This window comes from Kribbella sp. NBC_01510, from assembly GCF_045040325.1.
GTDB lineage: Bacteria > Actinomycetota > Actinomycetes > Propionibacteriales > Kribbellaceae > Kribbella.
Genome location: NZ_CP109418.1, coordinates 2,950,486 through 3,064,896, shown reverse-complemented (window position 1 = coordinate 3,064,896; position 114,411 = coordinate 2,950,486). Strand labels below are relative to the sequence as shown.

Below are 114,411 nucleotides of genomic sequence, written 5' to 3'. Positions count from 1 at the left end.
CGAAGCCGATCAGCTCGGCCTCCACGGCGTACGCGGCGTGCTGGATCGTCAGCAATCGCTCGGCGACCGCTGGGTCGGACAAATCGAGACGTCTGATCACGCGCGTCAGGTTACGCTGCCCGCCAGGACCCGAGCGCTGTCTGGTAGCAGGCTCACCTGACTGAAACGAGGACCGCTGTGAATGCGAGGGTGTTCCGGGACACGTACGGCGTACCACACCTGCAAGCCGGAGACCCCCTTGCCCTCGTGTACCTGCAAGGCATCAACGTCGCTCGCGACCGGGCCTGGCAGATCGAGTTCGAGCGGCGGCGCTACCTCGGGACGAGTGCGGCGTTCCTCGGTCCCGAGGCGGCGGCGTGGGACGTGTTCGCCCGGCAGGCCCGGCTCGCCGATACCGCGCGGCGCTGCTTCGAGGCGCTCGACGACGAGACGCGGGAGTGGATCACGGCGTACGTCGACGGCGTCAACCACGCGCTTCCAGGTGGAGCCCGGCGCGCCCCGGAGTTCGCCGAGACCGGGCTGACGCTGCAGGAGTGGGAGCCGTGGACGCCACTCGGGATCTGGCTGGCGGTGCATGTCCTGTTCGCCGGGTTCCCCTCGAAGTTGTGGCGGACACACGTCGCCCGGCATCTCGGCGACGAAGCGCTCGAGCTGTTCAGCTCGGAAGGGCCGCACACGTCCGGGAGCAACGGCTGGCTGATCCCCGGCTCGCTCACCACCTCCGGCCAGGCGATCGTCGCCGGCGACCCGCACCGGTACATCGAGAGCCCGGGCGTCTACCAGCAGATCCAACTGACCTGCCCCGAGTACGACGTCCTCGGGCTGGCCGTCCCCGGCATCCCGGGTCTCGCCCACTTCGGCCACACCGGAATGGTCGCGTGGGCCATCACCAACGCCATGGCCGACTACCAGGACCTGTACGCCGAACAACTCCGCCGCACCGGATCCGGCGTGGAGGCCCTCGGCCCGGAGGGCTGGACTGCGTGCGCCGTGCACACCGAGGTGGTCGAGGTCAGTGGGGCCGACCCGATCGAGGTGGACGTGATCGAGACCGACCGCGGTCCGATCATCTCGGACGGAATCAGTCTGAGGTATCCGCCCCGGGTGACCAGCCGACTGGGTTTCGAAGTACTGCCGAAGTTGCTCCGAGCAACAACCGTGGACGATGTCGATGCCGCCTTCGAGCAGTGGGTGGAGCCGGTCAACGTGGTCTTGGCGGCAGACACCGCCGGTGGTTTGCTGCATCGGACGGCCGGGATGGTTCCGCGCCGGCACGAGAGCAACCGGCTGCGCGTCGTACCGGCGTGGGAGGCCGAGCACCAGTGGGACGGCTGGCACGATCCGATGCCGCGGGCAACTGTCGACGGGCCGGCCGTGATGGCGAACGCGCGTGAGCTCGCGGCACCGCTGGGCGTCGAGTTCGCCACCCCGCACCGGTCCCGCCGGATCCGGGAGCTCCTCGCCTCCCGGCCCACGTGGTCGGTCGGCGAGATGCCGGACATCCACACCGACACCTTCCTCGGATCCGCCGGATCGATCCTGGATCTCCTGCCCGGCCTGGAGAATCTCTCCGAACAAGCCGTTGCCCTGCGCACCGAGTTGCTCGGCTGGGATCGCCGGATGGACGCCGCGAGTACGACGGCCTCGTCGTACGCCGCACTCCGCAAGGCGCTCGTCTCCCGGCTGACCGACCACTTCACGATGCTCGAGGACGCCCACTGCGCGGAGGTGTTCACGCCGTGGATGGACACCCTCACGCACGTCTCGTTCGCGCTGGAGAACCTGATCGCGACCGACCTGCTCCCGGACGTCAACGTCGGCTGGCTGGCCCGGGAAGCGCTCGAGGAAGTGGCCGCCCGCAAGGCCAGGCCGCCGTGGGGTGAGACGCATCAGCTGTCGCCGCTGCATGCGTTGCGCGGTCCGGTGTTCGCGCCGGACGAGGAGCCGTTCGATCTCGGGGTGTCCGGCGACCACCACTGCGTGATGTCGACGTCAAGCCTTCCCGGCCTGACCGACGTGTGCATCCGCGGGTCCGCGGCCCGCTATGCCTTCGATCTCGCGGATCGCTCGGCGAGTGGATGGGTCGTGCCGTTGGGCGCGTCCGGCGTACTCGGGGATCCGCATCATCACGATCAGCTCCCGTTGTGGCAGCGCGGTGAACTGGCTCCGGTCGAGGGCTCACTCACCCGCGAGGACGACGAGGACGGCGCAGTTCGCCTTCCTCACCCGGGCACAGTTCCTGGGTGAGGTCAGTCCTTGACCGCGAGGACGGCGGCGATGAGCCGCTGCCAGTCGGAGAGCTCGTCCGGCGCGTCCGGGTTGCGCCACTGGACGGCCGGGACCAGGCCGGGCTCGACGACGGTGAAGCCGTCGCCGTAGAGCGCGAGGATCTGCTCGTCGGTGCGCCAGCGGCCGCGACCCAGCGACCCCTGCAGCACCTGCTCCAACTCCTGGCTGCGCGGGTCGTTCTCGCTGCGGAAGTGGCTGATGAAGACGTAGCTGCCGGACGGGATCCGGTCGTACCAGAACCGGACCAGGCCGGCCGGGTCCTCGTCGTCGTTCACGTGGTGCAGGGTCGCGCTGAAGATCACCCCGACCGGCTGCGTGAAGTCGATCAGCCGCTGGGTCTCCTCGTGGTCGAAGATCGCCTTCGGGTCGCGCAGGTCGGCCTGGATGACGCTGGTGTTGTCGTTCTCGGCGAGCAGCGCGCGGCCGTGGGCGAGCACGATCGGGTCGTTGTCGACGTACACGACCTTCGCATCGGGGGCGTACCGCTGGGCGACCTGGTGGACGTTGTCCGCGGTCGGCAGCCCGCTGCCCAGGTCGACGAACTGCCGGACCGGCGTGTTCGAGACGATCTCGCGCACCGCACGGATCAGGGCGCCCCGGTTGTCGGGCGCGATCTGCCGGGAGCCGGGCAGGTCCGTGATGAACTTGTCCCCGAACGCCCGGTCGACGGCGAAGTTGTCCTTGCCTCCGAGCAGGTAGTCGTACGTGCGAGCGATACTCGGCTTGCTCACGTCGAATCCGGGGAACGGCGGCTTCTCCGGAACCTGCTCGTTTGCATCGGCCATCGCGGCAGTCCTTCCGATCCGGTGGTGACAGCAGTCACTCTATGCGACCCCCGAACGGCCTCGCGCGCGACCCCGGCCAGTCTTTGCCGAGCTTTGTGCTACTGACCGGTTCCCGAACGCGGGTCAGCCGGGTCAGGGCTCGGTGTGGTGGCCGGGCAGGCCGCAGCGGCCGTCGGGTTCCGGCTCGACGGCCGCTGTGGTGGTGCTGATCGAATGAGTGCGGTGACCTGATCTGGCGGGTCCTGCCACCGTTCTCTCAGCCGAGGACGGTCTTGGGCTTGTCGTGCTCGCGGCCGGCCGGATGGCGCTCGCGAGGTGGCGGCTCGTGCAGCGTGTGGTCCGCGGTCCGTGGGGCCGGGCACACCGGGCCCCGGCGGATCGGTCCGCCGCCCAGCCGCCGGCTCTTCCACTGCTTCTCTTCGTAGTCGTAGTAGGTATCGACGCCTCCGATAGTCACTCAGATCCTCCCGTCTACCCCCCGGCTTCCCCTGCTGGCGATTCCACGTTGCGTCACGGGACGCGTGCGCACAAGCGATTCCGGAAATCACCATCGATCAACAGGCTCGAACGCCAGGTTCTGTTGGATTGCGCCGGAATTGGGGGGCCGTTGGTAATTCTCAGACCGCGACGATCGCAACGCCGTGACCCGGCAACCGGACACCGCCGGTGACCAGCTCCCCGGCGCCGAAGGCCATCACCAGGTACTCCGGGACCTCGTCGACCGGCACCACGGCCCCGGCCGCGGCCAGATTCACCACCACGCGCAGGCTGCCGCGTGCCACGACCAGCCAGTCCCCGCCGGGATCGAACGAGATGCCGACCGAGTCCAGCCGGTCGTTGCGCAGCTCCGGCATCCGCGCGCGGAACGCGAGCAGGTGGCGATACCAGGCGAGCAGCTCGTGGTGCGGTGAGTCGTCGAGCTCGGACCAGTCCAGCACCGAACTTCGCCACGTCTGCGGGTCCTGCGGATCCGGGATCTCGTCCGCGGTCCAGCCGTGCGCCGCGAACTCGCGCCGGCGGCCGGTCCGGACCGCCTCGCCGAGGGCCGGCTCGTCGAAGTCGGTGAAGAAGCGCCACGGCGTCGAGGCGCCCCACTCCTCCCCCATGAACAGCATCGGGGTGTACGGCGAAGTGACCACGAGCGCGGCGCCGATCGCGAGCTGGCCCGGCGTGAGCGCGGGTCGATCACCGAGCGCGCGGTTGCCGATCTGGTCATGGTTCGACGTATAGGCGAGGAACTCGGCACCGCGGTGCCTCGCCGGGTCGACCGGCCGCCCCCAGTCCTTCCCGCGGAACGTCGAGTACGAGCCGTCGTGCCGGAACACCTGCGTCAGCGTCTTCGCGAACACGGCCGGGTCCCCGAAGTCCACGTAGTACCCGAAGCGCTCGCCGGTCAGCAGGCTGTGCAGCGCGTGGTGGAAGTCGTCGCTCCACTGCGCGGTCATCCCCAGACCGCCGTCGACCACCGGCTCGACGACGCGTGGGTCGTTCAGATCGGACTCGGCGACCAGTCCGAGTGGCCGACCGAGTTCTTCGGACAGCTCCTCGGTCTCGAGCGACAGCTGTGCCAGCAGGTGCACCGGGCTGTCGTCGACCAGCGCATGGACGGCGTCCAGCCGCAAGGCATCGACGTGGAACGATTGGAACCACCGCAGTGCGTTGTCACACACCCAGCGGCGTACCTCGGTGCTGTGGGTGTCGTCGAGGTTGACCGCCGGACCCCAGGGCGTCGTGTGCCGGTCGGTGAAGTACGGACCGAAGCCGGCCAGGTGGTTGCCACTCGGACCGAGGTGGTTGTAGATCACGTCCAGACACACGGCCAGTCCGGCGTCGTGGCATCGGTCGACGAACCGCTGCAACGCTTCCGGCCCGCCGTACGGCTCGTGAACCGCGTAGAGGTGGACACCGTCGTACCCCCAGCCGTGGCGACCTGGGAACGCGGCGACCGGCATCAGCGAGACCACCTCGATGCCCAGAACCACCAGGTAATCCAGGTGCTCGGCGGCTGCGTCCAGCGTGCCTTCCGGCGTGAACGTCCCGATGTGCAGCTCGTAGAAGACCGAGCCGCGCACATCCCGGCCGATCCAGTCCTCGTCCGTCCAGCCGAAGCGGTCCGCGTCGAAGACCCGGCTGAAGCCGTGAACGCCGTCGGGCTGCCACGGGCTGCGTGGATCCGGCAGCGGCTCGCTTCCGTCGATCGAGAACGCGTAGTCGGTGCCGTGGTGAGCCTCGACCACCTTCCGCTTCCACCAGCCGTCGGCGGCCGGGCGCAGGGGCAGTACGCCGTCCCGCAGGACCAGGTCGACCGACGACGCGGCCGGTGCCCACACGGTGAAGGTGTGCATGACATCAGCTCCAGACACGCCCTAGTAGGGCCACCGGGAGGTTCTCCAGCAGCTCGTGGATCCGGGCTGCTCCACTACCCACCTCGTGGCCGGTCAACACGTTCTTCCACTGGCCACTCGGCAGCACCACCGTGCTGTCGCCCCAACCGCCGAGCCGATGCAGTGCCGCGGGCAGCCGGGTCGCCACCGTGATGACCGCGTCGCCACGAGCGAAGGCGACCGCGTGACCGTTGGATGTCGGGAGCGGGGTGTAGCTGCCGGCGAAGGCCTCCGGGTACTGCCGGCGAAGGCGGAGCGCTCGCGAGGTGACGAGCAGCTTCTCGTCGGACAGGTCGTCCGGCTTGGCACCGTCGTCCAGGCGCCGCAACCGGTCGATCCGGTGCTGGTAGTCCACGGGCCGCCGGTTGTCCGGGTCCACGAGGGACAGGTCGACCAGTTCCGTGCCCTGATAGACATCCGGTACGCCGGGCATCGTGAGCTGCACGAGCTTCTGGCCGAGCGTGGCCGCCCGGACGAACTCGGTCTGCCGTGCGGCAAAGCGCCGTACCGACTCCAGCACCGCGGCGTCGGTGAGGACGGCACTCGCGAAGGCGGCGACGGCCTGTTCGTACTCCTCGTCCGGGGAGGTCCAGGTGGTGTGGCGCTTGGCTTCGCGGATCGCCTTGAGCAGATACGCCTGCAGCCGGTCCTCAGGCAGCGGTCCGTCGTCCCAGGTGCCGAAGAGGGTCTGCCAGAACAGGTACTCCGTGCTCCCGTCCAGCACCGGGCTCCGGTGGTCCTCCGACAACCGCCACCACTCGCGGACCGCCTCGGACCACGCAGCGGGCTGCTCGGACAGCACACCGAGGCGCGCACGCACATCCTCGGATCGCTTGGTGTCATGAGTGGACAGCGTGGTCATCGTCTTCGGCCAGTGCTGGTTCAGCCGGGCCGCGAACGCGTGGAACTCCTCCGGTGTCACGCCGAAGTGCTCTGGATCCCCACCGACCTCGTTCAGCGACGTGAGCCGGAACCACCGGTAGAACGCGGTGTCCTCGACCCCCTTGGCCATCACTGGCCCACACGTCTGCTGGAACCGAACGATCAGCTCGTGCCGCGCGTGCTCGTCGATCCGGCTCGCCGTCCCGGTCTCCTTGCCGAGCAGCAGCTGCAGTACGACGTCCAGCGTCTCCTGGCGGTCGTCGTCCAGGTTCTGCCGGGCTTTCCCGGCCGCGCGCTCCAGAGCGTCGATCGCGGTCGGCGCCGGCTGTTCCCCTGGTACGACGTACGCCCGGTAGACGTCGAAGTGGACGAGCAGCTCGACGACCACCTCGTGGAACGCACGGCGCGTGTGATCGCGCAGTCGTACGTCGTCCTGACAGATGCGGGCGAGCAACTCCACCAGCCGATGCACTTCGGCGTACTGCCCGTGCTTGACGACCTCTCGCTTCGCCTCCTCCACGACCGGGCCGAAGTCGGCAGGTGCGCCGGTGAGTTCGGAGTGCAAGGCCGCAAGCGGTGCGGCACCGGCCGGGTCGACGAAGAGGCCGCCAACCCGGAGCAGAGCGTCGTACCCGGTGGTGCCGGCGCAGGGCCAGTCGTGGGGAAGTTCTTCGGTACCTTCGAGGATCTTCTCGACCACGACCCACGCACCGCCGGTGCGCTCGGCCAGCCGACGGAGGTAGCCGCGCGGGTCGGCCAGACCGTCCGGATGGTCGATGCGGAAGCCGTTGAGCTTGCCCTCGTGCAGCAGTGCCAGCAGCAGCTCGTGCGTCGCGTCGAAGACCTCCTGTGTCTCCACGCGAACCGCAGCGAGGGTGTCGACGTCGAAGAAGCGCCGGTAGTTCAGCTCCTCGTCCGCGACCCGCCAGTGCGCGAGGCGGTACCACTGCTCGGTCACCAGCTCCGCGATCGGCAGGTTCTCAGTCCCTGGCCGGAGCGGGTACTCGTGCTCGTAGTACCGCAGTACGTCGCCATCGACCGACAGCTCGCCATCCGCCAGCACCCTGCCGATGCGCTGGCCCAGCACCGCCATCAGCAGCGGCTGGTTCCCCGAACCCCAGTCGACATCGAACCACTCAGCGTACGGCGACCCCGGCCCGTCCCGCAGCACCGACCAGAGCGCCTTGTTGAGCCGAGCCGGTGTCGGTACAGCCACATGATTGGGTACGACGTCCGCGACCGCCCCCATGCGATGATCGGCCAGCCGTGCGGCCAGCCGGTCGAACGCGGGGCGACCACCGGCCGGCTCGGACAGGCGACTGTGGTCCACCACGTCGTACCCGTGCGTGGAGCCGGGCGCGGCCTGGAGGATCGGGGACAGGTAGGCGTGCGAGATCCCGAGGCCGGACAGGTACGGGACGACCGTGGCGGCGTCGTCGAACCCGAACTCGGCGCGCAGTTGCAGCCTGTAAGTGGCCTGCGGGATCGCCGTCATCCAGCGGCCCGCCGCGGCCGGGTCAGGACCAGCATGCCGTGGGCCTCGATCCGGATGGTGCTGCCCGCGGTGTGCTCGCGTTCCTCGGCACGACCGGTCGGCCTGATGGTGTCCACCACCACGGACCACGCCTCGCCGTACTCCTTCACGGGCAGCAGGAAGTCCTGCGACTCGTAGTTGCTGTTCAGCAGGATCAGGAACGAATCGTCCACCACCGGCTCACCGCGCAGGTCCGGCTCGGAGATGGCGTCGCCGTTGAGGAAGACGGCCACCGCACGGGCGTCGTCGCGGCTCCAGTCGCCGTTCTGCATCTCCTGACCGTCGGGAGTGAACCAGACCAGGTCGCCCAGCCCGTCGACGCCCGTGTCGCCGTGGAAGAACCGGCGGCGCCGGAACACCGGGTGCTCGTTGCGTAACCGGACCAGCTCGCCGGTGAACTCCAGCAGGTCCTGCTGCTCCTCGGTGAGATCCCAGTTCACCCAGGCGAGCTCGTTGTCCTGGCAGTAGACGTTGTTGTTGCCCGACTGGGTCCGGCCCTGCTCATCGCCGTGGGCGAGCATCGGAACGCCCTGCGAGATCAGCAACGTGGCCAGGAAGTTGCGCTGCTGCTTGGCCCGCAACGCGAGCACGGCGGCATCGTCGGTCTCGCCCTCGGCGCCGCAGTTCCACGAGCGATTGTGACTCTCGCCGTCGTTGCCGCCCTCGCCGTTGGCCTCGTTGTGCTTCTCGTTGTACGAGACGAGGTCGCGCAGCGTGAAGCCGTCGTGCGCAGTGACGAAGTTGATGCTCGCCAACGGGCGGCGGCTGTCGTCGCGGTACAGGTCCGACGAGCCGGTCAGCCGCGAGCCGAACTCGGCCAACGTGTACTTTTCGCCGCGCCAGAAGTCGCGGACGGTGTCGCGATACTTGCCGTTCCACTCGGTCCACAGCGGTGGGAAGTTGCCCACCTGATAGCCGCCGTCGCCGACGTCCCATGGCTCGGCGATCAGCTTGACCTGGCTCACCACCGGGTCCTGCTGGACCAGGTCGAAGAACGCCGACAGGCGGTCCACTTCATGGAACTGGCGCGCCAGCGTCGACGCGAGGTCGAACCGGAATCCGTCGACGTGCATCTCGGTGACCCAGTAGCGCAGCGAGTCCATGATCAGCTGCAGCACGTGCGGGTGCCGCATCAGCAGGCTGTTCCCGGTGCCGGTGGTGTCGTAGTAGTGCGACTTGGCCGAGTCCACCAGCCGGTAGTACGCCGCGTTGTCGATGCCCTTGAACGACAGCGTCGGGCCCAGCTCGTTGCCCTCGGCGGTGTGGTTGTAGACGACGTCGAGGATGACCTCGATGTCGGCCTCGTGCAGCGCCTGCACCATCGTCTTGAACTCGGTCACCTGCTGGCCGAGGCCGCCCAGCGAGGAGTAGGCGTTGTGCGGGGCGAAGAAACCGATCGTGTTGTAACCCCAGTAGTTGGACAGGCCCCGCTCCTGCAGATGCCCGTCCTGAGCGAACTGGTGCACCGGCATCAGCTCGATCGCGGTGACCCCGAGCTCCTTGAGGTGGTCGATGATCGCCGGGTGGCCGATCCCGGCGTACGTGCCACGGATCTCCTCCGGCAGCGCCGGGTGGGTCTTGGTCAGGCCCTTGACGTGCGCCTCGTAGATCACCGTCTCGTGGTAGTCGTGCCCCGGCGGGCGGTCGTTGCCCCAGTCGAAGAACGGGTTGGTGACGACCGAGAGCATGGTGTGCTCACGGTTGTCCATCGTGTTCAGCTCGTCGGGCTTGGCGAACCGGTAGCTGAAAAGTGACTCGTCACCGTCGATCTGCCCATCGATCGCTTTCGCGTAAGGATCCAGCAGCAGCTTGGACGGGTTGCACCGGTGCCCCTCGGCCGGGTTGTACGGTCCGTGCACCCGGAACCCGTACCGCTGCCCCGGCTGCACCGCCGGCAGGTACGCGTGCCAGACGAATCCGTCCACCTCGGTCAGCTGCACCAACTGTTCGGTCCCGTCGTCGCCGATCAGGGCCAGATCTACTCGCTCAGCTACCTCCGAGAACACCGCGAAGTTCGTCCCGGAGCCGTCATACGTGGCTCCAAGGGGATAAGGGCGGCCAGGCCATTTCTGCACCTGATGACAGTAGCCACCCCGACCCCCGGTCGCGGCATGGTGGGGTGGTTTGCGCGAGAATTCATCCCGGTGCGTCGCACCGCAACTACGCTCAGGCGGTGTTGCGTAAAGGGCTCCGGAGTACTTCCGTCAAGGACTGCCGTGACCCGCGGGTAATCGGTAAGATCTCGGCCTTGTGAAATCGCCCTCCGTCCGGCGTCCAGTGTTCCTGGATTCGACCGGGCAACGTCGTCGCCTTCTCCGCCGCGCAGGAGCCTTCCTCGCTGTACCCATCGTCGGCTATCTCATCCTGATGAGCAGCAGCCTGCTGGGCGGGCCTCGCCTGGACACACCGCTGGTTCCGCTACCCGAAGCGGCCACGAAGCCCAAGCATCGGCCGCAGACTACGCCACCACCCGCCGCCATTCAAACGATCGAATCATCTCCGACCCCGGTCGGAGCGAACGAGCCGAGCAACACGCCTGGGACCACGCCCACCGCCACCGCAACCGTCGTCCCGACGACCCCAGGCGCCGTCCCCTCGACTCCGGGCGTCGTACCTGTGACACCGCCTGTTGTGCCGACCACTCACACCACAGGTTCACCCACCGTGCCACCCGGTGCGCCGACGACGGTGCCGACCCTGACACCGACGCCGACAACCGGGCAGAACGGCAACAAGCCGACGACGCCTCCTGGTCAGACGAAGACGCCCGGCAAGCCGTGAGTAGGCCGGCAGCACGCCGTGCCAAACAGGTCCCGTTGCGGTCGCACTGGTTCGTTCTGACGATGCTGCTCGTCTGCCTCGCGACCATGCTGCTCCTCAACGGCTACACGCATCACATGTACGGCGCGGAGCCCGACGGTGCGGTCAGGTCACCAGGCAAGGTCGGCGGAGCGCCACCGACGATCGTCAAGGGCGGGCCGGTCATCGACGCCGGGGAGGGACAGCCGAGGTCGGCGTCACCGAAGCCCCGCACCATCGCGCTCACCTTCGACGACGGACCGGATCCCGTCTGGACACCCAAGATCCTCGACCTGCTGAAAGCCCAGAAAGTGCATGCGACGTTCTTCGTTGTCGGCACCGAGATCGCTGCCCACCCGGCACTGGCCCGGCGAATTGTTGCTGAGGGCCACCAAATCGCCGTGCACACCTTCACGCACGCGAATCTGACCACTGTGGCAGGCTGGCGCCGGGACATGGAGCTGCGACAGAGCCAGTCGATCCTGGCCGGTGCCACCGGAGTCACCACGACGCTACTCCGGCCGCCGTACTCGTCCGAGCCAGCTGAGCTGACCGACCGCGACTGGGAGAGCATCGAGGCCACCCGCAAGGCCGGTTATCTGACCGTGCTGACCACTCAGGACAGCGAGGACTGGCGTAAACCGGGTACGACGCAGATCATCGCCAACTCGATGCCGCGGAGCAGTGCCGGACAGGTGCTGCTGATGCACGACGCCGGTGGTGACCGCAGCGAGACCGTCGAGGCGCTGTCGAAACTCGTTCCGAGGCTCAAGGCGCGCGGGTTCCGCTTCGCGACCGTCAGCGACGCCGTCGGCCTGCCGGACCCGACGCGGAAGGCCGGGCTGCTGGACCGCGGCCGCGGACTCGCGGTGATCTGGGCGATGTGGTTGAGCGACTTCGTCCTGAAGCTCCTCACCTGGCTGCTGTACGCCGCTGGTGCGCTGGCCGTGTTGCGGGCGATCACCACGCTGATCGCGGCGCGGCGTCATGCCCGGATGCGGGACTGGTTGTACGGTCCGCCGGTGACCGAACCGGTCAGTGTGATCGTCCCCGCGTACAACGAGAGCGCGGGGATCGAGGCCGCGATCAGATCGCTGGTGGCGTCGGACCATCCGCTCGAGGTGATCGTGGTCGACGACGGTTCGACCGACGGTACGGCGGATCTCGTCGAGTCGCTGCGGATCCCCGGAGTCCGGGTCATCCGGCAGGCCAACGCCGGCAAGCCGATCGCACTCAACACCGGCATGCGGGCGGCCCGGTTCGACCTGATCGTCATGGTCGACGGAGACACGGTGTTCGAGCCGGACGCCGTGCGGATGCTCATCCAGCCGTTCGGACATCCGGCCGTCGGTGCGGTGTCCGGCAACGCCAAGGTGGGCAACCGTGGCGGGCTGCTCGGTCGCTGGCAGCACATCGAGTACGTGATCGGGTTCAACCTGGACCGGCGGCTGTTCGACCTGGCCGAGTGCATGCCCACGGTGCCCGGTGCGGTCGGCGGGTTCCGTCGTACGGCGCTGGAGCGGATCGGTGGACTGAGCGACGTGACGCTCGCGGAGGACACCGACCTGACGATGGCGTTGTGCCGGGACGGGTGGCGCGTGGTCTACGAGGAGCGCGCGGTGGCGTGGACGGAGGCGCCGGCGTCACTGGATGCGCTGTGGCGGCAGCGGTATCGCTGGTGCTACGGCACGATCCAGGCGATGTGGAAGCACCGCGGCGCGTGGGTGCAGCGGGGCCAGGCCGGGAAGTTCGGCCGGCGCGGACTGACCTACCTGCTGCTCTTCCAGGTACTCCTGCCGCTGCTCGCACCGGTGGTCGACGTGTTCTCGCTCTATGGCCTGGTGTTCCTCGACCCTGTCCGGGTGCTGCTGGTCTGGCTCGGCTTCCTCGTCGTGCAAATGGGCATGGGCCTGTATGCGTTCCGCCTGGACGGCGAGCGGGCGGGGCCGTTGTGGACCCTCCCGCTACAGCAGTTCGTCTACCGGCAACTGATGTACCTGGTGGTCATCCAGTCCGTCTTCACCGCACTGGCCGGGACCCGGCTGCGCTGGCAAAGAATGGAACGCTACGGAAGTCTGCAAGCCCCGGCGAGCACCGAAGGTTTTCCCTAGACCGCCGGAGAAAGCGCGGCGATCGCTTCCGCAGCAAGGAAGTTCTTGCGCAGTATCCGGGCATAACTCCCTGAGACGTGGTCACCCCGGCATGCGTGGCCGGGGTGACCACTTTGCACGTCTGATCGAGGTCACCTGACGCATCCGGATCGTCACGTGGAGTAGGTTCGGCGCATGCTGAAACGGGCCGCAGTTCTTGCCAGTGCTCTTCTGCTTGTCACGGCGGGGTCGGTGGCCGCGTCGACGGACAAGCCGTTCGTCGTCGGGGGGACGCTGGCAAGTGTGAGCGAGGCGCCGTGGGCGGTGTCGCTCGCGAACACGGCGGCCGCCGGGGCGACCGGGCGGTGGTGTGGTGCGGTGCTCGTGCGGCCGGACAAGCTCGTCACCGCCGCGCACTGCATGATCAAGCCGCTGTCGACGTACGTCGCTGTCCAAGGGCGGGCCGATCTCAGCGATGACAGCACCGGGCAGGTGTCCGGGATCAGCAAGGTGTGGATCCATCCCGGGTACAACACGAAGAACAACCGCAACGACTTCGCCGTACTCACGCTGTCGCGCCCCTTCACCGGTGTTCCCTTGATCCGGTTGGAGACGAATCCGAGGGCCGACCGGCACGGCGCCGTACCGACGGTCTACGGCTGGGGCGACACGGCCGGCACCGGGCCGGACGACACCCTGCAGAAGCTGGCCGTCCCCGACCTCGGCGACAGCACCTGCCTGGCCAACAAGGAGTACGTCGCCCACGGGTACGCCGCCGCCTCGAACATCTGCGCCGGCTACCTCGACGGCACCGCCGACTCCTGCCAGGGCGACTCCGGCGGACCCCTGGTCCTCAACGGCCGCCTGCTCGGCGTCGTGTCCTGGGGCAAGGGCTGCGCGGAGCCCGGATTTCCTGGTGTTTACGCGGAAATCGCGCCCGTCGTCAAGGCCCTGCGGGCACAGTTCCAACAGGTTCGTTAAGCCGAAACATACCTGTCAGTACCGGTCTCAGGTCGTCACCGCCCGGACACACTCCGAAAACACCAGGTCCTTACCTTTCTGGTCAGCTACCCCGTTGCCCAGTGAGGAGAAGGCATGGCGCAGACCAGACGTCAGTTCCTGCAACAGGTCGGTATCACCGGCGGAGCCGGTGTCCTGTACTCCACGATGTCGGCGCTCGGTCTCACGAGTGCCGCCGAGACTCCCGCGTACGCCGCTCCGTCGCGGGCTGACCTGCACGGCCGCGACAGCAAGCACGTCGTCGTCCTCGGTGCCGGGATCTCCGGTCTGACCTCGGCGTACGAACTGCTCAAGGCCGGCTACAAGGTCACGCTGCTGGAAGCCCGCAATCGGCCCGGCGGCCGCAACTGGACGGTCCGCGGCGGCACCGTGGAGACCGACCTGGCCGGCAACACCCAGCGGGCGACGTTCTCGTCCGGCCAGTACATGAACGCAGGCCCGGGCCGTCTTCCACAGCACCACCTGACGCTGGAGTACTGCCGTGAACTCGGCGTCGCGATCGAACCGTTCGTCAACCAGAACGCCGACGCGTATCTCTACCGCGAGGGCACCACAGCCCTGTCCAGCAAGGCGATCCGGCACCGTACCGCCAAGGCGGACGTCTATGGCTATGTCGCCGAACTGCTTGCCACAGCCACCGACCAGGGCGCGCTCGACAGTCTGCTGACGCAGGCCGACAAGGACGCGCTGATCGGGTTCCTCAGTAGCTTCGGCTCGATCGGGAACAAGGCGGCCGGCTTCGCCTACAGCGGCACCGACGGCCGTCGTGGCTACGTCGTCGAACCGGGAGCCGGGCTGGAGGGCGGGACGACGGCCGCGCCGTACCCGCTGAGCGATGTCTTCGCGAGTGGGGTCGGCAACTATTTCTCGTTCGAGTTCGGCTGGGACCAGGCGATGATGATGTTCCAGCCGGTCGGCGGGATGGACCGGATCCCGTACGCCTTCGAGAAGGCGATCGGCCGGGAGAAGATCAGCTATGGCGCCGAGGTGACCGGGCTGCGCAACACCGGCGCCGGCGTCGAGGTCACGTACACGACCGGGACGCGGACCCGGACGGTCACCGCGGACTACGCCATCTGCACGCTGCCGCCGCACCTGGCCGCCAAGGTCCCGTCGAACCTGCCGGCGCCGATCATCGAGGCGCTGAAGTATGCGCGTCCGACGAATGCGGGCAAGATCGGTATCGAGTACGGCCGGCGCTGGTGGGAGGAGGACCACAAGATCTACGGCGGTATCACCAACAGCTCTCTCGACACGGTCAACACCTGGTACCCGTCGACCGGCTTCCACGGCCAACGCGGCACTGTCATCGGCTACTACAACACCGGCTCGAACGCCAACGCGTACGGCGCTCTGACGCCGGCGGCCCGGCTCGAACGAGCCCTGATGCAGGGCGCCAAGATGCACGGAGACGTGTACACCAAGGACGTCAAGGCGGCGTTCTCGGTGAACTGGCTCGGCACCAAGTACTCCGAGGCGTCCTGGGTCAGCTGGCCGTCCCAGACCGACGGGATCTACGCCCGGCTGCTCGATGCCACCGGCAACATCTACTTCGCCGGCGACCACCTGTCCCACACCATCGCCTGGCAGCACGGCGCGATCGTGTCCGCCCGCGCAACCGTGACCGCACTGCACACCCGGGTGACAAGCCGATGAGGAAACGCGCGGTGCTCGCCGGTATCGCCGTCGTCGCCCTGTCCTTCGGTGGCGGCGCGACGACGGCCGCCGGATGGTGGGACAAACCCAAGCCGCCGAAGCCCGGCACCGTCGTACCGGCTCTGCCGGCCGGTCAGTCCAACCCGATGATTGCCAGCGGTGTCGGCATCGGCGCCAACACCCCCGTCTACAAGACCAGCGGGATCGGCCCGACGGCACTCAACACGGGCGCTCCGGCCGGCTCGGAAGCGTCGTACGTCGACACCGTCGTGTTCCCCGGCGGCACGCTCCCCGCGGGCGTCACCATCACCGAGGCCCAAGGCATCAACGTCCTCCGCCGCATCGGCGAGAACCTGCAAGCCGCGGGCCTGTCCTACGCCGACGTCTACACGATGCGCGTCTTCCTGCAGAACCCGTCCGGCGCGGCCACCGCCGACTTCGCCGGCTGGAACCGCGCCTACCGCCAGTACTTCGCCAACACCGACCTCACCACCGGTCAGTACGTCCCCGTCCCCCTCGGTACGGCTCCACCCGCCAAACCGTTCGTGGTCAACAAGGTCAGGCCGTCACGCTTCGCCCTGGAGATCGAGAACCTGCCGGTGAACGGCTGGCTGGTCGAGGTCGAAGTCGACGCGGCCTACCCCACCAAGCGCTGAACGGATCCGGATGCCCTGGCGAGCCGACGCCAGGGCATCCGGCCGCAATCACCGCGGTTACAGGACCGCGCCTCGTGGCGCGATCTCCACGGCGGCGACTCCGCGCGCGTACAGGACGAGAAGCCGGTCGCCATGTCTGCACCGAAGCATGCCGCCATCGCTCGCGAGGGCGGCGACAGCGTGCTCGACAACTTCGTCATCATCGGCCGCAGCGGACTCCTCATAGGTGACATCGAGGTGGTCACCGCTCGTCAGCCGGACCCGCAACACAACGCTCGCCATCTTCGTAGCCTAGGCGCGCGACTGCGTCGTTGACAGTGCGCCCGGCGGGCCGCAAGGCTGCATTCGACGGCGTCGGCCGCGGGAGGAGGGCCTATGCGGCACGGGATCTACTTGCCGAACCAGGGTGCTTTCGCTGACGTGGGTGTGCTCGTGGAGCTGGCGCGGTCGGCTGAAGCGGCCGGGTGGGACGGATTCTTCATCTGGGACGAACTGCTGCCACTGCATCCGCACACGGACGCGGTCCGAGCGGCGCTCGGTGAGTCCGACGACGTGGCCGACGCAATGGTGGCGCTGACGGCTGTGGGCTGGGCGACGGAGCGGATCCGCTTCGGGACTCTGGTCACGGCGGTGGCGCGACTGCGGCCGGAGGCGTTTGCGCGACAGGCGGTGACGCTGGATCGGCTGTCCGCGGGCCGCCTGGTGCTCGGAGTCGGTCTCGGTCACCCGGATGACCAGTTCACCGCGTTCGGGATGGACGTGGATCTGCGGACCAGGGCGGCGATGGTCGACGAGTTCCTCGAACTGGTGAACCGCCTGTGGACCGGCGAACGGGTCGACTTCGAAGGCGAGCACTACACCTGCCGCGGCGTCTCCCTCCAACCCACGCCGCTGCAGCACCCCAGAATCCCGATCTGGATCGGCGCCGGCGGCTCCTTCCGCCCACCCCGCCGTCGAGCCGCCCGCTGGGACGGGTTCGCGCCAGCCAGCGAGCAGTGGCCGACGGTGGTGATCCCGCCCGAAACCTATGCGGAGATCGCCGAGGATCTCCGCGTTGCCCGGACCTCCGATGCGCCGTACGACGTCGTCCTCATCGGCAACGCAGACGCGACCGAACCCACCCCCGCCACCATCCCGCAGTACGAACGCTCCGGCGTCACCTGGCTTCTCACCCAGGCCCTCACCGTCCCCGATGCCCGCGCCCGCATCCGCACCGGCCCACCCGCTGGCGGGAGCCCTTCGGGCGGAGGCAGACTACTGGCATGAGTGAGCCTGTTCGGGTGATCAAGGCCGGCAACCTGGTGGCCGCCGATCCGACATCCGGGATGTTGCGGATGCGGGCGTTCGAGTTGCCGATCCTGTGGTCGGGGCAGGTGACCACCGAGCCCGGCGCGATCTCTGGGTGGCATCACCACGACAAGAACGAGAGCAGTCTCTACATCGTGTCCGGCGTACTGCGGCTGGAGTTCGAGGGGAGTGACGAGTACCTCGACGCAGTGGCCGGGGACTTCGTGCATGTACCGGCCTTCACGGTGCACCGGGAGAGCAATCCTTCCGGTGCACCGTCGCTGGCCATCATCGCCCGGGCCGGGGGCGGCATCCCGACCGTGAACGTCGACCCGCCTCAGTCGAAGCGTTCGTAGGCGGGCAGGGTCAGGAAGTCGACGTACTCGTCCGCGAGCGCCACCTCGAGGAAGAGGGCGCGGGCGGACTGGTAGCGCAGGTACTGGTCGAGTTTGGTGATCTCCTCGTCGGCGATCCGCTCGACCAGTTCGGTCGTGACGGTCTCGCCGGTGTCCAGGACCACGCCGTTCTGTCGCCACTGCCAGATCTGCGAGCGGGAGATCTCGGCGGTCGCGGCGTCTTCCATCAGGTTGAAGATGCCGACCGCACCAGTGCCCTCCAGCCAGGCCGCCAGGTACTGGATGGCGACGCTGACGTTGTTGCGCAGCCCGGCCTCGGTGACCTGGCCGGGCGTGGAGGCGATGTCGAGCAGTTGCTCGGCGGTCACCGCAACGTCCTCGCGGAGCTTGTCGACCTGGTTGGGCCGATCGCCGAGGACCGAGTCGAACACCGTCCGGCAGGTCTCGACCATTCCGGGGTGCGCGACCCACGAGCCGTCGAAGCCGTCACCGGCCTCGCGCGTCTTGTCCGCCTCGACCTTCGCGAACGCCTGCTCGTTCACCGCCGGGTCCTTGCTCGGGATGAACGCCGCCATCCCGCCGATCGCGTGCGCGCCCCGCTTGTGACACGTCCGGACCAGCAGCTCGGTGTACGCGCGCATGAACGGCACCGTCATCGTGACGCTGTTGCGGTCAGGCAGCTGGAAGTCGGTGCCCCGGGTCCGGTGCGTCTTGATCACGCTGAACATGTAGTCCCAGCGCCCCGCGTTCAGCCCGGCCGAGTGCTCGCGCAGCTCGTAGAGGATCTCCTCCATCTCGAACGCGGCCGGGTAGGTCTCGATCAGCACCGTCGCCCGGATCGTCCCGCGCGGGATGCCGGCCAACTCCTGCGCCGTCACGAACACGTCGTTCCAGAGCCGCGCCTCCAAGTGCGACTCCATCTTCGGCAGGTAGAAGTACGGCCCCTGGCCGCGGTCGAGCTGCAGCTGGGCGCAGGCGCTGAAGTACAGCGCGAAGTCCACCAACGATCCGCTCACCGGTGAGCCGTCGACCGTGACGTGCTTCTCCGGCAGGTGCCACCCGCGCGGCCGGACGACGATGGTCGCCAGCTCGTCGTCCGGCTTCAGCGCGTAGCTCTTGGCGTCGGTGCTGAAGTCGATCCGCCGGGTGATCGCGTCGAGCAGGTTGAGCTGGCCGCCGACCACGTTGTCCCAGGTGGGCGTGTTCGCGTCCTCCTGGTCGGCCAGCCACACCTTCGCGCCGGAGTTCAGCGCATTGATCGTCATCTTCCGATCGGTCGGCCCGGTGATCTCCACCCGCCGGTCGACCAGCCCCGGCGCCGCGGGAGCGACCCGCCAGTCCGGGTCGTCCCGCACGTCCTTGGTCTCCGGCAGGAACCCCAGCGACGCGCCGGCCGCGATCTCCGCGACCCGCTCCCGGCGACGCTCGAGCAGCTCGCGCCGCCGTCCGTCGTACTCGCGGTGCAGCCGCTCGATCAGCCCGAGCGCCCGCTCGGTCAGGATCTCGTCGTACCGCTCGCGCCGTGCCCCGGTGACCTCGACTGCCACGAACTCACTCCCTCTCACTCCACAACCACGACCTCGTGATCGGCGATTCGCGCCACCTCGACCGTAATCCAGCCGTCCCGCTCGTTCACCTCCGCCTCCCCGCCTGCGACGAGGAACCGCGCCCGCCGGCCGCCCGCCTTGAGCCTGACGGTGAATGGGCCGGAGGGCGTGAACTCCTCCAACCGCCCGCGCCACGCACCGCCCTGGTCGAGGTTGACGAGGTGGAGCACCACCGCGTCGCCGTGCCGATAGACCTGACAATCGAGTACGCCGGCCCCGTCCACCTGCAACGGGATGTCGCCGTCGGCTGCCCGGCGGACGAGGTTCGCCAGCAGCCGTCCGTGGTCGGGGTGGTGATACTGCGCGTACAGCCGGTCCAGGTCGGCCGCCAGGTACGCCGTCCGCTCGCCGAGCACCACCACGGGTACGTCGGTCCGCGGCTCGGCCATCCACGACAGCTCCGGCGGATAGATCGGGAACGGCGGCACATAGGTCATCGCGGCACCCGAAGCCTCGACCACCTCCAGCTGCCCACCGAACGGCAGCAGGTCCGTGTCCCCGAAACCGTCTGCGATCCCCCGATCCTCGATCCGCAGATAGCTGTGCGCGCCGTACGTCTCCCAGTCGACCTGCCCCGCCTCCAGCCGCTTGCCCTGGTGACGCACTCCGAGCAGCCCGGCGAGCGCCGACTCGTCCCGCCGATCACCCCACTCGTCGTACAGGCCTGACTCCCCGGTGACCACGAGCTGCCCGCCGGCTTCGACGTACGCCGTCAACGCCTCGGACTGTGCATCGGTGAGGACACCCAAGTTCGGGACAATGATCACCGCCAGCCGCCGGTCGATCTCGTGGATCGGCAGATACGGGATCCGGGCCCGGATCAGCGCGTCCACCCACCCGCGATAGGGCAGCAGACTCGTCGTCTCCGGATCGTCCTTGCCGTGGAAGTCCACACTGCGCTGACTCCACAGCAGCCCGACCGTGGCGACCGGCTTGCGGTTGATCAGGTAGTCCTCGTGCTGCGCATGCCACTCGAACAGCGGCTCGGCCGTCGCGTACTGCCGCCGGTCCTCGTGCACGGACCCGATGTGATGCCACCACGGCTGGATGCCGCCGGCGAACCCCTCGAGCGCCCACATCCGCGCCTCCGGCTCGGGCTTGCTCCCGAGCCGGAAGGTCGGCACGCCGGCGTCGTACATCGCCGTGCTCTCCGGGATCAGCGTGTCCCAGCCGAGCAGGCCGTGCAGCCGCTTGCCGGTGTCCGCGTTCGCCTGGAAGCCGGACTCCTCGTGCCGCCACTGCGAGTCGAGCATGAAGATCGACGCACGTTTGCAGATCTCCACGTCGTCCCGAAGTCGCTTGCTCTGGGCAACGACGTCGCCGCCGTTCATGCCGATCCACAGACAGTCCGGACCGCCCGCGCGCCGGGTCACCTCGTTGTTCAGGTCCCACACGGCGAGCCGCTGGTCGTAACTCCAGCGGATCCATTGCCGGTACACCGGATCCGCCCAGTCGACGCGTGACGGGAGCTCCTGGCCGAAGCTGTCCCGGCAGTTCGGGCAGTAGCAGATCTGGTCCCGGCCGAGACCGCTCCAGCTGTTGTCGGTGAGCCCGTCCGGCGCGCTGCGCTCGATGATCTCCTCGAGGATCCCGGTCAGGAAGTCCCGGTAGTACGGCCCGGTGACACAGGCGACGTACATCTTCCCGGCCCGGTACGGGTTGCCCTCGGCATCGATCGCGAACCAGTCCGGATGCGCGTCGTACAGGGGCTGGTGGGCCCGGTTGGAGTCCATCCGGGCCAGCACGGTCAGGTCGTCCTCCTTGGCCAGCGCGGCGATCTCGCCGTACAGATCGCGATCGCCGAGGAACTCAGCCCGGTGCTGGAGCTCGAACTTGCTGGGGTAGTAGGCGACGATCCCGCCGGCGTTGACGATCACCCCTTGCACCTTGGTACGACGCCAGTGGTCGCGCCACCAATCGGCGTCGTACCGGGCCGGGTCCTTCTCGGTCAGATTGGTCTGTGCCCAGCGCAGAGTTCTCTGGTACCAAGGTTTCACTTCAGGCTCCGGATCGCGTCGCCCGCGCCGGAGACGTTCTCCAGCAGCATCTCGGAGTACTTGCGACTCAGTACGACGCCCTCCGCGCCACCCTCGAACGCGGCCAGCGTGGCGTCCCGCACCGACTCACGCGTGCACTGGGTCAACTCACCCTCGTTGTCGTCCCAGTTGATCTTCGTCCCGACGTCGCGGGGCTTCTCGAGTCCGCGCTGCTTGGCCACACCGACCGGGATGTCGATGTCGATGCCCGGGTAGATCTTGCTCTGCCCGCCGACCCCGGCGACCGCCCGCGCGGTCTCGCGGCGGACGTAGTCGGAGCTGAAGCCGTTCTGCGGCAGCTTCTCGTACGCGCCTTCGTCGAGCTGCAGCAGCTTCATCATCAACGGGTAGACGTCGTCGGGCTCCGCATCGCCGAACAGCGCGCCACAGATGCTCTTGACCCAGGTGAAGAACCGTGGCCCGGCGCAGTTGTTGTAGATGACCACCTTGATGAAGTCGGAGAACTTCGCCATCTCGGTGTAGTCCTGGTCAGCCCGGTAGAACGGGCTGAACGAGATGTTGTGGTAGACGTGCCAGCCGACCTGCACCTCGGGCGAGATCGCCTTGGCCACACCGTAGATGTCGCGGTACAGCTGCCGCTGGCTCTCGGTCCACAGGGTCTGCCAGGCCAGCACCTCGGGGTGGTTCAGCAGGATCCGCCAGAACGTGACGAACGCACCGTCGACCGGGCGCTCACCGGCGCCGACACGCTGGTTCCACTCGACCAGCTCACGGTAGCCACGCATCGCGCGGTCGACGTCGATCCCGCGCTCGCGGGCGATCTGCCGGCAGTGCGGGCAGAAGCAGCCGATCTCCGACACGTCGACCGTGCCCTGCATCAGCATGTTCAACGGACCGGGCCGCTCCGAGCACCACGCCAGTCCGTCGAGTTCGTAGCTCTGCACGTAGTCCTCGACGAACCCGAGGTGCCAGTTGCGGTAGTCCGGGTTGTTGAAGCACGGCCGGCGGCCGGGCCGCCCCCACGCGTCCACCTCGAGCACCTTGGCGAAGTTCGGGTAGGTCCGCAGCTCGCGGGCACCGCCGCTCTCCTCCATCCAGGCGAACGACTGGATGCCGCGCTCACGGGCCTTCGGCACGACCTCGGCCAGCAGGTCCAGCTCCGGGTGTTCCGGCGCCCGGCCGACCGCGCCGAGTGCGGTGTTGCCGTAGTACTGCGGGTGCGGCGTCGCGTAGTTGCCGCCGACCCAGCCGAGGTCGTACTCGGATCCGCCGTGGTCGGGGATCGGGTGCCCGGGGATCTGCCGGCCGCCGGTCCCCCGGGTCCAGGTCGGCGTGGCCAGGAAGAGCGCGTTCACCGCGCCGCGGTCGGCCAGGATGTCGAGTGTCTGGTCGACGCCTTCGTCGACGAACGAAACCGCTCCGATCTGCATGGCAACGAGCCGGTCCGGCACGGTGCTCACCCCTTCATTCCTGTCATCGTGATGCCTTGGATGAAATAGCGCTGTGCAAAGAGGAAGACGGCGATCACCGGTACGACGGAGATCGTCGCACCGCACATCAGCAGACTGATCTGGGTGAAGTACTCGCCCTGGAACTGGGCCAGCGCCACCGGGAGCGTCTGCAGGTTCTCGGATGTGATGTAGATCAGCGGACCGAACAGGTCGTTCCACGACTCGAGGAACGTGAAGACCCCGATCGCGGCCAGCGCCGGTTTGGTCTGCGGCAGCATGATCCGCCAGTAGATGCCGAACGTGGAGGCGCCGTCGATCTTGCCGGCGTCCTCCAGTTCGTTCGGAATGGTGAGGAACGACTGCCTCATGAGAAAGGTCGCGAACACCGGCGTGAGCACCTTCGGCACCCACAGCGGGTACTGCGTGTCCACCCAGCCGATGTGCTGGAAGACGATGTACTGCGGGATCAGGTACGCGATGCCCGGGATGATCGAGGTGGCCAGCAGCACCATGAACGCGATGTCCCGGCCGGCGAACCGCAGCCGCGCGAACGCGTACCCGGCCATCGACGCGACGATCAGGATGCCGATCACGTTCAGCCCGGCGAGTTTCACGCTGTTCCAGAGGAACATCGGGATCAGGTCGAACACCTGCCGGTAGTTGTCCCACTGCGTGTCCGTGGGCAGGAACTTCGGCGGCACCGACAGCACCTTCGCCTCGGGCCGCAGTGACGCGCTGATCATCCACACCAGCGGCGCCAGGAACGCCACCGCGAACAGCGCCATCACGACGTACTGCGAAGTCTTTCCGACGATTCTCATGAGTAGAACACCCACCTCTTCTGCAGCTTCCACTGCAGGAAGGTGACGGCCGCGATCACCGCGAACAGGATCCACGCCATCGCCGAGGCGTAGCCGATCTTCCCGTAGCTGAACGCGTTCTGATAGATGTTGTAGATGTAGACGCTGGTGGCGTGGCCGGGCCCGCCCTTGGTCATCACGTAGATCAGGCCGAAGACCTGGAACGACGAGATGAACTGCGTGATCAGCAGGAACAGGAAATGCGGCGTCAGCAGTGGCAGCGTGATGAACCGCAGCCGCTGCCAGGCTCCGGCGCCGTCGATCTTCGCGGACTCGAAGAACTCGCTCGGCAGGCCCTGCAGGCCCGCGAGCAGGATGATCATCGGGTACCCGATGCCCTGCCAGACGCTGACCATGATCACGGCGGGCATCGCCCAGCTCGAGCTCGACAGCCACTGCGGGCCGTTGATCCCGAGCTGGTTCAGCAATCCGTTGATCACGCCGTTGTCCGGCTGGAAGAACCAGAACCAGACGAACCCGATCGCCACCACGTTCGTCACGTACGGCGCGAAGTAGGCCGTCCGGAAGAACGCGACGCCCCGGATCGGGCGGGCGCACAGCAATGCCAGGACCAGGCCGATACCGATCGTCAGCGGGATGGTCGCCAGGGTGAAGTAGACGGTGTTCTTGAACGTCTGCAGGAACAACGGATCGTCGCTGAACATCTCGGAGAAGTTCTTCAGGCCGACGAACTTCGGCGCCGAGATGCCGTTCCAGTCGGTCAGCGAGGCGCCGATCGAGACCAAGATCGGGAAGAACTGGAACGCCACCACCCCGACCACGATCGGGCTGATGAACAGCCAGCCGGTGAGGTTCTGCTTACGGCGGGCCCGGCGTACGTCGGTTGTGCTGACCGCGCTGGAGGTTTCGCGCGCCATCGTGATGGTTGCCATCGACATCAACCCTTCAAGGCGTTCTCCACCTGTGATTTGACCCCTTGGAGAACGTCACCGACCGGCTTCTCGCAGTTGTACGCCGTGTCCAGCGCGGGCCGGTACAGCTCGCGGGCGCCGATGGTGTTCTTGGTCTGGTTGGTCGCGGTGAGGTGCTTGGCCGCCTCGGCGAACAGCCCGATGTGGGCGGGCGCCTTTCCGTTCGGCGCCAGCCCGGCCGCGGCCTTGAGGTTGATCGGCGTGAAGGCGCCGCCCTGCAGCAGGATCTTGCCGCCTTCTTCACTGGCCAGGTACTTGAGCAGATCCCACGCCTGGTCGGGGTTCTTCGCCTTCTTCGGGACGCAGAACACGATCACGCTGGACTCGGTCTTCTGCTCCACGTCACCAGGCGGTGGAGCGACGTCCCAGGTGAAGTCCTTGACCGCGGTCCGCAGGTACGGCACGGTGCCGAAGGTCGCGAACATCATCGCGATCTTGCCCTGGGCGAACATCTGGTTCTGCACGTTGTCCTGCTGCAGCGCGGACCACGGCGGCTGCACCTTGTCCTTGCAGGTCAGGTCGGTCGCCCACTGCAGCGCCTCGGCCTCCTTCGTGCCGGGCAGCGTGAACTGGGTGCCGTCGGCGGAGAAGATCCCGGTCTGACTGCCATGGTTGACCGTGAAGGTCTGCTCGTAGCCGGTGTCCAGATAGACCAGAGCGCCGTACTGCTTCTTGGCCGGATCGGTGAGCTTCTTCGCCTTCTCGGCGAACTCGGCCCACGTCCACCCGGTCGACGACCAGGTCGTCGGCGGCAGCGGTACGCCGGCCTTCTTGAACAGATCGACGTTGTAGAAGATCAGCCGGGGTTGGTAGCCGAGCACCCAGGCCGTGTGCGAACCGTCCGGCTGCTTGGGGAACTCGTACGTCTCCTTGGCGAACGCCGAGGTGTCCAGCTTGTCCTTCTCGATGTACGGCTTCAGGTCGAGCAGGGCTCCCTGCTGGGAGAAGCCGCGGACGAAGTCGTCGTTGATCCGCATCACGTCCGGCGGACTGCCACCCGCGATCAGCGTGCGCATCTTGGTGTCGTACTCCTGGGTGACCGCGGGCTGCACGGTGACCGACGTACCGGACTCCTTCTCGAAGGCCTGGATCGCCTGCTCGAGCGGGTTGCCCTTGACCTGCTCCCAGTTCAGGAAGGTCAGGCCCTTCTTGCCGCCGCCATGGGCGGCGCCGTTGCCTCCGCAGCCGGCCAGTACGCCGGCAGCCGTGAGTCCCGTCAGTCCGGCGAGAAACCTGCGGCGGCTCAGGTTGGAGAGTTGTGTCTGCACCGGAATCTCCCATCCGTTAGGGATGAATACGTATACAATGAATACGTATACACATGTCCTTGGGCGTGGTCAACGACCTGGGGCGACACTCTTGAGTAGGGTTCAGCATTTGGACGACGAGGGGAGGGCGGATCATGGCGCGACCACCGACGAGCCGGGATCTGGCGCGACTGGCAGGGGTGTCCCAGGCGACGGTTTCACGGGTGCTGACGAACAATCCGAAGGTCAACCCGGAGACCCGGGCCCGGGTGCTGCAGGTGCTGAAAGACGCGAACTACATTCCGAACGCGCTGGCCCGGGCGATGAAGACAGGGCGGACCGACACCATCGGCGTGTTCATGACCCGGGTGACCAGCCCGTTCCACGCCGCACTGCTGGACGAGATCGGCCGGGTGCTCAGCTCGGTAGGCCAGCACATGATCCTGTGGAACATCGAGCACGACCCCGAGGACACGATCGCAGGCGTGCTGCAGCAGCGCCTGGTCGACGGGTTCCTGCTCACGTCGGCGACGTACGACTCGAAGCTGCACACGATGGCGCTCTCCTCCGGGACTCCGACCGTGCTGCTGCACCGCGGCATCGACGGTCTGGACTGCGACCAGGTCGTCGGCGACAACTGGCAGGGCGCGTACGACGCCGGCCGGTATCTGGTCGAAGCCGGGCACACCGACATCGGCCTCGTCACGCTGACCCACACCGGGAACACCTCGCGCGACCGCGACCTCGGCTTCCGGGCCGCACTCGCCGACGCCGGCGTCGAGATCAAACCCGGCAACGTCGTCCCGGTCGGCGTACCCCACGCGGACGGCCACGCCGCGGCGCAGAAACTGCTGTCCCGGAAGAATCCACCGACCGCGATCTACACCGTCACCGACCTACTCGCCTTCGGCATCCTCGACGGCGCACGGGCACTCGGCGTCCGGGTCCCCGACGACGTGTGGGTGATCGGCTTCGACAACACCGAACTCGCCGCCTGGGAGTCCTTCGACCTCACCTCGGTCGAGCAACCGGTCCACGCCATCGTCGAAACCGGCGTGAACCTTCTCCGCCAACGCATCGAAGACCCCGACCGAGCCGCCGAAACCGTCACCCTCCCCTGCCCGCTGATCATCCGCGGATCAACCGCGAATACCCCTTGGTCTAGCTGAGCTCCGGGAGCACGTCGCGGAGTACTTCGGCGTGGTCCTCGGGCTTGGACAGGCCCATGTTCATGGTGTTGACGCCGAAGTGGGTCGCACCGAGCTCGCGCCAGCCGTCGGCGAAGGCTCGCCAGTCCTGCTCGGGTACGGCGCCGAGCGTGAGCCGGGCCTCGATACCGATCGTGGCCGGATCACGTCCAGCCTGGGCAGCCGCCTCCCGGATCGTCTCCAGCTGGGCACGAGCCTTGTCGTCGGGCGGACTCGTCGGCATCCAGCCGTCGCCGATCCGTCCGGTACGACGCAGTACGGCGTCCGCACCGCCGCCGAACCAGATCGGGATCTCCCTGCCGGGCAACGGATTCAACCCAGCCGCCTCGACCCGGTCGAACGCGCCGTCGTACGAGATGACCGGCTCGGCCCACAACTTGCGCAACAACTCGACCTGCTGGGTCAGCCGCGCGCCCCGCTTCTCGAACGGCACCCCGAGTGCGTCGTACTCGACGTGGTTCCACCCGATGCCGACGCCGAGCCGCAGCCGACCGCCACTCAGCACGTCGACCTCGGCCGCCTGCTTCGCCACCAGTGCCGTCTGCCGCTGCGGCAGCACCAGCACACCAGTCACCAGCTCGAGCTCGGTCGTGATCGCTGCCATGTACCCGAACAGCACGAAAACCTCATGAAACAAGGACTTGTCGGTGTATCCGGTCCACCCCGGCCGATTGGCGGGATCCGCACCGAGCACGTGGTCATAGGCGACCACGTGGTCGTATCCAGCCGCCTCGACAGTGGTCGTCCACTCCCGCACGACCCGCGGATCCGCTCCGATCTCGAGCTGCGGGAACACGGCACCGATCTTCACTTCGCACCCTCCGGCAACAAGTTGATCAATCCCCGCACAGCCAGCTCGAACGGCTCGACCGACCCCGCCGCGCGAGCCAGCACATACCCACCCTGCAACACAGCCGCGATCGTCGCAGCCGTCTCCTCGGCATCCAGCGACTCCGGATACTCCCCCGCAAGCTTGCCCTCGGCAACAACCTCGGCCAGCCGGGTACGCAGCCAGGTGAACGTCTGGTCGATCGGCGCCCGCAACTCCGGATCCGCCATCACCTCCGGATCCGCCGTCAACCGCCCGATCCGGCACCCCCGCAGCACCTCCCGCTCCCGCTCGAGATAGCCGCTGATCTTCTCCGTCGCCGACCCCGAGCCGCTGAACTGCTCCTCAGCAGCCTCCCGCAACTCGGCGCTGGACCGCTCGATCGCCGCCTTCGCCAACTCCGCCTTCCCCGCGAAGTGGTGATACATGCTCCCCTGCCCCGCGTCCGCGGCCCGCTGGATCGCCTTCGGCGAGGTCCCGACATACCCCCGCTCCCACAACAATTCCTGAGTACTGCGAATCAACCGCTCCACCGTCTCCACCCGACCAACTGTACCCACAGGTACACCGAACAGATCGGGGGCAACTGCGCCTAGAGTGTCCGGATACGCCCGCCCAGTCCGTGCCGCTCAGGCGAATGGAGCCTCGATGGTCGTGAGCAGGGAGGAAGCGCCGCGGGAGTGGGTGCCGGTCGAGGACCGGTTCCTCGGACTCGACCGGCGTACGTTCAAGGCGGGATTCACCGCGCTGGCAGTGGCGCTGGTGCTGATCTACGGCCTGCAGGCGTTGAACGCGGCTATCCCGTGGCACAACGAGATCCAGGCCGGCCAGGTCCTGGATCTCGGCAGCGGCGCGACGGCGGTGCCGCCGGTCGGCTGGCAGTTGGAGAGTGGGACGTTGACCGGTGGGGCCGGCGCGACCGCGACCAGCCTGCAGGTCCTGCTGGCGTCGGGCGGCGCGACGATCGAGATGCGTGGTGCGTCGTACGACGGGAGCGCGACCGGATTCCTCGATCAGGTCGAGCGGTCCGAGAGCGACACGCCAGGCGTCACCGGAGCGCGCGGGACGCTCACCACCGACGCCGGGCTGGTCGGGGTCGTGCAGAGCCGCACCGGGCCTAGCGGCGACGGCATCGATGTGGCGTTCAAGATGGCCACCGGCACGACGCAAGAGGTCGACTCGGCACCGGCTCTGCTCGTCCGGGTCCGGACAGCGTCGGGTCAGTTCGAGCGCTACCAGGACGACGTCGGCGCGCTGCTGCGGAGCATCACCCCGGGGGGTGGCGCGATGAGCGTCGTATCCGAGGAGAAGACAGCGCAGCTTCGCGCGATCGAGGAGTCGGGCTGGGGTGCGCCGTTCCGGTTCCTGCGCCCGGACAACGTCGCCTTCTGGGTCTACCTGCTGGGCGTGGGCGGTGGCGCGCTGACGATGCTGCGGTACTTCGGTCCTGGCGCCACGTTCTACACGCCGGCTCTCGCGGGAGGCGTCGTACTGTTCGGTCTCTATCTCGTGCCCTGGCTGCTGCTTCTGCGGCATCACAACCGCTTCACCTCGCAGCCGGCCGGGCTGCTGGCGGCCGGCTTCGTCTGGGGCGGCGTCGCCGCGACGTTCTGGATCGCGCTGCCCGCCAACTCCGCGTTGCTCGCGATCTGGGCCAAGGTCGGCGGCACGTCGTTCGCGTCCGACTGGGGTGCCGGTCTGACCGCGCCGATCAACGAGGAGTGGGGCAAGGCGATCGGCCTGGTCCTCCTCATCGGTCTGGCGCCCCGCCTGGTTCGCAGTGCGTACGACGGCTTCATCATCGGAGCGTTCATCGGCCTGGGGTTCCAGGTGTTCGAGGACGTCTTGTACGTCTACAACGGCGCCACCCAGCTGTACGGCGTGGACCAGCTGGGCTCGTCGTTGCGGGTGTTCGTGACTCGCGGCGCCGCCGGGATCGTGTCACACGCCCTGTTCAGCGCGATCTTCTGCGCCGGGCTGATGTGGGTCCTCGGCCGGACCCCCGGTGAACGCAAGGTGGTTCGAGGTGTGTTGACCATGCTGATGGCGATGGTGTTCCACTTCGCCTGGGACGACATGGCCGCCCTCAGCGGCGGCACCGTCGCGGCAGCCGTGCTGCCGTTCGCGATCGCCGCCGTCGAACTCGTGGCGCTCTTCTACGTCCTGCGCCACGCCGCCGGCCAGGAACGCCGCTGGATGCGGGATCTACTCGGCCCCGAGGTCGAGGCCGGCGTCATCGACCCGGCCCTCCTCGACGCGGTCAGCGGGCTTCGGAAGGATCGGAGGAAGTACCGCAAACACCTCCACAGCCGTTCCGAAGCCCGCCACCGCCTCGAAGCCGCCCACGACCTGGCCCGCGAAATCGCCCGCGCCGACGGCACCGAGACCCCACCCGTCACCCACGCCCGCCAGGAACTCCAGCGCCTCCAGACCTGACCTCGTTCAGCTGACGGTGACGATCTTGTTCACCGTGTAGGCCTGGGCGTGGTCGGCGTCGGCGGGGAACCAGACCCGGTAGGCGATCTGGCCCCGGATCGCCGGCTTGATACCGAAGGCGTACTTGCCCGAGGTGCTGAGCTTCACCGACGCGATCGACTTCCACACCTTGTTGCCGTACTGCTGCAGGTACACGGACCGGCCCGCGTGCGCCGGAGCGACGTACCCGCTGAAGGCGGTCGTGCCACCGAGGCGGATCGACGCCGGCGACAGCGTCGCCGAGATCGTCGGTGCGACCTGGACGGTGATGTCGACGGTGCGGGTGCCCATCAGATCCGCGCTGCCGGGGAACGTCAGCATGTACACCGACGAGACGGCCGGCTTGTCGACCACCGAGAGGGTCCCGGTCGACGACGTCTTGAGCGCAGCCAGCAGCTTGAAGGTGGAGACGTTCTTCGGTCGCACGTAGACGTTGACCGGCAGACCGGCGTACGCCAGGTTGTCGATCCGCAGCGTGCTGCCCTTGATCGTGATCGAGCCACCGTAGTTGATCAGCGTGGAGGTCGTCGCGATCCCGGACTTCATCCCGAGCAGCTGCTTGACCGCGATCGGGCTGTAGTGGCCGGTCCGGTCGACGACCCAGCCCGCGTAGGTGTACGTCGTCCCCTGGGCCAGTCCGGTGTTCTTCACCGAGGTCGCGGTGCCCGCGTACACCAGCGTGCCGGTGCTCGGCGTCGGCGCCTTGCTACCGACGTTCCGCCGAACGATCACCTGGTCGAGATCCGTGGTCGGCGGGATCTTCCAGGCCAGGTTGACGGCCAGGTACGCGCCGCTACCGGTGAAGGTCGTCAGCGCCTGCGGCGCCAGGTCGGCCGTACTGAAGACCGTCCTGAACCCGAACGACGCCGAGCTGTCCGCCTCCACCAGGCCCCAGCCTTCGATCTTGTACGGGCGGTTGTCGAGGAGCGGCTGCTGCGGCGTGATCGTGGCCGTGCGCGACGCGGCGTCGTACGTCGTGATCGCGTTGATCTGCTGGTCGGTCTTCCCGTCCCGGATCAACACGTTGGCGCTGCTGACGGAGGCAGGGACCACATCCCTCGCGAACGTCACCGTCGGCTTCGCGGACGCCGGCACACCCGACGCCAGGTTCGCCGGGAACACGTCCCGCAGCGGGTACGCCGGACCCGTCGCGGCAACGCCTACGCCGCTGCTCCCCACGCTCAGCGTGTACGGCCGGGTGACCTTCGAGCCGTTGTAGTTGCGCACAGCAACGTACAGGGTGCCGGCGGGGGCCTTGACGTCGACCGACGACGTCAGCGGACCCCACTTCGGACCGGTGACAGGGTCGACGACGGGGAACTCGTTCTCGGCGTGACCGAGGAGCTTCAGGTCCGAGTCGTAGACATCGACGACCGGGCCGACGTTCGAGGAGTAGCTGCGTTCGTCGAACGACGGGCCGGTGACCACGGCCCGGATGTCCTGGGGCGTGCCCAGGTCGACCGAGTACCAGTCGACGTCACCTTCGGAGTCGATCGCGCCCGTGGTCGAGCCGAAGCCGCTCAGCTTCTTGGCGCGGATCGGCTGGTCGTTGCCATCTTCAGCCGCCGTCGGGAAGTCCGGCGCGAACCGGCCACCGAGGGCGGCGTACGCGTCCAGGATGCCGTGGCCGTAGTACGGGTCGATGCCGCGCGGGCCGGCGTCCCGGGAGAGCGCCTCGAGACGCTGTGCGATGTCGTACGGGCCGAGCGACGGGTACTTGTTCTTCACCAGCGCCGCGACGCCGGCGACGATCGGCGCCGAGCAGGAGGTGCCGGTGCAGTACCAATACGGCAAGTGGCCGGCCGCGGTCAGTGAGCGCGGGCCGGTGCTCAGGATGTCCCAGCCCGGCGCCGCGATGTCGACCCAGTCGCCAAACGAGCTGAAGTCGGTCAGCGCACCGTTGGCATCGGTCGCCGCGACGGCGATCGCCTCGGTGTAGGACGCCGGGTACTGGAGGTCGCCACTGCCGTCGTTGCCGGCGGCCGCGACCACTGTGACACCCGCGTTGACCGCGTCGCTGACCGCCTGGTGCAGGATCGGGTTGTCGCCCGGACCGCCGAGCGACATGTTGATCACCTTGGCCCCGTGGGCAACGGCCCAGTCGATGCCCTCGGCGATGTCCACGTCGTACCCGGACCCGTCCGAGGCGAGCACCTTGACCGGCATCGCCTTCACGTTCCAGCCGACCCCGGCGATGCCTTCTCCGTTGTTCGCGGCGGCCGCGATGATGCCGAGCGTCATGGTCCCGTGGCCGTTGTCGTCGATCGGGCCGCGGTTCGGTGACGTCGCGTTGTACCCGGTGACGAGGTGCCCGACGAGGTCCGGGTGGCCTGCGTCGACACCGGTGTCGAGGACGGCGACGATCTGGCTCCCGGTGGTCTTGGACAGATCCCACGCCTGCGGCATCCGCACCGTGTTCAGGTACGCCGCCTGGTCGGTGCCGTAGAACTCGTCGTTCGGTACGGCGGTGGCGTAGCGCTTGTAGTTCAGCGAGGCGAGCTCGACCGTCGGGTCGGCCTTGACCTTCTTCAGCAGCTCGGGCGCCGACAGGTCACCCTTGATCTTCACGACGTTCGAGCGCACCGACTCCTCGGCGGCACCAACCTTGGCGACCGCAGCCTTCCGGGCCGAGGATGTGGCCTTCGCCTTGAACTTCACCATCACCGTGTTCGGCTCGAACTCAGCCTTCGCAGAGTTGTGGTGAGCGGCGAACGCCGGACGGAACGGCCTGGGCTCGGCAGCGGACCCGGACGAACCGGTCACAACAACCAAACCCCCTGCGACCAAGGCTGCAGGCACAGCCAAGCGCAACAAACGAGCGGGACGGGACAACAACGGGACCCCCAAAGAGCCTCGCGGGCGGAAGGACCGAGAACCGGCCCGTCCCTAAATCGCCCAAACCACCCCCAGCGTTACGGCCCTCACCCAAAACCCGGCTTTTGTCGTTTGCGTGGGTGATCGGTCCTTGCGGCGTCGAGGCCGGTCTGCCCGGATCGTTGCGGGTGTGGACCTGAGGCACTCACCAACCTCACCGCCACGCCATCACCGGCCCAGGCCTGAGCGTGACCAGCCAGGGCAGTGCCTACTTGGTGGTGCACAGATCCGCCCCGCAGCTCCGGACCGACCCCGCGCTGTCCTCGCGCGGCTGGATCGGAGCTGTGGACGACGGCCAGGATCGACTTTGTGCACCAGATCCGTACGCCAAGGCCGTCGCCGTACGGATCTGGTGCACAACGTGGCCGGTCCCGTGACCACGCAGCGTGTCGACTCGTCGGCGATCACATCCACGCCGCCAACTCGACCGCACAAGGAGTCAGTCAGGACAGCGCGAGACGCATCCGGAGTTTTGGTGGTTCTTTGGCGACGACGCGGAAGCCGAGCCGCTTGTAGAGTTCGCGAGCACGGTTCAACTCGAGGACGTGCAGCTCGACTGCCTGTGCGTTCGACTGCCGGGCACGCTCCACCAGGTGCTGCATCAGTGCGGTGCCGACGCCATGGTTCTGCAGGTCTGGGTCGACCTCGATCCTCGAGATGTAGAACGTGTCGAGTGCGGTTGAGTCAGCCTGAATCATCCCCACCGGCCGACCGTCGATCACCACTATCTCGACCTGTTCAGGATCGAACCAGTCGCGATGGAACTGCCGCTGCAACTCGTCGTCCCAAGGCCCCCAGGTCGCCTCGATGGCATCGCCCAACGATCGACGATGCAGGTCATACAGAAAGTCCCGGTCGTCGGCCGTAGCCACTCGAAGCTCGAATTCGCGCACCGCACTCCCCTCCGCGCCACCGCGTTGCGCTGCGCCAGCCGTCAACCCAACCACGCTGCAGGAACATGATTGCGTCGCCCGACAGGCAAGACCACAGAATTCACCTCCGCACCCGCAGACCGCCGACAAGAACTGCCGCCGCATACCAGCGCCCTCCGCGTGTGATCACATCCATCCCGCCGACCGAACCCACTCCCGACAGCCCGCGGCAGCCACCGAAGGCGTCCAGAAGACAGCGGCGGCCGAGGGCCGCGTCCTTGCCCGTGATCACAGCCGACCCGCGCCGACCACATCAATCCGTGTCCCCTGCTCGCGGCAGCCACCGCAGGCGGCCCACAAGACCAGCCGCCGCGAAGAGGTGCCGATCGTCTGTCACCCGCCGGGACCTTCGAGTCGTGGTGATTGGCGCCCGTCCGATCCGTCGAGTCGTGGATCCCGGCGGAAAACGCGCCCGCTGGGCAACCCCAATCCCCGACTCGAACCCGAGTCCGCTCCCGACGAGTAGCCACCTCCCCATCCGCCGACCACACCAACCCGTGACACTCCACCGAAGGCGGCCAAGGGGCTGCCGCCGCGGAGCGGTGTTGTTGGGCGTGTCTCACAGCAATCAAATGCCTTGTCGGATGGGCGGTTGTTGGGCGGGACCGATAGTCTCGGGCGCCATGAGCACCAGTGTCGCCATTGCGGTAATCACGTTCAGGCGACCTGCTCTGCTGCACGGGCTGCTGACCAGCCTGCAGGCCCAGGAACTGCCGGAGGACGGGGATTACGCGATCCGGATCGTGGTGGTCGACAACGACGCCGAGGGGTCGGCCAAACGGGTCCTGGAGGAGTTCGGGGCAGGTACGCCGTACCCGATCGAATCGGTGGTGGAACCGGAGCCGGGGATCCCGTTCGCGCGGGAGCGGTCGGTCGCGCTGTGCTGGAACGATGACGCCCTGGTCTTCGTGGACGACGACGAGGTCGCGCCACCCGGCTGGCTCAAAACCCTGCTGAAGGCCTGGGAGTCGACCGGTGCCGACGTTGTCACCGGGCCGGTCAAGGGCCACCTGCCGCCCGGCGCGCCGCCCTGGAACCACTACAGCGACGTCCACGACTCGACCGGGAAGCACACCACCGGCGAGGAACTGCGCAAGGCGTACACGAACAACACCCTGGTCAGCCGGCGGGTCTACCACGCGGTCACGCCCGGCTTCCATCCCGCGTTCCGCTACACCGGCTCCAGCGACCTGCACTTCTTCCTCCGGGTGCACCGGGCCGGGTTCCGGATCGTCTGGTGCGAGGAGGCGTGCATCGCCGAGGAGGTGCCGGTCGGGCGGACCACGCTGCACTGGCTGGTACGGCGTGCCTTCCGATCCGGCAGCGGGGACACGATCAGCCGGCTGCTGATCCGGCCGGGCGCGATCAGCTACCTCCTGGTGCTGGCTTATGCTTCGGCCCGGGTGATCTCGGCGATCGGGTTCGCCCTCGCCGGGCTGCTGCTCGGCCGGAAGACGCACCTGCTGAAGGCGGTCCGCCGGTTCTTCTCCGGCGTCGGCAGTCTCGCGGGGATAGTGGGGATCAACCATGACGAGTACCGGGAACGGCACGGCGCCGACGGTGGCGAGCCTGTGCCGGGCGATCTGGCAGCTGGAGCGGGACCTGAGTCTGCTCGACTGGAGGATCCGGGACGCGCATCCGTGGCCGATCATCCGGATGCGCGTCTTCCATGAGCTGACCCGCCGCAGCGGCATCCACGGCGCACCCCATCCGGTCCGACGTTCGCCGTACGACAAGGCCGCACTCGTCGCCAAGCACGTGAGCGGTGTGGCCACCCGCAACCCGTTCTTCGGCCGGTACGACGCTCTCGTCGTACCGCACCCGCGGAAACCGAGCGGTGTCGAGATCTACACCGACAAACTTCGCACCGCCCTCGGCTCGTCAGCGCTGATCCTCGACTCGGGGATCAACGGGACCCCGCTACCCGGCAGCAAGAACCTGGACTTCTTCACGTCGGCTGCCGGAGCGGTACACAAGCGCCAACTGGACGACCGTGGCATCGCGACAGCACTGCAGAAACTGACCGGTGTCTCGGTACCTGTAGGTGCTCTGCTCGCCCGCGAGGTCCCCAAGCATCTCCGGCTGCGCGCGCTGTACCGCGCGCTGCTGCCACGCCACCGGATCAAGACGGTCTATGTGGTCGTCGCGTACTTCCACCAGCACATCGTCGGCGCCGCGCGCGACCTCGGGATCCGCGTAGTCGAGCTGCAGCACGGCGCGATCAGCCCGTTCCACCTGGGCTACAGCTACCCGGGCCGCCCGGTGGTCGCGGACCAGCCGGACGAGCTGTGGTGCTTCGGCTCGTACTGGACGAACGTCGCCGACCTGCCCGCCGACATGAAGACCGCGGTGGTCGGCGCTCCCTTCCTCCCCACAGCACGCCCGAAAGAGCCCCACCGCGTCGTCTTCCTGTCGCAGGGCACGATCGGCGCCGAGCTCCTCCACGTGGCCGAATCAGTCGCGAAGGAGCATCCCGGTCTGGAGGTCCTGTATCGCCTCCATCCAAGCGAGCGCGCGTCGGACTACACGATCCCGGCCGGTGTGCAGCTGTCCACCGATGGCAGCACGCTGGACCTGCTGGCCTCGGCCACCTACCAGGTCGGCGTGTCGACGACCGCGCTGTTCGAGGGGATGGCCCTCGGCTGCCGGACCGCGGTCGCGAACCTGCCCGGGCACGAGTACCTGGAGCCGGCGATCGCCCAGGGCCATGCACTCCTCATGACCAGGCCGAAGCAACTGACCACTGCCCCGCTGTGCACAGACCCCGCGACTTACTACGCCCCCACCAACCTCCACTCCCTCCTCGGCACCCCGCCGCATTTCGCTGGCTGACCCAGCAAATGCGGGGTTCACCACCCTGGTTAACGGTGGCAAACCCACAAGCTGGTGGGTCAGCCAGCCAAATGGGAGCGGCGCGGCGGGGTTACGGCTGACGGCCGATCAGGCCCAGTAGCCGGTCCTGGAGCGGCGCGTCCGAAGGGACCGGCACCTCAGGCCCGTAGACCTCGATGCCCTCGCCGAAGGCTCCCGGGGTGCGGTACTTCTCCATCACGTCCGGCGGGATCGCGACCGCGGTCGCCCAGAGGCGTTCGACGTCGGCGTGGTCCATCGTCTCGTCCTGGCCGGTCGCCCGGGCCAGGTCCCAGCCGTGCAGGACGAGGTCGTCGGAGACGACCTGATCGATATGCCGCTCGGCCGTCAGCGGGCCGCTCGGGGAGTCGGTCTCGGTGAGCGCGAGGATCGGGTCGTCGAGCACGTCCTCGACCGCGGCACGCGCCTCCTGGAACGCGGTCAGCGGGTCGTCGGACGGCTCGAGCTTGCGGGCGACCGGCTGCAGCATGACCCCGTGCATCGTCACGACGTGCTCGACCACGTCCCGGGCGGTCCACCTGGCGCACGGCGACTGGTTGTCCCACTGGTCCGGCTCCACCGCCGCGACCTTCCGCTCGAACGCCTCGGCCCGCCGTCGGTACCGCTCCGCGATCTCACCCATCCCCGCATCCTCCCGCCCCCACGCCCCGCGCGGAAGACCTCCCCCCGCGACCTTGTGCACGGCTCAACCGAGATTCGGCGCTAGAAACGGTTGACCGGTGCACAAGGTCGGTTTTGGTAGGGCGGTGGAGTGTCGGTGGGGGCTTTTAGGGTCGGTGGCATGCGGATGGTGGAGCTCGGGCGGACCGGGTTGACGGTGAGCAGGCTGGGGTTGGGGCTGGCGTCGATCGGCGGAATGTTCTCCGCCGTACCGCAGGCGCAGGCGGTCGCGACCATCGACCGCGCCTGGGAGCTCGGCGTCCGGCTGTTCGACACCGCGCCGGTCTACGGCTACGGACTCTCGGAGCAGCGGGCCGGGCTCGCGCTCCGCGGGCGGCCGCGGGCGGAGTTCGTGCTGTGCAGCAAGGTCGGCCGGTTGATCGAGCCCGGCGGCCCGGATATCCAGCCGATCTGGGCCGAGCCGCCGGCCGGCCTCGGTCCCCGGCTCGACTATTCGTACGGCGCGGTGCTCCGCTCGTTCGAGGCCAGCCTGGAGCGGATGGGCATCGACCGGATCGACATCCTGCACATCCACGACCCGGATCTCGACTACCTGACCGCCTCGACCGAGGCGCTGCGAGCGCTGAGCGAGCTCCGTGGCCGCGGCACGATCCGCGCGATCTCCCTCGGCGTCAACCACGCGAACGTGGCCGCCCGGTTCCTTCGCGAGACCGGCCCGGTCGGACCCGACTGCATCCTGCTCGCCGGCCGGTACACCCTGCTCGACCAGTCCGGCGCGGACGAGCTGCTGCCGCTGTGCGAGAAGCTCGGCGTCGCCGTACTCGCGGCCGGCGTGTTCCAGGGCGGCGTCCTGGCCGACACCGCGGCGGGCGCGCCGCATGGGTACGCGCGGGTCTCGCCCACCCTGCTCCGGCGGATCGACGGACTCCGCGAGCTCTGTCGTGGGTACGACGTACCGCTGCTGGCCGCCGCACTCCAGTTCCCGCTCACGCATCCCGCCGTATCGGCCGTGGTGGTCGGGGCGCGGAGCCCGCGGGAGATCACAGAAGCCGCGGCGTGGCTCGACCACGACATCCCAAAGCGGTTCTGGGCAGCATTAAGGTCAGGCGTATGAGGTACATGCTGCTTCACAAGACGAACGACAAGCTGGAGGCGGGGAACCCGCCGGACCCGGAGATGCTGGCGCGGGCCGACGCGGTGCTCGAGGAGATGCGTCAGGCGGGCGTGCTGCTGCTCGGTGAGGGCTTGATGCCGAGCTCGCGCGGGGCGCGGATCACGTTCCCGGCCCCGGGGGAGCCGCGCGTGCTCGACGGCCCGTTCGCCGAGACCAAGGAGCTTGTCGCGGGCGTCTCGATCATCCGCGTCGACTCCAAGGCGGAAGCCGTCCAGTGGGCCCTCCGCTTCGCCGAGGCCGACCCCAACACACCGATCGACATCCTGGAGATCGCAGGCTAGAGCGCCAGGTGCAGGATCGGGTAGGGCCTGTTGGTCGAGTCCGTCTCGCTGCGGCCGACGACCCGGAAGCCGTGGTGCAGGTAGAACCCGGTGGCCTGCGGGTTCTGCTCGTTGACGTCGACCGACGTGGCGTCGAAGGTCTTGAAGGCGTGCGTGGCAACATGCTCCCGCCACCTCTCGCGCGGTACGCCGGATCCAGGAAGAGCATCTCGACGTTGCCCTCGGCCACCCCGATGAAACCGATCAGCAGCCCGTCATCCGCCCGCAGTCCGGCCAGGTGCTCGATCGCTCCGAACGACGCCCGCACCAGCGGCCGGAACACGTCCAGGTCCGCCTCGGTGACGAAGTCGTGCGTCGCCCGTACGGACGCCTCCCACAACTCCGCCGCCCGGTCGTACTCGTCCGGCGCAATGCCGCTGATCTCCATGCCGGCCACCGTCGCACCGGCGCCGCCAGGCTGTCAGCTGAATTACACCGCGATGACGCCTTCCTCGGCGACGACCAGTGAGTCGATCGCCGCGAAGAAGCGAGCGATGCCCGGCAGGTTCCCGCCCTTGTTCCGGGATGCGGCGAAGTCCTCCGGGCTCGCCCACTCGACGATGTCCAGCCACTGGTCGTCCGGCAGTTGCACGAGGCGGGCGCCGAGGAAGCCGGTGCGGTCGGCCTCGAAGTCCTTCAGCATGTCTTCCCGGGCGGCGAGCAGTTCCTCGGTCTTCTCCGGCAGCACGCGGAAGCGGGTCAGCTCGACAGTCGTCATGGACGTCCTTTCAGGCGAGGTTGGTGGATGCCCACGTGGTGATGTCCTCGTGGCGGATGGCGGCGGCCATCAGGTCGGGGAAGAGGTCGGGAGTACAAGCAAAGGTGGGTACGCCGAGATCGGCCAGGGCGGCCGCGTTCTCGGCGTCGTACGACGGGGTGCCGGAGTCGGCCAGGGCGAGCAGAGCGATCAGCTGTACGCCGGACTCCACCAGCGAACGCGCCCGCCGCAGCATCTCTTCGCGGACACCGCCCTCGTAGAGATCCGAGATCAGCACCATCACGGTCTCGGCCGGCTTGGTCACGAGCTCCTCGCAGTACGCGAGGGCGCGGTTGATGTCCGTCCCACCACCGAGCTGCGTGCCGAACAGGACATCGACCGGATCCTCCAGCTGATCGGTCAGGTCGACGACCGCGGTGTCGAAGACGACCAGGCTGGTCCGCAGCGTGCGGATCGACCCGAGCACCGCACCGAACAGCGACGCGTACACCACCGACTCCGCCATCGAGCCGGACTGGTCGATCGCCAGCACGATGTCCCGCTGGATGCTGTGGTTCCGCCGCGCGTACCCGACCAGCCGGTCCGGGACGATCGTCCCCAGCGCCGGCGAGAAGTGCTTGAGGTTGGCCCGGATCGTCCGGTCCCAGTCGATGTCCGAGTGCCTCGGTCGTCCGGTCCGGCCAGCCCGGTCGAGCGCGCCGGTCACGGCAGCCCGGGTGCGTTCGGCCAGGCGTGCCTCCAGCTCGGCGACCACTCGCCCGACCACGTCCCGCGCGGTCTGCTTGGTCTCCTCCGGCATCACCTCGTTGAGCGCGAGCAACGTGCTGACGAGGTGTACGTCGGGCTCGACCGCACCCAGCAACTCCGGTTCCATCAACATCCGGGTGATCCCGAGCCGCTCGACCGCGTCCCGCTGCATCACCTGGACGACGGTGCTCGGGAAGTACTGCCGGATGTCGCCCAACCACCGCGCCACCCGCGGCGCCGACGAACCCAGCCCGGCCGATCGTTGTGTCCCCGGCTCGCCGGCCTCCGCGTCGTACAACGCGGCCAAGGCGGCATCGACGGATCGGTCCTGGGCGGAGAGCGTCGTACCGGTCTCCGGCTCGGCCTCGCCGCCCAGCACAAGGCGCCAGCGGCGCATCCGTTCCTCGCTCATCACACCCCCAGCAGCTGCGCGACGACGGGAAGGACCGACGCTGCCAGCTCGGTGTCGAGATCGTTGTCGTCAGCAACGACCAGTGCCGCCGGATCGCCCAGCGCACGAGCCCTGGTCCCGATCGACCGACGCTCGGGCGCGGCGAACGTCCCGAAGGTACGCCGCAGCAACGGCAACACCTCGAGGAACGCATCGTCCGGGACGGCACCCAGCCACGAGTCCACCAGCGCCAGCAGGCGCTCGTCGTGCACCAGTAACAGACCGCCTCCGGCCAGGAACCCCTCGACGTACCCGGCCGCGTCGGCGGTCGGCGTACCAGGGGAAAGGGCTCGCCCCAGCCGCAGCGCGACCTCGTGATCCGGCAGCCGCGAGGTGTCGAGCATCAGCCGGGTCAACCGGCCCCGGATCAGTGGCGGTACCGAGACGCGATCGCTCAACCCCTGCAACGTGTTCAGCCACTCCGACCGCACATTCTCGGCCAGCAACACCGTCGCGTCCTGCACGCCGTCGATCAGTTCTTGTACGGCGGCCGCCGCATCCGGATCGAGTCCGTGCACAGTCCGGCTGAGGCCGGCGCAGATGCGCGACACCATCCGGCCCGCGACCGCGGCGAGCCCGGCGGTGTCGGTGCCCCGGACATCGCCGTACCGCGAAGAGCGCGCGAGCGCGGGCAAGGCCGCCATCAGGTGGCCGACGTCGGCATCGGCGGCTGCGCGGGTGTCAACACCCTGCAGCAATGACGGCAACGCCTCGGCGAGGTCGGCGAGGAGCGACTTCTCCAGCGCGGCGGTGACCTCGGCGAGCGTCGAGGATTCGTCACCCACGCGCAGCATCACCGTCGTCGCGGCGCCGACCACTGTCGTGCCGTGCGCACCAGCGGCGACCAACTCGACCTCGAGGCCGGGATCCCAGGTCAGCCGCCACATCTCCCGGAAGGTGCCCTGCGCCCGCCGTTCGTCGGCGGCCGGCACACCCCAGTGCACCCCGAGAATCCGCAGGCGGTGCAGGAGTCTGGACTTCTCCAGGTCGTTCGGCTTGCGCAGGTCGAGCTCGATCACCCGCTCGGTCGCGTCCCGCTTCATCCGCAGCCGGCGGGCCTGCGCCGCGAGATCCGCCGCGACCGGAGCCTGCGGCGTCTCCCCGGGCACCGTGCCCAGCAGCTCCCCGACGACCGCTTCCCGCGTGACGAGATCAAGCAGTACGTCGTTCCCGCCGCAGAGCACCGCGCGCGTCGCCTCGGTCACCTCGCTCAGCCCGGCCAGCGGACGTCCCCGCAATGCGGCCAGGGTGTCCGCGAGCCGGACCGCCTCGATGACATGGGCGCTGGAGACCGGCAGATCCTCGGCCCGCAGGACCCGCGCGACCTTCGACAGCCAGCGGGGGGTGATCTGGTCGGGAGCGGTGAACAGGTGGTGGTACCAACCAGGTGAAGTGATGCCGGCGCCGTACCCGCTCGCCGCCGCCAGCCGGCCGTGCGTCCAGGGAACCCAGGTGCAGGCGACCTTCCGCTTCGGCAGACCTTTCAGGATCCGTTGGTCATGAGTTGCCGGAGGCAACGGTAACTCCAGCGCGGGCACGTGCCAGGCGCCGCAGATCACCGCGATCCGTTCGAACCCTTCCCGGATGGCCTTCCGCAACACGGTGCGCATGTAGGCCTCACGTTGCGCCTCGCGACCGCCTGACCGGGGCGGTGGGGCGGGGGAGGAATCAAACACTGCCCCTTCATCGCGGCGGAGTTCGCGCATCGCGTCGGCGATCACGGTGAACGGTTCGGCACCTTCGCGCCGCGACTCGATCACATCGTCCCACCAGCGCTCGGGATCGTCGTACCCACCGGCATGTGCAAGCGTCGCCAACGGATCCATCGACGCCGCCCGTCGGCCGCCACCACCGGACGATGCGAACTGATGCGCGGCCGGCAGATCGCAGAACCGCACCGGCACCCCGGCCGCGAGCGCGTACTTGATCGCCTGCCACTCGGGACTGAACACCGCGAACGGCCAGAACGCGGCCCGCGTCGAGTCGTCGACCGCGTACGCCAGCAGCGCGACCGGCGGCTCCATCTCCTCCGACCCGGCCAACTCCACGACCTTGTCAGCCTCCGGCGGCCCCTCGATCAACACCACATCCGGCCGAAGCTCCGCCAGCGCAGTCGCCACCGCCCGCGCCGACCCCGGCCCGTGGTGCCGAATTCCCAGCAAATGAACGGTCATCCAGAGATCTCTCGGCAGGCTCGGTAGAACGGCGCCCAGCCGTCACGTTCGCGGACCACGGTCTCCAGGTACTCCGACCAGACGACGCGGTCCGCGGAGGGATCCTTGACCACGGCACCGAGGATGCCGCCGGCCACATCGGTCGGCCGCAGGACGCCGTCGCCGAAATGAGCCGCCAGCGCGATGCCACCGGTGACGACGCTGATCGCCTCCGCGGTCGAAAGAGTGCCGGACGGCGACTTGACCGCGGTCCTGCCGTCCTCAGTCCGGCCGGACCGCAGTTCGCGGAAGATCGTGACCACGCGGCGGATCTCGTCGAGTGCGTCGTCCGGTTGCGGCAGCTCGAGCGCCGTACCGAGCTGTGCCACCCGGCGGGAGACGATCTCGACCTCGTCCTCGGCCGAGTCCGGAAGCGGGAGTACGACGGTGTTGAACCGGCGGCGGAGTGCGCTGGAGAGTTCGTTGATGCCCTTGTCGCGGTCGTTCGCGGTCGCGATGACGTTGAAACCCTTGCGGGCTTGGACTTCCGTGGCCAGTTCGGAGATCGGGAGCGTCTTCTCCGACAGGATCGTGATCAGCGCGTCCTGGACGTCGGACGGCATCCGGGTCAGCTCCTCGATCCGGGCGATCTTCGCCTCGGTCATCGCCCGCTGCACCGGACTCGGCACGAGCGCCGCCTCACTGGGGCCTTGGGCAATCAACTGGGCGTAGTTCCAGCCGTACCGGATCGACTCCTCGGCAGTCCCCGCCGTACCTTGCACGAGCAGGGTCGAGTCCCCGCTGATGGCCGCCGCCAGGTGCTCGCTGACCCACGTCTTCGCCGTTCCCGGTACGCCGAGCAGCAACAGCGCCCGGTCTGTCGCGAGGGTCGCCACCGCCACCTCGATCAGCCGCCGCGGACCGACGTACTTGGGCGAGATCTCCACGTCGCCCGCCTTGCCACCGAGCAGATACGTGACCACAGCAGCCGGCGAGAGCAGCCACGCAGGCGGCCGAGCTCTGTCGTCCGCCGCAGCCAGCGCGGCCAACTCCCCCGCATACTCCTCTTCCGCATGCGGCCGCAGTACTTCAGTGGTCATGCCAGCTCCTCATACATCTCACGACGGAAGATCAGGGTCTCGACGAGGCGGCGGCGCCAGGTGTCTTCCTCGCCGGTCGGCTCGCGGGTGATCGGATGATTCAGTACGTCGGGCGGCACCGCACGCGCCGCGATACTCGCCAGCCGGGCCCACGCGCGGTTGGTCCCCACCTTGGCCAACTGGTCGAGAATCATGCTCGCCAACGAGGCCGGCCACGGCACCGGCAGTCCACCCACCAACTCGGCGACGTCGACTGTGGTGCGGAGAGTGTCGATCGCGCCGGCCCACTCCTCGGCGGGTAGCAGGCGCAGCAGCTCCGCAGGACTCCGGCTGCCGGTGCCGGCATTCGCTCGCAGCAACTCCCGCGCCCACCGCGTCGCCAGATCCGGCGCCTCGACCGCTCGCCCGGCGGCTTGGCGCGCAGTGCCTTCTCGGATGGCGGCCTCTGTCCAGCCCGACTGCAGCACCTCCGGTGCACACCCCTCCACCGGTAGGTGGAGCCAGGCGGTGTCCATCTCCGACAACGGGGTGGTGGCGACGATCTGCAGGAACCACCACGCCCGCTTGCCCACTCCCTCCGGGTTCTGGGAGTCGATGCCGTCGCGTTCCATCGACTGGGTGAGGCGTTTCGGGAGGTCGACCGCGAGTACGTTTTGGGTGAGGGTCAGGTGCGAGTGCAGGCGCTCGGTCATGCGTACGCCGTACTGCGCGCCGGGGACTCGGGCGAGGAGGCGGGCGGCGGCTCGGCGAACCTCCTTGGAGCGGTCGTCGAGGGCCGCCTCGAGGAAGCCCTCGTCCTGCTTGGACAATCCGTCGGCGAGCAGGCTCAGGAAGTCGGTGCGGGTGGCGGCGGACTCGGTCGGCCAGACCTCGGCCAGGGCTTCGCGAGCGGCCTCAGGGTCTTGCAAGCGGAGAGTGCGGAGCCAGGTACGCCGTTGCAGGGCGTTGCCGTGGGTCCACAGCTCCGGGTCGTTGCTTTTAGCAACTGCAGCGTGAAGGAAGCGCCATTCCGGGTTGAGGTCCGCGAGCCACCGGGCGCGGCGGCCGGCCGCGGTGATGACGAGCGGACGGTACTCGGCCCGGTTGCGGGCGTAGTCGGCCAAGGCCGGCAGGTGTTCGGGGGGAACGCCCCAGCCGCGAGCATCAGCAGCCCGCAACCACTCGCCGAGCGCCGTCGCCTGGAAGCCACCGAGCATCGCGGCCAACCGCCGGATCGCGACCGGCCGGGGCAGCGGCCGATCCTCACCAGGGGCCGCAGGCAACGGTTCGACCTCACGGAGCGGCGTGCGACCGGCGCGCTTGTAGACAGTCGCGAGCGCGGCGGCATCCAGCAACCCGCCATCCCCCAGGCGTTCCTGGACATGCTCCGGCAATTCCTCGAAGTGCGGCGGCCGCCGGTCCGTACCAAGCAGCGCCGAACTCACCAGCCCGTCCCAGCCCTTCACAAGACCACCGGCCGATCGTCGTGCCAGCAGGTCATCGGGCGGAAGCCGGCGCGGTTCCACTCACCCGCAACGGTGACCGGATCGCCGGCGGACACGGCGAGCAGTTTCCACGGATCCACGCCCGGCAGGATCTCGAGCCCGTCACCGGCGGCGTCCACGAGCGCCCAGCCCTCGCCGTACCGAGCAGGTCGGACGTCCTGCAGGACCAGCGGCCAGCGTTCGTTCCACGGGTCGGCCGCGACGGATTCGACGTACGACGCCAACGCCTGGCGCGCGGTGAATCCGGATGGCCGGGGCGCGGGCAGGCGGGGAGCGGTCTGGGTCAGGAGGGCACGCATCGGGAGTGCACCGGGGTAGAACGACACGGCACCCGGGACATACTCACCCGGCCGGCCCGGCAGTGGGTCGAGCGGCCGTCCGGCGGCGGCGAAGGTGAGGATCAGGCCGAGCCGTCCAGTTGTTGCCCCGCGCAACCATACGCGGCGGACCGTGAGCCGCTCGTCCGGCTCGATCACCCGGCCGAGCACGAGCCAGTCGTCCTCGACCTTCTCGCCCTCGGCCAGCACCCGCGCGGTCTCGACGGTCCAGCCGATCCGGCTCTGCACGGTGTCGGCCAGCGACGGCGGCAGCTCGGCCAGCCGGTCGTGCGCGGAGACGATCAGGTGAATGAGCGAGAGCTCCTCCAGCAGTTCGCCCGGCCATCCGTGACCACGGCCGATCACCCCGGCGGCGCGCCGTACCGCTCCCGCCACGCCGGGCGCCTGTGCGTCGACCATCCGGGCCGCCAGCCGGCTGAGCTCGGTGTACGCACGCTGGTCGAACCCACCGAGCCCTTGCCGGACCTGATCATCGAGCCAACTTGCCAGCTCCGCCATCCCGGCCGACACCCGGTCGGCTCGCCGGGACGCCCGCTGCTGCGCGGCCAGCGGGTCGGCGACCTCACCCGGTTTACGCTCCGGCCGCTCCGCGCGAGCCGCGCGTTGCTCCACCCACGACGTCACCCACTCCGGCTCGTCGCCCGCCCGCACCTCGCCGCCGGCCCATAACAACAGCAGCCCGAGCGCATGCTTGCACGGGAACTTCCGGCTCGGACAGGAGCACTTGTACGCCGGTCCGCTCAGATCGACCGTGGTCTGGTACGGCTGCTTGCCGCTCCCCTGACACAGCCCCCACACCGCCCGCTCGGACGAGGCGGTCTCGGGCCACTTCGCCGTACGCGCCTGTGCTTGACCGGCCTTCGCGGACGCAGGATCAGACGCCAGCCCCAGCACCTGCTCCACATCCCACGGCCCCACGGCACTCCTCGCTCGACAACCCCTCCCCCGGAAGCATGCCACCCGCCCCCGACATCCTCCCAAGAGCTCACCCGGCATCGCGTCTCCCCACCCAACCCGACGACCCCAGGCCCACGTAGACCCGGGCCCATGTAGACCGGGCCGACGTAGACCGGGGAGGGAAATGCGCCTCCACAGGGGTAAAACCCTCCCCAGTCGCCCCGCCTCCACCCAAACCACAACTCACCGCACGCCGCCCGCCGCGAGAGCGCAAGGGGGGTCGCGACCAAGCGGGACCGAGTCGTGGATCGCGGTCAGCCTCGATCTTCAGCCGCCAAGATCCACGACTCGGCGCTCTCGCGGAGTGGAGCCGTGAATCACGGTCACACCTGAGCCCAAGGGCCTGCCGTCGGCCAGAATCCACGACTCACCAATCAGCCACCCCGCCCACGGACCTGGCAGACGCTGAATGGCGCGCGACCGAGTTCCCCGGCTACTTGGCATGGCACGGGCGTCCTCCCGAGGCACCGTTGACCGGGGAGGGAATTGCACCCCCACAGGGGTAAAACCCTCCCCAGTCACCGCGCCGGCGGTGGTTGGTTGGCGGGGGAACGGGGTGGAGGGGCGGGGTTAGCCGAAGGCTTGGCGGTGGTGGGCTTCTTCGGGGTAGCCGTTGGAGGCGGGGTGGGGATGGCTCGGCGCGGAGTGGGTGGGGGCCGGGTGGGTGGGAGCCTGGTGGGTGGGAGCCGGGTGGGTGGGAGCCGGGTGGGTGGGGTGGGAGTGGTTGGCGGCGGGAGGTGCGGTGGGGGTGTTGGAGAGGCCGTCGCGGATGGTGGCTAGGAGGCGGTGTTCGACTGCCTCGAGTTCGGCGATGCGGCGGCGGATCTCGTGCTCTTCGGCGTGGGCCCCGGCGAGGAGCTGGTCGGCCTCGGCCTGGGCTGCGACGCGGAGGTGGTCCGCCTCGGTCTTCGCGGTTTCGCGGAGGTGGTCGGCGGTGCGTTGGCTGGCGCTGAGGATGCTGAGTTCGTAGCGGCGGAGTTCGTCGACGAGCTCGCCGGCCGGGCGCTGGGCGTCGAGGATCGCGGCGGCCGGTTGCGGTACGGCGTCCGGCAGCGTGTTCTCCAGGGCGGCGATCTGCTGGTCCACGCGGGTGAACAGGTCGGCGACGTCGGTGCGCATCTGGCGGACGACGTTCGCCGCGGCCTGGACGCGTTCGGTGGCCTCGCGCTCGCGTTCGCGGGCGGTGCGCTCGGCCGAGGTGATCACGTCGAGCGCCACGACAGCGGCCTGCTCCGCCGGATCATCCGGGAACGGGCTCGCGACATCCTCAACGCCCTCGTCCGTCATCGCGACCGTACGCCGCAGTGGGACCTCCCGGATGAACAGCACCGCGAGCAGGCTGACCAACGCCGCCCCCGCCGCGATCACGAAGATCTTCCCGGTCGCATCGCCGTACGCGTGCCGCACGATCTCTGCGACCGGCGCCGGCAACGCGTTGACGTCGAGCACGCTGCCACTGGATCCGTTCTGCGCCGCGGCCGCCGCCTCGGGCCCGAGCGCCCGGAGGTTCTGCGTGATCAGATCCGTCACCCGCGTCGCCAGGATCGCGCCGAGCACCGACACCCCGACCGCACCACCGAGGCTGCGGAAGAAGGTGACCGACGCGCTGGCCGCGCCGACCTGGGTGACGTCGACGGTGTTCTGTACCGCGAGCACCAGGTTCTGCATCATCATGCCCATGCCGATGCCCATCGCGAGCATGCCGCAGCCGACGTACCAGTACGGGCTGGTGTGATCGATGGCGCCGAGCAGGCCGAGGCCGGCGGTGAGGAACAGCCCACCGAGCACGAGGTACCGCTTCCACTTCCCGAAGCGCGTGATCAGCTGCCCCGCCCCGACCGACCCGAGGAACGAGCCGAACATCATCGGGATCGTCAGCAACCCGGCCTCGGTCGCGCTGTATCCGCGGGCCACCTGGAAGTACTGCCCGAGGAACACCGCGCTGCCGAACATCGCCACCCCGACCGACAGGCTGGCCAGGATCGCCAGTGCGGTGGTGCGTTCGCGGACCACCTTCACCGGTACGAGCGGCTCACGCGCGTGCGTCTCGACGACGACGGCCAGGATGCCGAGGAGCGCCGTACCGCCAAGATAGGCGCCGGTCTGCCAGGACCACCAGGGGAAGTGCGTCCCGGCGAACGAGACCCAGATCAGCGGCAGGCTGGCCGCACCCGCGATCAGGATCGCGCCGAGGTAGTCCAGCTTGACCTCGCGCTTGATCACCGGGAGGTGCAAGTACCTCTGCAGGACGATCAGCGACAGGACGGCGAGCGGCACGCAGACGTAGAAGCACCAGCGCCAGCCGAGCCACGACGTGTCGACGATGACGCCGCCGACGAGTGGCCCGGACACGGTCGCGACCGCCATCACGGCACCCATGTAGCCGGAGTACCGGCCGCGGTCACGCGGTGGGATGGCGGCGCCGACGATCGCCTGGGCGAGGGCCATCAGGCCGCCCATCGCCAGGCCCTGCAGGACGCGGGCACCGATCAGGAACGGGACGTTGTGCGCTGCGCCGGCGAGCGCCGACCCGGCCACGAACATCACGATCGCGAGCTGGACGAGCAGCTTCTTGCTGATCAGGTCGGAGAGCTTGCCCCAGACCGGTGTGGACACGGTCATCGCGAGCAGGCTGGCGGTGATCACCCAGGTGTACTGCGTCTGGGAGCCTTCCAGGTCCGCGATGATCGTCGGCAGTGCGTTGCTGACGATGGTCGAGCTGAGTACGGCCGTGAACAACGCGGCGAGCAGCCCCGCCAGGATCTCCAGGATCTCGCGGTGGGAGAGTCCTGGGTCGGCGGCAGGGGTGGTGGCCGGGGGTGTGGCCGTGTCCAGAGTCCGGGTGGCAGACATCGGGTTCCGTTCGTACGCGGGGTCGCTGCGGCCGGGGCAGCGCGGGGCGCTGCTCCGGGGCGGAAACGGCCGGCAGGTCCTCACCCAGCCTGATATTTGGTTGCGATAACCAACAATAAGCCCGCAGCGTCAGCGGCCGCTCACCGGGAGCTACCTACCGCTCGGCGTCTTTTCTTGAGACGACATCTCCTCGGGAGAGGGTTTGCCACGTACGATCCGGTTCCAGTTGAGAGATCAACACTCGGCCCCCGGCGGTGCTGTCAGGGCCCGCCGGGGGTCACCTGAAGGCGGAGACGAGGACGTCGACGCACGCGACCGGGCGACCCGGTGCGATCACCAGGTTGCCGGGAGCGCGCAGCGGTGGCGCGAACGGCCCCATCCACAGGACGCCTTCGGCCGATCCGCACGACGTGCCGTACACAACGGTCCAGGCCGGGGAGCCGGTCGACATCTCGACGATGGTGGCTTCCAGGTCGTCCGCCGGCCGTCCCAGCACCGGCTCGAAGCCGGCGTCCCGGCATGCCGCGGTGAGGAACTCGCGCAGCCAGGGGTCGGCCGGCAGACGCATCGGCAGACCGGCCAGGTCGACCAGCTTCACCCCGTCGTCCGCCCGGTACTCCGACGGCACCAGGACCGACAGCGGATCCTGCCAGAGCTCGATCACCCGGAGATCGGCGGCGGCCACCTCGCCACGGACGAAGGCCGCATCCAGGTCCCCGGATCGAAGGGCGTCGAGATGATCGGCCGCGGTACCGGAGCTGAGCTTGATCTCCAGGTCCGGCGTGCTCGCCCGCAGGGCGGCGAGGCCGCGCTCGAGCCGGTCCCGCAGACCCGGCGCCGTGCCGATCCGGAGGACGCCGGCCCGGCCGGAAGCGAGCTCCGCGGCGACCCCGGTGGCGTGATCCGCGGCGGCGAGGATGGTCCGTGCCTCGCGCAGCATCCGCTCGCCGTCCCCGGTCAGCCGAACGTGGCGCGACGAGCGGTCGAGAAGTTTCAGACCGAGTTCGCGTTCGAGCCGGGCGACCTGCTGGCTGACCGCGGGCTGGACGATGTTCAGCCGCTCGGCGGCCCGGCCGAAGTGGAGTTCCTCGGCGACGGTGACGAGTACCGCAGCTGCCGCAGCTCCATCGGCCACCCCCAGCGATCACGATTCCTTATCACTGCACAGGGTAGCTGCGTCTTGGTCACCGATCGCCGCGCTCGTTGACTTGTCGACATGAGAATCGGACTGTGGATCGAGGAAGAAGGCCTCCGGATCGATGAGGTCGGCGCGGCCGCGAAGGCTGCTGAGAACAGCGGGATCGACCGGATCTGGTTCAGCCAGCGCACCGGTTGGGACGCCCTCACGCTGATCGCGGGAGCGGCGCCGTTCACCTCCACCATCGGCTTCGCGGTCGGCGTCGTACCGATCTACCCGCGGCATCCGATGGCCCTGGCAGCGCAGGCGCTCAGCGTGCAGGCGGTGACGGGCAACCGGCTGACGCTCGGGATCGGGACGAGTCATCCGCACATGGTCGAGGGGATGTTCGGCCTGTCGATGGACCGGCCGGCAACGTACATGCGCGAGTACGTCGAAGCGCTCGGCCCACTGCTCTCCGGCGAGCCCACCAACTACGAAGGCGAACGGCTGACGGCCCGCGGCCACATCGAGATCGCCGGCGCGGAGGCCCCGGACCTGATCCTGGCCGCGCTGGGTCCGCGGATGCTCGAGACCGCCGGCCAACTGACCCGCGGGACGATGACCAGCTGGGTCGGACCCGAACTGGTCGAGAGCTACATCCGGCCGACCATCGACCGAGCCGCCACCGCCGCGGGCCGGCCGCAACCACAGGTGGTCGCCGCTGCCTGTATCGCGCTCACCGACGATCCGGACGCGACCCGCGAGTGGATCCGGGGACGCTTCGGTGCCGCCGGCGACATGCCGGCGTACCGGGCGGTGCTCGATCGCGGCGGGAAGGCGGGACCGGAGGACACTGCTGTGCTCGGCGACGAGTCGGCGGTGGCGAAGGAGATCCAGCGATTCGCGGACGCTGGAACCACGGAGTTCGTGTTCTGTCCGGTCGGAACGCCGGAGGAGCACGAGCGGACAGTCAGGTTCGCCCTCGACTACGCGGCACAGCAGTAGCCGCTGCCGGAAACGTACGAGAGGTTCTTCAGCTGGGCGGCCACGCTTGACGTCCCGTGAAAGAGGTCGATGCGCTCGCTGAGGAACGGGAGCAGGTCACCTAGCGCGACGACGAAACGGATGCCTGGGTGGCGGGTCAGGACACCGGTCAACGCCAGATCCGTGACCGCCCGGGCGGTGTCGAAAGGGAACTCGATCATCGGTCGCGGCCGGTCCAGCGCGACCTGACGCCACTGTGGTGGCGACGTCGGATGCAGCAGCACCACCGCCGACCTCGCATCCAGCGCCCGCCACAGTGGCTCCCACAACGGGTCGCCCGGATACATGCCGCCGGCGTTGCTCAGCAGTACGACGCCGTCCGCGTGCAACACGTCGTACGCGTAGTCGACCTCGACCAACGCACCTTCGACATCCGGCAGCGGCAGGCTCGCGAAGAACCCGAAGCGGCCCGGGTGATCGCGGCCCAGCTTCGCGGCGGCCTCGTTGACCCGCCGAGCCAGGACCTGGGCCCGGAAGTCGTCCCCGAAGTGCACTCCCGGCGACGGCACCGACAGCACCGCCTTCTCGACGCCGGTCCGGTCCATCTCCGCCAAGTGGTTCTGGACAGACCACTCCGGCCAGCCGGGCATCCCGTCTGGCCGAAGGTGTCCCGCCCGCTCCGCCGCTGCGACGTACTCCGGCAGCAGGAAGTGCGCGTGGAGGTCGATCACCCTCATCCCACCACCGGGTGTAGGAGGTCGTCCAGACCGATCCGGCGGAGCAGTTCGGCGCGGACCCGGTCGGCCACCCCGTTCACCACCGCGGCGCCGTCGTCCGACGGGTCGATGTGCACCCGGAACGGCCGGCGGCCCTTCTCGGTGCCGACCACGGTCACGATCGCCTCGGCGACCTCGGCGACATCGGCCCAGGCCGGCTCGAGCTCGGCCAGCTTCTGGCCGACCTGCGCCATCAGACCTGCGTACTTCGTCTCGTACGCCGCGACCACGTCCGCGTCGGCCGGGGAGCCGCTGTGGGCGAAGTGGTTGGTGCCGTGCGTGAAGGCGCCTGGTACGACGATCGTCGTCTCGATCCCGAACCGCGCGACCTCGAGCGCGTAGCTCTGCGCCAGCGCGTCCATCGCCGCCTTCGCCGCGAAGTACGGAGCCAGGTACGGCGGGGTCCCGCCGCGCGTGCTCGAGCTACCGACCCACACCATCAGGCCGTCCTGCTGCTCGCGGAGGTGCGGGAGTGCGGCGCGGTTGAGGCGCTGCGTGCCCACCACGTTGGTGTCGTACAGGTCGGCCAACTGCTCCGGCGTGAACGCTTCGGCCGGACCAGTGACCATGTGACCGGCGTTGTGCACGAGTACGTCGAGACGCCCCTGCTCACTGATCACGGTGGCGACGGCCTGCTGGACGGAGGCATCCGCGCTGATGTCGAGCTCGACGGCGCGGAGGTCGACGTTGTGCTCGGACGAGTACTGCTTGGCGTCCGCAGCGGCGGCTGCGTTGCGGCCGGCGACATCGCGCATCCCGGCGTACACGATGTGGCCGGCGTCGGCCAGGGCGCGGGCGGTCAGGGCGCCGAAACCGCTCGACGCGCCGGAGATCAGGACTGTCTTGCTCATAACGGTCTTCCTTTCAGCACAAGGTTTCAGGCGGCCGAGCCACCGTTGGCGTAGATGACCTGGCCGTTGATCCATCGCGCCGGACCGGCCAGGAAGGCGATGATTTCGGCGATGTCGGACGGCTGGCCGAGGCGCTCCAGCGGCGGCTCCGCGGCGATCCGGTCGATCAGTTCCTGCGACTTGCCGTCGAAGAACAGTGCGGTCGCGGTCGGGCCGGGGGCCACGGCGTTGACGGTGACGTCGCGGCCGCGCAACTCGCGAGCCAGGATCAGCGTGATCGCCTCGACGCCGCCCTTGGTGGCGGAGTACGCGGAGTAGTTCGGGCGGGCCAGCTTGGTCAGTGAGCTGGAGATGTTGATCAGCGCGCCGCCGGTGCGGAGTCGCCGGACCGCCTGCTGGTCGACGACGAAGGTGCCGCGGAGGTTGGTGCGGACGATCCGGTCGAAGACCTCCAGGTCGAGGTCGGCCAGTGGTGCCAGCGGCATGATCCCGGCGGCGTGCACGACCACGTCGATCCCGCCGAGCTCCTGCTCGGTCCGGTCGAACAGCGCGGCCACGGCGGTCTCGTCCGCGACATCGGCCTGCACCGCGATCGCCCGGCCGCCGGCCTGCTCGACCTCCTTGACGGCTTCCTCGGCGTTGGCCTGGCCGCCGACGTACACGATCGCCACCGCGTAGCCGTCCCGCCCCAGCCGGACGGCGGCCTCGCGGCCGATCCCGCTCGATCCACCCGTCACGATCGCGACCCGTCCGGCGGTGGTGTTCTCGGTCATCGTCCTGCTCCTCGATCTCGATGTCTTGCTGACATCTCGATCCTGCTCCGGACGATGCATCAAGTCCAACGACTCAAGTCGATGGGTGGATCAATTCTGTTGATCCACGGCGCGGCCGAGTTCGGTGCCCGGCGGGTGGCGGAGGTGGGTGCTGACCAGGCCGAGCAGGGCCCGGAGCGCGGCCGTCGGCTTCCGCTTCTTCAGCGTGGCCATGTAGAGCGACCACTGGAACGACTCGTCGGCGATCCGTACGACGCGGATCGCGTCCACCCCGCTCACGGCGTACCCGGGCAGGATGCCGAGGCCGACGCCGTGGGCGACGAACTGGACGCCGTTCTCGATGCCGAGCGCCTCGACCACGACATGCCGCGCGATCCCGGCCGCCTCGAAGGTCTGGTCGATCAACGTCCGGGTACCGAAGCCGGGTGGGAAGTCCACGAACGCCTCGTCGGCGAGGTCGGCCAGCGTCACCGTCCGCCGGCGCGCGAGCCGATGCCCGACCGGGACCGCGAGGACCTGCGGGACCCGGAGCAGCTCCCACGCGGTCAGCTCACGCGGCACACTCCCGGCCGCGATCCCGAGGAAGCCGACGTCGATGTCGCCGTTGCGCAGCCCGACGATGACACCGGCCGAGCCGTCGGCATCGACCCGCAGTTGCAGCTCGACATTCGGGTACCGCCGCCGGAACTCGCCGGCCGCCGCGGGCAGATCGACCAGTCCGAGCCCTGGCAGCAGCCCGACCCGGACGGATCCACGCATCCCCGCGCCGAGCTCGTCGACGACATCACGAGCGCCCTGGACGGCGTCCATCACCGCGAGCGCCTCCGGGAGCAGCGCCGTACCCGCCTCGGTCAGCACCACGCGCTGGGCGCTCCGCTCGAACAGCGTGACCTTCAGATCTTGCTCCAGTGCGGCGATCGCGGCGCTCACCGCGCTCTGCACGACATGCAACCGCCGAGCGGCCAACGTGAAGCTCCGCTCGTGCGCCACCGCCACGAAGTACTCCAGCTGCCGCAATTCCACGGGAAGAGCGTACGTAAGAACGGGTAGTAGTAGCCGTCAGCCAAGCCCTGGCGAGGCGAGCACACGGGCGGCGGTCCGAGTCGGCCGACCACTACCCGTTCTTACGTACGTCAAGAACGTCGGCGTCGCTCCGACCTCTCCGTGAAAGGCCACCGAGAGACACAGGATGGGAATCGTGACGAACCTTCAGGACCAGGCGCAGGGGCGGCTCGACGAGCTGGTGGAGGCCGAGCTCGGGCTGCAGGTGGCGGTCTACCACCAGGGTGAGCTGGTCGTGGACGCGGTCGCCGGCGATATCACGTCGGACACGCTCTTCTACGCGGCATCCACCGGCAAGGCAGCCGCCGCGACGGTCGCGAACGTGCTGGTCGACCGCGGCGTGCTCGAGTACGACGCTCCGATCGCTGACCTCTGGCCCGAGTTCGCGGCCAACGGCAAGCAGAAGGCGACCCTACGGCACGTGCTGACCCACTCGGTCGGCCTGCCCGCGCTGGCCCCGGACACCACAGCCGACGATCTCACCGACCCGGCGAAGATCACGTCGTACCTGGCCGCGGCCGAGCCGTGGTGGGAGCCGGGCACCAAGATGACCTACCACGCCATGACGTTCGGCTACCTGGTCGGTGAGATCGTCCGCCGCGCCACGGGCCGGCGGATCTCCGACGTACTGCGGGAGATCGCCGAGCCGCTCGGGATCGCCGACGAGGTGTACTTCGCCGTACCGCAGGACCAGCTGCACCGGGTCGCGACGCTGGTCGAGCCGGAGGGCGCCGAGGACACATTCGCGATGGTCGCCGGGCTGTTCGCCAAGGTCACCCCGCCCGGCCTCACCCCGCGCGCCGCCCGCTGCAACCGCCCGGACCAGCTCACCGCCGAGATCCCCTCCGAAGGCGTGCTGACCGCGCGCGGCATCGCCAAGCTGTACGCCGCTCTGATCGGTGAGGTGGACGGTGTCCGGCTGGTCCGCCCGGAGGCGGTCGCGGAGATCACCGGGCCGGCACTGACCGCGCCGGACGAGCTGATGGGTAATCCCGCGACGTGGGCGCTGGGCTATCCGATCGGCCGGCTCGGGTCGTCGGCGGAGGAGAGTCCGACGTCGTTCGGGATGCCGGGGATGGGCGGCACCGTCGGCTGGGCCGACACGCGCTCGGGCGTCGCGTTCGGTCTCACCAGGGTGCTGTTCGACCCGGCGCAGTCGGCGTCGGCGGTCGAGATCGGCAATCTGGTTGCGAAAACTCTCTGCTGAATCCTTGTGCTACAAGGGTTTCTCAGGTGCTAGGACTCGCGCACCGACTGCTCGTCGACCCAGACGAGGTGGCCGTGGTGGCTGACGAGCACCTCGTCGGCCCCGGCCGCCCCGGCCCGGCGGCCCAGCTCCTGCCCCGCGATCCAGCGGCCGCCGAGGCGGACCTGAACGGCGGTGGGCCGAGCCGGGGAAGTGGCTACTGGCATGGCACCTGACTTCTGGACAGGGGCGGAAGTGGTGGGATGGCGTCGTACTGCTCTGGGGTGGTGCTGAAGATCGGTCATCGTCGCCCTCGCAGGGAAACAAAGCCAACTTCGGGGGGCTGGCTTCTCAACCAAAGGCCACCCTACAACCGCCAGATGACGCGCCGTTAGCGGTAATTCGGATTGGTCGCGAACCGAACACGACCGCACAGAATCGCCCGTGTGCCAGGGGATCCGGCCGGCGCCGGAGTGAGGAATCCTCAGGAACGCGCGACGATCTCCTGCAGGGCCCAGGCGTTCCCGTCGGGGTCGCGAAAGAAGGCGAAGAGCCCCCACGGGAACTCCTGCAGGTCCGACACCTCGACACCGCGGGCGAGCAACGCGTCACGAGCGGCCGCAACGTCGGGTACGACGATCTGCAGCCCGCGGACCGAGCCGGGTTCGGCCTGGTCCATACCGCTGCCGATCGCGATCGAGCAGGCCGAACCCGGCGGGGTCAGCTGAACGAATCTCAGTTCGTCGGTGACCCGATGATCGTGGTCGGCGACGAAGCCGACCTTGTCCGTGTAGAACGCCTTGGCCCGGTCCACGTCGGACACCGGCACCGACACCAACTCCAGCTTCCAGTCCATGGCCCGCAACCTATGCCAAGGAGGTGCGGATGCTTAAGCCCGGCCGCAGGGGGTAGAAAGGTGACCAGAACCTTTCTGACCGCGGTCCAGACCCGTGCCGCGCCGTGACTCCAGTCGCGAGGTCAGACCCAAAATGAACACCGCACAATCCAGCACCACCCCCGAGCCGCCGACCGATCCGGCCGAGCGGCGGGACCACGAGACCAGATCGCTGCTCAGTCGGCGCGCCGCCGCTACCGACGACCAGGTCCGCCAGGCACTCCTGGAGCAGGCGATCGAACTCAACCTCGGCATCGCCCACAGCATCGCCTCCCGTTTCCACGGCCGCGGCGTGGAGGCCGACGACCTGAACCAGGTCGCGTCCCTCGGCCTGGTCAAGGCCGCGCACAGCTACGAACCGACCACGGACACCCCGTTCCTGGCGTACGCCGTACCGACCATCCGGGGCGAGGTGAAGCGGTACTTCCGCGACTGCTCGTGGACCATCCGGATCCCCCGGCGGCTGCAGGAGCTCCAGGGATCCATCGGCGCGGCCCGGCCGGGACTCGTCCAGGATCTCCACCGCGAGCCCACACTGCGGGAGCTGGCCGACGCGATCGGCGCGGACGTCGAGGACGTGACCGCCGCGCTGTCCGCGGACGGATGCTTCGCGGTGATGTCGCTGGACCGTCCGCTCGAGGGCGACGCGGCCGTGCCGCTGGCCGAGACCCTCGCGGTCGACGACACATCGTACGAACGGTTCGAGAACGTCGCCGTCCTCGAACCGGCTCTGAACAGCCTGCCACCGCGCGAGCGTAGGATCGTGACCTTACGGTTCGTCGAGGAGCAGACCCAGGCGGACATCGGCGCCGAGATCGGGGTGAGCCAGATGCAGGTCTCCCGCCTGCTCCGCGGCATCCTCGGCCGGCTGCGGCGCCGGATCGAACCGCCGACGGCAGCTGCGGCTTGACCCCGAGGCCCATCTTCGTGGTGCAGCTGCATGATGCTCGGCGGCTGCACTACGACGTTCGGCTCGAGGTCGACGGCGTCCTGAAGTCGTGGGCGGTGCCGCGCGGGCCGTCACTGGATCCGACCGTGAAACGACTCGCGGTGTTCACCACCGACCACGATCTGGAGTACGCCTCCTACGAGGGCGTGATCGCGGACAGCCAGTACGGCACCGGCGCGGTGATCGTCTGGGACGCGGGCGTCTTCACCAACCTGACCCGCGACGATCGTCACCAGCTGGTCGACCCGGCGGCGGCGATCGAGCGCGGGCATCTCAAGGTGCAACTGCACGGCGTGAAACTGAACGGCGCCTGGGCCTTCACCCGCACCGGCGAGGACTGGCTGCTGGTCAAGGTCCGGGACGCCGAGGCCGATCCGGCCGTGGATCTGACCGTCACCGAGCCGCGCTCGGTGCTGAGCGGTCTGACCATCGAGGAGATGGCCGCGTCCTGATCTACCAGGTGTCGAGGTGGAGGACGTCGTCGAGCGGTTGACGAGGCGCGGGCTTGAAGTCGGTCCCGATCGTGTAGGCGGTCGGGATCAGCACTGTCTGCCGGATCTCTTCCGGGAGCCCGAGCAGGTCGGCGACCTCTTGTTCGTAGTTCATGTGCAGGGTGGTCCACGCCGTACCCAATCCGCGGGCCCGGGCGGCGAGCATGTAGCTCCACGCGGACGGGAGGATCGAACCCCAGAGGCCGGCCTGGTTCCCCGCGGGCAGCGATGCGGCCTCGAGGCAGGGGATCACCAGTACAGGCACCTGACCCATCCGCTCGCCCAGGTAGGCCACGCCGTCCCCGATCCGGCGCTGGATGGGTCCGCGCACGGGATCGTCGGCGTACAACTTGCCGGCGGCTCCGGGACCGGCCAGGTACTTCTCGACCGCGAGGCGGTAGTACTCGCCGATCGCGGACCGCTTGTCCGCATCCGTGATCACCAGCCAGTGCCACTTCTGCCGATTGCTCCCGGACGGTGCCTGCAAGGCGATCTCGATGCACTCACGGATCAGCTCGAGCGGAACCGGCTTCTCCAGATCGAGCCGCTTCCGCACCGTGCGAGTCGTGGTCAGCAGTTCGTCGGGCGACAGATCGAGTGTGGTCACCGCACCACTATCTCAGCAGGTGTGCAGTGAACTGGGGTGGACCTTTTCGCAGAAGCGGAAGTGCAAGTGGTTGTCGTGGTTGGGCCACTGAGTGGTCAGGCCCTCGTTGATCAGGGTCGGGTCGTTGAAGAAGATGAGGCGGACATGGCCGGGCGCGGCCGCCTTGATGGACTGGATGAGTTGGCGGGTCGCAGCCCGGTCGTACGTCGCCGACTGCCACGTGATCCGGCCCGCGGTGCACTGGGCGTTGTCGGTCCGGATCGGCCAGACGTCGATGTCCAGGCCGACATCGTGGCTGCTGTGGCCGGGGATGTCGCCACCGTGCTCGAAGCCGGCATCGCCGTACGGGACCTGACCCTGGCCAGTCGACGCGAACGCGCGAGCGCCCTGCTCCAGTTCGGCGACGGCCGCGGCCGTGGCCCAGTTGGCCGCCGTACCGTTGCCGTCCGGGTCCTGGTCGCACAGGTTCGCGCTGAAGTCCGGATAGTCGTAGTGCCAGGCGAGGTTGCGCCACGTGATCGGGCCGACGACACCGTCCGCGCCGATTCCCGCGTGCGACTGGAAGGCCACCACCGCGTCGTGGACCGCCGTACTGAACACTCCGTCGACGGCCAGGCTCAGCCGGCGCTTGGCGTTCAGCTCTACCTGCAGAGCCTTGACCGCCGCGTTGTTGTCGCCGGATCCGATCGTCGGCGTCAACGCCGTCCACGTCTGCGGCCCGACGATCCCGTCAACGCCCAGCCCCTTGGCCGTCTGGAACGCCTTGGCCGCCGTGACAGTGGTCGCGCCGAACACCCCGTCCGCGCCGACGGACTGCCCGTTGTACTGCAGCAGGTATTGGATCGCCTGGACGTCGGCACCGCGGTTGCCGCTGCTCTGGGTTGGGAAGAAGGCATTGGCATAGGCGTACGCCGGGGCCGGCAGACCGGCCAGCAGGACCACGGCCAGCAGCGCGAACACGAGACGTTTCATGGCTCCTCCGGGGCGGGTGAGGATGCGTTACTGACTAACGTTCACCAGCCACCATCGGGCACAATCTTGCCGATCGCAAGGCCTCACTCGAACGGCGTGGGGTCCCCCGCGCCGACCCGGACGATCTCGGGTACGTCGTCGGAGAAGTCGATCACCGTGGTGGGCTCGGTGCCGGCCTCACCTTCGATGACCGCGTCGATCTGGTTGTCGAGCTCTTCCTTGATCTCCCAGCCTTGCGTCATCGGCTCGTCATGGTCGGGGAGCAGCAGGGTGCTGGAGACCAGCGGCTCGCCCAGCTCGGCGACCAGGGCCTGGGTGACCACATGGTTCGGGATGCGCACCCCGACCGTCTTCTTCTTCGGGTGCAGCAGCCGGCGCGGTACTTCCTTGGTCGCCGGCAGGATGAACGTGTAGCTCCCGGGCGTCGCCGCCTTGATCGAGCGGAAGACGGCGTTGCTGATGTGCACGAACTGCCCGAGCTGGGCGAAGTTCTCGCAGACCAGTGTGAAGTGGTGCCGATCGTCCAGGTGCCGGATCGTCTTGATCCGGTCGATCCCATCCTTGTTCCCCAGCTGGCAACCGAGCGCGTAGCAGGAGTCGGTCGGGTACGCGATCAGACCGTCCTCGCGCAGCAGGTCGACCACCTGCCCGATCGACCGCCGCTGCGGATTCTCCGGATGCACGTCGAAATACCTGGCCATGGCCGCCGAGCCTACCGCTGCCGACTCCGTCAGGATTGTCGGCGCAGGTACTCCACCGCCGTGTTGAATGCGGAGTCCCGGCCGCCGTTCAGCTCGGCCGGCGTGAAGACCGGTCGCCGGATGTCCGGTGGAATGCCGGCGCCGTCGTACGACGTCCCGGCTGCCGTGCGGTACACCTCGTTCGGCAGGAAGAACGTCCAGCCGTTCGGCAACGTCCGGTCCATGGTGTCGGAGAAGACGCCTTGGGTGTTCTCGCCGATCCGAATCGGCCGCGGCGTGCGATTCATCATCGCCATCGTGAACGTCTCACCCGCGCTCAGCTGCGATCCACCGGTCAGGATCGCCATCGACCCGGTGAACCTCGACTTCCCGGACGGTACGACGTTCGCCGGTTGCGGCGCGGTGAACGACGACGGGTCGGCCGGGTTGTTGCGGGTCCGCTTGGAATAGGCGAAGTACGGGCGCGCGGTCAACCGGGATGCCAGGTCGAGTCCGAGTTGATCCGAGCCGCCGCCGTTGAGGCGCAGATCCAGGATCAGCTTGCGCGGCTTGGTCGCGAGGATCGTGTCCAGGGTCCGGTCGAGCACGGCTCGCTCGGAGTCGTAGTGCGGGATGTCGCCGTACCCGAGGAAGCCGATCACCCGGAGGTATCCGATCCCACCGGGGAGTTCGGCGTACCCGATCCGGTCGTTCGCGTACGACGTGTAGCGGACGCCGTGCAACGTGGCTTTCTCGATGTACGGACGGATCACGTTCGTCTCGAGCTCCAAGGTAGGGAGCGTCGTCCCCGGCCGGACGCCGGCGAAGTCCCGGTCCGGCGTACTGATGCCGGTGTGCGCGTCACCCAGCGGACGGATCATCGCCGTGAGGAGGTCGAACAGCGCCGCGTCGGAGGTCACCTGCGGCCGGTACTTCGCACGGACCGCGGTCCAGTCGATGCCCTTGGCCGCGAAGAACGGGTAGTTATCCGCGAAGGTAGTCCAGAACTGATCGAAGGTAGCCAGCGGATCGGTTGCCCCCGGCATCGAACACGCGGCCGGGAGCTTCGGGACCCGGCGCAGGTGCCGCGCCCCGACGTCACCCTCGAGCCGAAGCTCCGCGCGATCCCGGTGGACGGCGAAGGTGAACGACTGCTCGCCGTCCGCGGCGAAGGTGCTGCCGTCCTGGGTGTACTCGGCGGCCGGCGTACAGCTGATGGTCGTGGTCTGGTAAAGCTTCGCCTCACCGTTGTCAACAGCAACGATCGTGCCGTAGCCGTCCATTGCCCACACCCCGGTGGCGGATCCCGCGGCGGTAGCGGCGAGTGGAGCGGACAACGGAGCCGCCACCAGTCCGGCGGCGGCTCCTACAGCTACCAGCAAGCGGCGCGCGGGGCGGAGAGTCGTCAGAGTCATGCCGCCAGCCTGGTCGGCGGCCGGCCTCACCGACAGGAGCCAATCACCCCAACCAGAGGTGGAGCTAACACCACCGTCCTACTTCGCCAGACCGAGCGACGTCGCCGTGACGACCAGGTTGTCCGCGTAGCCGCCCCGGGAGGCGTCGTACGGTCCGGTGCAGGTGATGAGAACCAGCCGGTGATCACCGGTCTGAGTGAAGGCGCCACTCTTGGTCGCGAGCGCGTCCTTCGGCACCGACACGATCGACGTCACCTTGTACGACGCCGTACGCCCCGAACCATTGAGTACGACGACCTCCCCTACCTGCACGCGCCGCAACCGCGCGAAGAAGCCGAGCCCCTCGGTCTTGGTGTCGACGTGACCGGCCAGGACCACCGAGCCGAACGGATCACCAGCCTCGGCCCCACCATCCCACCAGCCGACCCGCTGAGCCTTCGCCGGCACCTGGAGCTGACCGTTGACGGTTGTTGCCGGAAGCACCGGTGCGCTCGCGCCGCCGGGCAGCACGACCTGTTCGGGGACGAAACGGATGCGCTGACTCGGGGCCGGTGTCCCGACCCGGCCGGGGGGCGCGGTCACCGGCTCCGACGGCGTGGGGATCGTCGGGGTGATCTCGGAACTGAACCCTGGTACGGACGGCGGCGCCGGCATTGAGGTGCCGCCATCCGTACCCGGACTGGGCATGGCGCTGTCGTCCTGGCCGGAACAGCCTGCCAGGACGACACCACACAGCACCGGCCCGATCAGCCACCGTTTCAGCGACGTACCACCTTTCGCGCGACCTTGCGGCCGGCCACCGTGCGGACCGCCACCACAGCCGCGAACAGTCCGGCCAGCAGAACCACGACCCAGAGGCCGGACTCGTTGGACGGGGCAGAGTTTCGCGCCTGGTCAACCTCTGCCGCCTGCCCGCCCGTCCCGGTGTTCACCAGGTTCGGTGTGCCCGACCCCGAGGCCGGGAGTTTGATCGTGCCGACCGCGACCGTCATCGTCTTCTGACTCGGTGCGCCGACCGCGAATACCCGGGTCAGATAACCAGCCTTCGCCGGCAAATCCAACGGACCGAGAACAACAGGTGACGTCGCGCCGGTGGGCACGATCTCGACCTTGTACGTGGCCGCCGGAACGACTACGTCGAGTGATTCCCCGTTCGCGACATTGGAGAACAGCACCTTGCCGTTCACCAGGATGTCGGCCGGGCCGACCGCCGCGGTGTGCGCCACCCGGAGCGCGGCCTTGTCCTTCGGGACCGAGTCCAGCTTGTTCGCGTACGAGGTAATCACCGGCGCCCCCGTCGGCGAGGCCGGCTGGTGGATCACGACGTCCGTGCTGGCCCCGGATCCGGCCGTCACCTGACGCTGGATGACCACCTTCCCGCCCTGCTTGGCAGTGATCATCCGCTTGCCCGCAGCAACCCCGAACGGCCCGACGATCTGCGCCGCCTGGACGCCGGTCGCCACCGAGTGGCCGTCGATGCTGATGTCCAGGGTGCGCCCCGGCAGGCCCTGGACGATGTACAGGTTGGCACCGGCCGCCCCCTGCGCCGGCGTCGCGAGCAGCGCCGGCGCAGCCGCGACGGTGACCGCCAGGAACAGCGGAATCACCCTTCGAAATACCGGACCACGAATTCTCGTTAGTACGCGTTGCGATACTGACCGGAATTGCCCGGACACGCTCCGTCCCTGCATTTTGTGCCCCCTCCGTAGCTCACGGAAAAATACGGCAGTAATTGCCGCACCCCACTAATTCGGGCGTATCGTAAGCCCCAGTCCGATCCGGCCGGAAGGGGTAACGGCCAGGTCCGTTTTGGGGGGCGATGACTCATGTCGGGACGCACTGGTCCGGGGCGTGAGTTCCTCCCTTCGTCAACGGGGGTGGAGGACCTCACCCGCACCGCGGTTCGGGTGCTGGCGGCGGCCGCGCTGATGCTGGGGCTGAGCGCGACCGCCGCCTGCACGGACGGCGGCACCGGTCCGGTCGCACCCAGCCCCGGCATCGACCGCGGCTCGGCCACGCCCACCCCGGAGGCCGGCGGCTCGGTCAGCCCCGGCCCCGGTGTGACCAAGCCCGGCATCCGGCTGACCGCCGTACCGCGCAAGGACGGGTCCTTCGACATGACCGAGGACGTGATGTTGCCCGAGGCCATGAACATCTTGCAGCTCCAGGTGCCGTCGTCGGGCGAGCACCTGCCCGGGATGATGGCCAAGACGAGCCCGCAGGTGACGAACCTGAAGGTCCTCGCCGACGACCAGTCGGTGCCGGTCCAGAACACCACCGTGAACGGCTCGGCCGACCTGCCGTTGACGACGGCCGCCACCAGGGTCCGTCTGACGTACCGGCTGTCCGGCTCTGTGGTCCGCAGGACGCTGTCGAAACCGGAGCGGGCCGGCGCGGCGATCCGGCCGCTCACCGCGATCACCGAAGGGACCCTGCCGACCACCTTCTCCGTCACCGGTGGACTGCTCAATGCCGTCTGCCCACTGATGACCGACACCCGGTGCGCGGTCGGCGATCCCCCGAAGCTCGGAATCCTGCCGAACATCCCGGCCAGCAAAGCCCTCGTCGTACTGCAGTTGGATCTACCGCGCTGACCTGAGCCGCTATCCGCGGCCCCTGGCAGCAGCGAGCAGGTGCTCGGCGGAGTGCAGCGCAAGGCGGAGGACGGGGCTCGGAGTGGGTTTCTCCGTGCCCCGTCCTCCAACGCCGCGATGTGCCCGCCGAGTGCCGCGCAGCGCGCCAGGGGCCGCGGATAGCGGCTTAGGCTGACCCCATGAGCGATGACTGGATCGCGTTGGGGACGAGCCGGGGGCGGTGGGTGCTCGCGGCGACGGCGCTGGGGTCGGGCATGGCGTTCCTGGACGGCACGGTGGTGAACGTCGCTCTGCCGGCGATGGGCGAGGACTTCAACGCGGGCATGGCCGGCCTGCAGTGGATCGTCAACGGCTACATGCTGATGCTGGCCGCCCTGATCCTGCTCAGCGGCTCCCTCGGCGACCGGCTCGGCCGGCGGCGGGTGTTCGTCATCGGGGTGATCTGGTTCGCGGTGGCCTCGATGCTGTGCGCGGTGGCGCCGACGCTCGAGGTGATGATCGCGGGCCGGGTCCTGCAGGGCATGGGCGGCGCGCTGCTCACTCCGGGCAGCCTGGCCATCCTGCAGACATCGTTCCAGCGCTCCGACCGCGCCAAGGCAGTCGGCATCTGGTCCGGCCTCACCTCGGTCGCCGCGGCGGTCGGCCCGTTCGTCGGCGGCAGCCTGGTCGACAGCGGCTCGTGGCGGCTGATCTTCGTACTGAACGCACCCATCGCGCTGGTGACCGTCCTGGTCACTCTCCGGCACGTGCCCGAGACCCGCGACGAGACAGCGACCGGCAAGCTCGACCTCAACGGCGCAGCCCTGGTGACGATCGGTCTGGCCGGTCTCACCTTCGGCCTGATCGGTGCCGGCGATGATGGCTTCGGTTCTGCGCGCGTCCTGATCAGCCTCGCGATCGGCGTACTCGCGCTGGTGGCCTTCGTCGAGGTCGAGCGCCGCAGTTCGCACCCGATGCTGCCACCCGGCATCTTCGCCAACCGCCGCTTCACCGGCGCGAACCTCGTCACGGTCGCCGTGTACGGCGCTCTCGGCACCTCGACCTTCCTCCTGGTCGTGTACCTGCAGACCGTCCTCGGGTACTCCGCTCTCTGGGCCGGCGCGTCCCTGCTGCCGATGACCCTGCTGATGCTCGGCCTGAGTGGGTACGCCGGTGGTCTGTCCGAGCGGATCGGCGCCCGGATCCCGATGACGGTCGGACCGCTGCTGATGTCAGCCGGATTCCTGCTGATGCTGCGGATCAAACCGGGCTCCAACTACTTCATCGACGTACTGCCGGCCGTCGTCGTCCTCGGACTCGGCCTGGTGTCGACGGTGGCGCCGCTGACCGCCACCGTTCTGTCGTCGGTCGACGACCACCACGCCGGGATCGCGTCCGGGGTCAACAACGCGGTCGCGCGGTCGGCGCAACTGATGGCGGTCGCCGCGATCCCGATGGCGGCCGGGATCACCGGCGACAGCTACCGCGATCCCCTTGCCTTCCAGAACGGGTTCGACAACGCGCTGTGGATCACGGCGGTGCTGGCCATAGCCGGCGCGGCGATCGCCTGGTTCAGCCTCGCCGAGCCGAGGACGAAGCCGAGCAAGATCCGGGGCCTCGTCCACCACCACACCACCTGCGCTCTCGAAGCCCCGCCCTACGCCGATCCCCGGCTGAATCAGCGCAGCGCGAGGTAGTGCTTGCGTACGGCGGGATCGAGCCGCTCGATCGCATAGCGGAGCATGGTGCGAGGCATCTGCGTCGCGTGCTGGTCGAGGAACGCCAGCAACTCCTCCTCCGAGACTCGCTTGCCGGCTTCGCGCAGCATCCAGCCGGACGCCTTGTGGATCAGGTCCTCCCGATCGCCGAGCACCGCGGCGGCCAGCGCGTAGGTGTCCGCGGTCTGACCGACCCCGATCAGGAACTGCGTCGCGATCAGCGCGATCCGGCGCTCCCACAGTGATGCCGAGCGGACCAGCGTGTAGAGGATGTCCCGGGGCTTGTCGACCACGTAGCCGCCGACGACCTGCGGAGCACTGCAGTCGACCAGGTCCCAGTTGTCGACGTACGCCGTACTGCGTAGATAGAGCTCGTGGATCGCGGTGAGTTCGGCCGGGTTCGCCGTACGCGGCTTGAGACTGCGGGACGCGCGGTCGGCGAGCAGGCAGAGGACCGTCAGCCGATGCTCGTGAACCGGGCTGGTCAACGCTTGCTCGAGCTCGGGCAGCGGGAGGTCGGCGCGCAGGTACGGCTTGAGGATGCCGCGGATGGTCGACAGCTTCACCCCGATCATCCGGTCGCCGTGGCCGTAGCCACCCGGCTGCAGCTGGAAGTACCGCGACAGCACCTCGGCCACCGCCGGGTCGGCCGCGGCGTCGACCTCGGCGAGCAGGTCCGCGGTGCTCAGATCAGCAGCCCCCCGGTGGCGAGCAGGTTCTGCCCGGTCATCCAGCGGCTGTCTGGACCGGCGAGGAACGCGACGACGTCGGCGATGTCGGTGGGCTCGCCGAGACGGCCGAGGGCGGTGAACTCCGGTGTCGACTCGAGCGCCTCGGGCGGGTTGGCGCCGCGCAGCATCTCGGTGTCGGTGGCGCCCGGGGACACCGCGTTGACGGTGATCCCACGCTCGCCGAACTCGCGGGCGGCGACTTTGACGAACTGCTCGAGCCCACCCTTGCTGCCGGCGTACAACGAGCTGCCCGGGTCGGGGACAGCGGTGTTCAGGGTGGAAATCGCGATGATCCGGCCGTTGTCGGCCAATCCGCGGCCAGCCTGCTGGAAGGCGAAGAACACGCCCCGCAGGTTGGCCGCCATTAGCTGATCGAACTCGTCCTCGGTGACCTCGACGATCGGCTTCACCATCACCTGGGCGGCGTTGGCGACGAAGATGTCGAGCGATCCGGTCGCCTCGGCCGCCCGGGCAAACACCTCGGGCAGCGCTGCCACGTCCGCCTGGTCGGCCTGGATCGCGATCGCTTCACCGCCGGCCGTCTTCACCGCGGCGACCACGTCGGCTGCCGCGGACTCGTTCGACATGTAGGTGAAGGTGACCACAGCACCGTCGGCGGCCAAGCGCCGTACGATCGCGGCGCCGATGCCGCGCGAGCCGCCGGTGACGAGAGCTGCCTTGCCTTCGAGTACGCCCATTGTTCTTGTCTATCACCGCGAGTGGGTCTTTCGTTTGCTTGAGTCTTCGAATCGCTTGCCTGCCAATTGGCAGCGCTTACAGCGGTCAGGTCACGCTCCGAGGTCATCCGCACGAGAACCGTTGTGACGCCGGCGCGTTGGGGCATACGGTGAGAACAGGGCAGTTCCGTTCCGCCAGGACCGACCGGTGGTCATGGTGCTGCCCGGGGGAGAGACCGGCGTGACAAGCCACCGAGACCCGCGGGATGGCGAGATGATCAGAACCACGTTCGACGCTGAGACCCAGGAACTCGAACCCGGCGTACTGCTGGTCCGGCTGTCCGGTGAGATCGACATCGCCAGCACCGACTTCGCGTCCGCGTCGATCCGCGCCGCGGTGGCGCCGCCGGCCCGGCTGGTCCTGATCGACGTTTCCGACGTCACCTTCTGCAGTTCCGCCGGTCTCGGCAACCTGGTCGAGGCCCGCAACCTGGCCGGCGAGCACAACATCACCCTGGCCCTGGTCGGCGTCGGCCGGCCGATCGACCGGCCGCTCGAGGTCACCGGTCTCGGCGCCCAGTTCCGCATCTTCGCCACGGTCCCGGAGGCGCTGGCGCAGCTCTGATCGTCGGATGCGGTAGCTTTCCTTGTCTCCGACAAAGGAAAGTCATGGGTGAGCTGACCAAGATCGTGGTCGTCGTGCCGACCTACAACGAGCGGGAGAACCTGCCCGTGCTGGCCGGACTGCTGGCCGACCTCAACCTGCCCGGCCTGGAGATGCTCGTCGTCGACGACAACTCCCCCGACGGCACCGGTGACATCGCCGACGAGCTGGCGAAGGAGTCGCCGGAGCGGGTCGGCGTACTGCACCGGACGGTGAAGGACGGTCTCGGCCGCGCGTACATCGCCGGGATCACCCGCGCCCTCGACGAAGGCGCCGACATCGTCATCCAGATGGACGCCGACCTGTCCCACCCGGCCTCGGTGATCCCGACCATGGTGGAGACGCTGCGGACGACGGACGCCGGCGTGGTGATCGGGTCCCGGTACGTCGAAGGCGGCGAGGCGGCGGCCGAGTGGGGCTGGCACCGGCGGGCGCTGTCCGCGTGGGCCAACTTCTACGTGAACGCGATCCTGCGGCTGCACGTGAAGGACGCCACGGCCGGGTTCAAGGCCTGGAAGGCGGACACGCTGCGCTGGATCGACGTGGGCACGATCGAGAGCAACGGGTACTCGTTCCAGGTCGAGATGAACTACCGGACGGTCAAGCGCGGCCTGCGCATCGCCGAGGTTCCGATCCGCTTCGAGGAGCGGACCGTGGGTGCGTCGAAGATGACCCTGAAGGTGCAGCTCGAGTCGGCCCTGATGCCGTGGAAGCTGCTGTTCTCGCGCTCCTAGCCGTAGCCCAGTTCGTGCAGGCGGGCGTCGTCGATGCCGAAGTGGTGCGCGATCTCGTGCACCACCGTGATGTGCACCTCGTCGACGACGTCCTCGACCGTGGCGCACATCCGCAGGGTCGGGTTGCGGTAGATGGTGATCCGGTCCGGCAGTACGCCGCCGTAGTAGTGCCCGCGCTCGGTCAGCGGGATGCCTTCGTAGATCCCGAGCAGCTCCCGATCCCCGGCCGGCGGCTCGTCCTCGACGAAGATCGCCACGTTGTCGATCAGCGCCGCCAGCTCGCCCGGCACCTCGTCCAGCGCCTCCGACACCAGCACCTCGAAGTCCGCCCGACTCATCTCGATCACGCTGCCAGCGTAGTGACCTAAAGCCAGCCCTGACGCGACGCTTGCACGCCGAGCTGGAACCTGGTCTGCGCCCCGAGCGCCTCCTGCAGGCGGCCGATCCGGCGCGCGATCGTACGCTCGCTGACCCCGAACTCGCGGGCAATCGACTCGTCCGTCAGCCCTGCACTCAGATAGGTCAGCAGCCGCTTAGCGTCCAGGCTGGGTCCAGCGGTCACGTCGTTCAGCTCGGTGCCGCCGGTGATCGGTACGGCGATCCGCCACAATGCCTCGAAGATCCGGGCAAGCCCACCCAGCAGCGGCGAATCGTGCACCACCATCGCCACGAACTCCGGCCCCCGCTGTACGTCTGACCGTGCGCCGACCAGCGCCCACCGATCGTCGACGATCGTGATGTTGAGCGGTACGTGCGGGAACACCCGGGCCTGCTCACCGGCCTCGATGCACGCCTGTACCAGGTGCAGCGCGTTGGCGTCCTGGAGGACGTGGGCGCCGTAGATCACGTCGTACCTGACACCCCGCTCGAGGGCGTCGAACATGCCGTCGACGATCCGCAGCTCACGGGCGGCGATGTTGCCCATGGTCATTGCCCGGACCTGCTCCTCGGCCTCGGTCTGGACCGAGTTCAGGACCGCCTGCGCGGCGGCGTACGTCGGCAGGACCTCGAGGTAGTCAGGTTTGCCGGTGGCCGCCTTCCAGAGCTCCGACAGCAGCTCGGCGCTGTCCCGGGCCAGCGCGGCCTGCTGCGTATGACGCTCCGCGAGAGCGCCGAGCGCGAGGCGGGGCGGCCGAACCACCACCGCGTCGGCGGTCCGCTCGATCAGACCGAGATCAGTCAGCTCGCAGAGGACGGCGTCGAGGTCGTCGTGGCTCGCGGCCAGCTCGGCCGGGGTGGTCTCCGGGTTCTGCAGCAACTCGAGCAGGACCCCCTCCGCGCCGGCCGACAGACCCAGGGCCCGGAGCGCTTCCATGCCTCTGTGTATCACCGGCGACAGGTTCTCGCCATGCCGGTTTCTGACAGCTCCAGCCCTCGAAGCGTCCGCTACCTGCGGCAAATACTGATGCCGCCCAAGTCCCCCACGCGTTCCCAGGAGTCCCCGATGAGAAAACGCCTGATCTGGCCGGTGGTCGCCGCTCTCGCCCTGACGTTCGGCCTCGCGATCCCGTCCACCGCCACTGCGGCCCCTGTCGTGCAAAGCGCCGTACCGCAGAACCTGTCACCTGAGCTGCAGCAGATTGTCGACAACCTGCCGGCGATGCGCGAGCGGGCCGAGGCGGTCAAGGCCAAGCTCGGGCTGAAGGACAACACGGCCCAGGACGCCGTACTCGAGGCCATCGACCCGACCCAGTACGAGTGCTCCGACGCCACCCCGCCGGTGGTGTCCGCGATCATGCCGGACGTCACCGACTGGACCTTCGAGCAGCGGCTCGCCGTCCTCCACGTCCTGTTGTTCAACATGGCGCTCATGGACGCGGCGTACCTGCCGCAGACCGGTCCGTTCACCTACGGTGCACGGGGCGAGTTCAGCAACCAGGTCAACCGCACGATCCGCGACCTGAAGACGTTCTGGGACATCCCGTCCGGCGACGTCGAATTGGTGCCCGCGCACGGCCGGGCCATGCTCGACCCCGAGGTGAACTACCGCGTCTTCACGACGCTCTACGGCTTCGACCCGGCCGCGTCGCGGATCTCCGCGGACCTGGTCGCGCACGAGCTGAACAGCCCGGCGCTCGGGTACGGCGACCTACCGATCTTCACGTTCAACGCGTACGCCGCTCCGGGCGGTGAGGACATCCCCGGCCTCGGCAAGTCCCCGCGGCGGATCGCCTTCGGTGACGGCGTGCTCGAAGGCTTCGCCCGGGTCGGGCTGGGCGACGTGGCGCCGCAGGCCATCCTCGCCCATGAGTTCGGTCACCAGGTCCAGTACTCCGACGACCTGATGCGGCCCGACCTGCCCGGGCCCGAGGCGTCCCGCTGGGCGGAGCTGATGGCGGACGCGTTCAGCGCGTACTTCCTCACCCACGCCCGCGGCGCCGCGATGCAGTGGAAGCGGGTGCAGGCGTTCGGCCAGATGTTCTACCAGCTGGGCGACTGCGGCTTCGCCGCGGACGGCCACCACGGCACACCCAACCAGCGGATGCGGTCCGCCCTCTGGGCCTACAGCGTCGCAGATTCCGCCCGCCCGCAGGGCCACATCCTTCCGGCCCTCGACTTCTACGGGCTGTTCGCCGCTCAGTACCCGCAGCTGGTTGCCCCTGACGCGACCAGCTGATTCCAGGGCGCCGTACGCCTCCCCCCAGGGCGTACGGCGCCCGCCCCGGAACTCGTTTTGGCTGCGGGCGCGGTCTCCTCTATGCTTACGGCTGTCCCTGGAGCTTCGGCTCCCGCGGGTCCGAGTCCCCATCGTCTAGTGGCCTAGGACGCTGCCCTTTCAAGGCGGTAACGCGGGTTCGAATCCCGTTGGGGATACGGTCGAAAGACCGGTGTCAGAAGCACCTCGAAGATGCTGTAGGATCATCGAGTCATCTGGCCCAGTGGCGCAGTTGGTTAGCGTGCCGCCCTGTCACGGCGGAGGTCGCGGGTTCGAGTCCCGTCTGGGTCGCCAGGAGAAGGCGGCGGTGTAAACACACCGCCGCCGAACTTTCTCCCGGTCAGGTAGCTCAGCTGGTAGAGCGTCCGCCTGAAAAGCGGAAGGTCGGCGGTTCGAGACCGCCCCTGACCACCCTTCTCACCTACGGTTTCTCCTTCTGAGAATCGCCGACCCTCCCGCTAGTACAGCAACAGGTCCAGCAACGTCTGTCGGCTAGGTGTTCCGCGAGAGCTGATCCAGCCCCCGCCGGCCCTCACGGGATGCGTGCGCGTAGGCCGCGATCGTGACCTGGATGTCGGCATGACCCGACGATCGACTGAACGTTGTGCGGCGGCACCAAAGCCACTGATCACACCAGTGGTGGCCCTCCGACACCCTGCAGGTGCTGGGTCTCGTTCAGAGACACAACCTGATGGCTGAAGTGGGTGTCGTTGCGGCGGAGAGTGGTGATACCGCCTGCAGCCAGGGGAAAGAAGACCCGGTCTGTCGACGTCATCGGCATGCCGATCCAGGCAGCAATCAGATAGCTCGATGCGGACCCGTGCGACACCACTATCTGGTTCGCGACTGGTCGACGGAGGATGTCATCGAGGGCCGGGTACAGACGTGCGACCAGTTCCATTCGTGTCTCCGCACCGGCTGGTCCGTCGTGGTGGCCGAGTCGATCGCCGTATTCCGGAAGTGGGATGCGGCGCTCGGCGAGCCACGCTTGGGGACGCCCGTCAGCCTCACCGTTGGACCTCTCGCGAAGCCGCGCATCAGTCTGGACCTCGACGACGAACCTCCGAGCAATTCGCTCTGCCGTTTGGCTGGCTCGCCGCAGATCAGAGGAGTAGACCTCGACCGGCTGGAGTTCGATCCTGCTCGCCAGAACCTCGGCGATGCGTTCGGCCTGCACGCGCCCAAGGGCTGTCAGATCTGAGTCGTGCCAGCCTCCAACGACGCCGTCAACGTGATGCTGTGCCTCGGGATGCGTGACGAGGTAGATGTGTCTCATTACCCTCCTTCGACCCACCTTTGCAGGCACAGAGCCTCTCACCAGTCAGCGATACACGCTGAGGAGACGCTCTGCACGGGTCCCATCTGGGTCATGACGACGAGAGGTTTGGCGCCGGCAGGGCGGGTAGAAGCAGCTCCTCACCCTCCGCTTGCGGACCCGGCGACAGGGGCTGACTCCGCGACTAGCATTGTCGTGCTGGCCTGGGGGACGTTCGGGAGGGCCACCGTGGCCGATCAGCAGAACTCAGCGAGCCGTATCGCCGAGAGCGTCATCGCCGCGATCATCCTCGCCGCGGTCACCTGGGCCTGGAAGCGGGATGTCGTCGGCACGCTCTGCATGTTCGTCGCCGTCGGCTGCGCGTACTACGTGATCAGAGGCGCCCGGAAGTCCGGCAACAGCATGGCCTACTGGCGTGCCGCAGTTCCGTACTTCCTCGTCGGCGTCTTCCTGGCTGTCGTCCTGATCCTCTTGTTCCCGTAGCCCTCTGAGCTCCCCCCAACGATCGTCGTACCCCGCAGGGCCGTGATCCTTCAGAGATCTCCGATGCCCTTAAAGGTCAAGCTGACACCTACTCCGTGGCCGGGCGCTAGCGCCGCGTCAAGCAAGGTAGGGGAGGTAATCCGCAGTGACCACCACCCCGAAGCCCGTCCCGGCGGCCAGGTGCGGGGTTCACCCCTGATCTGGTCCCTTCACCCTGGGAATGCGTAGGTAGAAGGGTGCAGCTGCGAGGTTCTCCCCCAAAATTGACCGGGCGGAAGGCAAGTGCCGTAACGACCTCGACGCTTCCTGGCGAGGCACTAGCTTGTGTGTTGGCTGTTGGAACCCGAAGTTCCCGTGATGACCGAGGCCCTCCCGAAGTTTGCCTTCGATCGGGGCTCAGGACCGCAGCGGCCGGGGCAGGGGCCGGATCTCTTCGGCTCAACTGACCCGTCACCGCGCGCCCGGCTTCCCGGAACCACGCCTACAGGTTTCGTTCCCACTGAAGTCTTCGGTGACCGCAACCCGGACCGCAACGGCTACCCGGCAACCAGCTCCGCGAGCTGATCGAGGGCCTTCCGCTGATCGTCCAGCGATACGTGCGCGTAGATCGTCTCGTCACGTGAATGTCCGCGTGCCCGACGATCACCTGCACGATGTGCGGCGGAACCCCGAGCAGCAGGAGCAGCCTCACGCAACTGTGGCGTTCACGCGCAGGCTCGACGACATCAAGCGGCCGGCGTGGCGATGTGCTTAGTGCGGAATTGGCGCGATGACTCCGACATCGGCCAGGCCGTCGAGGACCAGCTGCACAGCGATCGCAGCGATCAGGAAGCCGAAGACCTTCTCGGTGACCAGCATGCGGCCTTCGTCGAGCTTGTCGCTCACCCGGTTCGCCCAGCGGAACACCACGACGTCCAGCAGCAGGACGAACACGAGGATGCCGAACTCCACGGCGAAGACGCTGAGTGACTTCGCCTCAGCGGAGATCGTCATCAGGCCGACGATGCCCACCGGGTTGAGCAGGTAGGGCACGGCCAGCGGGAACTGCGCAAGCTGCATCGGGTCTTTCCCGGCGGTGCGGTGGCTGCTGTCAGTGGGTGGCCCGAGAACCATCCACACCGCCAGCACGAGCAAGATCACGCCACCTGCGATCGACAGGGATCCGATCGTGAAGTGCAGCAATGCGCGCAACAACTCGCCCAGCACCATGAGTGTCACGGCCACCACCGCCGCCGTGGTCAGCATCTTGCGCAGCACCCGCCGCTTGACGGCCGGGTCAAGGGAAGCGGTGATTTCCAGGAACGGGACCAGCGCGAGCTTCGGCCCAATACCGATCAGCAGCACCAGGAACGTGTCGATCGCACCAGCGGCAGTGATCGATGTCTCCATCCACCAAGTGTCGCGGACGCCGCTCTCCGGCGCCTAGTCTGATTAGCTGGCGTCTTTCGCGCCTTGGCAGGTACGGACTTTCACGAGCCTTCAGCAGCGCACGGGGTCGCGCCTTGTTCTGCTTTACCACCGGCCCAGACAACAAGCTGGATCATTGATCGGCGCTGTCGCCACGTCCCTGTGCCGTGAACCGGCCGCGCCTGCGCAGTGAGGCAGGGGTTCTGGGAGTTGCTACTTCCCTCCATGAAGTGCCCCCTTGTGCCGGGGGACCGGGGTGCCGACTAGCGAGTGGACCATGGCCAACGAGGAATACGGCTCGCGTCCGCGCCGCAGGCGGAAGACTTACATGATCATCGCCTTCGGTGTGCTGGCGTTCCTGGGCGTCGTCGCCGTGCTCTACGTGATCGGTGAGCCAGGGGGTGCGAAGAGCTACAGGACGACCGTCGATTGTCAGGTGAACACAGTCGGATCGCAGGGCGCGGTCACGATCAGCGGCACGATTTCAGGCGACGCGGCGAGCTACTCAGTTACCGTCGACGTCTTGGATGCAGCCTCCCACCAGAGGATCGGCGGTCAGACCTTCGAGGTTCGCGGCACGACCACATTCGGAGGAACCACCCCGGCGCAAGCTCCATTGGATCGGCCGGCATCGAATGCAAGATTGCCAAGGTGGCCTAGCAGTCCTGACCAGGGAGGTTGGTTAGGCGGGTGATGCCGCGAGCCACGTTCGTATCAGCGGCTGGGGCGGTCGAAGATGAGTTCCAGGCCGTCCTCCTCGTCCCACTGTTCGCCGTTCTCGACGAAGCCGAAGCCGGCGATGGTGGCCAGCGATGCCTCGTTGGTGGGGCTGATGGTGGCCCGCACGGTCCGTACTGCGGGTTCGGCCGCCGCACGTTCCAGGAGCGCGGTCACGATCGCCCTGGCGAAACCCTGTCGCCGGTACGGCGGGTCGACGGTGTAGCCGATCTCCACCATGCCGGCCTCGTCCGGTGGACCGTGGAAACCGGCATAGCCGACCACGATCCCGTCGGCCACAGCGAGCTTGACGAGCCAGCCGAAGGTGCTGGGATCCCGGGTCAGCTGATCGAGGCGGTACTGCCAGAGCCACTTGGCCCGGTCAGTGAGGAACTCGTCGCCGAGTGGGAAGCCGAGCTCGGTCTCTGCCGCGGGACGGTCGTCGGCCAGCAACGCGCTCAGCGCGGTACTGGTCATCTCGACGAAGCGAACCGCTCGGGGGGAAGTAGTAGTCATCGCACTCATCCTCAGCCCCGGCAGCCCGCCAGGCCAACCATTAACCCGCCAGCGCCTCGGCGTACCGGGTCGCGTCGACCCCGGCGCGGCGATCGGTACGGCGACGGCCGAGTGGCTCCAGGGCAATCCGGTCACTCACGGCGAACCGAGGTACAGCGTCGAAGACGGAAGGCCCGTCAGCCTAGCTATCGCTGTCGGACTGAAAAGCGAGGTCGGCGGTTCTAGACCGCCCCTGACCACCCTTCTCACCTGCGGTTTCTCGCTCTGGGAATCGCCAACCACTTCGCCAGGACCGCCGGTCAGTTCGGTGGGGTGTGGATAGCTTTGATACGCGGAGGGTCTGCTCAGAGTAATCTGGTGACATGACTGCTCAGCCGATGCAGAGCTCGCCGGATGACCCCAGCGAGATCCTCCGCCTATTGCCGGCGAAGTGGCATGAGCAGTTCCTCAGCGAGTACCACGGCGCACTGGACGCTGCCCACGAGGTGTGGCGCTTCCAGCAACTGCGGGACGTATTGCACCTCTGGCGCCTGAGGGCGGCCGCGTACTCCGATCCGGGCTTCGATCATGCGCTGCAAGCGACCCGCGAGGATCGAGCTGACGAGTTCGTGCCGGCCGAGCAAGCGATACCCCCACGGACCTCAGTGCCCGCCGTTTCGGCCTAGGCCGAGGCCGGCAGCTTCGGCGTGATCAGGCCCTGTCCGAGGGCGATCATGATCGCGTTCGCGCGATTGACGGCGCCCAGCTTCTCGTACACGCGGGAAACATAGGTCTTGGCCGTCGAGAGACTGACGAACATCGCGCCGGCGATCTCAGGCACAGAATGACCCATGGCCAGGAGGGACAGAACCTCTTGCTCGCGCGGACTGAGCGCCAGACCAACCGGCACCCGATCACTGACAGACTGCCCACCGGTGGGCCGTCCAGCGCCGCGACGAGCCAACGCGTGCATCAGGCCGGTCGCGGTGAAGGAAGCGGCCGCCACGGCGGCGTGCCGGATCGCCCCGAGGACCTCGGCGTTCGGGGCGGTCTTGTCGACGAAGGCGGAGACGCCGGTCTCGAGCGCCCTGAACAGTAGGTCGTCCTTCGCCTGGGCCGTGAGTACGACGATGCCGAGCTCGGCGTACCGGTCACGGAGTTCACGGGCGAGCTGGAGGCCGTCAGCGTCAGGCAGAGCGACATCCAGGACCACGACGTCCGGCCGGGCGGACTCGACCAGTGCCGGCGCCTCAGCGGCGAGGCCGCATTCGCCGACGACGGTGATGTCGGCGTCAATGCTGACGAGCCTCATCAGTCCGTACCTGGTCAGTGTGTGGCCGTCGATGACGACGACTTTGATCGAGCTCTGCATTGCTTGCCCCCGCCGGACTCTCGGTGGCCCCCAGCCGGAGATGAGTAGATGTCACTTACTGGTCCGTTGATCGGCGATCGCCTACAACCCGTTACGGGATTCGGATGGGTGCTTTTTGCCGTAACAATCAGACAGCTGGTGACATAGTTCCTGCAGGCCACGCTCCACTCGTCACGCGACGGCGAGGATGGCCACCAGTGCGCCGCCGAGCATGAACGGGCCGAAGCTGATGCTGTGCTGGAGCGTGATCCGGCGTGCGATCAGCAGCACGAGGCTCACGACACCCATCAGGACGAAGCCCAGGGACGCCCCGACGAGCAGAGTCGGCCAGCCCAGCCAGCCGAGCGCGATGCCGATTCCGCCGGCGAGCTTGACGTCCCCGCCACCGAGCTGGCCCCGGCTCAACACCGCCAGCACGAAGTAGCCGCCACCGAGCACCAGCCCGCCCAGTAGCGCGCGCAGCAGGTACGACGGATGCCCGTCGACCGCCGTCGCGAGTCCGAACAGCGCAATCAGACCCGGGTACAGCAGCAGAGTCAACCGGTTGGGTAACCGCTGGACCGCGATGTCGATGGCGGCCAACGCGACCCCCAACGCGCCGATGAAGGCGAACGCGGCCGCATCCGGAAGACCGGCGAACCGCCACAGCAGCAGGGCAACCACCGCAGCGGTCACCAACTCGAGGACGAACGGAACGCCGAACCAGCCACGACACTGCGTACACCGGATCGCGAAACGTCCGCCGACCCGTGCCCCGCAGCGCGCGCAGCAGGTGGGGGCGGGTTCGCCGGAAACCACCGACAACCGGAAGACCGTGCTACGCAGCAGCAGTCCGGCCACGAAGCCAATGATGCCCCCGGCAACTGCCCACGCGATGTCCATGCCGGCCAAGGTACGGCGCACGTCACGCGCGAAGGAACCACATCACCGCAGAACCAGCCGACCGGAGCAGCGAGGCCGGCTGACCGGCCGACGGTGTCAGCCGAACGACCGACAGACCTGTCATCTCCTGTCGGCCGGTCGGCGGTGGTCTCCGCCGTTGTCGGTCGATCGTCCTGCGCTGTCTGGCCGGTTGACCGATGCCGGGCCAGGGCGGCGATCCCGCACTGTTTCGGTACCGATCGGCAGGTCGCCGTTCGATCAACGGGTGGGTCCCGCACCCGCCGCCAACTGAAGGAGTTCCCATGATCAACAACCTGCTCAGCTACGTGCAGACCGCCGTCCAGCAGGCGCGTCGCGACGAGCGTGGCGCCACCATGATCGAGTACGGCCTGATGGTCGCGCTGATCGCGATGATCGTGGTTCCCGCGCTGATCGTCCTCGGCCCGGCCATCGCCGGCCTGTTCACCGACGTCGCCGGCAACCTCTGACCGATCGAACGATCTGCCGATCCCCTCCGTTCGATCGCGAGGGGTGGTGCGGCCCGGCCGGACGGCCGGGCCGCCACCGCCTCGCCCAGGTTGGAGTTCCGATGCCCAGTCTCGCGGGGTTCGTCAAAACCCTTGCCGGCAAGGTGATGCGCGACGATCGCGGCGCGACGCTGATCGAGTACGGCCTGGTGGTAGCGCTGATCGTGCTCGTCGTCGTACCCACTGTCATCATCCTCGGCCCCTTGGTCGCCGCTTTGTACGCCGGCGCCATCGGGGCCTTCTGATCGACCTTCAGGAACCGGGAGAGCTCATGTATCCGAGACGAGGGAAGCGCGGCGGGGAAACTCACCACGGCCACCTATCTCGCATCCGGCCCACGGCATGGGTACGCCGCATGCTGCCCTCGTCGATACATGGGGGCAGCGGCGCGGACCGCGGCGCCACCGCTGTCGAGTTCGCGCTTCTGCTTCCCCTGCTGCTGCTGATCGTGATGGGCATCATCGACTTCGGCCGGATGCTCAACGCACAGCAGACGCTCACCCAGGCCGCGCGCGAAGGCGCTCGGCTCGTCGCACTCGGACAGCCGAACGTGGCGAGTCGTACGCAGGCTGCCGCAACCGGGCTGAGCCCCGTCGGTGTGTCGATCCAGTCGGCCTGCCCAGTCGGCGCCGGCCCAGGCAGCAACGGCGCCGTGCAAGCCAGCTTCACCTTCCAGTTCACGCCCGGCCTCGGATATCTCGTCGGCCTTTTCGGTGGCACCGGCCTGAGCGGCCAGACCACGTTGTCCGCCCGGGGGGTCATGCCATGCGAAACCTGATCCCACCGTTCGTCCGTCCGATGATGCGGCTACTCGGCGCCGACGACCGAGGTGCCTTCGGGGTCCTGGTCGGCATGCTGCTCGCGACCGGCGTACTGCTGGGCATGGCTGCTCTGACCGTCGACGTCGGACAGCTGTACCAGGAGCGTGCCGAGTTGCAGAACGGTGCCGACGCCGGCTCGCTCGCCGTCGCGAAGAGCTGCCTCATCGGGCCGGCGTGCACCACCGGTACGGCGGCCACCTATGCGAACCTCAACGCGAAGGACGGCGTGTCGGCGGTGACCTTGGTCTGCGGTCACGACATCAAAGGTGGTCTGCCGGGTTGTCCGGCGTCCTCGGGAACCATGGTCGACTGCCCGAGCGCACCGGCGACCGGGACGAACTACGTCGATGTGCACACCGCCACGAGGACATCTGGCGGCTCCTCGCTGCTGCCGCCGGTGTTCGCCCGCACCCTGACCGGAAACGCCGGCTACCAAGGTAGTACGGTCCACGCCTGCGCTCGCGCGATGTGGGGCCCGGCCCTGCAGAGCTCGCAGTCGATCGCGATGACGCTCTCGCTGTGTGCGTGGACCCAGGCGACCGGCGGTACACCGCCGACCTTCGGCACCGACGTACGGATCTTCGTCCGCGACGCGCCCAACGCGCCCACCTGCGCCGGTCTGAGCGCGCCCGGTGAGTTCGGCTGGCTGATCGACAGCGGTGGATGCAGGGCCGCGATCGACCTCACGCAGAGCGGTGCCATCGGAGGCAGCGACCCCGGCAAGAGCATCACCAAGCCGTGTCAGGACGTGTTGACGTCGTACGTCGCGAGTGGGGCGCCGATCTTCATCCCGATCTTCGACACGACGACCGGTTCGGGCAGCGGTGCCACATATCACCTGGTCGGACTAGCTGCCTTCATCCTCACCGGCTACGCGAACATGAACCCCCTCAAGGACGCCATCCCATCGCCGTTCACCAAGAGTTCGTGCCCGAACGGGGGCACCACTCCGTCCTGCATCTACGGACATTTCACGCAGGCCCTGGTGCCTGTCTCCACCAGCGTCGGCACCGGCACGTACTTCGGCGCCGTAGCCGTCAAGCTCGCCGGCTAGAACCGCCAGCAGAAGAGAGAGAACCATGAAACGTCGAGTTTTGACCATCGTGCTGGCGGTCGCGCTGGCCGTACTCGGGACGGCCGCCGTGCTGGTGTACGTCGATCGCGCGGACGCCCGCGCGGTCGCCGGACAGCAAGCGGTGACCGTTCTCGTTGTAGGCAAGGCGATTCCGGCCGGAACCTCTGCCGCTGACGCGAAGGCATCCCTGCACCAGGAGACATTGCCGGCATCGTCGGTGTCGTCGGACGCGGTCATGGAGATCACGCCGGCGCAGGAGTCCCTCGTCACCTCGTCCGACCTCAGCCCGGGCCAACTGCTCCTGAAGTCGACGCTGGTGACCCCCGCACAGGCCACCGGCGGACTGGCGATTCCCGAAGGCAAGGTGGCCGTCACCATCACGCTCTGCAGCCCGGAAGTGGTGGCCGGCAACGTGAAGGCCGGGTCGGACGTCGCCGTCTTCGGTACGGTCGTCGCCGGCAGCGCCGGCGACGTCAGCGCGCAGCCGAACTGCACCGGCCAACACAAACAACAGGGCGGCGGCAAGGCGGTCGCCAAAACCGCGGTCGTCATCCCGAAGGTGCGCGTGATCGCGATCGGCCCGGCCACGTCCGGCACGCCGCAAGACGATGCAAGACGAGCAACAGCTCCTTCTCGCAGGGCGCCGCGTCGGGGCAGAACGACCTGACACTGGTGACCTTCGCCGCGAATCAGATCGACGCCGAACGCCTGATCCAGCTGTCGCAAACCTCGCTGCCGTACCTGGCACTGCTCGGCCCGTCCGCTCAGGTCAAGGTCCAAGACCACAACGAGCCGCTGTTCCCGGTGGCGCCGAAGACCACGAAGAAGTGAGGGCACTGCGATGACCATTCTTTGTCAGCCGGCCGCTGCGCCGGACGACCTGATCTCGAACCTCGGTGGGAACGTTCGGTCGGTCGACGACCTCGATGCCGCGCTCCGCGCCCTGAACGACGACGCCGCCGAGGATCTCGTCGTGGTCGGACCCGATGCCGACGCCCGGGCCGCCCTGCGGTTCGCCGCAGAGCTGCGGTTGGAGCGGCCGGCCACCGGCCTGATCCTGGTCCGCGAGCACGTGGACGTCGACCTGCTCACGGAGGCACTTCGAGCCGGAGTGCGGGAAGTGGTTGCCGCCGGCGACACCGTAGCGCTCGTCGCGGCGTGCGAACGCTCGCGCGCGCTGTCGGGCCGGGTGCGTGTCAACGACGAGCCGGAACCAGAGCACCAGGGCAAGGTCGTCACCGTGTTCGCCGCCAAGGGCGGGTGTGGCAAGACCACCATCGCGATCAACCTGGCCGCGGCGCTGTCCGCGAGCGACGGCATCCGAGTCTGCTTGGTGGACCTCGATCTCTCGTTCGGTGACGTGGCGATCAGCGTTCAGCTCGACCCGGTCCGCACGATCAGCGACGCCTTGCCGATGGCCGGCCATCTCGACACGACAGGTGCGGTCTCGCTGCTGACGTCGTACCGACCTGGGCTGGACATGCTGCTCGCGCCGGTGACCCCCGGCGATGCGGAGAAGATTCCAGCCACGCTGGTCGGCGAGCTGCTCACGGTACTGCGGGGGATGTTCGACTTCGTCGTGGTCGATACGCCGGCGCAGTTCAGCGAGCATGTGCTGACCGCGATGGACGTCTCCGATCATCATGTCCTGCTGACCACACCGGACACACCAGCACTGAAGAATCTGCGAATCACGCTGGACATGCTCGACCTGCTGTCCTACCCGCGCGACATTCGCTCAGTGGTGCTCAATCGCTCCGACTCGAAGGTCGGACTGTCCTCGAGCGATGTCGAGCGCGTGGTCCGCAGTGCCATCAACGGGCACGTGCCGTCCAGCCGCAACGTGCCCATTTCGATTAACAAGGGCACCCCGATCGTGATCGCGACCCCGACTCATCCGGTCAGCCAGGCGATTACTCGGCTCGCGCACGAACGGCTGCTCAACCGGCCGGTTGCGTCGAGGTCCAAGGCGTTCGGACGCCGTGGTGCGGGCAGGCGATCATGAATCTGTCCGAACGACTGGCCAAGCGCCAGGCACCCCCTGGGCAACACTCCCGGACGGTGCCGACGAGTTCACCGAGTCCGCAGACGTCGGCCGACGTACCGCGCCGGGCAGCGCGCAACGCGGACCCGTTCGCCGGCGTGAAGCGCAGCGTGCACCAGGGTCTGCTGGAGAGCCTTGGTCCCAAGCTGTACGACGCTCACCTCGACCAGCACGAACTCGAACAGCAGGTCACGCAAACCCTGCAGGCAGTACTGCAGCGCGATGACACCCCGATGACCGCGGCCGACCGTGCGCGCGTAGCGCAGGAGGTCGCCGACGAGATCCTCGGCCACGGCCCCCTAGAGCCGTATCTGCGTGATGCCGGCGTCTCCGAGATCATGGTCAACGGTCACGACCAGATCTACGTCGAACGCGACGGGCGGCTGACTCCGGTCGACGCGGCGTTCACCGACGAGAGCCACCTGCGTCGCACCATCGACAAGATCGTCTCCCGAGTCGGCCGCCGGGTCGACGACGCCAGCCCGATGGTGGACGCCCGGCTGCCCGACGGCAGCCGGGTGAACGCCGTCGTACCGCCGGTCGCGCTGGACGGGTCACTGCTCACGATCCGGAAGTTCGCCGCCGACCCCTTCACGGTCGACGACCTGATCTCGTTCGGCACGCTGACCGGGCCGGTCGCGGAACTGCTGCAGGCCTGTGTGCGGGGCCGGTTGAACGTCCTGATCGGCGGCGGCACCGGCTCCGGCAAGACGACGACGCTGAACGTGCTGTCATCGTTCATTCCCGATGACGAACGCATCGTCACGATCGAGGACGCCGCCGAGCTACAGCTGCGGCAGGAGCACGTACTGCGGCTCGAGTCGCGTCCGGCGAACGTCGAGAAGCGTGGCGAGATCGCGATCCGCGAACTGGTGCGCAACTCCCTGCGGATGCGCCCCGACCGCATCATCATCGGTGAGGTCCGCGACGGCGCCGCACTCGACATGTTGCAAGCCATGAACACGGGCCACGACGGCTCGATCACGACCGTGCACTCCAACGCGCCACGCGACTCGCTGTCCCGGCTGGAGACCATGGTGCTGATGGCCGGCGTCGACCTGCCGCAGCGGGCGATCCGCGAGCAGATGTCCTCCGCGCTCGACCTCATCGTGCACCAGGCCCGCCTCAAGGACGGGACACGTCGCATCACGCACATCACCGAGGTCACCGGCATGGAGGGTGAGGTCATCACTCTCCAGGACGTGTTCCAGTTCGACTTCCGCGCGGGCGTCGACGAGCACGGCAGCTTCCGCGGCGCCCTGCGGTCGACCGGCCTGCGCCCAGGTTTCCTCGAGCGGCTCGCTGATCGCGGCGTCTACGTGCCGCCGCGGATGTTCGGCGTGGAAGAGGTCTACCGATGACGATCGCGCGACGCATCCGATGGCTGGGTGCCATAGTCCTCGGCTTGGCAGTGGTGCTGCCGGGAATTGCGCACGCGGACGGCAGTCCGTCGGCACGGATCGACTCTGTGCAGGTCAGCCAAGGCCATGCCAGCTTCGTGCTCACGACCGCCAACGTGTCAGGAAAGCTGGACTCGAAGTCGGTGCGCGTCCAGGCAGGCAGCACCTCGCTGCCGGCACAGGTGACGCCGGTGAGCAGCACGACCATGACAGCGGCTCCGCCGCGCGCGGTGGTCATCGCACTGGACACCAGTGGCTCGATGGCCGGCTCGGGGCTTGCTGCGGCGCGTCAGGCCGCGCTCAGCTACCTTGCCAGCCTGCCGAACGACGTAAGGGCGGGCCTGATCACCTTCTCCGACCGGCCTCGTCTCTTGGTCTCGCCGACGACGAACCGCACGCTGGTTCGTGCGGCGTTGGCGCACGTGCAGGCCACCGGCGACACAGCGCTGTACGACGCTGTCCGCGCAGCCGTCGCCACGCTCGATGCCGCCCGCCTCGGCCCGGCAGCCCAGCGCAGACTGGTCGTGCTGTCGGACGGCGTCGACACCTCCAGCAAGGCGAAGCGCACCTCGGTGACAAGGCAGCTCGCGGCGGATCGCGTCCCGGCTGACGTCGTCGCCTTCCGGTACGGCAGCGGCGACGCATCAGCGGCACAGGAGATCGCGTCGGCCGCGGGCGGACGGATACTGACCGCGCAGAACGCCAGTGAGCTGACGGCAGCCTTCGCTGCCGTGGCGCGGAACTTCACTGCGCGCGCGGAGGTCGACGTCACTGTGCCCGACGCGTTGGCAGGCCGTAGTGTCATGCTGCGGGTCGCCATCGGTTCGGTCACCGCCAAGACCATGGTGACCTTCGCCGCGGTCACTCTGCCAACTCCTCCATCGGCGCCGACGAACGCGGTACAGCCGGCTCGGTCGCACCAGACCATCTGGTCATGGCAGCTTCTCGCGCTGCTGGCCGGGGTCTTCTTGATCGTGGTGCTCGCTGTCGTACTACTGCGCTGGCAGGGCTCCCGGGAAGACACTGCGCGTCGGTTGGTCCAGAAGGTCAGCCAGTACGGGCCTCGCCGCGACGAGCACCACACCGGTGAGGTGGAGGGCGCTTCCGCGCGGACCGCGGTCGGACTCGTCGCCCAGGTCCTGCGGTCCAGTGGCGTCGAACAAGGACTTGCCAAGCGGCTCGATCTCGCGGACGTGAAGCGCAAGCCCGCCGAATGGGCGTCGCTGGTCCTCTGCGGCAGTGTGGCGCTGGGGGTCGCCCTGATGCTCGTGGGCGTCAACGAGCTGCTCAGTTTGCCGATCGGACTTCTCGTCGGCTGGCTCGCCCAACATGTCTTCCTCAACATCCGCATCGGGCGCCGCCGTGCGGCCTTCGGTGAACAACTCCCCGATGTGCTGCAGCTGATCGTCGGATCGCTTCGCTCCGGGTTCTCGCTGGCTCAGGCCATCGATGCCGTCGTACGAGACGGCACGCAACCGGCCGCGAGTGAGTTCTCCCGGGCACTCGCGGAGACCAGGATCGGTGTAGATCTCGAGGACGGTCTCACGCACGTTGCGGACCGGATGCACTGCGAGGATCTGCGCTGGGTCGTGATGGCCACCCGGATCCAACGGGAGGTCGGCGGCAATCTGGCCGAGGTACTGACGAACACCGTCGACACCATGCGCGAACGCGCACAGACCCGCCGCCATGTCCGGGCTCTCAGTGCCGAAGGGCGGCTGTCCGGCTACATCATCGTCAGTCTGCCGATTGCGCTCGGTGCGTGGCTGACGTTGAGCAAACCGCAGTACATGAGCCCGCTGTTCACCACACCGATCGGCGTCATGATGGTCGCCGCCTGCGTCGGGCTCATCATCGTGGGCGCGTTCTGGATCCGCGTCCTGATCAAGGTGGAGGCATGAGATGAACCCGACCGTGCTCTTGATCGCGGGAGTCGCCGCGCTCGGCCTCGCCATTGTCATGGCAGTCATCAGCATCACCGCGCGAACTGCCGAAGGGGGCGTCGCCCGGGCACTCGCCACGATCGACAGTCACTACACGCGGCACGCACCGGTGGAGGTCGAGCCGAAGCGCGATCCGTTCGCCGCACTGCCAGGCTGGCTGCGCGGAGTCGCCGTACGCCTGTCGCCCTCAAGCATCAGTACGACGTTGCAGCGCCGGCTCGACCTGGCCGGCAACCCGTCGGGGTTGACGCCCGACCGAGTCCTGGCGGCGAAGGGCCTTGGTCTGTTCATCCTGGGCAGTTTGGGCGGCCTGTACGGGCTTCGGACGATCGGCCTGCTCGTCGTGGGCGCTGCCGTGGCGGCGACCATCGGCTTCTTCCTGCCCGACGTCCTGCTGTACAACGCCGGGATCAAGCGACAGGAGAAGATCCAGAAGGCCTTGCCCGACGCGCTCGACCTGCTCACGGTCTGCGTCGAGGCCGGCCTCGGATTCGACGCGGCGCTGGCGCAGGTCGCCCGGAACACCACCGGCCCGCTGGCTGCGGAGTTCTCCCGGGTGCTGCAGGAGATCCAGATCGGCAAGTCGCGCTCGCAGGCTCTGCGCGCGATGACAGACCGGACGACGGTGCCCGGGCTGCGGTCGTTCGTGTCCGCGCTCGTGCAGGCAGGCGAGCTGGGCATCACCATCGCCGATGTACTGCGTGAACAGGCGAAGGAGATGCGGCTGCGGCGCAGGCAAAGTGCCGAGGAGAAGGCACAGAAGGTGCCGGTGAAGATCCTGTTCCCGCTGGTGTTCTGCCTGTTCCCGTCCATGTTCGTCGTCATCATCGGCCCCGGCGTGATCAGCATCATCAACGTCTTCTTCGGGAAGTAGACGATGGCCTCGACCCCTTCTAGCTCAAGGGGTCGAGGCCATGCTGCCGATCGAACCAGCGTCGCGTCAGATGTGGGCGCGTGGCGACTCCTTCAGATCGCAGTGGCTGGCTAGCCGTTGATGAACACGTAGTCGGCCTGGTACGGGACGTTGACGAGTGGCGTGGCCTGCGGGTCGCAGGTACCGGTCGGCGCGACGCCGCCGACTGTGTTGAGGCGAAGCACCTCGACAGCGTTCGACAGCAGTCCGGAGGAGTCGCCGATCTGGGTGGCGTCGAGGTCCAGTTCGGCGATGTTGCCCGCGCCGTTGGCGTTCTTGGTGACGACCTTGCCGGTGACAGCGCTGCCGTCGGCTGCCTGCCACTGCGGCGGGCCGGCGGCCGGCTGGACGAAGGTGTGGTGGATGCCGCCGGTGAGGCGTGCCTCGACGTTGTTCTGGGTGAAGGCGAAGGTGCCGTCGCGTTGCACGGTGCAGGCGTAGATCTGGCTGCCGAAGATCACCGACTCCTGCACTGCGGCCACTCCGGTCGTGCTGACCGCGTGACTGAGCTGGTGTAGCTGGGCACGTACGGCGCCATTCGGGAAGTCATCGTTTCGCAGGTCGGTGTAGAAGCCGCTCGGGTCTGAGCGCAACGCGTCAAGCACGGTCGGGTCAGTGATGGTGACGCTGCCGGAGGCGAAGCTACCCCCTCCGCTCGGCTTGGTGAACAAAGGCACGACAACAGGCCCGTCCGCTCCTCGACCGGCGGCGTGGATGGCTGCCTCGGTCGGGGTGCTGATGCCGCGCCAGGACACCGAGTAGCTGAGCGTGTTGCCCTGAATGCCGATGAGTTCCAGCGCCTGCCCGTCTGGATCGCCGCCCGTCACCTCGTTGCGGCCCTCCAGGCTCGCGACGAAGGCGGCGGGTGCTGCGGTCGGGTCGCCCGGCACGTTGATCCCCGCCGGCGGTGTCGCCTGGCTGTTCGCTGACGCCGCGCCGACGGCGAGCGTGGCGGACGCGGCAGTCGCGACGAGGGCCGCGCCGATGCCGCGGGCCAGGCGGCGTTTTGTGCTGCTAGACATGACGTTTGTCCTTCCGGATCTGCGGCCGATGCTTGTGCACGGCCCACGCCAGGTAGTACGGCGATCTGCCGGCCGGCGCCCAATCGAAACCTGCGGCAAACCTCACAGCCGCCAAGGTGAACCGAACCGATGCCGCATACGTACCGCGCGAGGGCCTGGTGGTGCAGGATGAGACGGCCTCGACGAGCGGTCCCAAGTCCGCACCCGCCTCACCGACGAGGTGAGCTAGAGCTTGATGCGGCCGGTTTCGTAGGCCCACATGGCGATCTCGACCCGATTCCGGGCGCCCACCTTGCCCATCACGCTGGTCAGGTGAGTCTTCACGGTGCTGAGGCTGATGTGCAGCTCGGTCGCGATCTCGGCGTTGGTCCGGCCGGTGGCCGCGGCGATCAGGACCTGTTCCTCGCGGGTCGTCAGCGGATCGACCGGTTGGACTGGTGTGCGGCCCTTCGGTGGTTCGGAGAACGCGGCCAGCAGCCGTGCGGTGATCTTCGGCGCGATCAGTGCGTCACCGTTGGCGGCGGCGTGGATCGCCTGGACCAGAAGGTCGGGGCCGGCATCCTTGAGCAGGAATCCACGCGCGCCGGCCTTCAGAGCGCCGTACACATACTCGTCGAGATCGAAGGTGGTGATCACCACGATCGCCAGTGGGTCGTCGACGCCGGGGCCGGCGAGTTCGCGGGTCGCCGCGATCCCGTCCAGGCCGGGCATCCTGATGTCGAGCAGGCACACATCGGGCCGCAGCCGGCGGGCGAACTGGACCGCTTCCAGGCCGTCGGCCGCCTGACCGACCACCTCGATGCCGGGCTGCGCATCGAGGATCATCGCGAGTCCGGTCCGGACGAGATCCTGGTCGTCGGCGACGAGTACGCGGATCGTCATCGGCCGACCGCCGTTCGCGGCAGCACCACGTCGACGGACCAGCCCCGGTTCGCATCGGGTCCCGCGGCGAACGTACCGCCGAGCAGCGTGGCCCGCTCGGTCATCCCGACCAAGCCATAGCCGAGCGAGTTCCGGGGCGCCGACGTGGCCTCTCCGTCGTCGCGGACGGTCAGCCGGACGGAGTCGTCGTACGACGTCAGCCGGACGTCGATGCGAGTTGCCTGCCGGGCGTGCCGTACGGCGTTCGTGATCGACTCCTGCGCGATGCGATAGATCGCGGCACCGACCGCCGGCCCGAGGTCGTCGAGGTCACCCGACACCTCGACCTCGACCCGCGGCCGGTCCCCGACGCTGCGGGCGAGCCGCTCCAGGTCGGCCACCCCTGGTTGTGGAGCCAACGCCGCCGTTCCGTCATCGCGCAGTACGCCGACCATCGTCCGCATCTCGGCGAGAGTACGCGTGCCCTCCGCCTCGATGATGGCGAGCGCATCGACCGCGGCTTCCGGGCGGGTGGCCGCGACGGCTCGGCCGGCCTGGGCCCGGATGACGATGGCCGAGACGTGATGAGCGACCGTGTCGTGCAACTCCCGGGCCAGCTGCTCGCGCTCCCGGAGTCGGACCTGATCCAGCTCGCGGAACCGGGCGGACCACCAATACCGGACCGCGGCCCCGACTGTCGCCGGGAACAGCAGGAACATGCTGCCGGCGGCGGCTTCGCCGTACCCGGTGAAGTCACTGATGATTCCCAGCACCAGCGCCACGAGGATGAACGCGAGCCCGATGAGGATCTCGCGGCCGGATCCCCAGCGAACGAGTGAGTACGGCAGTAACACCACGCAGATCATCGAGTACAGACCGAAGGTCGCGTCCCCACTGATCAGGGCCGCGATGTTGACCACGATGAGGGCGCCGAACACGGCGGCCACCACGGCCAGCGGGTGGGTACGACGCCACAGGAGAGCGCACACGGTAGCCACAGCGAGCGCCACCGCGACGGGCCTCCAGACCACGTCCTCACGGAGTATGCCTTCGAGAACGACCGCCGTCAGCAGACCGCCGACGAGCACCCAGTCGCGCCACACCCGCCTGGGTGGGTCGGGCGCTCGCGGCTCGGCCAGCAGCGAGCGGACGGCGTTTCTCACCATGCCCACAGCGTAGGGACTCCGGGCGCCGAGCGGATCGGCTCAAAGTACGGGACGCGACCCGGCTGATCGGCCGAGGGAAGTCCGGCTCATCGCCTGAGGTGGTGGCCGGCCCCACGCCCACACGATGAGTCCAACTCTCGCTGAAGGGATCTGTGATGAGGTCGAATCTGTACAGACTGGGCCGGTACGCCGCACGTCGGCCCTGGGTCGTGATCGGGGCGTGGCTGGTGGTAGCGGCGCTCGTGGTCGCGGCATCCGGCGCCTTCGGCAAGAAACTCGAGGAATCGTTCGGAGCACCTGGTGTCGACTCGCAATCCGCGACCGATCTGCTGTCGGCCGCGGGAGCGGATCAGGCCGGGCTGACCGCGCAGGTAGTCGTGACTCCGCTCGACGAGGAAGCCACGCTCAACTTACCCGAGCTGCGCGCAGCCATGACGCGGGTCCAGTCGACCGCGGCTTCGTTGCCACACGTGCTGGAGGTCGGCGACCCCGTCATCTCGCCGGACGGCCGGGTCGGGCTCATCCGGCTTCAGTATCCGGTGCTCGACAAGCTGGAGCCAAGCGACCTCAAACAGCTCAAGACCCTGACAGCGGTGGCATCTCCGCTGCGGATCGAGCTGGGCGGGGATCTGTTCTCCGCGTTCGAGGAGGGCCCGGCCGGCCTCAGCGAGGCGTTCGGGTTGATCACGGCGATGGTCATCCTGCTGCTCGCGTTCGGATCGATCATCGCGATGGGGCTGCCGATCGGGATGGCCGTGTTCGGCCTAGTGCTGGCGATCAGTTCGCTGTCGTTGGTCACATATCTCATCGAGCTGCCCAGTTGGGCGCCCGTACTCGGCAGCATGATCGGACTCGGCGTGGGCATCGACTACGCGCTGCTCATCGTCACCCGGCACCGCGAGTACCTCGCTCGCGGGATGGAGGTCGAGGAGTCGGTCGGGCGTGCTGTCGCCACGGCCGGGCAGGCTGTGCTCTTCGCTGGTGGCACAGTGGTGATCGCGATCCTCGGTCTGGTGGTGGCCGGCGTACCGTTCATGACCGCCGGCGGGATTGCCATCTCACTCATCGTGCTGACCATGGTGCTCGCTTCGCTCACCTTGCTACCCGCGTTCCTGGGTCTGGTCGGGCACTGGATCAATCGCCTTCGAGTACGGCGGATGCAGGCGTCCCCTGGTTCGGGTTGGCAGCGGTGGGCGGGGCATGTGTCCAGGCACGCCGCCGCCTACGCCGTCGGCGCCACCGTCCTGCTGCTGGCGCTGGCCGCACCCGTGCTCGCACTCCGCGTCGGTACGCCCGATGAGGGCACCCTTCCGGTGCAGCGCACCGAGCGCCGGGCGTACGACCTGGTTGCCGCGGGATTCGGTGCCGGTAGCAACGGTCCGCTGGTGATCGCCGTCGACGTCTCGCGAGATGCGAGCGTCGTACAACCCCTGTTCAAGGCCGTCCGGGCCGATCGGGGCATCGCGTCGGTCGCACCTCCGCAGGTGAATACCGCGGCGGGCGTCGCGACGTTGATCGCCGTACCGACGACCGGACCGCAGGACGATGCCACGATGACGACGGTCGAGCGGCTTCGCGCGGAGGTCTTCCCCTCGGTACTGCGGGACAGTCCGGCGAAGGCCCATGTCGGTGGTCAGACGGCGACCCAGGCGGATGTGGGTGCAAAGGTCAACGATCGGCTGCCGTGGTTCATCGGCGCGGTGATCCTGTTGTCCGTCGTGCTTCTCACGGTGGTCTTCCGCTCGGTCGTCGTACCGCTGAAGGCTGCTGCGATGAACCTGCTCAGCATCGGCGCGTCCTTCGGCGTCATGGTGATGATCTTCCAGTGGGGTTGGGCCGCGAACCTGATCGGGCTGGAGTCGACCATTCCGATCCTCCCGTTCATCCCGATGTTCATGTTCGCCGTGGTGTTCGGGCTCTCGATGGACTACGAGGTCTTCCTCCTCAGCCGGATCCGTGAGGAGTACGTCCGGACCGGTGACAACACCCCCTCGGTCGTCCACGGCATCACCACCACCGGCCGCGTGATCACCTCGGCAGCGCTCATCATGATCGCGGTCTTCGTCAGCTTCTCTCTTGCCGACGACCCAACGGCCAAGATGTTCGGCCTGGGCCTGGCCACCGCCGTCTTCATCGATGCGACCATCGTGCGACTGGTTCTCGTGCCGGCCTTGATGAAGCTGCTGGGCAACGCGAACTGGTGGATGCCTGCCTGGCTCAACCGGCGACCGGTGACCGGGGTCGGCGTCATGCTTCCTGACATCGCGGGGACCGCTGTCGAACCGTACCCAACACGGGTTGCGCGGCATCCGGGCCACCACCGGCCGCGCGGGGACCGCATCGGCTAGCGTCTGCGCTGTCGAGATTCTCGGCCCTGTCGATCTGCGATCGGTTGAGGCATCGGAGAAGTAGGTGGCGCGATTGGTCAGCGGGAGCGTGCCGATCCGAACGAGATCGATGAGGGCTATGGAGGGCTGCGGAGTGAGTGGCGTTGTGATCGAGAAGGTCGTCAGGCCTGCGCGTCGGTTGTCGGGGTCGTGGCTGGAGGTGATCAGCTCGAATCTCGAGTATCATCGGGCGACCTTCTTGTGGAAGTGCGAAGGGCTCTCGGAGGCTCAGCTGCGGCAACGGGCTTTGGCGTCGACGGAGTTGACCCTGCTGGGGCTCATGCGCCATGTGCAGGGAGTCGAGCGGTACTGGTTTCAGCGCAGGCTTGCGGATGCGGCTCCTCGGTTCTTTCCCTATCGGACCTATATCGCGGGTGATGGGGGCGAGTGGTTCGATGAGGCGGATCCCACGCCGGCCAAGAATGTCTACGCGGATTACCTGGCGGCCTGTGACGAGTCACGGGAGGTGTTCGCGAAGGTCACTGAGAACCTCGGGCGCATTGTGCCGAGCCCGGAGTTCGGGGACACGGATGTGCGGTTCATCCTCGAGCACGTGATCGAGGAGTACGCACGCCATGTGGGTCACGCAGACCTCCTCCGCGAAGCCATCGACGGCACCACCGGGGAATAGGCCGGCAGCCCCTGCCCCGGGCAACGGGTTCTGACCGGTCACGCGAATCACTGGGATCAGGTGATGCCTGCTCACCTGCCGTACGGCGAGCCTGGTTGTGGCCCGCCTCTCCGGCAGGAGATTGCAGCGGTGGATTGACGTTGGCGAGCCCGCAGGGGACCGCTCCCGAACCGACCCACCCGAAGGGAGTTTCTCCGTGAGCACCGAGCAGCGACAGAACCTCGAAGCAATGCTGCGACAGTCAGCCTTCCCCACCGATATCGACCTCAACGAGCAACGCCGACTGCTCCGGGAGTTGCTCTCGGCGCAGCCGCTGCCGGCCGACGTGACCGTGACCGCAGCCACGCTGGGCGGTGTCCCGACCGCCGAGATCACTATCGACGGAGTCGAACCTCGCCACGTTGTTCTCTACTTCCACGGCGGCGTCTACGCACTGGGGGACGCCTTCCTCTCCGCTGACCTGGCCTCGCAGGTCGGCCGGCGTACGCGCGCCAAAGTCATCTCCGTCGACTATCGGCTCGCACCCGAGCATCCGTATCCGGCGGCGGTCGACGACGCGCTTGCCGCCTACGAGGCCCTTCTGCAGAACGGCATTGACCCTTCGGACATCGTCTTCGTAGGAGAATCCGCCGGTGGTGGGCTCGCCGTCGCCACGCTGATCAACGCCCGAGATCACGGGCTGCCGTTGCCGGCCGCGGCTTTCGTCATGTCGCCGTACGCCGACCTCACGCTGACCGGGTCGACCATGGAGACCAAGCGTGAGGTCGATCCCTTGATGAGCCGAGAGAACCTCCAGGCCCGAGTGACCGACTATGCGTCGGGACAAGACACCGCCCTTGGTCTCATCAGCCCGATCTTCGCCGATCTGTCCGGCCTGCCGCCCCTGGTCATCCAGGCCGGAAGTCATGAGGTACTCCTCGACGACGCCGTACGCCTCGCGCAACAAGCCGCCACAGCCGACGTCGAGGTCACCCTGGACATCACTCCCGGCGTACCGCACGTTTTCCAGGCCTACTACCCGATCCTCGACGAAGCTGCCGCCGCGCTGGACAGAGCCGGCCAACTCCTAACAACCCATCTCGCCGCCGCAGAACACATCACCGCCTAGCGGACAGAACACAAGCTGTCGCATGACCCAGGGCTCTAGATTCCAGGTCGTAGGCGGCCGAAGAGGATGCGGCTCAGGAGGCCGGCCAGGATTAGGGCAAGTAGCCCTGTCAAGGCGACCACGGAGATGATGCAGGCTACGTTTCTGGCTAGCGATAGGCGTGGGGTCGAGCGGGTGAAGCCGTCGGTCAGGATGGCGAGTGTTGCAAGGATCGCGAAGCCGATGGCGGCGAGAACAAGTACGACGATGTGGTGGCCGCCGAGCGTGGCGGTGGCGGTGAACTTCGACGTCCGGTCAAGCCACGATCCGACAGTGTGCATCCAAATCACCGTCGCCAGATCGGCCGCCATCACAAACCACAGGGACATCGAGGGCCGGGACGCCATGCGCGCCCCTACCTGGATCAGCCCGTCGTGCCTTTGGTTGTCAGGTGCGCCGGCGGCCCGAAGATCCCGCCGCCTGTTCAGACTGCTTGCTCTGGTGATCGACATGGCCTGCTCCTGGCTGCACCGAGCCACGTCCGCTCCCGACAACGGACGTGCGCCCTGATCAAACCATCAGTGACCGCACCTCATTGAGCGAAAGAACGATGCCGTGACGGCATCATCACGCGAGAGGGCAACCCCGTCAGCGATTCGCGTGCACAGCCGCGAGCTCCGCCACGAGCAGTTCACCCGCTCCTTCGGCCGACCTGAACCACCGATGGGCAACAGTCTGCGAGTCCCCACCCGGACGCTCGATCAGTTGTGCGAGCTCTGTCGGCGTCGGCCCTCCGAAGAATGCCGGCTGATCGGCGTCACTGGTCTGCATGAGTACGTCGACCAGCTGCGCCAGCCGACGTTTGCGCATCTTCACACCCCGCGACAGACGTGCCTCGGCCGCCGCCCGGCGCCACTCACCAAGGACGAACTGCGCACGTCGTTGCCGCAGCAGGGCGCTGTCGGTGTCGGTCCGCGCCGGGGCCGCCTCGCTGTCCGGGTCGAAGACATCTGCGCGCAGAAACTCGAGCGGCGCCCCGCGCAGCGGCACTACCTCCGTGAAGACCGGAGTCCGCACCCCGAGCCGCTCGGCCTCGCGACCCGCTCTAAACGTCAGCAACACCGGCTCCTGCGCTGCGCCTGATCTGCTGTCGACCAGGCGAACCATCAGGCGATCCGCGAGTACGACGGACTGTCGGCCTGAACCGAATGCGGGCACGATCACGCGAACCGCCGAACCCTCGCGCGACATCACCATCCGGATTTCCTGGGCCTGCACATCGGTATCGACGATGCGAGCTCGCAACTGACGCGGGTCCACCGAACTGGTCAGCGCCACCTTGCCGACGTGCGGCCTGTCACTCAACTGGTAGGTCACGGAGCGATCAGGCAGCTTGAAGGTACCGACGACAGGCGCCTCGGCCTTCAGGCTCGCCCACGCATGTACGACAGCCTCCAGCTCCTCGTCCGGCCCGTCGACCACCCGACGGCTGAGAATCGCGTACCCGCTCACGAGGCGTGAGAGCCCGGAGAACAGGGCACGGGGCAACGGTGCCGTCGACTCAGTCAACTCGGTCAAATAGTCGGCGAACCCGTTGGCCGATCGGCGCGCCAGCACGAGCGCCTGACCAGTCAGATCCCGCCGGAGCAAGCTCGCCGGGAGCGACTTAGCCGCCTGGGCTCGGACCACTGCCCGCTCCGCGTCCACCAACGCCTGATCCAAGGGAAGTTGCAGCCACCAGTCCAACGCGTCAATGACAGCGATCCTGCGCCAGGGCCGTGCAGGCGTGAACTCGATCGACAGCTCACTCTCAACATGCGGCCGGCCTGAAGCGAGCCGATCGGCGCGGAGTTGCGTGAGGCGTCGTACGGCGTCCTGTCCGATCACCGAGTCCAGCAGGACCAGGTCGGTCTGTTCCCACCGGTGCACCATGACGGATCGCCACCGATCGAGGTCGGCCAGGTCGACCTCGACATCGAGACCCGGCCCGAGCTGGGTCGTCCGGACGAGATCGGCCGGCTTTTGCTCTGCGAGGCGAACCTCGGCCGCGAGACCCCGGTTGCCGCTCTCAGGCGCGGTCAGGAAGGCGAACATCAGGTCGAACCCTCCTTCGCGCGCTGCCGGGTGAATCCTCGACATCGTTGACGATTTCAACGATGTCGACGCCGACCATGCGATGGAACACGGTTCCCCAAAGGGTATGACTGAAGCGATCGAATGGTAAAGACCGCGCAGGGGCGGCGTCGATCAAGCTGGCTGCGCCATCATCCAGGCCAGCTGTGCCCCCTTGCGTGCTGGAATCCCAGCAGGCGTCGCCGAGCCCACCCACGGAGGTCGTCGACGGATTGCCAGTTCGTCCATCGCCATCCGGCGCAAGCCGTAGTACTGGTCGGCCCGATCCCAGACCGCTCGAGTCATCCCACCGGCCGTCGGACGCCGAAGATGGCGCAGATCGGTCGCGCTGCGCAGGAATCCGTCACGCCGTCGATCGCGAAACTCATCGATGCGCGCTTCCATCGACGCGCTCTCGTCGTCCGGCGGTTCCTCCTGCATCCAGCTCTCACGATCACACTCGACCCAGCACAGGTACTCGACAAATGCCAATAGAAGAATGTGCCTGTCCTGAGTGAGACCAACAGGGCTCTCGGCAGCCTGCCGACGAAGCCGGCTCAACTCGCCCTGCTCACGCCAGATCAGCCGGACGGTGCGGAAAGCCGCCCCCGTCTGTCCGCCGGGGTTTGGTGGTAGCACGAACCGAACGACGTCGGCACCTTTCGCCGGCAAGACGGGGACAGCCGGCTGACGGCGGTGCACACTTGCCGCCGCAATCCCGAGAGTCGTCCAGGCCCGGCCGTGCTCACCCGCCGCGCGGCACGACATCGCTCGCGCGACTGTCCGCAGATCGGCTCCGATGTAGGCATCTGTCAGTTCGCCCTCGGAAAGGATCCGCCACGCGGTCCGCCAATTGCCGAGCTCCAGCGCGTCGATCGCGGCGACCTCGCCTGGAACGGTGTTCATGGCCGTGGCGGATCGTCACGAACCACGCCCCACGTACTGGCCTGATCCTGGATGACGAAGCGTCCTCGCACTCTTTCGACGAGGTAGGGCCGAACGCCCCGGAAGGGCGAAGGCGTCGCGGTGAGCATGTGTGCTGCTGCGAAGGATCTGCTCATGGGGCACCTGCTTCGGTCAGTCACGCCGGTCTGGATCCTCGTCGGCTCCCGTTCGTCGGTTCTTCAGTGACTTCAGTTGACTACAGATCGAGTTAGGTAAAACGATACTGAAGTGGGGTGTAGTCGGCGCAGTGTGCGGCGAGTCCATCACAGTCTGATCACGAAACGGACGTCTGAGTAGCAGGGGGTACCGGTAGCGAGTTGGTTGAGTAGTCTCCCTTTCCAACTTCACCTGTAGTCGGGTGTAGCGCAGTAGACACCCACGTCGCCTGCGCTGGCTAATCCTTCGGAGTGACAGTGGCCCCCTCACCAGAGGCCGTACGATTCGCCAGGCGGCTCCGGGACCTGCGCGAATCTCACCGGCTGACCCAGGCCATCCTGGCGCGCGCGCTGAGCGACGACACTCGGGTCGCGGTGGCGACGATCAGCTCTTGGGAATCGCTGACCAACCCCAAGCTGCCGCCCACCGACCGTTTGCGTTCCTACGCCATGTTCTTCTCGCGGAAGCACGACGCCGACGGCACGCCACATCTGCCGCGTGATCGCGATCTAACCGCGGACGAACGGGAGCGCTTCCAAGAGCTTCACCAAGAGCTCGTCGAACTCCGCGAGGCAGTTCGCAACCAGGGCGTCTCATCAATCGTCGGCTCCTATACCTGGGATTTCGAGCGAGGTCCGATCACGATCATCTGTCCGGAAGCGCCGACGGCGGGGCGTTCTCCGCTGGCGGACGAAGGAAATCCCAACCACACAAAGTTGTATCGATACGCCGACCTAGATTCGCTGATTGAACTCTGGGGTCACATCCGCGCCTCCAATCCAGAGCTGAAGGTGGCACACCGCTTACCCGGTGAGGTGGTTGCGGACGACTTGTCGGGCCACCTCATCGTGCTGGGCGGCGTCGGGTGGAACCTCATCACGAATCGCCTGCAGAGAGTGCTGAGCGAGCTGCCTGTTGAGCAGATCGAGGTCCCGGATCTAGCAAACGGCGAAATCTTCAGATCCAACGGTCCAGGTGGCCGTGATTACCGTCCTCAGTGGGAGGATCGGGAGGACACCGAGCAGGAAGTCATTGACACTGCGCAAATCGAGGAGCAACAAGCCGAGGACGCGTGGCGCGGCGGCAAGCGTCTCGAGCTCGTCGAGGACGTCGCGCTCTTGGCACGGTTGCGCAACCCGTTCAACCACAGCCGCACTATCACCATCTGCAATGGTGTGTACAGCAGTGGAGTGCTGGGCGCGGTTCGCACCCTGACGGATGTCGCCGTTCGGGAGCGGAACGAGGCATATATTGCCAATCGGTTCCCTGGTGGCTCATTCGCGTTGCTCATGCGGGTCCCAGTCGTCAATGGCGAGGCGATATCGCCCGACCTGGAGATTCCTGAGAACCGCCTCTACGAGTGGTCACCCGCTGAGGAGACCGCTGGATGAGCCGCCAGATCAGGCACGGACAGTCGCATGCATCCTTGCTCCGCGATGTGTCCACTTCGGTCGTACCGTCAAGCCGCAGCCGCCTGGACGTCATCGTTGTCCCCACCGCTCGGCCGTCATCAGCCTTGCAGAATGTCATAAACCTGTCGGCGACGCTGTCGGTCCCACTGGTCATTCTTTGCAGCCGGCAAGCGAATGTAGGGCAGGTCGCACAGCGTGTGGAGAAGACGTTCGGTGCACGCGCGCTAGTTATCGATGTACCCGACGGATACCAGCTGTTGGACAAGCCGCACTTGACGTCGGCGCCGCACCTCCGACAGGCGTGCGCGGAGCGTTCCAGCGACCTCAGCGTCAAACGCAACGTCGGCCTCCTCCTAGGTCGCTTGAGGGGCTGGAACAAGATTCTCTTCGTCGATGACGACATCAACCAGCTCCGCCCGCTGCACGTCGAGCAGGTCTCGAGCGTCCTCGATCGTCACGCCGTGGCGTCGATGGCCAGCCGTGAGTTCCCAGACAACTCGGTTGTCTGTCATGGCCGACGCCTCGCCGGTCTCGATCAGGACGTATTCGTCAGTGGCGCTGTGCTAGGAGTCAATCTGCAACATCCGGCGCTGTCGTTCTTCCCGGACATCTACAACGAAGACTGGTTCTTCTTCGCGCGTCATGCCGCCGCACGGTGCCTGCCCAAGGTTGGCGAGGTTCGACAAGCTGAGTACCTGCCCTTCGCCGATTCGGGGCGTGCGGAACGTGAGGAGTTCGGAGATCTGCTCGCCGAGGGTCTTTATGCGCTCTTCGAGAGCACACCGCGCTGGGACTTCAAGGAGCAACTGACGGCCGCGTCACGGAAGAGCCACTGGCAAGACTTCAGGGAGATTCGCGCGCAGACGATCCAAGAAGCTATCGACAAACTCTGGTGGCAGCAGTCGACGGCCGGCGCAGTGCACAACCGAACGATGCTGGATGCTGAAGATTCGCTGCGATACGCCGAGAAGCAGTTGTCAGGCATCACGGCTGACCTTTGTGTCGACTTCATCCAGAGTTGGCAGGAAGATGAGCACCGCTGGCAGCAGGTCCTGCGACGCCATACCGCAGCGCTCAGTCAGCGTGACGCTCTCTCCGAACTCGGTCTGTCGACGTCGATCCCTTGCGGCTATGGCATCAACTCGATGTCATTCGGCGCCGTCGGTTCGAAACCTAAATCGGATCTCACTGCGGCCGGAGCCGTCAGCTAGAGGCTGGCGCTCACCGGTCGGGTGAAAACCTAGACGTTCGTACACCTTGCGTGCCGGTACATTGTCGTTCAGGACCCAGACCAGCCAATCCGTGATCCTCGGTTCTGCATCCTCCAGGTAGCGCAGCATCGCACGGAGGGCGCCTGTCCCACGATCTCCCGGATCGACCCACACGGACTCGAAATGACGCTCGTCAGGCGGACGCTCGTCGACCCGGACCGCGCGCGCCAAGCCGAACACCCGGTCGCCTTCCTGGGCAACGACCCACAGCGAGCCGGCGAAGCGACGGCGCCAGTTCGCCTCGGGCCAGGACTCTTCATCCTCGTAATCGGCGAGGTAGGCCGCTGGGGAGTCCTTCAGGGCTCGGAGGCGAACGTCTCGCAGAAGTTGCCAATCATCGGCATCGAGCGCCCTGAGTTCCATCGCGCCGCCCCCTCCATCACGCAACTCGTGCCCTGCCGTCGGGCGCAGCGTCAACCGATCAGCAAGAGCCCGTCCAGTGATCGTTTGAGCTACTGCGACAGGACATCCATCACAGTGCGACCTTGCCACGAGATCGCGAAACAGTTAAGGGCAATCCGGCCCGAACCGCAAGCCAAGCATGTGCGAGCGCTCAGGAAGTTGGGAAATCCCGTGAAGATCTTGTTGCCTTTCACATGCATTTTCCAGTATCGAGAACGCAGCTAGTCGCGTATCGATCGACTCAGTACCAAACGGTTCTCCTCGGTCGGACTGGAGGCCGCCCCTGATCGCCGATGAGAGACGATGCATTCGAATCCTTCGGGGTGCGTCCGGCTCAGTTCGGCCATCCGCACGATGTCGTTCACGGCTAGAAACCCTGCGGCCACGCAGCCGAATCCATAGGCACCGGCCAAGATGACCACCAATCTTCCTTCTTGGTAAGGACTTGGCGCCCTGATCAGGATGCCGTAATCCCAGGCCTTCCCTCCTCCGATACTCGCAACGTACTGCTGCCCATAGACCAGATCCTGAACTACATTCCGATCAGAGTCGTCTCTGGCAATTTGTCACTCTGCTTTGCAGAAGAGATAGCAACTCCTTCGTTATTCCATTGACGTCAGGTCCACCGACCACGATCAGATGATCTTTCCTGCGCTCGCCCAACTCGTCCTCAGATCGAACCGGAAGGGTCTTCGGCAGTCCGGCCCTGGCAAGACCGGCCTGAACCCGGACGATTGCCTCGTGATCGCCCTTTCCCATGAGTCCCGACGGTTCCGCGTCTGCCAGGTGCTTCTCGAGATGGGGAAGCAGGTGGATCGCCTGTTGCCGTAGGTGTGCGGGCACTCGCTCCGGAAGGGATTCGCACAGCATGCCCGCACTCACTCCGCCCTCGACTATGCACGACTCCTCAGTGAGGAACGGTCGCCACATAGCCTGGATGTCCTTGGAGCCTGTTCGTTTACGTGACATTCGCCAGCCCGCAGTCAAGATGCCTCCGATTGCTGCCGCGGTCAGGTTCTCCGCAATTCCCCCGAGTGCGTTCAACGCGGCCTCCCGAACGGCGTCTAGATCACTTCAAGCTGCTTCTGGTACTCGGCATCGTCGGTGACGAGATCGTTGACCTGATCGGCTGCTTCTGAGCCGGGCGGCATAGCCGGGCCGCAGATGAAGACTTGAGCCGATCGGGTTCGACGAAGACCCAGAGTCGCAACTTTCGCCTGCTCCCGCGCGCCGCCTGCTCAACGAGAGATGACACCACGGACGGCGCCACTCGGCGAATAGACCGCGATGTCGTGCAGTCACACAACCCAGTACTGCACCGGCCGAGGCTGGCTTGGCCGGTGCAGTCTGGTGTTGGTGGTTAGGGGATGGTCGGGGACAGGGTGTTTCTTAGGGATCTAGCGGCGCCGGTTGAGGCGGACTTGGCGGCGGCTGCGGCCGGGGGCTCGGGGGCGGGGACCGGGTCGCATTGGACGTCGGAGCGGTTGCCGGGCTTGCGGGGTGGCAAGGCTCCTGTTTGGAGATACGCCGCGATGCGGTCGTCGGTGCAAGTCACGCCGGATAGTGAGCCGGCGTGGGTGGTTCCGCCGACGCCCTCGATCAGGACGGAGTGCGGGAACGTCTTGCGGGTTTGGAGTGCGCCCGAGTACGGCGTTGCCGCGTCCAGCGTCTCGTTGATCATCAAGAGGCTCTTGACCCCTCGGCCGTCGACCTTGACCGGGCGGCCTGCCTTCGCCGGCCAGTAGAAGCACGGCGCGTTGAACCAGGCGTTGGCCCAGGTCAGGAACGGCGCCTTGGCGAACGTGCGCCAGTTGTCACGCTGCCACGTGCTCCACTTGCTGGGCCACGGGGCATCGGTGCACGAGACGCCGAGGTAGATGGCGTACCCGTTGTCGTCGAACGGCGGGCCGCCGTACAGCGCGACCAGCCCTGAGGCGTCGCCGTTGTGCACCCACGCGGCGAACGCGTCGGCCACATCCACCCAGCCGTACACGTAGTACGCCGCCTGGGTGAAGACGTCGGTCCACTCGGACGGACCGATCTTGCCGTCGGCCGGGTGGCCGATGAGCTTGACCATCTCGCGGTAGTACAGGCGCTCGACCGCGGCCTCGGTCTTGCCGAGGTGCCAGGTCGAGTCGTGCGCCGCGACGTACTGGAAGAAGACCTTCACGCTCTTGTTGAACGCGATGTCCTGGTCGAGGTTGGCGTCGTACCAGACCCGCGTCGCGTTGACGACGCCGTCGAAGACGACCCGGCGCAGCCGGTTCGGGTACAGGGTTCCGTACACCTGGCCGAGGTACGTGCCGTACGAGAATCCGTAGTAGTTGATCTGCGGTGCGCCGAGGGCCTTGCGGATGCTCTCCATGTCGCGCACCGAGTCGGTGGTCTTGAGGTGGCCGAGCAGCGCGTGCTGGTTGGCGTCGCAAGCCTTGGCGTACGACTTGGACAGCTTGAGCCAGGTCTGCTCGATCCTCGGCGTGACCGGCACGTAGAACGGACGGTTGTAGCCGGCGTAGTCCGGGATGCAGCTCAGCGCCGGCTTGCTCGAACCGACGCCACGCGGGTCGAAACCGACCCAGTCGTAGGCGTCACCGGCACCATGCGGGATGGCCGGCCCGAGGATCGAGTAGATCAGGCCGGAGCCGCCCGGACCGCCCGGGTTCACCAGCATCGGACCCTGCGCCTGCGAGTCGGGCGTCTTGTGCATCACGCGGGACACCGCGAGCTGGATCTTCGTCCCCTTCGGATGATCGTAGTCGAGCGGTACGACGACGTAGCCGCATTGCGCACCAGCGCTCACCAAGCGTGGATTGGTGCATGCGCCCCATTGCACGGGCGGCGGCGTGTAACTGGTCGAAGACGGGCTCGACGGCGCAGCAGTCGCGACGGGGACCGACATCACCCCGGCGACCAACGCGGACGAGACTGTGGCAGCAACAATCAATTGGCGGATTCTCATGTGCCCTCCCTCCGGCATCCTGAACCCGCACCCCAGGCAGAAACAAGGGCCTGGATGGCAATTAGTTGCTAGACCGTCAGTGCGCTGGGGAAGCGGGTTTCGAAGTCGAGCACCGCCACCCACGTCGGTCTGACGCCGACGCGCGCCATTCGTTGCCCTCGCAGTTGCGACACCCACGCAGCGCCTTGCTCGGGTCCGAAGTAGCGGTTGGCGGACTGCGCGTACTCCGGTACGACGTCGTCGTACATCTCGACCGTTGCGGTGCCGCGCAGCAGCAACACCTTGTACGGCCATGACGACGAGTCATCGATGGTGACGGCAACGTCACTCGCTGCGGCCAGCGCCTTGAGCTTCGGCGCCCCCGGCGGGCAGGCGCACACGAGCTCCTCACCGGTCCAGGTGAACCAGATCGGTACGACGCGTGGCGTTCCGTCCGTCCAGGTGTACGCGAGCCGCGCCGGCTGACGCGATACCAGTAGTTCCTGCGCGATCGGGTCCTGCAGAATTGCAAGGTCACCCTGTGCTGTGGTCATGACAGCCTCCCCCACGAAGCCTGAAGCTCCCTCCACAATCACAGTACGCCGACAGCCGCCCGCGGTCAGGAGAAGGCTTGGGCTGCGGCGGCGACCACCTCGTCGTGGGGGACGTCGCGCAGGTGCTGATCGACGTTCCAGCGGTGGCCGAACGGGTCGTCGAACTGGCCGTGCAGGTCCCCCCAGAAGGTGTCCTGCAGCGGCTGGCGAACCTCGGCGCCGGCGGCAACCGCCTGCGCGAACACCGCCTCCGCGTCGGCGACGCCGAGCGCCAGTACGACGGCGGTCCCACCGATCGTGGGCGGAGCGAGAACGCCCATTTCCGGAAACTCGTCGGCCACATGGAGGAGGCTGTCGCCGATGCGCAGCTGAACCGACATGAGCCGGCCGTCCGGTGTCGGGATGCGCTCGATCTCCTCGGCGCCGAATGCTTCCCGGTAGAAGGCCGCGGCGCGCTCGGCGCCTTGAACGACAATGTGTGCGGTGATCGACATGCCCGCAACGTACGTCGCCGCGAAGAGCCCGTCTTGAACGTTCTTGCACCTGCCTAGCATGGTGACGTGGCGACTGAGCAGGTTCGGATGTGGCGTGCACCGGACGAGCAGCGGGTCCTGCTGATGGCGGGCCGAACCACTCGGTACGCCGTGGAGCCGCGCGGCGAGTACGTCTTCGGAATCGTGGGCGAGCAGCCGATGCGGTCCTGGCGCGGTCGCGAGCACCGCCTGGTCCGCCCAGGCCAACTGGTTGCCTGGGACCCCTCCCACTCCCACGCGGGCAGCGCCGTCGATGAGCACCCGTGGCGGGCTCGCCTGCTGGTCATCGAAGTCGCGGATCTCGCGGCGCTCGCGGACGACTCCGAGTCCGACCCGTTGGCCGACGTACTGTTTCCCGATCCAGTGCTCTCCGACACCGAGCTCGCGGCAGGCTTCCTGCGGCTTCACACGACCCTCGAGTCGGCGTGCACCCGACTCGAACAAGATGAGCTTCTCGCCGAGTGGTTGCGGCTTCTGATCGACCGCACATCAGCCGTCCGCTCACCGCGGTCGGCGACCACGGCTCGTGAGGACAGTGCGCTTCGCCTCGCCTTCGACTATCTCGCCGACCAGCCCCAGCGGAACGTCGGACTCGATGAGCTCGCCGCTGTCGCGGGCATCGGGAAGTTCCGCCTCATCCGGCTCTTCCGCCAGCGCACCGGGCTACCTCCCCACGCCCTGCAACTAGCTCACCGCATCCGAGCCGCCCGCCGCATGCTCGAGGCAGGCGCCACCATCGGCGAAGCCGCCACAGCCACCGGCTTCGCCGACCAGAGCCACCTCCACCGCCACTTCCAACGAAGCCTCGGGCTGACGCCGGCCCAGTACCAGCAGCGATTCAACGCTTGAGTCAGTCCTGGAGGGAGTCGCCGGGGAAGCTCCGGGTCGGGTGGATGCGGTAGGTGAAGACGCCGGCTTGGACACCGGGGTCGTCGTCCATGATTCGGCGTACGTCGTCTGCCGTGCCGGTGAAGATGCCGACGCCGCAGAGTGGAGAGTCGTCGGTGATCGGGCAGACGATGTTGAGGATGCCGTCGGCCCGGAGTTCGAAGTTCCGGCGGCCGTGTTCCCAGATCACCGGCTTTGCCGCCTCAGTCCCGTACTGCGGCCCTGCTTCGAGCACCACCACGGTGTACTCGCGGGTCTGGGTCATTGCCGCCTGCATCTGCTCATCGGAGAAGCGCGTCATACGAGCAGTGTGAACCCTTCAGGAGCAGATTGCCTTGTCTATCAAGGCATTGACGGGGACGTCGGGGTTGTTGGTGAAGTTGGGGGTCACGGCAACGGTGATCTGGCGGTGGGTGTCGGCAGTGGAGAAGGAGTAGGCCTGATACGCGAGCGCGTCGCCGTCGTTGCCGTAGACGCGAGTGCCGCAGGAGGTGTCGTGCCAGGAGAGGCCGAGGCCGTAGGTGCCGTCCTTGGTGCCGGGGGTCTTCATCTCGTTGAGGAGGCGGAGTGGGAGGAGCTGTCCGCCGAGGAGGGCGGCGAAGAAGGTGTTCAGGTCGGCCGTCGTGGAGATCATCTCGCCGCTGGCGCCGAACAACGACGGGTTCAGCTCCGTGTAGTCGAGCAGGCCTTGCTCGGTTCGGATGTAGCCGTGTGGATGCGGGCCGCGGATCCACGGTGACGTGCCCGGTACCGACGTACCGTGCAGGCCCAGTGGGCGGATCAGGCGGCGTTCGATCTGGTCGCCGTACGTGTGGCCGGTGGCCTTCTTGATGATCTCGCCGATCAGCAGGTAGTTGGTGTTCGAGTAGGAGTACGACGACCCCGGCGGCTCGAACGTCGGCGGCTCGGCGACCGCACGCTGGATCAACTCGGATGCGGTCCACGTCCGCCACCGGTTGTCCAGGAACTCCTGCGACGGCGGCATCGGCAGAGTGTCCTTGTAGTCGAACAAACCACTGGTGTGGTTGAGCAACTGCCGCACGGTGATACGTGAGCCGTTCGGTACGACGCCCGGCAGCCAGTGCTCCACTGAGTCGTCCAGCCGCAACCATCCCTCGTCGACCAACTGCAGTACGACGGTCGCCACAAACGTCTTCGTAACACTCCCGACCCGCACGCGCGCACCAACGGGCACAGCCTTGGTGGTCTCCACCTCGGCGACCCCGCTGCTCCCCCGCCACACCCGCTGCCCATCCCGCACCTCCGCCAGTGCCCCCACAGCACTCGCGGCCACCACGTCATCAAGGCCCTTCTGCAGCCCTCCACGATCCCCCGCCATCGCCACGCCCGGCGACAACCCCACAACAGCCGCAGTAACTACAGCAACCAGCTTCATCCCCAGCTCCCATCACCAGTCCGTCCCTCAACCCTCACGGACCAGACCGCCCCCAGACATCCGGGAACCACCCGAGGCATTCCCCCAAGGATCAACTAGTGGAGCCGGTCAGTCAGGGCGGTGAGTTGGCTGGAGGTCGCACCGGACTGCAGGAGGTAGCGGGCCGTGCCGCCGTACCTCATGCTCAGGTGAGCCAGGACGCGGAGGATGGTGTCGGGGTGGGGTGGGGCCAGTTCGGGGAGTGGATTGGTCGTGGTGGTCTCGGGGGCTGTGGCGTAGTCCGCGGCGATTGCCGGGAGAGGTACGCCGAGTAGATCGAGGGTCAGCGCGATGACGAGACCTGTCCGGTCTTTGCCTGCGTGGCAAGCGACCACCACGCAGCCGGGGGGTGCGTCGGCGATGGCGGTGACGGCGGCTGTGAAACGGTGCGGATAGTCGTCGATCAGCATGCGGTATTGCTCGAACATGTCCTGCTCAGCTACATCAGGGTCGGCGGGATCGGTGAGCGCCACGTTGAGCCAGCGCTCGTCGTTGGCGAACGGGGACGGGTACTTCTCGCACTCCCAGGCACTGCGGAGATCGACGATGCGGCTGATCCCAGCGGCCTGGACTGCGGCGAGGCCGTGGGAGTCCAGCTGATCAAGGTTGTCGCTGCGGATCAGAGCACCTGCGCGCACCTGACCGCCATCGCTGATGGGGAGTCCGCCGAGATCTCGAGCATTTCGGCAGCGGGGCCAGGTCAACGAGGTCATGGACACCACAGTAGATGGCATCGGGGAGGTTGCCTTGAGCAACTGAACGAGCCCCGGCCGGTGGGCCGGGGCTCGTTCAAGGGGTTGTCAGGCGGCAGCTGTGGCTTCGGTTAGTTGTTCAGAGGTTGGCTGGAGTTGGGGAGTGGCCATGGTCAGGAGGACGTTGGCCAAGGCGAAGGCGGCGGCTGCCAGCAGGCCGCGCTGGAAGCCGGACTGGAGGGCTTGCAGCTGGGTGGCGCCGTGGGTCAGTTCGTGGGTCGTGTGGCTGATGGAGAGCGTGGTGACGATCGCGAGGCCCAGCGCACCGCCCACCTGGTACATCGCGTTGACCACACCGGATGCCGCACCGGCCTCAGCGGGGCGGACTTCGGACACGGCGGTGATCTGGCCGGGCACGCCGACGCCGATGATGCCGAAGCCGAAGATGATCGGGCCCGGAAGTAGCTGAGAGGGGTAGCTGCCGGCGGCGTCGGCCTGCGAGAGCCAGAACAGACCGGTGACGCTCAGGACGGCGCCGGCGAGCTGCACCGTGCGAGTGCCGACCCGCTGCACGAGCTGGGAAGCCAGGATCGCGCCGACGATGGCCGCACCACCCATCGGCAGGAAGTGCACACCAGCCTCGAGCGCACTGTCTCCACGGACCTGCTGCAAGTAGATAGCGGTCAAGAAGAACATGGAGAGGAACGCAGCGCCGTTCAAGGCGAGCGATGCGCCCGAAACACTCAATGCACGCGACCGGAACAGCCGCATCGGCACCAGTGGCGCAGCAGACCGCCGCTCCACCACGACAAACGCCGCAAGCAGAACCACTCCAGCGGTCAGTACGCCGACAACCTCAGCAGATCCCCATCCCGCGGGCTCCGACCGCACCACGCCGTACACAACAGCCATGAGGCCCGCAGTCCCGAGCACTGCGCCCAGAGAGTCGAAGGTACGACGCCCAGACGAGTGCCGTACGTCGGGAACGAACACCGGGATCAAAGCGACCAGTGCGAGCACGATCGGCACGTTGACGAAGAACACCCACTGCCAACTGAGTGAATCGACCAGTACGCCGCCCGCCACCACACCGAGCGTCCCACCGAGGCCGGCGAGACCACCCCAGACGCCCATGGCGATGTTCCGCTCGCGGCCATGCGCGAACGTCATCGTCAAGATCGCCAGTGCAGCCGGTGACAGCAATGCACCACCAAGACCCTGCACGGCGCGCGCACCGATCAGGAACTCGGGTGAGTTGGACAACCCCGCCAGGAGCGAGGTGACACCGAACAGCAGCAGGCCGGCCACGAACACCCGGCGCGGCCCGAGCAGGTCGGACATCCGCCCGCCCAGCAGCAGGAAGCCGCCGAAGAGCAGGGTGTAGGCGTTGATCACCCACTGCAGGGAGTCGGCGGAGAAGTGCAGGTCCGCCTGGATGTGGGGCAGCGCGACATTCACGATCGTCACGTCGAGCACCACGATGAACTGCGCAAGAGCCAGCACCGCCAGGGTGGCCCAAGGACTGCGTCGCATGACTACCTCACTCAGAAAGAGAGTCTACGCCGTATGTATACGCCGTAAGCTTACGTGGTAGACACTAGGTCTACGGTGTAAACTTGTCAACGTGATCACCAAAGAGAGCGGCCGCCGCCTGGATCCGGAGAAGGTCGTCGACAGCGCGTTGGCCATCGCCGACGACGAGGGACCGGCCGCCGTCACGTTCCGCCGGCTGGCCGGCCAGCACGAGGTCACGCCGATGGCGCTGTACCGGCACTTCAAGGACAAGGACGACTTGCTGGCCGCTCTCGGCGATCGCCTGCTGGCGGACGTCGTACTGCCGGAGCCGACCGACGAGCGGTGGGACAAACAGCTGCACAAGGTGCTGACGGCGTTCGTGACCGCCTTGCGCGGGCATCCGCGGCTGGCAGACCTCACCCTCGTCCGGATCCTGACGTCCGAGCCAGGGCTGGCCATGGCCGAGCGGACGATGGAGCTGCTCACCGAAGGCGGGTTCTCGATCGATGACGCGGCCGAGGTCGGCCGCCAGTCACTGTGCTCACTGATCACCCTGGTGACGACGGATCCGATCACTCGGGAAGTCAGTGACCCGGTCAAGCGCGAGGATTCGTTGCGGATGAAGCGTGCGGCGCTCGGCGCCCTGTCCCCGCGGAAGTACCCGCTGATCACCGCCGCCGCGGACACACTGATCTGTCCGTCGTCGACCGACCGCTACTACACCTTGGGGATCGACCTGGTGGTCGCCGGCGTCTGCGGCGTACTGAACAAGGAGTAGCAGCTTGGCTCTCAGCGTCATCACCTATCTGCAGCAGAACAGTCCTGACGAGCTGGTGCCGGCGCGAGAGCAGCCGATAGAGGTCAGGCGGGTCGAGGAGGTCTCACCGGAGTTCGCCCGCTACCTCTACACCGCTGTCGGCGGTCACTGGCATTGGATCGGCAAGCACGGCTGGAATTGGGACCAGTGGGTCGACTGGCTGAGCCGGCCCGGCTTCGAGACTTACGTGCCGTGGGTCGGCGGCGTTCCGGCCGGGTACGTCGCTCTGCGCGGAGTGGGCCAGGAGACCGAGATCGAGAACTTCGGGCTGTTGCGCGGCTTCATCGGCCGCGGGATCGGCGGCCATCTGCTCACGGTCGGCCTGCGGAACGCGTGGACCCTGCACGAGCGGCACGCCGGCGTGGACCCGATCACCCGGGTCTGGGTGCACACGAACACCCTCGACGGGCCCGCCGCGGTGGCGAACTACAAGGCGCGTGGCCTGACGCCGTACCAGACGGTGGAAGAGGAGCGCCCCGACGCCGACGGGCCGCCACCCGGGCCCTGGCCGGGCTGGTCCGACGCGCCCGGCGTGGTGCGCGAGGTCCCGCCGGGCTGACGGGACTACGCTCCGAAGCGGAGCGATACCACTACACGCGGAGGTTTACCGGTGGCGGGGAAGTTCGAGCTGTACGAGGACGAGTCTGGTGAGTACCGCTTCCGGCTGAAGGCCGGGAACGGCGAGGTGATCGCGACCAGCAGCGAGAGCTACAAGACCAAGGCCTCGGCTCTGAACGGCATCGAGTCGATCAAGAAGAACGCCGCCGACGCGAACGTCGACGACCAGACTTCCTGAAACCTCAGGAAAACAAGGGGGTTCTCCACAGACTGTGGAGAACCCCCTTTGTCATGGATAGTCAGAGACCGTCGGAGAACACGACCGGCCGGATCTCCACGCCGAGGCCCTCGATGCCGGCGTCCGGGATCATCGCCGCCAGTTCGTGCATGCGCTCCGGGGTGGCCGCCTCGATCAGGTAGTAGCCGCCCAGGAACTCCTTCGCCTCCACGAACGGCCCGTCGGTCACCGCCGGCATGCCGTCGCGGACCTTCACGACCACGGACTTGGCCGGCTCCGCCAAGGCGACCGTGCTGTGGAACTCGCCCGTCGCCTTCGTCGTCTCCATGAACTTCTGGTGCCCGGCGCCGATGGCCTGCTGCTCCTCCTCGGTCAGCGCGGCCAGCACGTCGGGGTTGATGTTCATCACCAGTAGGTACTTCACAGTGTCTCCTTCACCCGTGGCCCCCGGTGTGGGCGCCTCTCGTGCATCAGTACGGAGCGGACCGCGCCATCTTGACATCGCTCGCAAGCAGATAGCGTCACCCCATGGCCGAGCTGAGTCTCACAGATGTCCGGGCGGCCGCGGACCGCATCGCCGGGGTCGCCCACCGCACGCCGGTGCTCACCTCGCGGACCCTGGACGAGCGGGTCGGGGCGCAGGTGTTCCTGAAGGCGGAGAACCTGCAGCGGATCGGCGCCTTCAAGTTCCGCGGCGCCTTCAACGCGATCAGCCGGCTCACCCCGGAGCAGCTCCGGTACGGCGTCGCGGCGTACTCGTCCGGTAATCACGCGCAGGCCGTCGCCCTGGCCGCCCGGATCGCCGGCACGAAGGCGGTCATCCTGATGCCCGCGGACGCGCCGCCGACGAAGCTCGCCGCCACCCGCGGGTACGGCGCGGAGATCGTCGAGTACGACCGCTATACACAGGACCGAGCCGCGCTGGCCAAGGAACTGGCGACCGAGCGTGGGCTCACGCTGATTCCGCCGTACGACCATGTCGACGTGATGGCCGGGCAGGGGACGGTCGCGCTCGAGCTGATCGAGGACGTCGGCCACCTCGGGGCACTGCTGGTCCCGGTCGGCGGCGGCGGGCTGATGGCCGGCTGCGCGACCGCGGCGACGATGATGTCGCCGGGGATCCGGATGATCGGCGTCGAGCCGGCCGCCGGGGACGACCACGCCCGGTCGCTGGCCGCGGGCGAGCGGGTGGAGATCGACGTACCGCGGACGATCGCCGACGGGCAGGCGATCTCGACGCCTGGCGAGCTGACGTTCGCGGTGAACCGGCGGCTGGTGGACAGCTTCGAGCTGGTCAGCGACGAGGAGATCCTGGTCGCGATGGCGTTCGCGTTCGAGCGGCTGAAGATCGTCCTCGAGCCGAGCGGAGCGAGTGCGCTGGCGGCCCTGCTGGCCGGCCGGATCCGGGGGCTGCCCGAGCGCGTCGGAGTGGTGCTGTCGGGCGGGAACGTCGGCCTGGACCGGTTCGTCGAACTGCTCGGAAATCGCTGAAATCGCAAGGACTTTAGGGTGCCCTGGACACGCACTGTGCCCGTTGTCACAGAAAGCCACGGTGAAATGTGACCGAGGTCACATCGAACCCGCCATTTGCCGTCTGAGCCACCCTCAGACGCGCTCAGGACACCTGGTGTTCACTCTGACTCCCTGACCCGTCAGACAGCCCTCCAGGGCCTTTCCAGAGGGTCTCTGTGGATCTGAGGGTTTGCGTCGTGATCGTTCTGTTATACAGTCGTCGGCGGTTCGGTAAAGACGACGAACCGCAGACGGGTCAACGCCGAGCCCTGCCAAGGCCCGCCTGCTCCCCTCGAAAATTTATGGCAGGGGTGGGGGACCCAGGAAGTTGGGTCTCGACCGTGAGTGGTCGAAACCCTGGGGTGAAGTCCGCGGGAGCGGACCGGGCTATGAATCCCAGCCCGAACCCGACAGCTAACTTCACAGGCGTCGGGAGACAACCATGCCCGTCACTGCCCGACGGACGTCGCTTTCGCGCGCCGTCAGTCAGACCAGCGAGGACAGCCTCCGGCGATCCGGCCGGACTCGCGCGAAACACCGCAAGCCCACCAAGTCGGCGACTCCGCGGGCAACCGCCGCCGTTCTGTCCGTCGGCCTCGCAGTAGGCGGTGGCGCTGCGATCAGCCTCACCGCGTCCCCGGCAACCGCCTCGGCGACCACGACCGCCACCACCACCGTTCCGCGTGGATACTGGAGCATCCCCAGCAAGCCGCTGCTCCGGTACGGCGACAGGGGCCCGACCGTGAAGTACGTCCAGCGGGCTCTGCACCTGGGTCCGGATGGCTACTTCGGCACCAGCACCGTGCGGATTCTGAAGAAGTACCAGGCATCCTGGGGTCTGCGCGCCACCGGCTACACGGACAAGGCGACCTGGGGCCGCCTCACCTACACCGCCAAGCACCACCTGCTCTACGGTCCCCACCGCAGCGGCTCGAGCACCTCGATCGGGACGTTCCGGGCCCGCGTGCTCCGGGAGGCGGCGAAGCTCAAGGGCACGCCGTACCGCTACGGCGGCACCACCCCGCGCGGCTTCGACTGCTCCGGCTACACCGGCTACGTGTACAAGAAGGCCGGCAAGAAGCTACCGCGTACGTCGCGTGCGCAGTACAGCGCGACCAAGCACATCAGCCGGAAGGCCGCCAAGCCAGGTGATCTGGTGTTCTTCAAGAGCGGTGGCGGCGGCGTGTACCACGTCGGCATCTACGCCGGTGGCAACATGCTGTGGCACTCCTCGCGTCCGGGTCGTCCGGTCGCCAAGGCGAAGATCTGGACCAGCAGCGTGGCCTTCGGCCGCGTCTGAGTCCCGCCGGTCAGCGTCCGTCCCCCCGGGCGCTGCCGGTTCGTCAGCGTTCCCTCCCCCCAAGGCGCGCTGACCACTGAAACCGGCCCGGGCCGTCGTCCCCCACCCCTCCGACGGCCCGGGCCGGTTTCTCATCGGTCGTGTCTAACCGTCCAGAAGACCGGCCTCGTAGG

At 67.7% G+C, this 114,411-nt stretch carries 108 protein-coding genes, 3 tRNA genes, 1 pseudogene and 1 riboswitch (2 of these 113 cut by a window edge); of the genes and pseudogenes, 49 read left to right on the top strand and 63 right to left on the bottom strand.

The genetic code is table 11. From position 1 onward, the window contains the following. Positions 1-100, bottom strand: partial view of a GNAT family N-acetyltransferase gene (locus tag OG558_RS15190; protein ID WP_405070842.1) — the 5' portion only. It extends 350 nt beyond the left edge of the window; the window shows 100 of its 450 coding nt (coding positions 1-100); it begins with the start codon at positions 98-100; its stop codon lies off the left edge, out of view. A 77-nt stretch (positions 101-177) separates the two neighbouring features. Between OG558_RS15190 and OG558_RS15185 the strand changes: the two genes are divergently transcribed. Then, entirely contained in the window at positions 178-2,247 is a 2,070-nt protein-coding gene (locus tag OG558_RS15185) for a penicillin acylase family protein (protein ID WP_405070841.1), read from the top strand. 2 nt (positions 2,248-2,249) lie between these two features. Here the strand turns inward: OG558_RS15185 and OG558_RS15180 are convergent, their stop codons facing one another. From OG558_RS15180 to glgX, 5 genes are all read right to left on the bottom strand, one after another. Continuing rightward, positions 2,250-3,074: an SAM-dependent methyltransferase gene (locus OG558_RS15180; protein WP_329483871.1), complete on the bottom strand. Its 825-nt coding sequence runs from the start codon at positions 3,072-3,074 to the stop codon at positions 2,250-2,252. Positions 3,075-3,330: 256 nt separating this feature from the next. Then, complete coding sequence (locus tag OG558_RS15175) at positions 3,331-3,531, bottom strand: hypothetical protein (RefSeq protein WP_329483870.1); 201 nt, start codon at positions 3,529-3,531, stop codon at positions 3,331-3,333. Between the two features lie 160 nt (positions 3,532-3,691). Then, positions 3,692-5,419 (bottom strand): malto-oligosyltrehalose trehalohydrolase, encoded by a 1,728-nt coding sequence (gene treZ / locus OG558_RS15170; RefSeq protein ID WP_405070840.1) that lies wholly within the window; start codon positions 5,417-5,419, stop codon positions 3,692-3,694. Between the two features lie 4 nt (positions 5,420-5,423). Further along, positions 5,424-7,835 (bottom strand): malto-oligosyltrehalose synthase, encoded by a 2,412-nt coding sequence (gene treY / locus OG558_RS15165; protein ID WP_405070839.1) that lies wholly within the window; start codon positions 7,833-7,835, stop codon positions 5,424-5,426. Then, the gene (gene glgX, locus OG558_RS15160) at positions 7,832-9,949 is read right to left on the bottom strand and encodes a glycogen debranching protein GlgX (protein ID WP_329483867.1); all 2,118 of its coding nucleotides are present in this window, start codon (positions 9,947-9,949) and stop codon (positions 7,832-7,834) included. Before glgX ends, treY begins: the two co-directional genes overlap by 4 nt. A 768-nt stretch (positions 9,950-10,717) precedes the next feature. Between glgX and OG558_RS15155 the strand changes: the two genes are divergently transcribed. The 4 genes from OG558_RS15155 to OG558_RS15140 all read left to right on the top strand — a co-directional run bounded on the left by OG558_RS15155 (position 10,718) and on the right by OG558_RS15140 (position 16,095). Further along, positions 10,718-12,784, top strand: a complete 2,067-nt coding sequence (locus tag OG558_RS15155; protein WP_405070838.1) for a bifunctional polysaccharide deacetylase/glycosyltransferase family 2 protein — start codon at positions 10,718-10,720, stop codon at positions 12,782-12,784. A 174-nt stretch (positions 12,785-12,958) separates the two neighbouring features. After that, positions 12,959-13,744, top strand: coding sequence for a S1 family peptidase (locus OG558_RS15150; RefSeq protein WP_405070837.1), 786 nt, complete (start codon positions 12,959-12,961; stop codon positions 13,742-13,744). 114 nt (positions 13,745-13,858) lie between these two features. After that, complete coding sequence (locus tag OG558_RS15145; protein WP_405070836.1) at positions 13,859-15,439, top strand: flavin monoamine oxidase family protein; 1,581 nt, start codon at positions 13,859-13,861, stop codon at positions 15,437-15,439. Continuing rightward, entirely contained in the window at positions 15,436-16,095 is a 660-nt protein-coding gene (locus OG558_RS15140) for a Rid family hydrolase (protein ID WP_405070835.1), read from the top strand. Before OG558_RS15145 ends, OG558_RS15140 begins: the two co-directional genes overlap by 4 nt. 57 nt (positions 16,096-16,152) lie before the next feature. Here OG558_RS15140 and OG558_RS15135 read toward each other — a convergent pair whose 3' ends face one another. Then, positions 16,153-16,377, bottom strand: a complete 225-nt coding sequence (locus OG558_RS15135) for a hypothetical protein (protein ID WP_329483861.1) — start codon at positions 16,375-16,377, stop codon at positions 16,153-16,155. 93 nt (positions 16,378-16,470) lie between these two features. On the opposite strand from OG558_RS15135, the gene OG558_RS15130 reads away from it, so the two are divergent. Next, positions 16,471-17,361: an LLM class flavin-dependent oxidoreductase gene (locus OG558_RS15130; protein ID WP_405070834.1), complete on the top strand. Its 891-nt coding sequence runs from the start codon at positions 16,471-16,473 to the stop codon at positions 17,359-17,361. After that, positions 17,358-17,738 (top strand): cupin domain-containing protein, encoded by a 381-nt coding sequence (locus OG558_RS15125; protein WP_328525560.1) that lies wholly within the window; start codon positions 17,358-17,360, stop codon positions 17,736-17,738. Before OG558_RS15130 ends, OG558_RS15125 begins: the two co-directional genes overlap by 4 nt. Here the strand turns inward: OG558_RS15125 and aceB are convergent. From aceB to OG558_RS15095, 6 genes are read right to left on the bottom strand one after another with little or no spacing between them, the layout of a single operon-like run. Then, positions 17,720-19,285 (bottom strand): malate synthase A, encoded by a 1,566-nt coding sequence (aceB, locus tag OG558_RS15120; RefSeq protein ID WP_405070833.1) that lies wholly within the window; start codon positions 19,283-19,285, stop codon positions 17,720-17,722. The two genes, OG558_RS15125 and aceB, sit on opposite strands and share 19 nt — an antisense overlap. Before the next feature lie 14 nt (positions 19,286-19,299). Continuing rightward, positions 19,300-21,342 (bottom strand): beta-galactosidase trimerization domain-containing protein, encoded by a 2,043-nt coding sequence (locus OG558_RS15115; protein ID WP_405070832.1) that lies wholly within the window; start codon positions 21,340-21,342, stop codon positions 19,300-19,302. Next, a complete protein-coding gene (locus OG558_RS15110) occupies positions 21,339-22,802 on the bottom strand; it encodes a hypothetical protein (protein ID WP_405070831.1) in 1,464 nt (487 codons plus the stop codon). The genes OG558_RS15115 and OG558_RS15110 overlap by 4 nt, the downstream gene beginning before the upstream one ends. Then, on the bottom strand, positions 22,799-23,614 hold the full coding sequence (locus tag OG558_RS15105; protein WP_329483856.1) for a carbohydrate ABC transporter permease: 816 nt from the start codon (positions 23,612-23,614) through the stop codon (positions 22,799-22,801). Before OG558_RS15105 ends, OG558_RS15110 begins: the two co-directional genes overlap by 4 nt. Then, entirely contained in the window at positions 23,611-24,546 is a 936-nt protein-coding gene (locus OG558_RS15100) for a carbohydrate ABC transporter permease (RefSeq protein WP_405070830.1), read from the bottom strand. Before OG558_RS15100 ends, OG558_RS15105 begins: the two co-directional genes overlap by 4 nt. Positions 24,547-24,551: 5 nt before the next feature. After that, entirely contained in the window at positions 24,552-25,853 is a 1,302-nt protein-coding gene (locus tag OG558_RS15095; RefSeq protein WP_405070829.1) for an ABC transporter substrate-binding protein, read from the bottom strand. Between the two features lie 134 nt (positions 25,854-25,987). Between OG558_RS15095 and OG558_RS15090 the strand changes: the two genes are divergently transcribed. Beyond that, positions 25,988-27,001 (top strand): LacI family DNA-binding transcriptional regulator, encoded by a 1,014-nt coding sequence (locus OG558_RS15090; protein ID WP_329483853.1) that lies wholly within the window; start codon positions 25,988-25,990, stop codon positions 26,999-27,001. Here OG558_RS15090 and OG558_RS15085 read toward each other — a convergent pair. After that, positions 26,994-27,851 carry an LLM class F420-dependent oxidoreductase gene (locus tag OG558_RS15085; RefSeq protein WP_405070828.1) on the bottom strand — a complete coding sequence of 286 codons (858 nt, stop codon included), beginning with the start codon at positions 27,849-27,851 and terminating at the stop codon, positions 26,994-26,996. The two genes, OG558_RS15090 and OG558_RS15085, sit on opposite strands and share 8 nt — an antisense overlap. After that, complete coding sequence (locus OG558_RS15080) at positions 27,848-28,411, bottom strand: TetR/AcrR family transcriptional regulator (RefSeq protein ID WP_405070827.1); 564 nt, start codon at positions 28,409-28,411, stop codon at positions 27,848-27,850. Before OG558_RS15080 ends, OG558_RS15085 begins: the two co-directional genes overlap by 4 nt. Before the next feature lie 106 nt (positions 28,412-28,517). On the opposite strand from OG558_RS15080, the gene OG558_RS15075 reads away from it, so the two are divergent. Then, positions 28,518-30,305 carry a PrsW family intramembrane metalloprotease gene (locus OG558_RS15075; RefSeq protein WP_405070826.1) on the top strand — a complete coding sequence of 596 codons (1,788 nt, stop codon included), beginning with the start codon at positions 28,518-28,520 and terminating at the stop codon, positions 30,303-30,305. Positions 30,306-30,311: 6 nt separating this feature from the next. Here the strand turns inward: OG558_RS15075 and OG558_RS15070 are convergent, their stop codons facing one another. Continuing rightward, the gene (locus OG558_RS15070) at positions 30,312-33,107 is read right to left on the bottom strand and encodes a S8 family serine peptidase (protein ID WP_405070825.1); all 2,796 of its coding nucleotides are present in this window, start codon (positions 33,105-33,107) and stop codon (positions 30,312-30,314) included. A gap of 554 nt (positions 33,108-33,661) precedes the next feature. After that, positions 33,662-34,255: a GNAT family N-acetyltransferase gene (locus tag OG558_RS15065; RefSeq protein WP_405070824.1), complete on the bottom strand. Its 594-nt coding sequence runs from the start codon at positions 34,253-34,255 to the stop codon at positions 33,662-33,664. Between the two features lie 518 nt (positions 34,256-34,773). On the opposite strand from OG558_RS15065, the gene OG558_RS15060 reads away from it, so the two are divergent. Continuing rightward, entirely contained in the window at positions 34,774-35,823 is a 1,050-nt protein-coding gene (locus OG558_RS15060) for a glycosyltransferase (protein WP_405070823.1), read from the top strand. Further along, positions 35,807-36,982 carry a hypothetical protein gene (locus OG558_RS15055; RefSeq protein ID WP_405072168.1) on the top strand — a complete coding sequence of 392 codons (1,176 nt, stop codon included), beginning with the start codon at positions 35,807-35,809 and terminating at the stop codon, positions 36,980-36,982. The genes OG558_RS15060 and OG558_RS15055 overlap by 17 nt, the downstream gene beginning before the upstream one ends. A 91-nt stretch (positions 36,983-37,073) precedes the next feature. Here the strand turns inward: OG558_RS15055 and OG558_RS15050 are convergent, their stop codons facing one another. Continuing rightward, the gene (locus tag OG558_RS15050) at positions 37,074-37,643 is read right to left on the bottom strand and encodes a TIGR03086 family metal-binding protein (RefSeq protein ID WP_405070822.1); all 570 of its coding nucleotides are present in this window, start codon (positions 37,641-37,643) and stop codon (positions 37,074-37,076) included. A gap of 159 nt (positions 37,644-37,802) precedes the next feature. Between OG558_RS15050 and OG558_RS15045 the strand changes: the two genes are divergently transcribed. Beyond that, on the top strand, positions 37,803-38,756 hold the full coding sequence (locus OG558_RS15045) for an aldo/keto reductase (protein WP_405070821.1): 954 nt from the start codon (positions 37,803-37,805) through the stop codon (positions 38,754-38,756). Beyond that, entirely contained in the window at positions 38,753-39,097 is a 345-nt protein-coding gene (locus OG558_RS15040; protein ID WP_405070820.1) for a YciI family protein, read from the top strand. Before OG558_RS15045 ends, OG558_RS15040 begins: the two co-directional genes overlap by 4 nt. 469 nt (positions 39,098-39,566) lie before the next feature. Here the strand turns inward: OG558_RS15040 and OG558_RS15035 are convergent, their stop codons facing one another. The 8 genes from OG558_RS15035 to OG558_RS15000 form a co-directional block, all read right to left on the bottom strand. After that, entirely contained in the window at positions 39,567-39,854 is a 288-nt protein-coding gene (locus OG558_RS15035; RefSeq protein ID WP_405070819.1) for an antibiotic biosynthesis monooxygenase family protein, read from the bottom strand. 10 nt (positions 39,855-39,864) lie between these two features. After that, a complete protein-coding gene (locus tag OG558_RS15030) occupies positions 39,865-41,013 on the bottom strand; it encodes a VWA domain-containing protein (protein WP_405070818.1) in 1,149 nt (382 codons plus the stop codon). Beyond that, positions 41,013-43,226 carry a DUF5682 family protein gene (locus OG558_RS15025; protein ID WP_405070817.1) on the bottom strand — a complete coding sequence of 738 codons (2,214 nt, stop codon included), beginning with the start codon at positions 43,224-43,226 and terminating at the stop codon, positions 41,013-41,015. The genes OG558_RS15030 and OG558_RS15025 overlap by 1 nt, the downstream gene beginning before the upstream one ends. Continuing rightward, positions 43,223-44,305: an AAA family ATPase gene (locus OG558_RS15020; protein WP_405070816.1), complete on the bottom strand. Its 1,083-nt coding sequence runs from the start codon at positions 44,303-44,305 to the stop codon at positions 43,223-43,225. Before OG558_RS15020 ends, OG558_RS15025 begins: the two co-directional genes overlap by 4 nt. Further along, the gene (locus tag OG558_RS15015) at positions 44,302-45,750 is read right to left on the bottom strand and encodes a DUF5691 domain-containing protein (protein ID WP_405070815.1); all 1,449 of its coding nucleotides are present in this window, start codon (positions 45,748-45,750) and stop codon (positions 44,302-44,304) included. Before OG558_RS15015 ends, OG558_RS15020 begins: the two co-directional genes overlap by 4 nt. Next, positions 45,747-47,045: an SWIM zinc finger family protein gene (locus OG558_RS15010; protein ID WP_405070814.1), complete on the bottom strand. Its 1,299-nt coding sequence runs from the start codon at positions 47,043-47,045 to the stop codon at positions 45,747-45,749. The genes OG558_RS15015 and OG558_RS15010 overlap by 4 nt, the downstream gene beginning before the upstream one ends. Positions 47,046-47,654: 609 nt before the next feature. Continuing rightward, positions 47,655-49,937, bottom strand: a complete 2,283-nt coding sequence (locus tag OG558_RS15005; RefSeq protein WP_405070813.1) for an MFS transporter — start codon at positions 49,935-49,937, stop codon at positions 47,655-47,657. Between the two features lie 277 nt (positions 49,938-50,214). Continuing rightward, entirely contained in the window at positions 50,215-51,072 is an 858-nt protein-coding gene (locus tag OG558_RS15000) for a LysR family transcriptional regulator (RefSeq protein WP_405070812.1), read from the bottom strand. Positions 51,073-51,153: 81 nt separating this feature from the next. Here OG558_RS15000 and OG558_RS14995 point away from each other — a divergent pair, with 81 nt between their 5' ends. Beyond that, positions 51,154-52,062 (top strand): TIGR03564 family F420-dependent LLM class oxidoreductase, encoded by a 909-nt coding sequence (locus OG558_RS14995; RefSeq protein ID WP_405070811.1) that lies wholly within the window; start codon positions 51,154-51,156, stop codon positions 52,060-52,062. Here OG558_RS14995 and OG558_RS14990 read toward each other — a convergent pair. The 4 genes from OG558_RS14990 to OG558_RS14975 all read right to left on the bottom strand — a co-directional run bounded on the left by OG558_RS14990 (position 52,044) and on the right by OG558_RS14975 (position 55,464). Continuing rightward, complete coding sequence (locus OG558_RS14990) at positions 52,044-52,778, bottom strand: amidohydrolase family protein (protein WP_405070810.1); 735 nt, start codon at positions 52,776-52,778, stop codon at positions 52,044-52,046. The genes OG558_RS14995 and OG558_RS14990 overlap by 19 nt on opposite strands. Then, positions 52,775-53,668 (bottom strand): SDR family oxidoreductase, encoded by an 894-nt coding sequence (locus tag OG558_RS14985; protein ID WP_405070809.1) that lies wholly within the window; start codon positions 53,666-53,668, stop codon positions 52,775-52,777. The genes OG558_RS14990 and OG558_RS14985 overlap by 4 nt, the downstream gene beginning before the upstream one ends. Before the next feature lie 26 nt (positions 53,669-53,694). Next, entirely contained in the window at positions 53,695-54,441 is a 747-nt protein-coding gene (locus OG558_RS14980) for an SDR family oxidoreductase (RefSeq protein ID WP_405070808.1), read from the bottom strand. Positions 54,442-54,531: 90 nt separating this feature from the next. Next, positions 54,532-55,464 carry a LysR family transcriptional regulator gene (locus OG558_RS14975; protein ID WP_405070807.1) on the bottom strand — a complete coding sequence of 311 codons (933 nt, stop codon included), beginning with the start codon at positions 55,462-55,464 and terminating at the stop codon, positions 54,532-54,534. Between the two features lie 175 nt (positions 55,465-55,639). Between OG558_RS14975 and OG558_RS14970 the strand changes: the two genes are divergently transcribed. Further along, a complete protein-coding gene (locus OG558_RS14970) occupies positions 55,640-56,710 on the top strand; it encodes a serine hydrolase domain-containing protein (RefSeq protein WP_405070806.1) in 1,071 nt (356 codons plus the stop codon). A 29-nt stretch (positions 56,711-56,739) separates the two neighbouring features. Here the strand turns inward: OG558_RS14970 and OG558_RS14965 are convergent, their stop codons facing one another. Next, complete coding sequence (locus OG558_RS14965) at positions 56,740-56,916, bottom strand: hypothetical protein (protein ID WP_405070805.1); 177 nt, start codon at positions 56,914-56,916, stop codon at positions 56,740-56,742. A 257-nt stretch (positions 56,917-57,173) separates the two neighbouring features. Then, complete coding sequence (locus OG558_RS14960) at positions 57,174-57,545, bottom strand: VOC family protein (protein ID WP_405070804.1); 372 nt, start codon at positions 57,543-57,545, stop codon at positions 57,174-57,176. Between the two features lie 133 nt (positions 57,546-57,678). Here OG558_RS14960 and OG558_RS14955 point away from each other — a divergent pair, with 133 nt between their 5' ends. Together OG558_RS14955 and OG558_RS14950 are read left to right on the top strand one after the other, a co-directional pair. After that, the gene (locus OG558_RS14955; RefSeq protein ID WP_405070803.1) at positions 57,679-58,494 is read left to right on the top strand and encodes a SigB/SigF/SigG family RNA polymerase sigma factor; all 816 of its coding nucleotides are present in this window, start codon (positions 57,679-57,681) and stop codon (positions 58,492-58,494) included. A 17-nt stretch (positions 58,495-58,511) separates the two neighbouring features. Further along, entirely contained in the window at positions 58,512-58,985 is a 474-nt protein-coding gene (locus OG558_RS14950) for a DNA polymerase ligase N-terminal domain-containing protein (RefSeq protein WP_329483825.1), read from the top strand. Position 58,986: 1 nt separating this feature from the next. Here the strand turns inward: OG558_RS14950 and OG558_RS14945 are convergent, their stop codons facing one another. From OG558_RS14945 to OG558_RS14920, 6 genes are all read right to left on the bottom strand, one after another. Beyond that, a complete protein-coding gene (locus OG558_RS14945; protein WP_405070802.1) occupies positions 58,987-59,631 on the bottom strand; it encodes a nitroreductase family protein in 645 nt (214 codons plus the stop codon). Between the two features lie 12 nt (positions 59,632-59,643). Continuing rightward, positions 59,644-60,603, bottom strand: a complete 960-nt coding sequence (locus tag OG558_RS14940) for a penicillin-insensitive murein endopeptidase (RefSeq protein WP_405070801.1) — start codon at positions 60,601-60,603, stop codon at positions 59,644-59,646. Positions 60,604-60,686: 83 nt separating this feature from the next. Further along, a complete protein-coding gene (locus tag OG558_RS14935) occupies positions 60,687-61,304 on the bottom strand; it encodes an L-threonylcarbamoyladenylate synthase (protein WP_405070800.1) in 618 nt (205 codons plus the stop codon). Between the two features lie 29 nt (positions 61,305-61,333). Beyond that, positions 61,334-62,698: a S41 family peptidase gene (locus OG558_RS14930; protein ID WP_405070799.1), complete on the bottom strand. Its 1,365-nt coding sequence runs from the start codon at positions 62,696-62,698 to the stop codon at positions 61,334-61,336. Between the two features lie 78 nt (positions 62,699-62,776). Next, positions 62,777-63,385 carry a class F sortase gene (locus OG558_RS14925; protein ID WP_405070798.1) on the bottom strand — a complete coding sequence of 203 codons (609 nt, stop codon included), beginning with the start codon at positions 63,383-63,385 and terminating at the stop codon, positions 62,777-62,779. 71 nt (positions 63,386-63,456) lie between these two features. Continuing rightward, positions 63,457-64,305 (bottom strand): DUF4397 domain-containing protein, encoded by an 849-nt coding sequence (locus OG558_RS14920; RefSeq protein ID WP_405070797.1) that lies wholly within the window; start codon positions 64,303-64,305, stop codon positions 63,457-63,459. Between the two features lie 270 nt (positions 64,306-64,575). Here OG558_RS14920 and OG558_RS14915 point away from each other — a divergent pair, with 270 nt between their 5' ends. Together OG558_RS14915 and OG558_RS14910 are read left to right on the top strand one after the other, a co-directional pair. Continuing rightward, positions 64,576-65,292, top strand: a complete 717-nt coding sequence (locus OG558_RS14915; RefSeq protein WP_405070796.1) for a hypothetical protein — start codon at positions 64,576-64,578, stop codon at positions 65,290-65,292. A gap of 179 nt (positions 65,293-65,471) precedes the next feature. Further along, a complete protein-coding gene (locus tag OG558_RS14910) occupies positions 65,472-66,968 on the top strand; it encodes an MFS transporter (RefSeq protein WP_329483817.1) in 1,497 nt (498 codons plus the stop codon). On the opposite strand, the gene OG558_RS14905 is transcribed toward OG558_RS14910, so the two are convergent. Beyond that, complete coding sequence (locus OG558_RS14905; protein ID WP_405072167.1) at positions 66,950-67,663, bottom strand: DNA alkylation repair protein; 714 nt, start codon at positions 67,661-67,663, stop codon at positions 66,950-66,952. The genes OG558_RS14910 and OG558_RS14905 overlap by 19 nt on opposite strands. Before the next feature lie 11 nt (positions 67,664-67,674). After that, a complete protein-coding gene (locus tag OG558_RS14900) occupies positions 67,675-68,418 on the bottom strand; it encodes an SDR family oxidoreductase (protein ID WP_405070795.1) in 744 nt (247 codons plus the stop codon). Positions 68,419-68,671: 253 nt separating this feature from the next. On the opposite strand from OG558_RS14900, the gene OG558_RS14895 reads away from it, so the two are divergent. Next, entirely contained in the window at positions 68,672-69,022 is a 351-nt protein-coding gene (locus OG558_RS14895) for an STAS domain-containing protein (protein WP_329483814.1), read from the top strand. Positions 69,023-69,066: 44 nt separating this feature from the next. Then, a complete protein-coding gene (locus tag OG558_RS14890; RefSeq protein WP_329483813.1) occupies positions 69,067-69,795 on the top strand; it encodes a polyprenol monophosphomannose synthase in 729 nt (242 codons plus the stop codon). Here the strand turns inward: OG558_RS14890 and OG558_RS14885 are convergent. Continuing rightward, complete coding sequence (locus OG558_RS14885) at positions 69,792-70,142, bottom strand: metallopeptidase family protein (RefSeq protein WP_329483812.1); 351 nt, start codon at positions 70,140-70,142, stop codon at positions 69,792-69,794. The two genes, OG558_RS14890 and OG558_RS14885, sit on opposite strands and share 4 nt — an antisense overlap. A 17-nt stretch (positions 70,143-70,159) precedes the next feature. Further along, a complete protein-coding gene (locus tag OG558_RS14880; protein ID WP_405070794.1) occupies positions 70,160-71,110 on the bottom strand; it encodes a hypothetical protein in 951 nt (316 codons plus the stop codon). A gap of 129 nt (positions 71,111-71,239) precedes the next feature. Between OG558_RS14880 and OG558_RS14875 the strand changes: the two genes are divergently transcribed. The 4 genes from OG558_RS14875 (at position 71,240) to OG558_RS14860 (ending at position 72,862) form a co-directional block, all read left to right on the top strand. After that, the gene (locus OG558_RS14875) at positions 71,240-72,412 is read left to right on the top strand and encodes a hypothetical protein (protein WP_405070793.1); all 1,173 of its coding nucleotides are present in this window, start codon (positions 71,240-71,242) and stop codon (positions 72,410-72,412) included. A gap of 124 nt (positions 72,413-72,536) precedes the next feature. Next, positions 72,537-72,609: transfer RNA gene (locus OG558_RS14870), tRNA-Glu, on the top strand. Between the two features lie 59 nt (positions 72,610-72,668). Beyond that, positions 72,669-72,745, top strand: a tRNA-Asp gene (locus OG558_RS14865). A gap of 44 nt (positions 72,746-72,789) precedes the next feature. Next, a tRNA-Phe gene (locus tag OG558_RS14860) sits at positions 72,790-72,862 on the top strand. A 217-nt stretch (positions 72,863-73,079) separates the two neighbouring features. Here OG558_RS14860 and OG558_RS14855 read toward each other — a convergent pair. Further along, positions 73,080-73,727, bottom strand: coding sequence for a histidine phosphatase family protein (locus OG558_RS14855; RefSeq protein ID WP_405072166.1), 648 nt, complete (start codon positions 73,725-73,727; stop codon positions 73,080-73,082). A 228-nt stretch (positions 73,728-73,955) separates the two neighbouring features. On the opposite strand from OG558_RS14855, the gene OG558_RS14850 reads away from it, so the two are divergent. Continuing rightward, entirely contained in the window at positions 73,956-74,210 is a 255-nt protein-coding gene (locus OG558_RS14850; RefSeq protein WP_405070792.1) for a hypothetical protein, read from the top strand. 750 nt (positions 74,211-74,960) lie between these two features. Here the strand turns inward: OG558_RS14850 and OG558_RS14845 are convergent. Continuing rightward, positions 74,961-75,599, bottom strand: coding sequence for a MarC family protein (locus tag OG558_RS14845; protein ID WP_405070791.1), 639 nt, complete (start codon positions 75,597-75,599; stop codon positions 74,961-74,963). Between the two features lie 295 nt (positions 75,600-75,894). Between OG558_RS14845 and OG558_RS14840 the strand changes: the two genes are divergently transcribed. Next, positions 75,895-76,311, top strand: coding sequence for a hypothetical protein (locus tag OG558_RS14840; RefSeq protein ID WP_405070790.1), 417 nt, complete (start codon positions 75,895-75,897; stop codon positions 76,309-76,311). A gap of 20 nt (positions 76,312-76,331) precedes the next feature. On the opposite strand, the gene OG558_RS14835 is transcribed toward OG558_RS14840, so the two are convergent. Then, complete coding sequence (locus tag OG558_RS14835; RefSeq protein ID WP_405070789.1) at positions 76,332-76,850, bottom strand: GNAT family N-acetyltransferase; 519 nt, start codon at positions 76,848-76,850, stop codon at positions 76,332-76,334. Positions 76,851-77,212: 362 nt separating this feature from the next. Between OG558_RS14835 and OG558_RS14830 the strand changes: the two genes are divergently transcribed. Further along, positions 77,213-77,515 (top strand): DUF6247 family protein, encoded by a 303-nt coding sequence (locus tag OG558_RS14830; protein WP_405070788.1) that lies wholly within the window; start codon positions 77,213-77,215, stop codon positions 77,513-77,515. Here OG558_RS14830 and OG558_RS14825 read toward each other — a convergent pair. Together OG558_RS14825 and OG558_RS14820 are read right to left on the bottom strand one after the other, a co-directional pair. Further along, a complete protein-coding gene (locus OG558_RS14825) occupies positions 77,512-78,201 on the bottom strand; it encodes a response regulator (protein WP_405070787.1) in 690 nt (229 codons plus the stop codon). The two genes, OG558_RS14830 and OG558_RS14825, sit on opposite strands and share 4 nt — an antisense overlap. A 171-nt stretch (positions 78,202-78,372) precedes the next feature. Beyond that, positions 78,373-79,083, bottom strand: a complete 711-nt coding sequence (locus tag OG558_RS14820) for a prepilin peptidase (RefSeq protein WP_405070786.1) — start codon at positions 79,081-79,083, stop codon at positions 78,373-78,375. Between the two features lie 302 nt (positions 79,084-79,385). On the opposite strand from OG558_RS14820, the gene OG558_RS14815 reads away from it, so the two are divergent. The 10 genes from OG558_RS14815 to OG558_RS14770 all read left to right on the top strand — a co-directional run bounded on the left by OG558_RS14815 (position 79,386) and on the right by OG558_RS14770 (position 87,767). Next, complete coding sequence (locus OG558_RS14815; RefSeq protein ID WP_405070785.1) at positions 79,386-79,571, top strand: Flp family type IVb pilin; 186 nt, start codon at positions 79,386-79,388, stop codon at positions 79,569-79,571. Positions 79,572-79,672: 101 nt separating this feature from the next. Further along, positions 79,673-79,855, top strand: a complete 183-nt coding sequence (locus OG558_RS14810) for a hypothetical protein (RefSeq protein WP_405070784.1) — start codon at positions 79,673-79,675, stop codon at positions 79,853-79,855. A 110-nt stretch (positions 79,856-79,965) separates the two neighbouring features. Beyond that, the gene (locus OG558_RS14805) at positions 79,966-80,388 is read left to right on the top strand and encodes a TadE/TadG family type IV pilus assembly protein (protein WP_405070783.1); all 423 of its coding nucleotides are present in this window, start codon (positions 79,966-79,968) and stop codon (positions 80,386-80,388) included. Then, the gene (locus OG558_RS14800; protein WP_405070782.1) at positions 80,376-81,485 is read left to right on the top strand and encodes a pilus assembly protein TadG-related protein; all 1,110 of its coding nucleotides are present in this window, start codon (positions 80,376-80,378) and stop codon (positions 81,483-81,485) included. Before OG558_RS14805 ends, OG558_RS14800 begins: the two co-directional genes overlap by 13 nt. Positions 81,486-81,510: 25 nt before the next feature. Next, positions 81,511-82,173 carry an RcpC/CpaB family pilus assembly protein gene (locus OG558_RS14795; protein ID WP_405070781.1) on the top strand — a complete coding sequence of 221 codons (663 nt, stop codon included), beginning with the start codon at positions 81,511-81,513 and terminating at the stop codon, positions 82,171-82,173. 5 nt (positions 82,174-82,178) lie between these two features. Continuing rightward, a complete protein-coding gene (locus OG558_RS14790) occupies positions 82,179-82,337 on the top strand; it encodes a hypothetical protein (RefSeq protein WP_405070780.1) in 159 nt (52 codons plus the stop codon). A 10-nt stretch (positions 82,338-82,347) separates the two neighbouring features. Then, complete coding sequence (locus OG558_RS14785) at positions 82,348-83,511, top strand: CpaE family protein (protein WP_405070779.1); 1,164 nt, start codon at positions 82,348-82,350, stop codon at positions 83,509-83,511. Next, positions 83,508-84,911 carry a CpaF family protein gene (locus OG558_RS14780; RefSeq protein WP_405070778.1) on the top strand — a complete coding sequence of 468 codons (1,404 nt, stop codon included), beginning with the start codon at positions 83,508-83,510 and terminating at the stop codon, positions 84,909-84,911. Before OG558_RS14785 ends, OG558_RS14780 begins: the two co-directional genes overlap by 4 nt. Next, the gene (locus OG558_RS14775) at positions 84,908-86,851 is read left to right on the top strand and encodes a VWA domain-containing protein (protein ID WP_405070777.1); all 1,944 of its coding nucleotides are present in this window, start codon (positions 84,908-84,910) and stop codon (positions 86,849-86,851) included. Before OG558_RS14780 ends, OG558_RS14775 begins: the two co-directional genes overlap by 4 nt. A gap of 1 nt (position 86,852) precedes the next feature. Continuing rightward, complete coding sequence (locus OG558_RS14770) at positions 86,853-87,767, top strand: type II secretion system F family protein (protein WP_405070776.1); 915 nt, start codon at positions 86,853-86,855, stop codon at positions 87,765-87,767. A 110-nt stretch (positions 87,768-87,877) separates the two neighbouring features. Here OG558_RS14770 and OG558_RS14765 read toward each other — a convergent pair whose 3' ends face one another. The 3 genes from OG558_RS14765 to OG558_RS14755 form a co-directional block, all read right to left on the bottom strand. After that, complete coding sequence (locus OG558_RS14765; RefSeq protein ID WP_405070775.1) at positions 87,878-88,828, bottom strand: DUF3455 domain-containing protein; 951 nt, start codon at positions 88,826-88,828, stop codon at positions 87,878-87,880. Positions 88,829-89,053: 225 nt separating this feature from the next. Beyond that, complete coding sequence (locus OG558_RS14760; RefSeq protein WP_405070773.1) at positions 89,054-89,710, bottom strand: response regulator; 657 nt, start codon at positions 89,708-89,710, stop codon at positions 89,054-89,056. Beyond that, a complete protein-coding gene (locus OG558_RS14755) occupies positions 89,707-90,855 on the bottom strand; it encodes a sensor histidine kinase (RefSeq protein WP_405070772.1) in 1,149 nt (382 codons plus the stop codon). Before OG558_RS14755 ends, OG558_RS14760 begins: the two co-directional genes overlap by 4 nt. A 155-nt stretch (positions 90,856-91,010) precedes the next feature. Here OG558_RS14755 and OG558_RS14750 point away from each other — a divergent pair, with 155 nt between their 5' ends. The 3 genes from OG558_RS14750 to OG558_RS14740 all read left to right on the top strand — a co-directional run bounded on the left by OG558_RS14750 (position 91,011) and on the right by OG558_RS14740 (position 94,981). Then, positions 91,011-93,203, top strand: a complete 2,193-nt coding sequence (locus tag OG558_RS14750; RefSeq protein ID WP_405070771.1) for an MMPL family transporter — start codon at positions 91,011-91,013, stop codon at positions 93,201-93,203. A 145-nt stretch (positions 93,204-93,348) separates the two neighbouring features. Continuing rightward, positions 93,349-93,873, top strand: a complete 525-nt coding sequence (locus tag OG558_RS14745) for a DinB family protein (protein WP_405070770.1) — start codon at positions 93,349-93,351, stop codon at positions 93,871-93,873. A gap of 196 nt (positions 93,874-94,069) precedes the next feature. After that, positions 94,070-94,981 carry an alpha/beta hydrolase gene (locus OG558_RS14740; RefSeq protein ID WP_405070768.1) on the top strand — a complete coding sequence of 304 codons (912 nt, stop codon included), beginning with the start codon at positions 94,070-94,072 and terminating at the stop codon, positions 94,979-94,981. 35 nt (positions 94,982-95,016) lie between these two features. Here OG558_RS14740 and OG558_RS14735 read toward each other — a convergent pair whose 3' ends face one another. The 3 genes from OG558_RS14735 to OG558_RS14725 form a co-directional block, all read right to left on the bottom strand. After that, on the bottom strand, positions 95,017-95,472 hold the full coding sequence (locus OG558_RS14735; protein WP_405070767.1) for a hypothetical protein: 456 nt from the start codon (positions 95,470-95,472) through the stop codon (positions 95,017-95,019). A 136-nt stretch (positions 95,473-95,608) separates the two neighbouring features. Then, positions 95,609-97,054: a hypothetical protein gene (locus OG558_RS14730; RefSeq protein ID WP_405070765.1), complete on the bottom strand. Its 1,446-nt coding sequence runs from the start codon at positions 97,052-97,054 to the stop codon at positions 95,609-95,611. Positions 97,055-97,207: 153 nt separating this feature from the next. Beyond that, positions 97,208-97,633: a hypothetical protein gene (locus OG558_RS14725; protein WP_405070764.1), complete on the bottom strand. Its 426-nt coding sequence runs from the start codon at positions 97,631-97,633 to the stop codon at positions 97,208-97,210. 914 nt (positions 97,634-98,547) lie between these two features. Here OG558_RS14725 and OG558_RS14720 point away from each other — a divergent pair. Continuing rightward, on the top strand, positions 98,548-99,564 hold the full coding sequence (locus OG558_RS14720) for a hypothetical protein (protein WP_405070762.1): 1,017 nt from the start codon (positions 98,548-98,550) through the stop codon (positions 99,562-99,564). Beyond that, positions 99,561-100,796 carry a hypothetical protein gene (locus OG558_RS14715; RefSeq protein WP_405070761.1) on the top strand — a complete coding sequence of 412 codons (1,236 nt, stop codon included), beginning with the start codon at positions 99,561-99,563 and terminating at the stop codon, positions 100,794-100,796. Before OG558_RS14720 ends, OG558_RS14715 begins: the two co-directional genes overlap by 4 nt. Here OG558_RS14715 and OG558_RS14710 read toward each other — a convergent pair. From OG558_RS14710 to OG558_RS14695, 4 genes are all read right to left on the bottom strand, one after another. Further along, entirely contained in the window at positions 100,734-101,273 is a 540-nt protein-coding gene (locus OG558_RS14710) for a GNAT family N-acetyltransferase (RefSeq protein WP_405070759.1), read from the bottom strand. The genes OG558_RS14715 and OG558_RS14710 overlap by 63 nt on opposite strands. Positions 101,274-102,618: 1,345 nt before the next feature. Further along, positions 102,619-104,217 (bottom strand): alpha/beta fold hydrolase, encoded by a 1,599-nt coding sequence (locus OG558_RS14705; RefSeq protein WP_405070758.1) that lies wholly within the window; start codon positions 104,215-104,217, stop codon positions 102,619-102,621. 68 nt (positions 104,218-104,285) lie between these two features. Then, on the bottom strand, positions 104,286-104,750 hold the full coding sequence (locus tag OG558_RS14700) for a pyridoxamine 5'-phosphate oxidase family protein (protein ID WP_405070757.1): 465 nt from the start codon (positions 104,748-104,750) through the stop codon (positions 104,286-104,288). A gap of 65 nt (positions 104,751-104,815) precedes the next feature. Next, positions 104,816-105,244: a VOC family protein gene (locus OG558_RS14695; RefSeq protein ID WP_329483785.1), complete on the bottom strand. Its 429-nt coding sequence runs from the start codon at positions 105,242-105,244 to the stop codon at positions 104,816-104,818. Between the two features lie 66 nt (positions 105,245-105,310). Here OG558_RS14695 and OG558_RS14690 point away from each other — a divergent pair, with 66 nt between their 5' ends. Beyond that, positions 105,311-106,132: a helix-turn-helix domain-containing protein gene (locus OG558_RS14690; protein WP_405070756.1), complete on the top strand. Its 822-nt coding sequence runs from the start codon at positions 105,311-105,313 to the stop codon at positions 106,130-106,132. 1 nt (position 106,133) lies between these two features. On the opposite strand, the gene OG558_RS14685 is transcribed toward OG558_RS14690, so the two are convergent. From OG558_RS14685 to OG558_RS14670, 4 genes are all read right to left on the bottom strand, one after another. Next, entirely contained in the window at positions 106,134-106,472 is a 339-nt protein-coding gene (locus tag OG558_RS14685; protein ID WP_405070755.1) for a hypothetical protein, read from the bottom strand. An 18-nt stretch (positions 106,473-106,490) separates the two neighbouring features. After that, positions 106,491-107,567, bottom strand: a complete 1,077-nt coding sequence (locus OG558_RS14680; protein WP_405070754.1) for a serine hydrolase domain-containing protein — start codon at positions 107,565-107,567, stop codon at positions 106,491-106,493. A 95-nt stretch (positions 107,568-107,662) separates the two neighbouring features. After that, the gene (locus OG558_RS14675) at positions 107,663-108,319 is read right to left on the bottom strand and encodes a tyrosine-protein phosphatase (protein WP_405070753.1); all 657 of its coding nucleotides are present in this window, start codon (positions 108,317-108,319) and stop codon (positions 107,663-107,665) included. Positions 108,320-108,406: 87 nt separating this feature from the next. After that, complete coding sequence (locus OG558_RS14670; protein ID WP_405070752.1) at positions 108,407-109,831, bottom strand: MFS transporter; 1,425 nt, start codon at positions 109,829-109,831, stop codon at positions 108,407-108,409. Between the two features lie 91 nt (positions 109,832-109,922). Here OG558_RS14670 and OG558_RS14665 point away from each other — a divergent pair, with 91 nt between their 5' ends. The 3 genes and pseudogenes from OG558_RS14665 to OG558_RS14655 all read left to right on the top strand — a co-directional run. Further along, the gene (locus OG558_RS14665) at positions 109,923-110,591 is read left to right on the top strand and encodes a TetR/AcrR family transcriptional regulator (RefSeq protein WP_405070751.1); all 669 of its coding nucleotides are present in this window, start codon (positions 109,923-109,925) and stop codon (positions 110,589-110,591) included. A 4-nt stretch (positions 110,592-110,595) separates the two neighbouring features. Next, positions 110,596-111,189 carry a GNAT family N-acetyltransferase gene (locus OG558_RS14660; RefSeq protein WP_405070749.1) on the top strand — a complete coding sequence of 198 codons (594 nt, stop codon included), beginning with the start codon at positions 110,596-110,598 and terminating at the stop codon, positions 111,187-111,189. A 51-nt stretch (positions 111,190-111,240) separates the two neighbouring features. Continuing rightward, positions 111,241-111,399, top strand: a pseudogene (locus OG558_RS14655) (YegP family protein); the annotation flags it as partial. A gap of 88 nt (positions 111,400-111,487) precedes the next feature. Here the strand turns inward: OG558_RS14655 and OG558_RS14650 are convergent. Then, the gene (locus OG558_RS14650; RefSeq protein ID WP_405070748.1) at positions 111,488-111,850 is read right to left on the bottom strand and encodes a YciI family protein; all 363 of its coding nucleotides are present in this window, start codon (positions 111,848-111,850) and stop codon (positions 111,488-111,490) included. A gap of 104 nt (positions 111,851-111,954) precedes the next feature. On the opposite strand from OG558_RS14650, the gene OG558_RS14645 reads away from it, so the two are divergent. Further along, the gene (locus OG558_RS14645) at positions 111,955-112,917 is read left to right on the top strand and encodes a pyridoxal-phosphate dependent enzyme (RefSeq protein ID WP_405070746.1); all 963 of its coding nucleotides are present in this window, start codon (positions 111,955-111,957) and stop codon (positions 112,915-112,917) included. Between the two features lie 271 nt (positions 112,918-113,188). Further along, a riboswitch (cyclic di-AMP (ydaO/yuaA leader) is annotated at positions 113,189-113,381 on the top strand. After that, positions 113,381-114,238, top strand: coding sequence for an NlpC/P60 family protein (locus OG558_RS14640; protein WP_405070745.1), 858 nt, complete (start codon positions 113,381-113,383; stop codon positions 114,236-114,238). It overlaps the preceding riboswitch by 1 nt. A 144-nt stretch (positions 114,239-114,382) precedes the next feature. On the opposite strand, the gene OG558_RS14635 is transcribed toward OG558_RS14640, so the two are convergent. Then, a protein-coding gene (locus tag OG558_RS14635; protein WP_329483774.1) for a response regulator transcription factor crosses the window boundary here: on the bottom strand, positions 114,383-114,411 show its final stretch. 628 nt of this gene lie beyond the right edge of the window; 29 of the gene's 657 nt are visible here — the last part of the coding sequence; the start codon falls outside the window, past its right edge; it ends in the stop codon at positions 114,383-114,385.

Bases quoted from the DNA above. Each gene is read 5' to 3' on its own strand.
- OG558_RS14900 (WP_405070795.1), bottom strand. From the start codon at position 68,418: ATGGGCGTACTCGAAGGCAAGGCAGCTCTCGTCACCGGCGGCTCGCGC.
- OG558_RS15135 (WP_329483861.1), bottom strand. From the start codon at position 16,377: ATGGCGAGCGTTGTGTTGCGGGTCCGGCTGACGAGCGGTGACCACCTC.
- OG558_RS15005 (WP_405070813.1), bottom strand. From the start codon at position 49,937: ATGTCTGCCACCCGGACTCTGGACACGGCCACACCCCCGGCCACCACC.
- OG558_RS14755 (WP_405070772.1), bottom strand. From the start codon at position 90,855: ATGGTGAGAAACGCCGTCCGCTCGCTGCTGGCCGAGCCGCGAGCGCCC.
- OG558_RS14925 (WP_405070798.1), bottom strand. From the start codon at position 63,385: ATGCCCAGTCCGGGTACGGATGGCGGCACCTCAATGCCGGCGCCGCCG.
- OG558_RS14670 (WP_405070752.1), bottom strand. From the start codon at position 109,831: ATGCGACGCAGTCCTTGGGCCACCCTGGCGGTGCTGGCTCTTGCGCAG.
- OG558_RS15020 (WP_405070816.1), bottom strand. From the start codon at position 44,305: ATGACCACTGAAGTACTGCGGCCGCATGCGGAAGAGGAGTATGCGGGG.
- OG558_RS14645 (WP_405070746.1), top strand. From the start codon at position 111,955: ATGGCCGAGCTGAGTCTCACAGATGTCCGGGCGGCCGCGGACCGCATC.
- OG558_RS14735 (WP_405070767.1), bottom strand. From the start codon at position 95,472: ATGTCGATCACCAGAGCAAGCAGTCTGAACAGGCGGCGGGATCTTCGG.
- OG558_RS14980 (WP_405070808.1), bottom strand. From the start codon at position 54,441: ATGACCGAGAACACCACCGCCGGACGGGTCGCGATCGTGACGGGTGGA.
- OG558_RS14680 (WP_405070754.1), bottom strand. From the start codon at position 107,567: ATGAAGCTGGTTGCTGTAGTTACTGCGGCTGTTGTGGGGTTGTCGCCG.
- OG558_RS14695 (WP_329483785.1), bottom strand. From the start codon at position 105,244: ATGTCGATCACCGCACACATTGTCGTTCAAGGCGCCGAGCGCGCCGCG.
- OG558_RS15075 (WP_405070826.1), top strand. From the start codon at position 28,518: ATGGTCGTGAGCAGGGAGGAAGCGCCGCGGGAGTGGGTGCCGGTCGAG.
- OG558_RS14815 (WP_405070785.1), top strand. From the start codon at position 79,386: ATGATCAACAACCTGCTCAGCTACGTGCAGACCGCCGTCCAGCAGGCG.
- OG558_RS14965 (WP_405070805.1), bottom strand. From the start codon at position 56,916: ATGCCAGTAGCCACTTCCCCGGCTCGGCCCACCGCCGTTCAGGTCCGC.
- OG558_RS15035 (WP_405070819.1), bottom strand. From the start codon at position 39,854: ATGACGACTGTCGAGCTGACCCGCTTCCGCGTGCTGCCGGAGAAGACC.
- OG558_RS15150 (WP_405070837.1), top strand. From the start codon at position 12,959: ATGCTGAAACGGGCCGCAGTTCTTGCCAGTGCTCTTCTGCTTGTCACG.
- OG558_RS14760 (WP_405070773.1), bottom strand. From the start codon at position 89,710: ATGACGATCCGCGTACTCGTCGCCGACGACCAGGATCTCGTCCGGACC.
- OG558_RS14820 (WP_405070786.1), bottom strand. From the start codon at position 79,083: ATGGACATCGCGTGGGCAGTTGCCGGGGGCATCATTGGCTTCGTGGCC.
- OG558_RS15155 (WP_405070838.1), top strand. From the start codon at position 10,718: ATGCTGCTCGTCTGCCTCGCGACCATGCTGCTCCTCAACGGCTACACG.
- OG558_RS14880 (WP_405070794.1), bottom strand. From the start codon at position 71,110: ATGGAAGCGCTCCGGGCCCTGGGTCTGTCGGCCGGCGCGGAGGGGGTC.
- OG558_RS15060 (WP_405070823.1), top strand. From the start codon at position 34,774: ATGAGCACCAGTGTCGCCATTGCGGTAATCACGTTCAGGCGACCTGCT.
- OG558_RS15050 (WP_405070822.1), bottom strand. From the start codon at position 37,643: ATGGGTGAGATCGCGGAGCGGTACCGACGGCGGGCCGAGGCGTTCGAG.
- OG558_RS14935 (WP_405070800.1), bottom strand. From the start codon at position 61,304: ATGGCCAGGTATTTCGACGTGCATCCGGAGAATCCGCAGCGGCGGTCG.
- OG558_RS14805 (WP_405070783.1), top strand. From the start codon at position 79,966: ATGCTGCCCTCGTCGATACATGGGGGCAGCGGCGCGGACCGCGGCGCC.
- OG558_RS15030 (WP_405070818.1), bottom strand. From the start codon at position 41,013: ATGAGCGAGGAACGGATGCGCCGCTGGCGCCTTGTGCTGGGCGGCGAG.
- OG558_RS14995 (WP_405070811.1), top strand. From the start codon at position 51,154: ATGAGAATCGGACTGTGGATCGAGGAAGAAGGCCTCCGGATCGATGAG.
- OG558_RS15125 (WP_328525560.1), top strand. From the start codon at position 17,358: ATGAGTGAGCCTGTTCGGGTGATCAAGGCCGGCAACCTGGTGGCCGCC.
- OG558_RS14930 (WP_405070799.1), bottom strand. From the start codon at position 62,698: ATGACTCTGACGACTCTCCGCCCCGCGCGCCGCTTGCTGGTAGCTGTA.
- OG558_RS14685 (WP_405070755.1), bottom strand. From the start codon at position 106,472: ATGACGCGCTTCTCCGATGAGCAGATGCAGGCGGCAATGACCCAGACC.
- OG558_RS15065 (WP_405070824.1), bottom strand. From the start codon at position 34,255: ATGCGGCGGCAGTTCTTGTCGGCGGTCTGCGGGTGCGGAGGTGAATTC.
- OG558_RS14990 (WP_405070810.1), bottom strand. From the start codon at position 52,778: ATGAGGGTGATCGACCTCCACGCGCACTTCCTGCTGCCGGAGTACGTC.
- OG558_RS14955 (WP_405070803.1), top strand. From the start codon at position 57,679: ATGAACACCGCACAATCCAGCACCACCCCCGAGCCGCCGACCGATCCG.
- OG558_RS14845 (WP_405070791.1), bottom strand. From the start codon at position 75,599: ATGGAGACATCGATCACTGCCGCTGGTGCGATCGACACGTTCCTGGTG.
- OG558_RS14640 (WP_405070745.1), top strand. From the start codon at position 113,381: ATGCCCGTCACTGCCCGACGGACGTCGCTTTCGCGCGCCGTCAGTCAG.
- OG558_RS14775 (WP_405070777.1), top strand. From the start codon at position 84,908: ATGACGATCGCGCGACGCATCCGATGGCTGGGTGCCATAGTCCTCGGC.
- OG558_RS14750 (WP_405070771.1), top strand. From the start codon at position 91,011: ATGAGGTCGAATCTGTACAGACTGGGCCGGTACGCCGCACGTCGGCCC.
- OG558_RS14795 (WP_405070781.1), top strand. From the start codon at position 81,511: ATGAAACGTCGAGTTTTGACCATCGTGCTGGCGGTCGCGCTGGCCGTA.
- OG558_RS14700 (WP_405070757.1), bottom strand. From the start codon at position 104,750: ATGACCACAGCACAGGGTGACCTTGCAATTCTGCAGGACCCGATCGCG.
- OG558_RS14895 (WP_329483814.1), top strand. From the start codon at position 68,672: ATGATCAGAACCACGTTCGACGCTGAGACCCAGGAACTCGAACCCGGC.
- OG558_RS14825 (WP_405070787.1), bottom strand. From the start codon at position 78,201: ATGCAGAGCTCGATCAAAGTCGTCGTCATCGACGGCCACACACTGACC.
- treY (WP_405070839.1), bottom strand. From the start codon at position 7,835: ATGACGGCGATCCCGCAGGCCACTTACAGGCTGCAACTGCGCGCCGAG.
- OG558_RS15040 (WP_405070820.1), top strand. From the start codon at position 38,753: ATGAGGTACATGCTGCTTCACAAGACGAACGACAAGCTGGAGGCGGGG.
- OG558_RS15055 (WP_405072168.1), top strand. From the start codon at position 35,807: ATGCGCGTCTTCCATGAGCTGACCCGCCGCAGCGGCATCCACGGCGCA.
- OG558_RS14715 (WP_405070761.1), top strand. From the start codon at position 99,561: ATGAGCCGCCAGATCAGGCACGGACAGTCGCATGCATCCTTGCTCCGC.
- OG558_RS15025 (WP_405070817.1), bottom strand. From the start codon at position 43,226: ATGACCGTTCATTTGCTGGGAATTCGGCACCACGGGCCGGGGTCGGCG.
- OG558_RS14855 (WP_405072166.1), bottom strand. From the start codon at position 73,727: ATGAGACACATCTACCTCGTCACGCATCCCGAGGCACAGCATCACGTT.
- OG558_RS14765 (WP_405070775.1), bottom strand. From the start codon at position 88,828: ATGTCTAGCAGCACAAAACGCCGCCTGGCCCGCGGCATCGGCGCGGCC.
- OG558_RS15100 (WP_405070830.1), bottom strand. From the start codon at position 24,546: ATGGCAACCATCACGATGGCGCGCGAAACCTCCAGCGCGGTCAGCACA.
- OG558_RS15105 (WP_329483856.1), bottom strand. From the start codon at position 23,614: ATGAGAATCGTCGGAAAGACTTCGCAGTACGTCGTGATGGCGCTGTTC.
- OG558_RS14800 (WP_405070782.1), top strand. From the start codon at position 80,376: ATGCGAAACCTGATCCCACCGTTCGTCCGTCCGATGATGCGGCTACTC.
- OG558_RS14785 (WP_405070779.1), top strand. From the start codon at position 82,348: ATGACCATTCTTTGTCAGCCGGCCGCTGCGCCGGACGACCTGATCTCG.
- OG558_RS14960 (WP_405070804.1), bottom strand. From the start codon at position 57,545: ATGGACTGGAAGCTGGAGTTGGTGTCGGTGCCGGTGTCCGACGTGGAC.
- OG558_RS15140 (WP_405070835.1), top strand. From the start codon at position 15,436: ATGAGGAAACGCGCGGTGCTCGCCGGTATCGCCGTCGTCGCCCTGTCC.
- OG558_RS15130 (WP_405070834.1), top strand. From the start codon at position 16,471: ATGCGGCACGGGATCTACTTGCCGAACCAGGGTGCTTTCGCTGACGTG.
- OG558_RS15145 (WP_405070836.1), top strand. From the start codon at position 13,859: ATGGCGCAGACCAGACGTCAGTTCCTGCAACAGGTCGGTATCACCGGC.
- OG558_RS15045 (WP_405070821.1), top strand. From the start codon at position 37,803: ATGCGGATGGTGGAGCTCGGGCGGACCGGGTTGACGGTGAGCAGGCTG.
- OG558_RS15090 (WP_329483853.1), top strand. From the start codon at position 25,988: ATGGCGCGACCACCGACGAGCCGGGATCTGGCGCGACTGGCAGGGGTG.
- OG558_RS14910 (WP_329483817.1), top strand. From the start codon at position 65,472: ATGAGCGATGACTGGATCGCGTTGGGGACGAGCCGGGGGCGGTGGGTG.
- OG558_RS14830 (WP_405070788.1), top strand. From the start codon at position 77,213: ATGACTGCTCAGCCGATGCAGAGCTCGCCGGATGACCCCAGCGAGATC.
- OG558_RS15180 (WP_329483871.1), bottom strand. From the start codon at position 3,074: ATGGCCGATGCAAACGAGCAGGTTCCGGAGAAGCCGCCGTTCCCCGGA.
- OG558_RS14940 (WP_405070801.1), bottom strand. From the start codon at position 60,603: ATGAAACGTCTCGTGTTCGCGCTGCTGGCCGTGGTCCTGCTGGCCGGT.
- OG558_RS14675 (WP_405070753.1), bottom strand. From the start codon at position 108,319: ATGACCTCGTTGACCTGGCCCCGCTGCCGAAATGCTCGAGATCTCGGC.
- OG558_RS14705 (WP_405070758.1), bottom strand. From the start codon at position 104,217: ATGAGAATCCGCCAATTGATTGTTGCTGCCACAGTCTCGTCCGCGTTG.
- OG558_RS14985 (WP_405070809.1), bottom strand. From the start codon at position 53,668: ATGAGCAAGACAGTCCTGATCTCCGGCGCGTCGAGCGGTTTCGGCGCC.
- OG558_RS14835 (WP_405070789.1), bottom strand. From the start codon at position 76,850: ATGACTACTACTTCCCCCCGAGCGGTTCGCTTCGTCGAGATGACCAGT.
- OG558_RS14840 (WP_405070790.1), top strand. From the start codon at position 75,895: ATGGCCAACGAGGAATACGGCTCGCGTCCGCGCCGCAGGCGGAAGACT.
- OG558_RS14810 (WP_405070784.1), top strand. From the start codon at position 79,673: ATGCCCAGTCTCGCGGGGTTCGTCAAAACCCTTGCCGGCAAGGTGATG.
- OG558_RS14770 (WP_405070776.1), top strand. From the start codon at position 86,853: ATGAACCCGACCGTGCTCTTGATCGCGGGAGTCGCCGCGCTCGGCCTC.
- OG558_RS14730 (WP_405070765.1), bottom strand. From the start codon at position 97,054: ATGTTCGCCTTCCTGACCGCGCCTGAGAGCGGCAACCGGGGTCTCGCG.
- treZ (WP_405070840.1), bottom strand. From the start codon at position 5,419: ATGCACACCTTCACCGTGTGGGCACCGGCCGCGTCGTCGGTCGACCTG.
- OG558_RS14875 (WP_405070793.1), top strand. From the start codon at position 71,240: ATGAGAAAACGCCTGATCTGGCCGGTGGTCGCCGCTCTCGCCCTGACG.
- OG558_RS14890 (WP_329483813.1), top strand. From the start codon at position 69,067: ATGGGTGAGCTGACCAAGATCGTGGTCGTCGTGCCGACCTACAACGAG.
- OG558_RS14780 (WP_405070778.1), top strand. From the start codon at position 83,508: ATGAATCTGTCCGAACGACTGGCCAAGCGCCAGGCACCCCCTGGGCAA.